Raw genomic sequence first — 82,010 nt, 5'->3', positions numbered from 1 at the left:
AACACAAAAAGATTGGCCAGTTATCCAAAGGCTATAAGCAGAGGGTGGGATTGGCAGCGGCTATTATTCACAACCCCGAAGTACTGATTTTAGATGAACCCACAACAGGCTTAGATCCTAACCAGATCATAGAAATCAGACAACTCATTCAGGAATTAGGGCAGGATAAAACGGTTCTGTTTTCCAGCCATATTTTACCGGAAGTAGAAGCCATTTGCAGCAGGGTTATCATTATCCATAAAGGGAATTTAATGGCCAACCAGCCCATTGCCGAACTCAATCAAAAAGAATCCCTGGAATCGGTTTTCAGAAGCCTGACTGGCCCTATTCGTGTATAAACTACATATTACTTATATTTGAACACATAATTAAAACAAAGAACATGAGCTACATTATTGACGTGCACGCAAGACAGATATTAGACAGTAGAGGAAATCCTACTGTAGAAGTGGATGTATTAACCGACGACGGTGCTATTGGCCGTGCAGCAGTACCAAGCGGTGCGAGTACCGGCATTCACGAAGCAGTTGAATTGCGTGATAACGACAAGAAAAAATATGTAGGCAAAGGCGTTTTAAAAGCCGTAAAAAACGTAAATACAACTATTGCAGAAGCATTAGTAGGCATGGAAATTTCTGAGCAAGCTGCCATTGACCAGGCTATGATAGATTTAGATGGTACGCCTAATAAAGCAAAACTAGGTGCCAATGCCATTTTAGCGGTGAGTATGGCAGTAGCCAAAGCAGCTGCAGATGAAGCAGATTTGCCTTTGTACAGATATATTGGTGGAACCAATTCCAAAACATTGCCCATCCCGATGATGAATATCCTGAATGGCGGGGCACATGCCGACAATAAGATTGATTTTCAGGAATTCATGATTATGCCCGTAGGCGCTCCTAGCTTTAGCGAAGGTTTGCGTTGGGGCGTAGAAATCTTCCACACGTTGAAGGGTGTACTAAAGAAGAAAGGATACAGCACCAACGTAGGGGATGAAGGTGGATTTGCTCCAAATATCCAAAGCAATGAAGAAGCCATTGAAACCGTATTGGAATCCATTCAGGCAGCAGGATATAAAACAGGATCACAGATTGTAATTGCCATGGATGCTGCCAACAGCGAACTATGGGATGCCAAGAAAAAGAAATATGTATTCCATAAGAGTTCCGGAAAAGTAATGAGCAGCGATGAGCTGGTGAAATTCTGGGAAAAATGGGTAAAGCAATACCCAATTGTTTCCATTGAAGATGGCATGGCCGAAGACGATTGGAATGGATGGAAAGCTTTAACACAGGCGGTTGGAACCAAATGTCAGTTGGTAGGTGACGATTTGTTTGTAACTAATGTGGAGCGTATTCAACAAGGCGTTGACAAGCATATTGCCAATGGCTTATTGGTAAAAGTGAACCAGATTGGAACCATTACTGAAACCATCAATGCCGTAACCCTTGCGCAACACAACGGATACAATACCATCATGAGCCATAGAAGTGGTGAAACAGAAGATACCACCATCGCTGATTTAGCGGTAGCCTTGAACTGTGGTCAAATTAAAACCGGTTCCGCTTCCAGAACAGACCGTATGGCGAAGTACAACCAGTTAATCCGTATTGAAGAAATGTTAGGCGATACTGGCATTTATCCAAAAGGAAAAATCAAGTTCGGTAAATAGTTTATTGCACACTGTGCACAATTCTTACTTGGCAGATAAAGGTTTCTTACTACTTTTATCTGCCATTTTTTTATGAAGAAATCAATTCCCTATATCACCAATAAATATTTTATTGCAGCTGTACTGTTTATTGTATGGATGTTGTTTTATGACCAGCGCGATTATTTTCAGCAAAAGGAAAGAAGGGACGAATTAAAAAAACTGGAGCAGAAAAAAGCCTATTACGAGCAGGAAATTGAAAAGACCAAAAAAGAACTGAACGATTTACAGAACAATCCTGCAGCCATTGAGAAATATGCCAGAGAAAGGTATCTGATGAAGAAAGACGGCGAAGACATATTTATTATTGAAGATTCGGCAAAAAATTAAGTTTTACAATAATTTAATACTGATACCGTTTTAATAAAGACCGTATCCTCTTGTTCACGCAGCCAAACTGCTTATGAAAAACTTTAAAGAAGAGGAATTGATTATGTACGTATACAAGGATTGCACGCCTGCGCTTACCAAAGCCATCGAGAAAGCTATATCAGAAGACGCGGAATTAAAAAAACAGGTAGAAACTTTACAACGGTCTAAAGATCAGCTGGATAAGCTGAAACTAAAGTCTCCCTCCAAAAAATCAATCAAAGCTATTTTGGATTACGCAAGGAAGAAAGATAATTAGTGCTCTTTTTTTGAGCCATCATGCAATTTGAAATCAAACGAAGAGGGATAATAATAGAAAAAAACACAAGATTACGCTAATCATTGTAGAATTGGGGGCGGATAAATAATCAACGGTAATAATCCAAATAACTATTACACTCATTAGTTTATAGATATTTTCAATCACCCTAACCATAACTTGTGTTTTAAGAGTATTAAATTAGCGAGATCCCTGCTTGATTAGCAAATTCAGTATTAAATTTAACAAAAGCTATTAATAGAATTATACCATAAACTTGAAAATGACCAAGAAGCAACGTTACGAGGAAGTCATCAACTATTTTCAAGAAACCACACCCGTTGCAGAAACGGAATTAGTGTACGATAATCCCTTTCAGTTATTGGTGGCTGTAATCCTTTCAGCCCAATGCACCGATAAACGGGTTAATCTTACAACCCCAGGTATTTTTAAAGTATATCCTACGCCACAAAAAATGGCCAAAGCCAGTTTTGATGATTTGTTCCCTCTAATCAGAAGTATCTCCTATCCCAATAATAAAACCAAGCATTTAATTGGCATGGCCAATATGTTGCTGGAACAATTTGGTGGTGAAGTTCCCATGACTGTGGAAGAACTGGTGAAGCTACCTGGAGTAGGAAGAAAAACAGCCAATGTAATCACCAGTGTAATAGATGAACAACCCAATATGGCCGTGGACACACATGTATTCAGGGTAAGTCACCGATTGGGATTGGTCAGCAGCAAAGCCACTACCCCACTGGCAGTTGAAAAGGAATTGATTAAGCATATTCCGGAAGAACTGGTGCACAGAGCGCATCATTGGCTCATTTTGCATGGCAGATATACTTGCTTAGCGCGTAATCCAAAATGTGAAGAATGTGGTATACAAAACAGCTGTGCCTATTTTGCGAAACAAGCGAGGAAGCTTAAATAATATCCTATCCTTATGAAAAAAATCAGCTGTATTGTTTTGCTATTCGCTTCAACATTTGCAACCATCGCTGCTCAGGAAATAAAATCAGCAAACCAAAAAAAACAGGTAACCCAATCATCGACGGATGGTATGCTGATCCGGAAGCTGTAATACTCAACAAACAATACTGGATTTTTCCAACCTATTCAGCCAAATACAAAGACCAGGTTTTTCTGGATGCATTTTCTTCAAAAGATTTAACCAACTGGAAAAAGCATTCCCGCATTATTGATACCAGTGTAATTAAATGGGCCTATATGGCCATGTGGGCGCCTTCCATTGTAAAAAAAGACAAGCAATATTTTTTGTTCTTTTCAGCGAATGATATCCAAAGCAAAAAGCGAAACGGTGTAAAAGACGATCACAACGGAGGCATTGGTATAGCAGTAGCTTCTAAACCGGAAGGACCTTATAAGGATTACCTGGGCAAACCTTTGATCAATCAATTTTACAACGATGCCCAACCCATTGACCAGTTTGTATTTCAGGACAAAGACCAAAAATATTATCTGATATACGGGGGGTGGGGCAGGTGCAATATTGCACGGCTCAATAAAGACTTTACTGGGCTTACTCCTTTTCCAAATGGAGAACTGGTAAAAGAAATTACACCAAAAGGCTATGTAGAAGGACCCATTATGTTCATTAGAAAAGGAACTTATTATTTTATGTGGTCTGAGGGTGGATGGACCAATGGCACTTATAAAGTAGCTTATGCAAGAGCCGATAATTTGTATGGGCCTTTCGAAAGAGAAACCACCATACTGGAAGCAGATAGTTCCATAGCAACAGGAGCAGGACACCACTCAGTAATCAATATTCCCGGGACAGATGAATGGTATATTATTTACCACAGAAGACCCATACCCAATAAGGACAGGGATCACAGGGTTACCTGTATAGACAAGCTACTATTTAATGAAGACGGCAGCATTCAAAAAGTGAAAATGACTTTTGAAGGGGTTGCTCCGAGAAAATTATAAGCTCTACTTATTTCAACATCGCAGTAATTGCATCCACCAATTCTCCTTTGGTAATCGGCACGCCCATGATTTTGTTGTAACCCTTGGCATCCACTAAATACTGATCGCGAATAATCTTAATCAGCTGACCATTGTTGATTTCTGGAATCAATACCTGATCAAAGCTGGAAATGATTTCGCCTAAGTTTTTAGGGAATGGACGCAGGTAACGAATATGTGCATGGCTTACAGCATGACCTGCTGCCTGTAATTCAGTTACTGCACTTTTAATAGCACCATAAGTAGAACCCCAACCCAATACCAATACTTTTCCTTTGGAAGGACCGCTATCTATCGTTTGCAATGGAACATAATCGGCAATCTTATCCACTTTGGCCTGACGCACTTTCACCATATGTTGGTGGTTGTCCGGATCGTAGCTGATATTACCGGTGATGTCCTGCTTTTCCAATCCACCAATGCGATGTTCTAAACCAGCCGTACCAGGCACTGCCCAGGGTCTGGCTAATTTTTCATCACGCTGATACGGCATGAACTTGGCTTCTCCTTCTGCCAACGCTTTCTTAAAGCTTACCGGTATTTCCGGCAAGTCTGCGCTCTGCGGAAACTTCCAGGGTTCTGCACCATTGGCAATATATCCATCACTTAATAAGATAACCGGAGTCATATGTTGGATCGCAATTCTAACGGCTTCAAAAGCCACATCAAAGCAATCAGAAGGGGTTGCAGAAGCAATCACAGGCATCGGACATTCGCCGTTTCTACCATAGTATGCCTGCAACAAATCACTCTGCTCTGTTTTGGTAGGCAAACCTGTAGAAGGCCCACCACGTTGAATATTCACAATCACCAAAGGAATTTCCAGCATCACGGCCAATCCCATCGCTTCTGTTTTCAAAGCCATACCCGGACCGGATGTAGTGGTTACGCCGATGGAACCACCGTAACTCGCACCAATCGCGGCCGTAATCCCCGCAATCTCATCTTCTGCCTGAAAAGTTCTTACACCAAAACTTTTGTATTTACTTAAATCGTGTAAAATATCAGAAGCTGGTGTAATCGGGTATGTTCCCAAGAACAAAGGCAGCCCTGCTTTTTCGCCAGCTGCAATCAACCCCATGGCCAACGCCTGATTCCCCATAATGCTGCGATACAAACCAGCTGGCATTTTGGCTTTCTCTACGGTATAACGGGTAGTAAAAGTTTCTGTAGTGTCACCGTAATTATATCCTGCCTGCAATACTTTAATATTACTCTGCAGGATACTTTCTTTCTTACCAAATTTCTCTTGCAAGAAATCGATGGTATTGTCCAGCTTTCTATTGTACATCCAATAGATATATCCCAGCACAAACATATTCTTTGCGCGGTCTCTTTCCTTGGTACCTAAGTCGGTAAATTCTTTTAGGGCTTCGCGAGTTAGTTTGGTAACATCAATCTTGATTACTTCAAATCCGTCAAGGCTTCCATCTTCCAAAGGATTCACTCCATCGGGATAATTGGCCAGACGTAAATTCTTGGCATCAAAACCGTCAATGTTCACAATGATTTTTCCACCCTTTTTAATGGCTTTCAGATTCACTTTTAGCGCAGCCGCATTCATCGCCACCAACACATCGGCAATATCACCAGGTGTATACACTTTGTCCGAAGAAAAATGCAACTGGAACCCACTCACTCCCGGAACGGTTCCGATCGGGGCCCTGATTTCTGCCGGAAAGTCCGGAAAAGTGGCCAGATCAATCCCTAGTAAAGCGGTATTATTGGTAAACTGTTGACCCGTTAATTGCATTCCATCCCCACTATCTCCTGCAAACTTGATTACTACACTCTGTAATACGGTTTCGTTATTGTTCATCTGCGCTGATTAAAGTGGCAAAGTTACCATTTTTGGAGGGCATCCAAACTGTCCTTTCGGCATCTTTTGTGCAATTATTGCCATTTTCGTAAACAAAACGGGGTTTATAACTTGTTAAAGCGCAGCCAAGACCCCTTGGAATGAAATTTGTTTATAGTAGATTTGAAACAGAAAAAATTTCACTATGGCAATTTTTAAATCGGGTAACCCTACCCTTACAGAGAAAATGTTTGATAAGAGCCACGAAATGGCGGCCAACAATATGGGCACCATGACCGTAAGAGGCGCTATCAACAAATTTGGTTTTATGATGCTGATGTTGATTGCAGGGGCAGCGTATAACTGGAACCTTTACGAACAACTGAAGCAGGATACCATGACCACATTAATGTGGGTAGGTATCATTGGCGGATTAATTTCTGCATTGGCCATTAGCTTTAAACCCAACTGGGCACCCGTATTGGCGCCACTATACGCATTATTAGAAGGTTTATTCATTGGCGCCATTTCAGCCATTATGAACGCAGCATTTGCAGATTCTTATCCAGGTTTAATTATGCAGGCAGTCGGCCTAACTTTTGGTGTAGCCCTTGCAATGTTCCTATTGTATAATTTCAGGGTGATCAGTGCCACCGAGCGCTTTAAATCGATTGTATTTACGGCCACGCTGGGTATTGGTATCTTTTACCTAATCACCATGGTATTGCGCATGTTTGGCGTAAACGTAAGTTTCATGTACGATAGCAGCTTGTTAAGCATTGGTATCAGCTTATTTGTGGTTGGTATTGCGGCTTTAAACCTAATCATGGACTTTGATATGATTGAGCAGGGTGCTGAAAGAGGTGCGCCTAAATTCATGGAATGGTACGGTGCATTCGGACTAATGGTAACCATTGTTTGGTTGTACATTGAAATGCTTAAATTATTGAGTAAATTGAGCAGCAGAGACTAATTATTTGATACAGAAATATTGATTAGCCCCGAAGATTTTCGGGGCTTTTTTGTGTCATGGTTTTCACGTTTTCATTCGGGAAGCTGCACAAATAGGGTTAACTTTATAGCCTAATAATGACTTTACGCCATGGATTTTAATCGCGACGCATTCAGCAACGAAGAATTGATTCATCTCTACCGCAATTTGTTACTACCCCGCATGATTGAAGAGAAAATGCTGGTACTCCTGCGTCAGGGAAAAATCAGTAAGTGGTTCAGTGGGATCGGACAGGAAGCCATTGCAGTTGGTACTACATTGGCCATGGCTAACGATGAATGGATCATGCCATTACATAGAAACCTGGGCGTGTTTACTTCAAGACATATGCCCTTGAATAAATTATTCAGACAATGGCAGGGTAATAAAGACGGGTATAGTAAAGGGAGGGAGCGAAGCTTTCACTTTGGTGCCAAACCCTATCATATCTGTGGAATGATTTCACACTTAGGACCGCAGTTAGCCATTGCCGATGGGGTTGCATTGGCCTACACCCTTAAAAACGAAGCCAAAGCATCTGTTGCCTTTTCCGGAGATGGCGGAACCAGTGAAGGAGATTTTCATGAAGCTTTGAATGTAGCGGCAGTATGGAACTTGCCAGTGATTTTCATTATTGAAAACAATGGCTATGGATTAAGCACGCCTGTTAACGAGCAGTACAAATGCGAGCAACTGGTAGACAAAGCCAAAGGTTATGGAATGGAAGGTATTCGCATTGATGGCAATAATATTTTAACGGTTTACAATACCATCAAAGGAGTTAGGGAATACTGTATAAAAAACAGAAAACCTTATTTCATTGAGTGTATGACATTCAGAATGCGTGGTCACGAAGAAGCCAGCGGCACCAAATATGTTCCCAAAGAATTATTTGAAGAATGGGGGCATAAGGATCCGGTAAAAAAGTATGAGCAGTTTCTGATTCAATCGCAGGTACTTACCGAAATGGGCGTAGCGGATATCAGAAACGAATTCAAGCAATACATAGAAACCGAATTGGCGGATGCATTCACGGCTGCAGAAATGGTAGTGGATACAGCAGAAGAAGTTGCCGATGTATTTGCACCTGTTCCGGTTTTATCAGATCGTGTTGTATTGGATAGCGTTGCTGAAACACCCATAGAAAATACCCGCGAAGCCCGATTGGTAGACGCCATATCGGAAGGATTGAGCATGAGCATGGAGAAACACCCTAATCTGGTATTGATGGGTCAGGATATTGCTGAGTATGGAGGTGCATTTAAAATCACCGAAGGCTTTGTAGAAAAATTTGGGAAAGCAAGAGTGCGCAATACGCCGCTATGCGAAAGTGCCATTGTAGGATCTTGTTTAGGAATGAGTCTGGAAGGATTTAAAACGGTGATGGAAATGCAGTTCGCAGATTTTGTTACCGTGGGCTTTAATCAAATCGTAAATAATTTAGCCAAGATTCATTACCGCTGGGGACAAAATGCAGATGTAGTAGTTCGTATGCCAACCGGTGGCGGTGTAGGTGCAGGCCCCTTTCATTCACAGAGCAATGAAGCCTGGTTCACGCATGTGCCTGGATTAAAAGTATTGTATCCTTCGAATCCACATGATGCCAAAGGATTACTCATTGCGGCTATCAATGACCCCAACCCTGTATTATTTTTTGAGCACAAAGCTTTGTACAGAAGTATCAGTGGTAAGTTACCACAGGCCTATTATGAAGTAGAGATTGGCAAAGCCATCACGGTAAAAGAAGGGGAAGATATCAGCATCATTACGTATGGGGCAGGCGTGCATTGGGCAATGGAATACCAGGAAGCTCATCCGGAAATTTCCATTCATATTCTGGATTTAAGAACCCTGGCACCGCTGGATTATTTGTCAATCAAATCTGCCGTTGCACAAACTGGGAAAGTATTGTTGTTACACGAAGACAATTTAATAGGCGGCATCGGTGGAGAAATCAGTGCCTGGATCAGTGAGCATTGTTTTGAATTGCTGGATGCACCTGTATTGCGTTGCGCTTCATTAGACACCCCTATTCCATTCAATATGGAACTGGAGAAAAACTATATGGCGAAAAGTCGTTTACACCAACAGGTTCAACAATTGCTAAACTACTAAGCATGAGAAAGTACAGCAGGGTAAATAATATTTTTGCGGGCATGATTGCCGCTTTTGTTGGGTTAACCACATTTGCGCAGAAAAATCCCAATGCCGGATACCAGCCTCCTTTTTTTGCCGATAAAGAAAGAGCAGCAAAAGTGAAAGCGCTGGCACCAGTGATTCAATCCATGTACAGCAATTATGCAAAAGCCAACCATTTCCCAAGTTTTTCCTTTGGAGTGGTAGTAGACGGAGAACTGATTGTCAGCGGCAGCGAAGGATATAGCGACATTGCCAATCAAACCAAAGCCAATAGCAGAACCATGTACCGCATTGCTTCCATGAGCAAAAGCGTAACTGCTATGGCCATTGTAAAACTTAGAGACGAGGGGAAATTAAAATTAGACGATCCTGTTGCCAACTATATTCCTGAACTTAAAAATCAAGCACTCACCAAAGATGCGGCCCCCATCACCATCAGAGAATTACTTACCCATTCCACTGGTTTACCTGAGGACAATCCCTGGGGCGACCGACAACTGGCCGATACGGACGAAGAACTAATTGAACTCTTCAAAAAGCAAATGAGCTTTTCCAATGTAAACGGAACCACTTACGAATACAGCAATGTAGGATTTGCCACTTTGGGACTAATCATAAAAAAAGTAACAGGCCTTCCCTATAGTGAATACATTAACCAGCATTTTTTTAAGCGACTGGGCATGCAGGCTGCATGGGAGTATTCAAAAGTACCAGCAGCCCAACTGGCCAAAGGGTATCGTTATGTAAACAATAGCCATAAAGAAGAAGCCCTACTGCACGATGGTATTTATGGGGCAATGGGGGGATTAATCACCTCTGTAGAATCGTTCAGTAAATACATGGCATTGCACCAACAAGCATGGCCGGCAAGAAACGACGAGGAGAATATCATCATTAAGAGAAACAGTGTACGAGAAATGCATCAGCCTTGGCGCTATGCTTCAATGAACCCCTATTTTAATTATGGTAATGGTGTAGCATGTCCCGCTGTTTCAGCATATGGATATGGATTAAATATTTTCACTGAATGCAACAACAGGGTATTTGTTGGGCATAGTGGTGGATTACCCGGCTTTGGCAGCAACTGGCGCATATTGCCGGAATATGGTATTGGTGTGGTTTTACTGGCCAATGTAACTTATGCACCAACAGCGAGTATTAATTTAAAAGTATTAGACAGTGTGATTAAACTGGCAGGACTGAAGCCCAGACAAATACCTGTCTCTTCCGTTTTGAATCAACGTAAAAATGAATTGGTGAAGTTGTTGCCCCATTTTACCAATGCGAAAACTTCCGGCATTTTTGCAGAAAATTTCTTCAATGATTATTATACAGATTCATTGGTAAAACAGGCTAATGCTGCTTTTGAAGCCATTGGCAAAATCACAAAAGTAGAGGAACTGATTCCGGAAAATCAACTCCGAGGGTCATTCATCATCAATGGAGAAAAAGGGAAATTGAAAATCTTCTTTACCCTAACGCCGGAGAATCCTGCATTGATACAAGAGTATCGGTTGAGTGTGGTGAAGTGAGGCGTGAAAGAATAAAAACCTTAACTGAAATCATTTCTAAAATTAATATTTAAGGATTTGAATTGCGCTTGAACATAAACAATTCCTTTATCGCTTTCCAATTAAATGGCATAGTCATGAAAAAAGACATCCATGTAGCATGAAACAAATGATACCGAATGGAGTGCTTTTCTTCAAAGAAAAACTGATCGGAAATAAACCAGGCGGTTAGCCAGTAAAGCCAATTCAATATAAATGATACAGCTAATCGTTTAAATGGGGTGAGGCTAGAATGCCAATCCTTGTATTTCTTTATCATTGAGTTTTAGTCTTTTTTTGGCCAATCGATCCAGACTTTTATCTGTCAACTTTTGCATGATAAACGCTAGGGGTCTTTTTCCGTGTGCTCCTTCCGCCCGATTTACGCCTGCTATTGAATCAGTTTTTAAATAAGAATTATCTAAAGTAGTTAAGCTATCTATAATTTTAAAATCTTCTTGCGTTAAAATAGGCTCAGTAAATCCGCTATAATCACTATTGAAAATCTCCCGAACTGCACTTGAATTGTTAAAGCTTTTTATTAAAAGTTGCCGAAAATAGGTTAGTTTAAATTGTTCTATATAGATATGCCTATACTGCTTGGTTAACGAACGCGACATTCGAGTGCTTGAGCATGAATTAGAAATAAATAATACTAAAAAAAGAATGGAATAAACGAACTGTCTATTCGGAATTCGATCTGGTTTTATTTTCATTGGCAGAAAAAATTAATCAAAATATTTCCTTATAAATTATTTGAATGCTTTCCTTATACATTTTAACAACACTAATCCGTTCAACTTCTTCCCGTATAATTGGTATTTGTATTTCAATAGTTTGGTTATTCAGCCAATGGGCTGTCAAAAGCGGATTTGTCCCTTTCATACAATAAATGGAACCGCTACCAGTCGGTAACTCTATAGAAACGAAAGATAAACTTGTTTCATTTTTACCTGAATACCCCACTCGAAGGTTTTTTTCGGTTGAAATAGATTTAAATTTAGGAGGAATAGGCTGAAGAGTATAGCCAGTTGTCTGTAACAAAACTGATGCAAAATGCTGATCATAATTGACCTCAAAATATATAATTAAGTCATTCAACATTTCCTCCAATCTTTCAAGGGTTTTCCTCTTAACAAACCTATTTAAGCGATTTCGAAACATCTTATCACAATCAACTGCCGGATCAAATTCATCAAGAACAAATCCGCCTCTGAGTGCTGCCATGCGCTTGTCCAAACCAAGCGTAATGACCTTAGCGTATTTATCGATATCTGTAATGTCCATTTGAATCTTTTAAAAGGTTCAACTACTAAAGTTTAAAGCATTAACAGGCTATCCAATAATCAACTCTTACCAGTTTGCCAGCTTTAAAAAACAAAAGCCATCCATCATCAGAGTTTTTCCGAGAACTTGCTAGTTTAATACTTAATACAGTCCCCTTTTTTTCTACAATTAGTTCCTTAGCATATTTAGCAGAATTTGGGAAAACTCTTTTAATTTTTTCAAAAGTAACAGAGTTGTCAAGCGTGATTAAAGGCGATACTAGTTTAATTATTCCTGATTCAATATCAACAGAGCTAATTACAGCTTGTGAATTAGTAGATTCAAATTTGCAATCGCCCCAAACCAAATAATTAAAGTCCTTTTCAAAATAGGAAGCGCATATATCTAGGTATTCGGGATTTATTATTTTATCAGGATTACCTAATAATTTTATTAGATCCAATTTCTTACAAACCAGAGGTAGTTTATTGTTTATGCGAATTGAATTCCAATCCAGCATTTCCGTTGAATTATTCTGCCTTCCTAATGATGTAAAAGCCATCATTATAATGAGAAATAAAATAGATAGTATTTTTTTCATTTTTCTAAAGTATTGCTTCCTGAGTCCCAAGCATAAGAGTCACCAGTCAGTATTTACTAACAATATAATGAATGAGAAATACTATTTAAGCAACAAAATGGGGTGGTGTGAATATATTAAAAAGAAAGCGCATAAAAAAACAAGCTTACCGAATAATTTCCAACGACTTCCCCTCCCACTTAGGAAATAAGACACTGTTGTTGTTAATGCCTAAGTGCTTATTCGCTACCCCACTAAATACCGATCTGAAATCGGTGGTAACAGGCAGGTCGCGCTGATCTTCCAACTGGTCTTTTGCCAGTGATCCTATTTGATGGTAAACCTTTCCACCTTGTACTGCATTGCCCAAAACAAATGAGCAGCTGGCTCTTCCGTGATCGGTTCCTCCGGTTCCGTTCTGGGCTACGGTTCTGCCAAACTCTGTCATGGTCATCAGGGTTACATCGTCCTGGTAAGCGCTCATATCATTCCAGAATGCCGCGATGCTATCACTAAAGTCACGAACATTGCGAGCGAACACTCCATTCAGGGTGCCCTGATTAAAATGCGTATCCCATCCCCCGTTCTCTGCAAATGCTACTTCTAATCCAATATTCATTTTGATCAGCATGGCAATCTGTTTTAAAGAATTGCCCAAGGGACTATTGGGATATGCAACACCTGCAAGAGGCTTGTAATTTTTAATATCGTTCGGGTTCAGCATTTTCATGGCTTCAAAACTTTCCTTGCCCGCCCGGTTCAACAAACGATTGCTGGTTTGTTCATATAGTTCTTCAAAAGAACCTGCCGTTATATTCGCAGCCATCGGATTACCCTTGGTTTGCAAGGCAAAATCTTCCAGGTTGCTAATTGCTAATGCTTCCTCGTTTCCATATAAACTTCTTGGTAAGGCTCCGGTAATACTAACAGCTCTGAACGGACTAGCATCGTGCCCCATCAATCCTACTGCTCTGTTGAGCCATCCACTAGAAGTGCTTTTACTAAAGGGAGTTCCCGATTCCATATAGTCCTGTGCATCAAAATGGCTGCGTGTGTTATTAGGGCTGCCTACCCCATGTGCAATGGCCAATCGTTTATCTGCAAAAAAAGGCTGTAAAGAAGCAAAGCCTGGATGCAATCCGAATTGTCCATCCAGGTCAAATAGTTTGCCTGAACTATTCGTAGGATCCATAAACAAAGTAGGCCTTGCTTTTTTCAATTCCATATCGGTAAAAGGCGTCACCGCCATAAGTCCATCCATTGCACCTCTTTGAAAAATACAGACCAGCACTTTATTCCTTTTGTAAGGAGCAGGAGGAAGGGCTGCTGCAGCAGCACGGGTAATAAATGCAGGAATCCCTCCTGCAATGCCAGTGGCAAATAGGGCCATGGCCCCTGATCGCATAAATGCTCTTCTGCTGCTCATATTATTTTCTTTGAAATTCTGGTGAACCAATAATGATGCCTACTACTTGCGACAATAAAGTTTTGCTTCCCTTCTCAAGAGAAATTTTTTCTTCTGCAGGATTGGTTTTATTAAGATCCATCATCGTTTCTCCTTGTTTATTGGCAGACAAATCTGAAGCCTTATTAATTTTCTCTTCCACCGCCTCATCGTTCACCAATGGAATCAAGCGCTTAATATTGGCACTATGGTCGCGTTGCGGCAACAACAAATTGCTGTATACATTTAATGCATCTATGGCACTCTCTGGTTCATGGTAATTATTTAAAGCTGCTAAATCCATCCGAACACCGGGGATTTTTTGTGATGCAAATGCCAATCCAAAATTCATTCGATTCAACAAGGATCCGGTATTAATCCAATAAGAAGCCCTGTCGGGAAAACCAGTGGGTGCCTGGTAATAATAAAAACGTTGTCCCATTTTAGTACACCAGTTAAATAATTGAAAAGGCTGAACTATCTGTGCATTGGTAGCCCTAACGGCGCTGATCACTAATTCAAAAGGCGATTTTACTTTTTCATGTGGTGCCGATTTTTTCCAAAAAGAAGGATCATGCACCATGGTGCGCAATACCTCCTTTATATTTCCGCCAGTTGACTGAAAAGTCTTTACCATATTCTTAATCAAAGAAGCAGAAGGTGTATCACTCACAAATCGGGTGGCCAGTTTGGTACAAATGAATTGCGCCGTGGAGGGATGTTCTGCCAACATCGTTAACACATCTATCCCTTCCTGGTAGCCACCATTGGCTGGAAAATTTTTATTTAAAATAGTCTTGGCCTCATTGTCATGCATGCGCGGCCGGAAAAGAAAATTTCCTTGCATCACCGTCCAACCCGTTAAAGCCCTTGCAACTGCGGTAACATCCGCCTGTGTATATCCACCATCCACGCCAAGGGTATGCAATTCCATTACTTCACGGGCATAATTTTCGTTCAGGCCTCTGGCATTTCTCGGTGCATTGTTATACATCCTTGGCGCATTGCGCAGACTCACACTACTGGCATTGTCTAAATATTCCAGCATAGCCGGATGCTTTGCGGTTGCCAATAACAAGTCTTTGAAACTTCCCAGCACATTGGGTCTGATGGCATCTCTTTCGTAAGTATAAATAAATTGCTGACACTGGTTCTTGGTGGCAGATACATTAAAATGATTGAACCAGAAATCCGTTAATACTTCCTGTAATTGATTGTTACTATAGGCTGCTCTCAAAACTTTTTGCACCACCAGTTCGCGATGCAATTCCTGTATGGGCAAATAGCCTTGCTGTTCCATTAATTGTCTTACCTGCGCCCGGTAAGCGGCCTGATCGGCCTGTATGGAATCTCTGTTGAGCAAACCGTTTCGTGTAGCGAGTCGGATTACTTGTCCTGCATTCAGATAACGATTCACGATACTATCGTTATTCAATTGCAGGGATTTGAAATTAGCTAATCGCTTGTCCAACGCAGCATTGGGTTGGTTACCTTCCAGTTGTTGTTCAAACCAGTTGTCTATACCCATTGCCACCACAGCCGCTACCTGCCCGGGTTTGGCGCCAAAACTAAATCTATCTATAAGTCGGGCTGCTGCCTGCGCAGGAGTATAGCCATATTTTTTATAGGGAATTTCATCCGCCGCTTTTGCAGAGAACACCAACAGAAAAAACAAACCCAACCAACCACAGAAAGGCCTTGCAAATTTCATAGCCTGAATTTGCAGTAAGATAGAAAATCAAACCAAAGGTTTAATGCTAGTTGGGTTATTTTTTGGTAGCTACTTTGTATAAAATGCCCGCCATTGCCGTAAAGAATATAGTTCCTAAAACGAAATAGCCATTCTCTGAAAGCAATTCTACCAGATTGTGCTCCTGGCTTACTGCAGCAAGGAATTTCTCACCACCCGAAGAGCCCGCAATAAAGGCAATGACCACACCAGCAACCGCACCACCTGCCACTAATCCAGTAGCAAATAAATTACCCTTACCCAGTTCCTCTTCTTCCGCGCTTATCTGTACATTTTCTTTCTTCTGCTTCATTTCAACTATGCCTCTGATAGCACCTCCTAAAAAGATTGGCAAAGTAGTAGCCAGCGGCAGGTATGCTCCCACCGCAAAACTCAACGACTTAATACCACAAAGTTCCATGGTTACCGCAAGAAATACACCAGCAAACACATATTGCCAATCCAGGTTCTGAGAAAGAATCCCTTTGATTAATGTTGCCATAAGTGTGGCTTGTGGCGCAGGATATTTTTCTGTTCCAATGGCATGGTTAATGCCCTGGCTCAGCATTTCTGTGCTGGGCTTATCTAAAAATTTAACGGTTAATCCTATAACAATAGAAGAAACAATGGCACCCACAAACAAAGCTATCTGCTGATTGCGAGGCGTAGCCCCTACAATGTATCCGCTTTTTAAATCCTGTGAAGTAGCGCCGGCATTGGCTGCTGCAATACAAATCATACCACCCACTACCAATACCAATGGTTCAAAACTTTGACCCGTCCAGCCCACACTTAAGAAAATTAAACTGGTTCCCATAACGGTGGCAATGGTCATACCGCTGATGGGATTATTAGAAGATCCAATCAAGCCAACAATTCTGGAAGATACGGTTACGAAAAGCGCACCGAATAAAATCACCAATATGCCAATCAATAATTTCTGTAAAATGCTATCGCCAGGAACTTGTGGTAAAACAGTAATTAATAAAATCAACCCCACTGCACCCAACCCTACTACTTTCAAGCTTAAATCTCTTTCGGTTCTTGCAATCGAGCCTGCGTTGCCACCACTTTCTGCTTTTAAGGAAGCAACAGAACCCTTTACCGATTTTACAATCGTAGGAATGGTTTTAATTAAAGTGATGATACCACCCGCTGCTACCGTACCCGCTCCAATCTGTCTGATATAAGCATAATAAATGGCAGAAGAATAATCGGCAAATGTATGTGCTACCGGATCCCATCCTCCCTTACCTCCTGCTACTGCAACATCTGCCAGATAGCCCAGTTTTACCAACTGCGCGGCAATTACATCCGGTGGCACCAGGGTAGAAAACAAAGGAATAAATACCAGCCAGCTCAACACCCCGCCTGCTACCAATACGCCCCCAATTTTTGGACCAATAATATAACCCACCCCCAGGTACTCAGGAGTAATTTCACCACTCACTTTAGCAGAAGGAAAAAATTTATTGATCTGCTGCGTAGCATAATAAGGGGTCTCTGCAATTACATGCAATACTTTTTGCAAAAGCGCATATACAAATGCAACTCCCAGTCCCCAGAAAGCCGTCTTGGCAAAATCGCCTCCCTTCTCTCCTGCTTTCAATACATCGCCGCAAGCCGTTCCTTCAGGGTAAGGCAGGTTATCGTGTTCGTTTACTATTAAAGCTTTGCGTAAAGGCACCATCAATAAGGTTCCCAATAATCCCCCTACAATCGAAAGAATCAGAATAGTGAGATAATTAAAATAAGAAGCACTATCCGGTGCGGATAAAAATAAAAATCCAGGTAGGGTAAATGCCACACCCGCTGCAATGCTTTCCCCTGCAGAGCCTGTAGTCTGAATGATATTATTTTCTAAAATGGTGGTCTTTAAGAACTTTCTTCCCAGGGTGATTGCAATCACCGCTATAGGTATAGACGCCGATACGGTTAAGCCTGCTTTCAAAGCCAGGTACACCGTGGCTGCACCAAAAATTACACCGAATAAACTGCCGACCAGAATAGACTTAACCGTTAGTTCCGGCATGTTCGACTCTGGAGCCACAAAGGGTTTGAATTGCTTGGTTGGTTGCGACATAATTGGGGGTATTTAAAATTAATCCATCATTTTTTTCAACTTGCTGGCAATGATAAACAGGATGACTGAAGCCGTTCCTGCCATTACTACAAACATCATAAAATAGTCGTATAAATTGGTAATGGCATAGCCCAGTACATACGTGGTTTTTCCATCGGGATACAAAGCACTCAATACACCTGCTAGTTTATTCGCAAACGCATTCGCGGTAAACCATACTGCCATTAACAAAGAAGCAAATTTTAGTGGTGCCAGCTTATTCACCAGCGATAATCCAATGGGCGACAAACAAAGTTCACCGCTGGTATGCATAAAGTACATGCCTGTCAGCCACATCATACTCACTTTTACACCGGGCTGTACATCCTTTACACCAAAAGCAATCCACAAATAACCCAGTGCCAGCAAAAACAAGCCCATGGCCATTTTCATAGGAGAAGAAGGTTCGCGCTTACCCATTTTCAACCAGAGGAAGGCAAAGACCGGCGCCAATACCACCACAAATGTGGAGTTCAAAGATTGAAAGAAACTGGCAGGCACTACAAAGAAGCCCAGATCTCTGTTGGTTTGCTCTGAAGCAAAAAAGGTAAGGGAGGCTCCTGCCTGCTCAAAAGCACTCCAGAAGAAAATCACAAAGAAAGAGACGGTAAAAATCACCGCTACTTTTTTCTTTTCTAATGACGTCAGGGTTTTATCGGAGAATACAATAAAAGCAATCAGCAGAATACTCGCAATTAACAGATAGAATAAGTAACTGAATATTTTTACGTCGGCATAAATCAAGCCAATACAAATCAATGAAAAGACCAGGAGGGAACCCACAATAAATGCAGGTTTCAAAAACTTAGCAGGAGCATTTTCAGGGGTCAATCCTAAAATTTTTCCCTGCGGATCCAACACGTATTTATTGTGCAAAAACTGCAGGGTGGCTACTCCCAAGAGCATTCCAATCCCCCCGGCTAAAAATGCCCATTTAAAATCGGCGGGATTGCCTGTATCGCCTACCAGTCCACATACAAATGGCCCCAAAGCCCCACCCACATTGATTCCCATGTAGAATATGGTATAGGCTGAGTCAGTTCTGCTATCTCCTTTTGCATACAACTGACCTACCAGGGAAGAAATATTGGGTTTAAAAAATCCATTTCCCGCAATCATGAAACCCAGGCCCGAAAAGAACAGCCAGGCCGATGCATCCGGATTGGAATTGTATAAAGCACCACAAAAAAACAAGATGAATTCTCCAATCGCCATTAAAATACCCCCCATTAAAATGGAGCGCTTATTTCCCCAGTAACGATCGGCCACATAACCTCCCACCAAGGGTGTCAGGTAAATCAGTCCGGTATAACTACCATATAAATTAGAGGCAAATACTTTATCGAACATCAACGCCTTGGTCATGAACAATACCAGGATGGCGCGCATGCCGTAGTAGTTGAAACGTTCCCACATTTCAGTAGCGAACAAAACATAGAGTCCTTTCGGATGGCCAATGGATTTGGTCTTCTCAGTCATAGCAAACATTTTCGTTATTGGCTCAAAATAGTAATAAAAATGAAAGGGATAGGTTATTTTCGCAACCAATTTAGTCTACATGAATATTCTTTTAATAGGGAGCGGAGGACGCGAACATGCATTGGCCTGGAAAATGGCCCAGAGTCATCACTGTGATCAATTATATATCGCACCCGGAAACGCAGGCACAGCAGGGTTTGGCACCAATCTCAACCTTTCGGTTACCGATTTTGAGGCCATCAAAGCAACCTGCATTGAAAAAGAAATTCATATGCTGGTGGTGGGGCCGGAAGAACCACTGGTAAAAGGTATCTACGACTTCTGCAAGAACGATGAAGCTTTGCAACATATCATTGTGGTGGGCCCCTCCAAAGCCGCTGCGCAATTAGAAGGCAGCAAGGCTTTCAGCAAAAAATTCATGGAAAGACAGGGTATTCCAACGGCCAGTTATGCAGAGTTTACGGCAGACAATTTTGAAGCCGGGAAAGCCTATATTCAACAGCATTCCTTGCCGGTAGTGTTGAAAGCAGACGGACTGGCTGCAGGTAAAGGGGTGGTAATTGCCACCACAACCCAGGAAGCACTGGACTGTTTCAGCGAAATGATTCTGCAGAAACAATTCGGGGCTGCCAGCGAAAAAGTAGTGATTGAATCCTTCCTGAAAGGGATTGAAGTAAGTGTTTTTGTATTAACCAACGGCTCGGCCTATCATATTATCGGGCATGCCAAAGATTATAAGCGCATTGGCGAAGGCGATACCGGATTAAATACCGGTGGCATGGGCTGTGTTAGCCCGGTGCCCTTTATGGACGCGGCTTTCATGCAAAAAACCGAAGACCGGATTATACGCCCAACCGTGGAAGGTCTTGCCAAAGAAGGGCTGGAATACCATGGCTTTATCTTCTTTGGCTTAATGAATGTAGGCGGAGAGCCCTTTGTAATTGAGTACAATTGCCGCCTGGGTGATCCTGAAACCGAAGTGGTATTGCCCAGACTGCAAACCGACCTGGTGGCTTTATTCGCGGCCATGGACAATGGCACCCTGGAAGATGCCAATATCAGTTTTGATCCGCGCAGTGCCGCCACTATTATGGCCGTTAGCGGGGGGTATCCGGGTAATTATGCAAAGGGAAAAACCATTGAACTGCCCGCTGCTGCTGAGGTTCCGAAAGATACCCTGGTATTTCATGCCGGAACTATTTCCAGCGGAGAGCAGGTTTTAACAAATGGTGGCAGGGTTTTAGCTGTTACCGCCTATGGAGAAAATATCGGAGATGCCGTTGCCAAATCTAAGCAGACCCTTGAAAAAATAAGTTTCGAGGGAATGTACTACAGAAATGATATTGGCTTTGAATTCCCTTGTTAATTCCACTATTTTCAAGCACCTTTGTACACGTTGCAATTCAAATACTTAAGAACCGAACCATACAATGGGATTATTTAATTTTTTTACACAGGAAATAGCCATGGATCTGGGTACTGCCAATACCCTGATTATTCATAACGACGATGTGGTGGTGAACGAACCATCTATTGTGGCATTGAACCGCAACAACATGAAAGAAGTGTTGGCGGTGGGCAAGAAGGCATTGATGATGCACGAAAAAACACACGAAAGCATCCGCACCATTCGTCCATTAAAAGACGGTGTTATTGCAGACTTTAACGCAGCGGAATTAATGATTCGTGAGTTGATGAAAATGATTTATCCTAAAAAGCCATTGTTCCCTCCAAGCTGGAGAATGGTAATTTGTATACCTTCTTCTATTACGGAAGTTGAAAAGCGTGCGGTAAGAGACAGTGCAGAGCAGGCGGGTGCCAAAGAAGTGTACATGATTCACGAACCCATGGCTGCTGCCTTGGGTATTGGCATTGATGTAGAAGAGCCGGTAGGTAATATGATTATTGATATTGGTGGAGGTACTACAGGTATTACGGTAATTGCTTTAGCAGGTATTGTATGCGATCAGAGTATTCGTATTGCAGGTGATGAATTTACTGCAGACATCATGGAAGCATTAAGAAGATACCATAGCTTATTAATTGGTGAGCGCACTGCTGAACAAATTAAAATTAATGTGGGTGCTGCTATGAAAGATTTAGACAATCCGCCAGATGATATGCCGGTAAATGGCCGTGACCTGGTTACTGGTATTCCCAAACAAATCATGGTAAGCTATCAGGAAATTGCAGAAGCGCTGGATAAAAGTATTTTCAAAATAGAAGAAGCAATTCTGAAAGCATTGGAAACAACGCCTCCTGAATTGGCTGCAGATATTTACCGGAGGGGATTATACCTGACGGGTGGCGGAGCCCTCTTACGCGGATTAGACAAGCGTTTGAGCGCGAAGATTAAACTCCCTGTTCATGTTGCCGACGATCCATTGAAGAGTGTGGTAAGAGGTACAGGACTGGCGCTTAAAAATTATCAGCGTTTTCCATTTATCATGAGATAGAACTGCGAATAGGCATTGAAAAATATTTACCTGTTCATACGGCAATACTTTAATTTCCTCAGCTTTCTGCTGCTGCAAATTCTTTGTATTGTAATGCTAAGTAACTCCAGCAAAACGCACGAGACTTATTTCTCCGGAATTACTTTTGAAGTAACCGGCTATTTCAATAGTCATTATGCCAACCTGCAACAATACTTTCAGCTAAAGGAAACCAATCAGCGGCTGGCTGCTGAAAATTCCCGTTTAAGAAATGCATTGTCAGGCAATTTTATTTCACCCGATACCACGGCTTTACAAATTACCGATACTACTTACAGAGATACGCTGGGCAGAAACAGAAAATTCATTTATCTGCCGGCAAAAGTAATTGGCAACTCTTACACTTTGCAGAACAACTATCTAATGCTCGAAAGAGGAGAAAACCAGGGCATTAAAAAAGGAATGGCCGTTGTAGGTCCCGATGGCATTGTAGGTGTTGTGGTGGATGTTTCAGCCAACCTGAGTAAAGTAATGAGCCTGTTGCACAGAAACAGTAAGGTTTCTGCCATGTTGAAAAAAGACAATACCACCGGTAGCATAGAGTGGGACGGAGCAGATCCTTCCTTGCTGATTTTAAGAAACGTATCTAAAAGTGCCAAAGTGGTACAGGGTGATACGGTTTTAACCAGTAATTATTCTGCCAACTTCCCTTCGCATTTAATGATTGGCAGAGTGGCTTCTATTACCGAAGATCCGGCTACGAATTATTATACACTGAAAATAAAAACCGCTACGAATTTCTTTACCGTTCAGGACGTAGATGTTATTTACAATACCCGATACAACGAACAAATAGAACTGGAAAATCGCAATAAGAATCAATGAGTAATTTGTTAACCAATATATTCAGATTTGCCTTTTTTATTCTGTTACAGGAATTTGTACTGAATAAGATTCCTGCATTGCATCAGTTCATTGTGCCCTCACTCTATTTTTTATACATACTCTGGCTGCCTTTTAAAATGGGTAGATGGGGTGTATTGGTAGTCTCTTTCCTTTTTGGACTTACCATGGATTTCTTTACAGGAACCATGGGCTTACATGCTGCCGCCTGTACATTAATTGGTTATATCCGCCCCTTCCTTTTAAGTTTATTAATTCCCCAGGAAACAACCGAACAGAGTTATGTAGAACCCAGTATCAAAAGCATGGGCTGGGCACCTTTCGGCCTATATGTAGGCTTACTCACTTTTGTACACCATTTTTACCTGGTGCTTTTAGAATGGCTGCAGTTCGGCAGTTTTGGTTATTTTCTGGGTAAAGTGGCGGGCACTACGGGCATCAGTTTACTGCTGATTTTTTTAACCGAGCTTTTATTTAACAGAAAAGCCAAGTACAGAACCAATAGCTAAAATTATTCCTGCAAACAACCCTGCAGATTACTTAATTTCACGCTGTCAAAACCATTGACAGTTTCCTGCATATGTCCGTATTTAATCAAAGCCGTGGAAGGGTTATCCAAATTATTATCGGGGCTGTATTCATAGTCATGACTGCTCAGCTCATTAACCTGCAGATTTTTTCATCACAATACAAACTGGCAGCAGAAAACAATGCCATTTATCGGAAAATTATTTACCCCGACAGAGGAATTATTTTCGATCGCAAAAAAAGAGCGCTACTCGAGAACACCATTAGTTTCGATTTAGTAGTTACCCCGGCAGAATCAAAAGGCACTGATACAGCTACCCTCTGCGCCATTCTGGGTATTGATACTTCGGAATACAAAAAGAGAATGCTGGACGCTATATTTAAAAACACAAGAGTTCGTCCCAGTATTTTCGAACCCCTGTTAACGCCGGATCTCTATGCAAAGCTTACAGAAAACATGTATAAATTTCCTGGCTTTGTGTTGAGTGAACGTTCTGTTAGAACCTATCCCTTTAATACAGCAGCACAACTGCTGGGCTATATTGCTGAAGTAGATACGGCCTATTTAAGAAAGAACAAACACCTGGGATATGAAATGGGCGACTATGCCGGAATGAGTGGACTGGAGAAAACCTATGAGTCGGTACTCATGGGGCAAAGAGGAATTAAAAGATTTATCAGAGACAATAAAAGCCGCATACAGGGACCATACGAAAATGGCATTTTCGATACCATACCTGTTGCAGGCCGCAACCTGTACACCAGCATTGATGTAGAAGTACAACAACTGGCAGAACAATTATTACAGAATAAAATTGGAAGTGCAGTTGCCATTAATCCGCAAACAGGAGGCATTATCAGCATGGTTTCCAGCCCTACTTATAATCCGAATGTACTTACCGGAAATGCCAGAAGAAAAAACTGGGGAAGAATGGTGATGGACACTGCTAAACCCATGTACAATCGCGCCATCAAAGGACAGTATCCTCCCGGTTCTACTTTTAAACCGCTGGGAGCCTTGGTGGCATTGGATCAGGGATTAATAACTTCCGATTATGGTATTGGTTGCTCCGGTGGTTATGGTGCTTGTGGCGGTGTATATGTAAGATGTGAACACGGCAATGCAGGACACGCTGCCAATTTAAGACTGGCACTGGCCAATTCCTGCAACTCCTATTTTTCTGATGTATTCAGAAAAGCACTGGACAATAAAAAATGGGGCAACCCCAATCAGGGCTATTTAAAATGGAAGGAATACATGAATGCTTTTGGTTTGGGAAGAAGACTAGAAGTGGACTTACCCAGTGAAGACAAAGCCAATATTCCAGACACCAGTGTGTACAATCGTTTTTTTGGCGGAGCCAGAAGATGGAACAGTTGCAGCGTGCTTACGCTTGGAATTGGACAGGATAAAATGACGGCTACCCCCTTACAAATGGCCAACCTGATGTGCATCATTGCCAACAAGGGATATTATTATCCTCCGCATTTTGTAGATAGCATAGAGAGTGAAAGTACAGCTGATACGGTGTTGATGAATAAGTACAGAACCAAACATACCGTAACTAATATTTCCGACAGAGACTATCAGGCGGTTAATGATGGTATGCACGATGTAACTGTGTATGGTACGGCTTCTCATATTAAAATACCAGGAGTGGAATATTGTGCCAAAACAGGAACAGCCCAAAACCCTCACGGAAAAAACCACTCTTTGTTTGTAGCATTCGCGCCCAAAGACAATCCAAGAATTGCAGTGGCGGTTGTGGTTGAGAACGGAGGATATGGATCCGTTGCGGCAGGTCCCATTGCGGGATTAATCATAGAGAAATTCCTGAATGACACATTAAGCACTGCAGGTAAAGCTACAGCGGAGAGAATCACCAAAATGGATCTGGTTCCTCAGGCTATTAAAAACTGGTACACGCGAAAAGATGCGGAAAGAGCCGCCCGACTGGCCAAACTGGCATTGGAAGAAGCTGCTGAAAAAGAAGAAGCCGAACCCAACAGAGAAGCCCCTAAAAACAACACCGAAGCTATACTTGAACAAGGAAGCAAGCCGGTTGGCAATAAAAAAGACAGTACGGAAAAATATAAAATCAAAGCTGCTCTGTTAATTTCTGAATCTAAAAAGAAAAAAATGGAGGGCAGAAGACAATGACAAAAAATAAAAGCATTTCACAGGGAATAGACTACCCGGTTATCTGGCTATATGCCTCTTTGGTAGCCATTGGCATTCTATGCATTTTTATGGTTGAATACAGAGAGGGCGTAAATGTTTTCAGTTCCTTTATTGGTGGAAAAACCAATTACAGCAAGCAATTATTTTTTGCTGGATTCTGTGTGCTGGTTGCAACTTTCATCCTCTTAACAGACAGCAAACTCTTTACTGCTTTTGCCAATCTGATGTATGTGTTTGGCCTACTGCTCATGCTGGCCACTTTTGTGATTGGTAAAAATATCAATGGATCTAAAAGCTGGATTCCTTTGGCAGGTGGATTTAACCTGCAACCGGCAGAACTCTGCAAAATATTTACTGCGCTTGCTTTGGCAAAGTTTTTATCGAGACAGGAAATTGATTTCAGCAAACTGAAATACCAGTTAATCGGAGGTGCCATTACACTGGCCCCTGCAGTACTTTCAATTTTACAGCACGAATTAGGACTTGCCCTGGTATATACTTCTTTCTTAATAGCCATGTACCGTGAGGGATTGCCTGCTCAAATTCTGATTATCGGATCTTCCTTTGGCGCACTGGTGATTGCCTCTTTAATTATCGAGCCCAATACCCTGTTGATTGCATTAAGTGTAATTGCCGTATTCATGATTTACATCGCCAGAAGACAGGCAAAAAGAAACAAGGGCGTTATTACCATCATCTTTATTGCCTGGTTAATCAGTGCAGGAACCCAGCGATTCGTTATCCCCTACATCTTTAATAATGTTCTGGAGTGTTACCAAAGTACCCGTATTTACAGCATGGTGGGCAAGGATTACAATTGTTCGGAGAATGTAAAGTCGATGAAGAAACAACAGACGGGAAATGAAAAAGCACCCAGAAAACCAGACGACTACAATGTTCGCCAAAGTAAAATTGCCATTGGCTCCGGAGGCTTTACCGGAAAAGGTTTCCTTAAAGGCACACAAACCCGTGGAAAATATGTACCCGAACAACATACCGATTTCATCTTCACTTCTTTGGGAGAAGCATTCGGATTTTTGGGCTGCTTCTTCTTTCTGATCTTATACATTGCACTCTTATTCAGGATTGTACGAATTGCTGAAAGACAGCGAAGTACTTTCAGCAGGGTTTATGCCTATAGTGTGGTAAGTATTTTCTTTTTCCATATAGCAGTAAATGTAAGCATGACCATTGGCTTGTTTCCAATTGTAGGTATTCCATTACCGTTGATTAGTTACGGAGGTTCTTCCCTGCTTACTTTTACCATTTTGATTTTTATTTTATTAAGACTGGATGCAGACCGCCAGATGGTGCTGCGCTAATTGAATATTATGACCATTATACCTTTATCTGAAGGAAGTTTTACCATTGATAAAACCAAGGTTTTTGTTCCTTTCGACACTACTAAAGAAGAATTAAACAGCAGACCAATCGGAAGTTTACTGGTAGAAATTCAACCCTTTCTTATTATCACATCCAAAGATGTAATCTTAATTGATACAGGTCTGGGGTATAACTTGTCGAATGGGGTTCCTCAGATTTATTATAACCTGGAAAAAGCCGGGTACAACCCCTCACAGGTTACAAAAGTATTGATGAGTCATTTGCACAAAGACCATGCAGGAGGTATTACAACCAGAAACCATAGTACCGGAGAACAATTCATTGCTTTTCCCTATGCTAGTTATTTTGTGCAGAGAAGAGAATTTGAATATGCCATGGGAATTGGCTCTGCCTCTTATGTACAGGAAGACATTGCCATGCTGGAAGAGTTCAGCAAAGTAATCTGGCTTAATGAAGACCAGGGTATCATAGATGGCTACATTGAATACCAGTTAACGGGTGCGCACTCCAAATACCACCAGGTATTTACCATTACAGATGGAAATGAAACCGTCTTTTTTGGCGGAGATGACGCACCACAATTACAGCAAATGAAAAGCAGGTTTGTAGCCAAGTATGATTTCGATGGAAAGAAATGCATGGAGCTTCGCAAACAATGGTGGGAAGAGGGAAAAGAAAAAGGCTGGAAATACCTGTTTTACCATGATATCTCCAGCCCTGTATTTAATCATTCAACCTAATTATTCTAAAGGCTTACAAGAAATCTTTCTTGATTAATTCTTCCGTAAAGATGAATCCCGCTGATTGCGCTCCATCATTCTCTTGCGCAATGCAGGTCTGTCGGGTTTTTGATCCGGACCTTGTGGGCCTTGCGGACGCATTCCACGACGCATCATTTCCTGGCGCATCATGTCGTTGAAATTGCGGTCTAGCTTAAAAACAGTATTTACTCTTTCTTCGCTGTTCAAAACTTTTTTGAAGTCGTTATTGTACTTCTTTCTGATAGAAAGCGCTTGCTCTTCAAATGCCAGTTCTGCATCCTTATTGGCTTCTCTGGCTTTTTTTAAGTCAGCCATATAGCTATTGTGAACGGGCCAGAATTTCTGTGCTTCTTCAGCTGTTAAATTGAGTTTCTGGGTTATAAAAGCTACTTTCAGTGCTTCTACATGTGGAGGTCTGGGGCCTCTGGGTTTGCCAGGAGCACCGGGCATTCTGTCCATTTTACCAGGAGGTGGTGGTTCCTGTGCATGTGCAGCAACAGCCACACTCATTACCATCAAGAAAAGAATCTTTTTCATTTTACTTTTTTTAAAAATTTTCAATTAATCATTCAGATAAAGCTGCAGTTCCTCATCTGATATCTCATCCACAGTTGTTCCGGTTACCCCATCTACCGTGTAGTGGTGTAAACTATTCTCCGATCCTGCCAATGCATTGGCAGATTGCAGATATTCATCTATTGATTCATTAGGCATTTGTTGTACCCAGTCTGTAACATTCAGAGAAGTCAATTCCGCATAATTCATCCCCACTTCGCTTTCCAGTGGCTTCAGTGATTCGTTCATCATTTGCCATCCACCCAAAACCAAAATACCGGTAACAACAGCGGCCGCAGCCAATCGATACCAGTTTGTAGCTTTTTTCATGCTTACCACTGGCGCTTGATTGCCGGGTATTTGAATATTCAATTGTTCAAGATAGCCCGCAGGTACCGTTTGAACAGGCTTCTTGCTGATCCTGTTCAAAAGAGGAGCAATCTCCTCTAGTTCTTGTGCTATGTCTTTTCTGTTTTCCATGTTCGGTATATATGACCAATTACCTGTCAACTGGTTTAATGTGTTTTAATAAATTCTTCAATTTTTTTGGCTGCGTGATGATAACTGGCTTTCAGCGCACCCTCACTCGTATCAAGGATTTTGCTCATTTGCTCATAGCTCATTTCATCGAAATATCTAAGTCCGAATACCAGCTTTTGCTTCTCCGGAAGTTGCTGAATAGCCAGTTGCAATTTCCACTCCAGCTGATTGGCATCAAAGTTGGGATCGGCTTTTACTTGATTTGCATAGGTCTCAGAAATATCATCAAATGAATCGGCCTGTTTTCTGTTTTTCTGCGCCAGAAAACTCAGGCTTTCATTGGTTGCAATTCTGTATAGCCAGGTGTACAACTGACTGTCTTCCCTGAAATTATCCAGGGCATTCCACACCTTAATAAAACTGTTCTGCAATACGTCGTTTACATCATCATGATCCACAACGATGCGCCGGATATGCCAATATAATTTTTCCTGGTATTTCTTAACCAGCTCCGTGAATGCCGAATCTTTTTCAGAAGGGATTTTTAACCGCTTCACCAACGCTGTATCCTGGTTCAAACTTTTACAATTGTATTTTAAGTTAGATAAAAATTGGCGGTATGGGTTTAATGGGCTGAAAAAAATTTGTATATTCAGTTGAATCAATATGAACTCAAAAAAAGCCATACAGTCTTTCAGACAGAATGTTACAGACAAATACACTATCTATAATAGCTTGTTTGCAGCCCTTCCCTTTTCAGGAATCGCCAATGTAGGGGCCTTGCTTCCCATTTTATTGCAAGCCTGTGTAGACGGTTACCAGCAAGGGAAAAGCCCCATGGCTATTATAGATCAGTTCTTTGAACGACATGCCATGGCAGACGATGAAAAGGACAAAATAGGACGTCTTTTTAAATTTGTTCAATACATAGAAAGGCAGGTGGTACTTTTTGATGCAATTGAAGATGCGGCATTCGATTCAGTGAATCAGCTGAACGGAACAGGCAGCCTGAAAGCATTGTACAACGAAGCCTATTTTAAAGGAAAGTTGCCGCTCTTAAAAGAAAAACTACGATCATTTAAGGTTAGGGTTGTTTTAACTGCCCATCCAACACAGTTTTATCCGGGCAATGTGCTGGGTATTATTCATGATTTAGGTGAAGCCATTGCCAGGAATGATTTTGAAACCATTAATCTGTATATACAACAGCTGGGCATCACTCCTTTTTTCAACAAGAAACAACCCACTCCTTTTGATGAAGCCGTCAATCTGATGTGGTACCTGGAGAATATTCTTTACAAGTCTATCGGAAATATCTACAATTTCATTCACGAAGAAATCCTGAACGAAGAAAACAATAACCCCTTTATTGAACTGGGTTTCTGGCCGGGAGGAGACAGAGATGGAAATCCTTTTGTAAATGCAGCCACTACTTTGCAAGTAGCGGAATCACTTAGAAGTGCCATCATTGTATGCTATTACAGAGATATCCGTTCCTTAAAAAGAAGATTAACTTTTGCAGGTGTGGACCAACTGGTTACTCAGCTGGAAGCACAATTGTACGAAAATGTGTTTCGTCCGGAAGAGAGCAGAAGAGTGCAGCAGAAAGAATTACTGGAAAAACTGAACGCCATTAAAGCTTTGGTAATTTCGGAACATCATGGTCTTTACCTGAACAGGATCAATAGCCTGATAAATAAGGTTACCATTTTTGGGACCTGGTTTGCTTCGCTCGATATTAGACAGGATAGCAGAATACATACAGCAGTTATTGCAGACATAAACGAAACACTAAAGAAGCAGGATCAACAAGGAATACTTCCAGATGATTATGCTACTCTAAGTGAGGCCGAAAAAATTAAAGTTTTACTTTCCATAAACAAGGTAATTGAAACCACAGACACAAGCAGCACCATTGCAAAAGATACGGTTGAAAGTATTTTTGCCATTCATTCCATTCAGCAACTGAATGGAGAACAAGGCTGTCATCGCTATATCATCAGCAATTGCCAGTCGGCCCTGAACATGATAGAAGTCTACACGCTTTTTAAGCTTTGCGGTTGGAATATTCAGCAACTTTCGGTAGACATTGTTCCTTTGTTTGAAACCATCGACGATTTAAAAAATGCAGAAGGAATCATGACCTGGCTATACGAACTGCCCCTGTACCAGCAACATATTAAAGCCAGAGGACAGGCGCAGACCATCATGCTAGGATTCAGCGATGGTACCAAAGACGGAGGATACTTGCAGGCCAACTGGAGTATTTATCAGGCAAAGGAAAACCTTACAGGCATTTCAAGAAAATACGGCATCAAGGTTAAATTCTTTGACGGCAGGGGTGGTCCTCCTTCAAGAGGAGGTGGCAAGACCAATAAGTTTTATGCATCCCTGGGGAATGCTATTGAAAACGAAGAAATACAATTGACCATTCAGGGACAAACCATTACTTCTAATTTTGGCACTTTAAAATCGGCCCAGTACAACCTGGAACAACTATTAAGTGCAGGAGTCAGCAATACCGTATTTGCAGAGAACAGAAAAGATATCAGGGCTGAAAACAAAAACTTATTGGAAGAGCTTGGTAAAATAAGTCACGAAGTATATCAGTCTTTTAAAAAACATCCTCAGTTTCTTCCCTACATGCAGCAATTCAGCCCGCTGAACTATTACAGCAAATCGAATATTGCCAGCAGGCCCGGCAAAAGAGGCAATTCCACTCAGCTGGTTTTTGAAGACCTCAGGGCCATTCCCTTTGTAGGAAGCTGGAGTCAGTTAAAACAAAATGTTCCCGGATATTTTGGAGTGGGTACGGCACTACAGAAAATGAAAGAAGCGGGCAGGTGGGATGAAGTGAAAACACTTTTTAATGAAGTGGCGTTTTTCAGAACCCTGATCGACAATAGCATGATGAGCATGTTGAAATCCTTTTTCCCCTTAACCGCCTGTATTCAGGAAGATGCCACTTATGGGCCCATCTGGAAATTAATTAAAGAAGAATACGACCTTACACAGGCATTGGTACTTGAATTGTCCGGCAATCAATTGCTGATGGAAGAAGATGCAACAGGCAGGGCTTCTATTTTGATGCGCGATAAAATTGTACTTCCCTTGCTTACCATTCAGCAGTATTCACTGCATCAGTTAAAAAAAGACACCCTTTCTGCAGAAGAAAAAGCCAATTACGAAAAATTAGTAACCCGGTCTATGTTTGGCATTATTAATGCGGCCAGAAACTCTGCATAATCAATTGTCTTTCCATTGCCACAAATGCATACAGGCATAGGTTTGATAGGGAGACCATTTCTGAGCAATGCTTTGCATGGCGCTTTTCATGGCTTTTTTATCGGCAGGGTCTAATTTGTATAATTTGCACATAGCCTGTTGTATGCCTAAGTCGTCCACCGCAAATACATCTTCTCTTCCCAACGTAAACATCAATAACATTTCTACCGTCCATCTTCCAACTCCTTTAATTTGCACCAGCAAATTAATGATTGCCTCATTGTCCATTTTAGCCAGAGTTTTATCGGTGATGGAATGTTCAAGGCAAAAGGCTGCTACATTTTTTACATATCCAACTTTTGCATTGCTTAATCCGATGCCTCTCAATTTTTCATCCGGAGTTTTCAGAACAACTGACAATTCAGGATCCTTACCATTGTACAAATCCAGAAACCGCTGGTAAATAACTGCTGCTACTTTCGTGCTCAGCTGCTGGCTCATGATGCTTGCCATTAATCGTACCGGAACATTCTTTCGTTTTGATATTGTTAAATAGCCTGCCTGCAGCAAAGGTTTTAATTTTTTATCCTTTTGCAAATGTTTCAGATACTCCATTCAAGAAAGTTAGTTAATTTACTATTGACTAATGCTGAAAAATGACAAAGAAACTCGCTTTATTAACCCTACTTATTCTTAGTGTTTATGGTTTCAGCTTTGCACAGGCAGGCCCGGAAAAACAAATCAGAAAAATGCTAGCAGAACAAACAGCTGCCTGGAACCGTGGAGACCTTGACGCTTTTATGAAGGGCTACTGGAAAAACGACAGTCTTTTATTTGTTGGAAAAAACGGTCCCACTTATGGTTATACCAATACCTTGAACAATTACAAAAAGAACTATCCAAATAAGGATTATATGGGTAGCCTGATGTTTACCCTTCTAGAGGTAAAACCCTTGGCAAAGCAATTGTGGATGGTTTTAGGCAAATGGGAACTCACCAGAAATGCAGGTAATGTAAGCGGGCACTATACCCTGCTGTTTAAAAAGATAAACGGCGAATGGGTTATTATTATGGATCATAGCAGTTAGAACGAGCAATAACAATTACATCCGGTTGCCCAAAAAGGTTAGCGCTCAAAATGAATGGGCTTACTCCAAAGCTTGATCAGCCAGCGCATGAGGAAGAAAAAACTGATGATAAACCAGCAGTAGAAAACAATATTACCGGTAGTAATGGTATCGTGAAAAAAAGCATGGTCGTACATAATGCCTGCCGTGGAATTAATGGCCAGCCATAATAAGCCCACAGAAATGGTGTTTACAATACGTAACAGATATTCTCTTACCCCTGGTTCCAAAATGTTTTTATTGTATTACAACTGATTAAGGATTTTGTTCTTCCTAATCAAAGCTTTGGTTGCTGGCTGCTGCTAATTTCAATATCCGGTCGAATTGCGCCGGCGTTAAATCGTTATAAAAGAAGTAAATGGGATCCAGCGGAGTTCCATTTTTATGAACTTCATAATGCAGATGCGGGCCAGTACTTTTACCGGTAGACCCAACATATCCAATTACTTCGCCTCTTTTAATACGGGCTCCCACCCTGGCTTTAATCCGAACCATATGGGCGTACAAAGTTTCGTAACCAAACCCATGATTTACCACAACCCTGTTTCCGTAACCGCCGGTATTAAATCCGGCGTCTTTAATCACCCCGTCTGCCGCCGCATAAATAGGAGTACCGATAGGTGCTGTAAAATCAAGACCAGCATGCAGTCTCCGGTCTTTATAGATGGGGTCAATACGATAGCCAAAACCAGAAGCCACTCTGTTCAAATTTCTGTTGCTAATGGGTTGAATAGAAGGAATGGCAGCAACTAGTTTTTCCTTGTTCTTCACCATATTTTCTATGGCATTGAAAGATTTTACCTGATAAGCCATTCGCAAACTCAGATTGTTCAGCTGGGCTGCCATACTGGTTACCAGTTCAGTTTCACCCATGCTCTGCACCAATTGCACTTCTTTCTTTTTCTCCATTTCTTTTACCCTGGCACTGTCTGGAATGGGGCTCGATTCAAATATGGAACGGTACACATAATTGTCCCGGTTGGCAATTTCGTCCATCTGAAGCTGCAATTGCTTGATTCGCTCTTCCATCACCCGGTAATTCTGCTTTAAATCGTCGTTTTGCTGCCTTAATAGTTTCTCTTTCGGGGAATCAATGTAGCGGAAAGTAATGGCAAAAATGAGGATCCCGGTAACAATAGATGCGGCTATATATCCAAATACCTGAAGCAACCTTACCCTTAGGGGGGTGGTTAGCTTCTCAAAGCGCATATTATGTGTATTATAGTAGTATTTTACCTTTTTCATGATCGGTTTTCAGCCCCTTAAATCCGTACCTTTGCCGTCTTAATTAACAACAAAGATAGTTTCTACAGCCTGAATGGCATATAAAAAGTAATTCATCATGACGAGTGCCGAAATTCGCCAGCAATTCCTGGATTTTTTTGCTTCCAAACAGCATCAGATTGTACCCTCTGCTCCTATTGTGGTAAAGAACGACCCTACCCTCTTGTTTACCAATGCGGGTATGAATCAGTTTAAAGACTATTTTCTGGGAAACAGCCAACCGAGTAGTTCCAGAATTGCAGATACCCAAAAATGTTTACGAGTGAGTGGCAAGCACAACGACCTGGAAGAAGTGGGGGTAGACACTTATCATCATACCATGTTCGAAATGCTGGGTAACTGGAGCTTTGGTGATTATTTTAAAGCAGAAGCCATTGCCTGGAGCTGGGAACTATTAACTGAAGTGTATAAGTTGCCGAAAGACCGCTTATATGTAACCGTTTTTGAAGGAGATCCTGCAGAAGGAATTCCTGCTTCAACCCTTGCATTGGCAGAGTGGAAAAAACTGGTGGCTCCCGATCATATTGTTTACGGAAATAAGAAGGATAACTTCTGGGAAATGGGCGACACAGGCCCCTGCGGACCTTGTTCTGAAATACATGTAGACTGCCGATCAGAAGAAGAAATTGCAAAAGTTCCGGGAAGAGATCTGGTAAATAAAGACCATCCTCAGGTAATTGAAATCTGGAACAATGTATTCATTCAATACAACCGTTTAAAAGATGGCTCCCTGGTTGAACTGCCTGCCAGACACGTAGACACAGGCATGGGCTTTGAAAGACTGGTAAGAGTAATTCAGGGCAAACAGAGCAACTACGATACCGATGTATTCACCGGAACCTTCAGAGCTATTGAAAAAATAACCGGTAATACATACGATCAGTCGGATTCAAAAGAAGCCATTGCTTTCAGGGTAATTGCCGACCATATTCGTGCGATTGGATTTACCATTGCCGATGGTCAGCTACCTTCCAATACAGGAGCAGGTTATGTAATCAGAAGAATTTTAAGAAGAGCTGTAAGGTATTATTATTCTTATCTGAATTACAAACAGCCCTTATTGTTTCAATTGATTCCTGTTATTGCAGAACAGTTTAAAAATGTGTTCCCGGAACTGCATCAGCAACTCGACTTTGTTTGCAAAGTAGTAAAAGAAGAAGAAGATGCATTCCTGAAAACCCTCGACAAAGGGTTGAAAAGAATGGATGATATTATTAAAAACAGCGGAGCGGTAATAGATGGCAAAGCTGCTTTTGAATTGTTCGACACTTTTGGTTTCCCGATTGACCTTACCCGATTAATTGCTACAGAAAATAATAAATCAATTGACGAGCAGGGCTTTGAAAAGGAAATGCAGGAACAAAAAAACAGAAGCCGTGCCGCTACCACTTTGGATACGGAAGATTGGGTAGAAATATCAACCGAACAAGGAAATGGATTTGTTGGTTACACCGAATTGAGTACAACAAGCAAAATAACCCGATACAGAAAAATCAGTGCCAAAGGAAAAACACAATTCCAATTGGTATTAAACACTACCCCATTCTATGCAGAGAGTGGAGGTCAGGTAGGCGATACCGGGAAATTAGTTTTCAGTAACGATACAATCGCAGTAACCAATACCAAGAAAGAGAACGACCTGATTGTACATTTTGTAGATCAGCTGCCTTTGAATCCTTCAGCTGAATTTACGGCTGAAGTAGACGCAGCAAAAAGATTGTTTACCTGTTATAACCACACTGCTACCCATTTATTGCATGCTGCATTAAGACAGGTTTTGGGAACACATGTGGCTCAGAAAGGGTCGTTGGTTAATGAAGACAATCTTCGTTTCGACTTCTCTCACTTTGCCAGATTAACAGAAGAAGAAATTATTGCGGTTGAAAATATAGTGAATACAAAAATCAGAGAAAACATTCCTGTAGTAATCAAGGAAATGTCTAAGGACGAGGCTTTGCAATTAGGTGCAATGGCTTTGTTTGGAGAAAAATACGGAGATCGCGTGAGAGTGGTAATTGCAGACCCAACTTACTCGGTGGAGCTTTGCGGAGGAACCCATGTTGCTTCTACCGGAATGATTGGATTAATGAAAATAAATGCTGAGTCTGCAGTAGCAGCCGGAGTAAGAAGAATTGAGGCATTAACCGGAAAAGCAGCATTTGATTATTTGTCCGCTCAAAACGAGACTTTAAAGCAGATAGGCAATGTTTTAAAATCACAGGATGTACTCAAGTCTATTGAAAAACTTGTTGCGGAAAAACAGGAACTCGAGAAAAAACTGGAGAGCCTGGAAGCCAAACAATTACAATCCCTCAAGTCTGAATTAATACAAAAAATTAAAACTTACCCATCTGGTAATGGCCAGTTTATTGGAGAAGTATTGCAAGTGAGCAGCCCTGATCATTTAAAGAAAATCTGCTTCGACTTAAAAGCAGATCTGGGCGAAAATTATGTGGTGGTGTTATGCGCCAACATTGCAGGCAAAGCTGCCGTTTGCATTTTACTAAGTGATAATGTTGTTGCACAAAAAGGATTGGAAGCTCCGCATTTAATAAAACAATACGCAACCCCTTTAATCAAGGGTGGTGGCGGCGGTCAGAAAACCCTGGCAACTGCTGGTGGTCAGGATGCATCTAATTTGTCAACACTGATCCAACAAATTTATTCACTGCTATAATGGGTTATCCAGAGAAATACCAGGCAGTGATTGGCCTTGAAATTCACGCACAACTGGCCACGAAAAGCAAGTTGTTCAGTGGAGACAGCACGGCTTTCGGAAACACACCCAATACGCAGGTGAGTCCGATTTCTCTGGCATTTCCCGGCAGCCTCCCCAGGCTGAATAAGGAAGCAGTAACCATGGCGGTTAAAATGGGACTGGCTTGTAACTGTACCATTGCAGAAGAAAGTTTTTTTGCAAGAAAAAATTATTTCTATCCGGATTTGCCCAAGGGATATCAGATTTCTCAACATACACATCCTATATGCATGGGGGGACATATTCCTATTAAATCCGATGAAGGAAAAAGAATGGTGCAGTTAAACCGGATACACCTGGAAGAAGATGCAGGCAAAAGTATTCACGATATATTAGATGCTGATTCCTGCATTGACTTAAACAGAGCAGGTACTCCACTCATTGAAATTGTAACTGAACCCGATTTGTTTTCAGCAGAAGAAGCCTGGCAATATGTAACCGAAATCAGGAAACTGGTAAGATGGATTGGCGTTTGTGACGGTAATATGGAAGAAGGGAGCTTGAGATGCGATGCCAATATTTCTGTGAAATTAAAAGATTCGGAAAAACTGGGAACCAAGGTTGAAGTTAAAAACCTGAACTCCATCCGGAATATCAAAAAAGCCATTGAGTTCGAAATCAACCGAATCATCAACGAACTGGAAGCCGGAAATAAAATTATACAGGAAACAAGAAGCTATGATGCAGACAAGGATATTACCTTTAGTTTGCGCGAAAAGGAGGAAGCCAACGACTACCGGTATTTTCCTGACCCTGATTTGCCGCCTATTATCCTTACGAAAGAAAAGATTGCAGACATTAGAAACAGTCTGCCGTTATTGCCCAACGAATGGCATGCAGTTCTTCAGCATAACTACCAATTGAACGAGTACGACGCTTCTCAGTTATGCGAAGAAAAATCAATAGCTGAATTTTTTGAAGCTACTGCAAATGTATGCCCGCAATATAAAATGATTGCCAACTGGATTCTTGGACCTGTAAAACAGCTGATGAACGAACAGCAAAAAACCATTGCCGAACTAGGGTTGAGTCCAGGGAATCTGGCAGAAATGATTCAGTTAATTGAATCAGGGAAAATTAATTTCTCAACAGCAGCATCCAAACTTTTGCCCGCCCTTTTACACAATGAATCAGATCCGGAACAACTGGCTAATTCACTGAATCTGCTGCAAACCAGCAACACTGCTGAATTAGAGGAATGGGTAAATAAAGCCATAGAAATGATGCCCGATAAAGTGCAGGCTTATCAGAAAGGCAAAAAAGGATTGATTGGTTTGTTTGTAGGAGAAGTAAAAAAATTGAGTAAGGGAAAAGCCGATCCAAAAATCGTTACCCAACTACTGGAACAAAAATTAAACGCATAAAATTCCATTATGAAAAAATCCATTTACCTCTTATTGGGGACTGGACTACTGCTAAGTGCCTGTAGTCAGGAAAAAAAATATGGTGAGTTTACCGTAAAGGGTACCATTAAAAACGCCATTACCCCTAAAGTCTATTTACAGGAACTGCCTTATGGAGGAGACCAGCCTGTTATTCTTGATTCTGCCAGCCTGCCTGCAGATGGCAAGTTCAGTTTAAAAGGAATTGCGAAAGAAGAAGGTTTGTACCGACTGGTGTTGGAGAATGGTCCGGATGTATTAATTGTAAACGACAACAATGAAATTGAAGTGGACCTGGATGTAACCAGATACAGAGTGTATGAGGTTAAAAACTCTCCGGCTTCCGCAGCCATGCATACCCTTTTTGAGGATTACAGAAAAAAAGATTCTGCATTGTATGCTGTATTCATGGAGCTGGATTCTCTAAAGGCTCAACCCAATACCGATTCTCTGGTGAAAGTAATGCAGGTAAACAGAGATGGCAAAGTGAAGGAAATGAACGGAATGGTTAGAAAATTTATCAATGAAAGCGAAAGCCCTGCTGCCCGATATTATGCATTGGGTATGGCTTCCAGAACCATGACACCCGACGAATTAAAAGCCCTGGTAAATGAATCTGCCGAAAAATACAAATCTCATTCCGGCTTAAATAAAATCAAAGCAATGCTCGACGCTAGTGCTAAACAGCAACCTGCAGCACCACCTGCTTATGCTTTATTGGGCAAAGACGCACCAGAAATTACCCTACCCGATTTAGATGGCAAACCCTTCTCTTTAAGTAGTCTGAAAGGAAAATATGTATTGGTAGATTTCTGGGCCAGCTGGTGTGGTCCTTGCAGAAAGGAGAACCCAAATGTAGTAGCTGCATTTAATCAGTTCAAAAAGAAAAACTTTACCATCCTGGGTGTTTCACTAGACAACGATAAGCAGGCCTGGTTAGATGCCATTAAAATGGATAAGTTAAACTGGAAGCATATCAGCGATTTAAAACAATGGGAAAGCGAAATGCCTAACCTATATCAGTTCAACGCTATACCTTTTAATGTTTTAATTAATCCTGAAGGAAAAATAATTGCTTCTGATTTAAGAGGTAATCAATTGTTTAAGACCTTAGAAGAGCTATTGAAATAATCTGATTATTTCAATTCTGTCCCTTGCTGTACCAAGAAAGTTAAAGTGCAGGTTTCTATACAAACAAAAAACCCGAATCAAACGATTCGGGTTTTTTGATGATAAGCTTTCCTATCAATTACCATCCTGGGTTCTGAACCAAGTTTGGATTAATTGAAATATCATTGGTAGGAAGACCCCATACAAACTTCGGATCGTTTGCAGGTACTGATAATCTTTCATAGTTATCTCCTACGTTAATAGCATTGATATTTTGTGGCGCTCTTCTGGTAAAGCCAAGTCCCCAACGCTTCAAATCTTGTAATCTGAAACCTTCAAAGGCTAACTCTCTGGTACGCTCATCTCTAACAGCCTGAACCAAAGCAGCTCCGGTAGCAACAACTGGAGTTAATCCTCTTGCTGCTCTTAGCTGATTTAAACGGGTTGTTGCTTCAATTGCTGAAGCACCACCTGCATTTGCTCCTGCTTCAGCAACAATCAAATACATTTCAGCCACTCTGAATAAAATTGGAGTATGCTGATAGTTAGTTGCTGCTGTAGTAAATAAAGCTGGGTTACCAGGATACTTGTCTACTAGAATCATGTTTGGATACTGAATACCCTGAATCAACACAGCTTTTGCACCGAAATATACATCCTTACGGATATCTGTAGCTTCGTATAAATCAATCATCCACTGGCTAGGAATGAAATCAGGTGTAAAACGGTTGTTACCAGCGTTGAAACCTAAATAAATATTATTAGTATTAGGTGTCTCATTGTTTCTAACAACTGCTAAACGCATGATTACTTCTCTGGGTAAATCATTTACCCACATATTTCTCAAATCGGTCAACGTGCTAATTAGAGGGTAGCGATTGGAATTAATCACTGCATTTGCAGCAGTGATAGCTCCGGCCCAATCCTGCATATCTAATTTTACTCTAGCTTCCAAAGCTAAAATTGCATCCAGTGTAACACGCATTGCACCTTGAGTGCTGGTACGTGCAGCTGAACCAGTTGCATTGGTTTTAGCCGCAGCAATATCAGCCAAAATCTGATCATATACCTGCTTAACAGTAGCTCTGGCAGGTAGGGCATTAATGTCATAAGTTAACACCAACGGAACTGCTAAATCAGAATTTGCTGTTGTTGGATTGTAGGCTTTTGCATAACGCTGAACCAATTGATGATAGTAATGTGCACGGGCGAAAAAGTTATCGGCCTTGTATCTTCTTAAAGAATCAGCCTCTGCCGGATTGTTACTTTGAATGGTTTCAAAGCCAGCAATTGCAGCATTCACGTTTCTTAGTGCAAAATAATATCCAGACCATACGCCGCTCAACAAACCATCTTCTGCTAAGAAGCTTTGGCCCCATCTGTGTGGGTTACCATTTCTGTTACCAAAGTCTAGGGAAGCGTTTAATTGATCAGCCTGTACATCAGTAGCGAACATATAGGTACCGTAAGTTCTGCCTCTTAAGTCTGCATACAAACCACCATTCCAGGTAGATGCATCTTTTACGGTTTTAAAAGATTGAGACAGTTCTATTGCATTGAATGGAAACAGGTCCAATTTTTTCTGGCAGGAACCAAGCAAAATAACTAAGCTCAGTACTGCAATTGTATAAGTTAAATTTATTCTTTTCATTTTGATTCTTTTCATTTTGATAAATACTTAACTAGAACTGTAATCCAAGTCCAAATGCCACCTGACTTGTGTTAGGGTTAGCACCTAAACTTACGTTGGTATCAACTTCAGGATCAGGTCCAGTATAGTTTGTCAAAGTCCAGATATTTCTGAAAGTAACAAAGAATCTTGCTCCTGTGATAGTCTTAGTTCTTGCCAAAACATCTTTAGCAACATTGTAAGCTACAGTTAAGTTCTTCAAACGAATGAATGAAGCGTTCTCAATTAAGCGGCTGTCAAACTGAGTAAACTGTACTCCGTATCTTGGGAAACGAGCTACATCACCTGGTTGCTTCCAGTAATCCAATACAGTAACTGACTGGTTAAATCCAGGGAACTGGTTAGGATTCTCAAAGAAGTAACGATCGTTATTGATCATGTACTTACCACTTGCAAATGAGAAGTCTGCATTAAAAGAGAATTGCTTGTAACTACCGCTCAATCCAAATCCACCGGTTAAAGGCGCATAACGCTTGATACCTGTGTTTTGCTGTAAAGCATTGGTATTGAAAGCTGTGGTTACATTTCTAGGATCCTTATTTGTCTGTACAATCAAGTTAGGATCAGCATTAGGTCTGAACCATTCTGGGTTACCAGTAGCTGGGTTAATTCCAGAGAAAATAGGATAGAAATAAGAAACTGGTTGACCTACAGCCCAGCTTACACCTGTATTAGGGATGATGTAGAACTGCTTTCCTTGGAACAATTCAGTAATCTTCTGTGTAGTGTAACCAAGGTTCACGTAAGTATTTAAACTTGCGTCTTTCTTCTTAATAATAGCATAGTTTAAATTAGCGTTAATACCTCTGTTGCTTAAGCTACCAACGTTAGATGTAATACTGCTGAATCCGGAAGTAAATGCATAAGGTACACTTACCAACATGTTAGAAGTTTTTCTATCGTAGTATTCAATGTCGAAGTTCAAGCGATTGAAGATAGTACCAGATATACCTAAGTTAATCTGACGCTGAGTTTCCCAAGACAATAATGGGTTACCCGCAGATGAAATACCAAAAGTAGTACCTGCATTGTACAAAGAACTTCCTACAGTAGCCAACGCCTGGTAGTTACCAATAGAAGAGTTACCTGAAGTACCAATCGTTGCTTTTACATTCAAGTCGTTTAACCAGCTGATATTGCTTAAGAAACGCTCTTTAGTTGCTTTCCACATGAAACCTGCAGAGTAGAAAGTAGCTCCTCTTAAGTCTCTACCAAAACGAGAAGATTGGTCATTTCTTACAGATAGATCTAAGAAGTACTTAGAATCTAAGTTGTAGTTAAGTCTACCGAAGTAAGAAAGGAATGCATATTCAGTACGGCTTGAAGAAGCAGAGAAGTTGGTTGGACCAGCAGAAATGGTAATCAAACGATCATCTGTTTGACCAGTAGAACTACCTGCAAATGCAGTAGTTGCACTTTGAATGAATTCCTGACCTGCCAATGCAGTAAAGTTATGTCTGTTCTTAAAGCTGAACTTGTACTCAGCTGTATTGGTGAAAGTTTTTGTACTTCCTCTTGTGAAACCTTCACTAACCGCACCATTGTTCAATGATCCAATGAAAGAAGGTAATCTTACACTGCTTTCTCTGAAATCGTAGAATTCAAGACCAGCCTGAGCTTTAATAGTCAATCCTTTTAATGGACTCAACTGAATATAACCACTTGGGTTAAACTGAAGGTTATTAGAATTTCCTCTGTTGGTGTTAGCCAGGTATTCAGGATTGTATCTAGCCCAACCAGGAATCAAATTCGGATAAGGTCTACCGCTTGGGTCATTAGGAGAATAGAAAGGAGCAGCTAATAAAGCCAAACCACGGTTGGTACTGTTTGTACCATAAGGGTTGGTTTGTCTTTCATCATATCCTCCAAACATATTGATTCCCATTTGGAACCAGTCGTTCACAGTTGTAGTTACGTTAGTACGCAAAGTATAACGCTTGTAACCAGAGCGGAAAGCAAGACCTTCCTGATCAAAATAGCTACCAGAAACATAGTAGGTAGTTTTACCACCACCACCGGAAATATTCAAGTCTACCTGAGTGGTAGGAACATTTTCACGATAGTAAGTTTTGTACCACTTGGTATCAGCATTGTAAATGCTTAATAGGTTGTTAACCTGAGCCTGTGTTTGGTATCCGGTTGCAACCCAGAAATCAGTTAACTGCTTGGTGTTCATGAAGCCATTGAACATATCCAAAGTAGGCTTAACTAAATTAGAAACGCCATACTGAGTGTTCAATGAAATCTGAGAGCGGTTTACTTTACCTTTTTTAGTAGTAAAATAAATAACCCCGTTTGCAGCTCTGGAACCGTAGATAGAAGTTGCAGACGCATCTCTTAATACAGTAACAGATTCAAAATCTTCAGGGTTTAAGCTCAATACGGTACCTGCATCAATAGGCACACCATCCATAATATACAATGGAGTTGAGCTGGCTCCTAATGAACCCACACCATTCAATCTTACTGAAGGAGTAGAAGAAGGTTCACCAGAACTGTTATACACTTGAAGACCAGGAACCTGACCTTGCAAAGCGTCTAAAACGTTTGCAGTAGGACGATCCTGAACACGCTCACCGCTAACCTGAACGGCAGAACCGGTTACGTCTGTCTTTTTCTTGGCAGTACCGTAACCAATAACAATTACTTCATCAAGGTTAGAATCTTCTCTAACCAAATTAGCGTTAACAACGCCGCTGGCAGGAATAGAAACGTCTTGACGAGTATATCCAACCGAGCTAATGTTAAGGCTCTTAGCTGTGGTTGGCACTACAATTTTGAAAGAGCCATCTGGCTGGGTAACTGTACCCGCAGCTCCTTTCACTGTAATGGAAACACCTGCTAGTGGTGTACCATCTTTCGAGTCTGTTACTTTACCCGTAACAGTCTTTGTCTGTGCGTTTACTTGCAGCACTGCAAATAACAGCACATTGAAAAACAATGTGACTAGTTTTCTCATGATTCAGTTTTTAAATTTTGGAGTGCTAATATAGTTAAAGAAAGCTTAAAAGCCAATATTTGTTAAGCTGTTAGTGATAAACGGCGAACTCTTACTTAATAAAGTATTTTTTTATGCGTAGTAAAATGATTAACAATTAAATAATATTATCAACTCTCTAAGCGAATTAAAAAAATCTAAAAACTGACCTGATATTTAAAAAATATTCTTATGCTTTTGCCTAATTTTTAATATTCATCCAAAAAAAAGCCCGGCAAAATTGCCAGGCTTCTAATCTTGAGTGCTACGGCAGTATACTAAGGATTGTGTAACAGTAAAGTTGCGCCCAAAGTCTGACCTGCAGGGATAGCAGGCCTTCCCGGAGCAAACCCACGTGCAACCACACTGTAGTTTTTTCCTTCTCTGAAATTGATGGTTGCTGTTAACACAGAAGTAGTTCCGGAAAGAACCGTTACTGTGTATGTGCCAGCAGGTATATTGGTAAATGCAGACAATGCACTCTCATTGGGGGTTGCTGCAGCTCCTATATATGGCACATTGGATAAAGTAGTAGTGCCAGATGCAGTTAACCCAAACTGATCTAAGGTTCTTACCAGATTAACATTCACCGGACCCGCATTCGGAGAAAAATGCAGGAAACGGATATTACTGGTTCCGGCAGCAGCAGCTTTCATGTCATTGTTCAAAGCAATCATTCTAGCTGATCCCCCGGCAGTCAAGGTATCAAAGGCAAAGAAAGAAGTATAGGATAATCTTTCTACATTGATATTTCTGGATGCATAGTTGGTAGTACCAGTTGAAGTTCTAACACCAACGGTTATAGCACCTGGTGTTACACCCACATAGGTTCCAAGCAAACTTCCACCTACAGCTAATGCCACATTGGAGCCACCCAGTGCCAGTTGATTTCCATTAACAAAAACAGAGGAGGAAGTTCCTGCCAGCAAAGCAAAATTATGAACTGCTACATAGGCTTGCGGAGTTGGGTCTGCTTCAGGAACCGGCAATTCTTTTTTACAGGAACTACCCAGTGCCATGATCCCCAATAGCATTCCGTAAAAACCTGATTTATTCAAAAACGTATGTTTCATGCTTAATTAAGTTTAAAGATTAGTAACCGGGATTTTGAACAATGATTGGATTCTGAGTTACTTCTCCAACCGGAATTGGCCAGATAAAGCGGAAGTCGCTGTAAGGAATGGCAGGTTGAGCTGCATTCACAGCCAATCCAAATCCATATTGACCCATACCTGTTGTACCATTTGGAATTTTAGCAGGAATACCTACAGGTCTTAAATTCGCAATAGGATCTCTGGCAGTTCTGTGAATATCTGCCCAGCGCTTTCCTTCGGCAAGCAATTCAATTCTACGCTCCAATAAAATAGCTCCAATTTCTTCTTCATCATTTGTAAAACTGGAAACGGTATACTGCGTAGTTGCAGGAGCCACACTGGCACGGTTACGTACCATATTTAATAAATCAACTGCACGCTGTGAAACAGCACCCACAGACAACCGAGCTTCTGCTTCAGCCTGCATCAACAATACTTCTGCCCAGCGAATGATTGGATTGTTATCTCCTCTTCCTACGTAGTCAGTGTACTTGGTAGTCATGATAGCCTGACCAGTTGCAACAGAAGTACCGTTATTGGTTGAGCCTTGTCTGTATAAAGTGGTTCTTCTTAAATCATTGGCCAGCCAGCGGTTATTGTTCCAGATAATGGGTGAAACACTCACCAATCCTCTACCTGCCAGATCGCTTGAACCATACTGAGATGCCAATGCGCCGTTTACAGAACCATTGTCCAATGGATCATTCTTAACAGTGAAAATATTTTCAGCAGTAATGCTGTTGCCACCTGGCAAACCAAAAGAACCGGCAGGGGTAGCTGTCAATGCATATCCACCCACCAAACTGGTTGCTGCACTTGGCGTTAATGGATTGATGGAAGCTGGTATTAATTTGTTACCCTCAAATCTTACACTATCCCACTGACCCATATGCATTCTTACGCGCATCTTTAAGGCAATAGCCGCACCACGGGTTGCTCTCAATGGCCCAAGTGTTTGTGTTACCGGTAAATTGGCTTCTGCAAAATTCAGATCGGCAATAATTTGCTGGTAATCAAAAGCAACAGTAGGTCTGGGTTCTGTTTTCAAACGATCCAATGCTGCAGATCCTGCAACCGGATAATCCCTGTAAGGAATTCCCAACTGAGACCCATTTCCATCCAGATACGGACGTGCAAAATGAGTAACCATTTCATGATGACCCAATGCTCTCAGAAAACGGCATTCTGCTTCGAACTGAGTAGCCAATGCAGGAGTTATAATATTAGACCCTCCTGCTCTTCTAAAGCCATCAATTGCAATATTGGCTTTATTGATCATGTTGTAGGTATTATCCCAGAAAGCAACATTGTTGGCAGATGTAGGGTTATAAGTGCCCTGATAGGTAAACTGATAAAAAGCTGCAACGTTTACCATGTCTTCACCACGACAGTCTCCCTGCTGAACATTGGCTGCTCCAAAAGGATAACCTCGACCAGCAAGTGTAGGACCTCCGGTTTGCGCAGCGTCATAAACCCCATTTAAAGCAAGGGTAGCCCTTTCTGGTGTTGTAAATATGCTTTCGTCTGTAAAAGCATTGTAAGGTGCTTCATTTAAAACTTTCTCACAACCTACGCTGCCAATTGCAAGGGCGGAAAAGAATGTAGCTGTTATAAATTTATTGAATCTCATTGTATAAGTTTTAAGTGATCAGGTTTTATTAGAATCCAACATTAATGCCGGTAGAAAAAATTCGCAACTGTGGAGTTACTGCATTATCCTGACCAGCCTGTGAAGCATTTTCAGGATCTAAACCAGTGTACTTGGTCCATACAAACAGGTTTTGACCCTGTACAAAAAACTTCAAAGATTTAATGTAACCGTTGGTTTTTTCACTCAATTGCTGGCTGTTTAATGTGTAACTGAAAACCAGATTTTGTAGACGAATAAAATCACCTGGCTCTACAAATCTTGAAATGGCCAATCCATTCTGGTTAATAGCATTACCCTGTCCCTGTACTGCGCGAGGTACATTGGTAACCTGACCAGGAGTGGTCCAGCGATCCAAAATTTCTTTTCCATTGTTGTGGAAGTTCTGGCTTAACAATGCTTCCTGACGGGTAATATTCATGATTTTATTACCACCAGAATAACGAATTAAAAATTCCAGACCGAAATTCTTATAACGGAAAGAGTTGTTGATACCGCCAAAGAAAGTTGGTAAGCTTAATCCAAGATTTCTTCTATCCGCAATTCCCAGTGAAGTTTGCGGACCAAAAGTTGGATCATTCATATTATTGGCAAAGTAGAATGCGCCATTGGCAATATTATGTTGTACCAATCTGCCGGCAGCATTAAAGTACATTGGATTACCATTTGCTGTATTAACTCCGGCATAAGGTAAGCCCCATAAAATATTCAGTGAACTTCCTACTTCCAACAAATTGTAGTTGCCTGGGATATTGGTTACAGGAACACCTCCAATGGAGTATAAAGAAGTAATCTTATTGTCAATTAATGTGTGGTTCCAGCTCATATTCCAGGTGAAATCTTTCTTGCGAATAAGATCACCACCCACGGTAAATTCCCATCCTCTGTTACGGGCAGTACCAATGTTCTGAGATATAGCATTACCCGGGATACCAGCAGAGTTAGGAGTTGGAACAGCCAACACCAGTTTATCCAGATCGTTCAGGAACCAGTCAATACCAATATTGTATCGGCCACCTTTTAACCCAATCTCAATACCAACATCATACTTTTTATTTTGCTCCCACTGTAACGCACGGTTACCTACTAAGTTGGGTGCCAGACCTGGAAGGTTACCGTATGCAGCAGAACCAAATGTGCTCAGGTAAGGGAAACCGCCAATCTGGTTACCTACTACAGCATAAGAAGTTTTTAATTTCACTTCATTAAACCACTCTTTCAGGAATGGCGAGTTCTCCCAGAATTTTTCCTGAGAAATTCTCCAACCCGCAGAGAACCCAGGGAATACCCCAAAACGATTTTCAGGAGCCAGCGAACTTTGTCCGTCTCTTCTTACTGTTGCCTGAATAAAATACTTGTTAGCAAAGTCATAATTCACTCTGGCAAAAAGCGACTGGAATCCGGAACGACCGAATCCACCACCCGCAAATTGTAATCCACCTGAACCTGAAATAAGGTTACGGCCAATAAAGAAAGGATCAGAAATTTGTTGTAACTGTCCTTGTATAAAACGGCTCTGATCTCTTTGTGCTTCCTGACCGGCTGTTACATAGATATTATGTCTTCCGAATGACTTATTATAGTTCAGATAGTTTTGTAATACCCAGCGCCAGATATTCTGAGAGGTATTGGTTACAGAACCTACTGCACCAAAACCATCCCCGTGAATGGGCGACAGAGAAGTGAATGCATATTCATTCAACACATCAAAAGTAAAAGAAGAACGGAACTTCAATCCTTTGAACAAAGAAAGTTCTAAGTAAGAATTATTTACCGCTCTGATCTTGTCAGATACAAATTGATTCTGTGTTAAAGTGAATGCAGGGTTGGTATAGTTATCATCTACCCCAATTAAGTTGGGTCCAAAACCCACTGAGTTCAATCCTGGTCCAAGGATATTGAAACCAGTTCTGTTATTCGGATCAAACGGATCCACGTTGGGAAGCATTCTTAAAGTAGAAGCCAGACCTCCGCTCAAAGCATTGGTACCATCGTTCTGACCATAGTCTTCCTGCTTAGATAAAGTAAGGTTATTACCAAACTTTACAAACTTATTGATTTCTGTATCAAAGTTAAAACGAAGACGATAGGCTTTGTTTCTGTTGCTGATCAAAATACCGCGCTGATCAGAATAGTTGAAAGAGAAGAAATAAGCTGATTTCTGTGTACCACCAGAGAAGCTAATATTTTGTTGTACTGCCAATGCGTTTCTGTTAAATACAACATTCTGCCAATCGGTATTGGTACCTGTTGTACTTAATCGCGCAGCTGCTGGTAATCCGGCATTTGCTCTTTTTTCGTTGGCAATCTGTACAAACTGTTCTGAGTTCAATAAGTCAAAACGGGAAGCAGGTGATGAGTAACCAAAAATAGCATCGTAGTTTACTTTCATCTTACCAGACTTGTCGCCTTTTTTGGTAGTAATCATGATTACCCCGTTGGCTGCTCTGGATCCAAAAATGGCTGTGGCAGAACCGTCTTTCAGTACTTCAATATTCTCAATATCATTAGGGTTAATATCACCCAATGCGTTTGAGTTAACGTTTGCTGCCAGGTTTCCTGTAATCAATGGAACACCATCCACCACAATCAATGGTGCCTGTCCCTGACTGATAGAGTTCACACCACGAATTCTGATACGAGCCGGAGTAGAAGGGTCACCACCCGGATTGGATACCTGAACTCCAGCTGCTCTACCCGCCAACTGACGGTCTACAGATGGAGTAACCAGATTGGAAAATTCCTTGGTGTCAATTTTAGAAGCAGAACCCGTGAAGGATTTTTTCTGCTGAACACCGTACCCTACCACAACTACTTCAGACAAAGCCTTAGATTCGGTCATCATGTTTACATCAATGCTTTGTTTGGCACCAATGTTGATTTCCTCTTCTGCATACCCTACGAAAGTAAATTTCAGGGACTTGGTTTTGTCTGTAACCTGAATGGAATAAACCCCTTTGGCATCTGTTAAAGAGGTTTTTGATAAGTCGGAAGCTGTTACAGTTACACCTGCAAGCGGTTTTCCAGACTCATCAGAAACTTTACCGATAATGGTTCTAGTATTTTGAGCACTTGCCGTTGTAATCAGCCCAACAACAAGCGTCAAAAGAACTACTAATTTTCTCATGCGCTTTAATTTTAGTTAAAAATGTTGCTTGTTAAGAACATTTAAAACTATCAACTAGCTGCATCACATGATAAAGTTATATATACATTCTAGCTATACAAATCGGTGATTTTAAAATTATTTTACAGATATATGTTTAATTAAAACAGGCAATAATACCAAATTCGTTATTGTGCCCACCACCAAAGTCAATGAAGTCAGCCATCCCAGCGCTTTGGTTCCTCCAAAATCGCTAAAACTAAAAATGATAAATCCGGCAATTAAAACCAGGGAAGTATAAATAATGCTGATGCCGGTATGGCGGATTGTGGCAATTAAAGTAGGATCAACCTGGTTTTTGTGAGCGGGCAATTCCTGTTTATAATTAATTAAAAAACGAATCGTAACATCAATTACTATGCCCAGCGCCACGCTGAAAACAAGCACAGTAGAGGGTTTTAGCGCAATCCCCATCCAGCCCATTACACCGGCTGTTACAATTAGTGGAATTAAATTGGGTATCAGAGAGCTGATTAAAATCCGGAATGATTTAAACAGATAAAGCATGCAGAGGGCTATTAATAAAAAAGCCCAGAAAATACTTTCTTTCAACCCATTGATAATAAAGCTGGAACCTTCCAGAAAGCTGACACTACTGCCGGTAAAACTTACTTTGTAAGAACTAGAGTCAAATATTTCGTTGGCCCGGGTTTCAAATTTGGTAAGCAAAGCCGGCAATTTCGCACTGCCTATATCTTTCATGTTCACACTAATTCTGGCCTTCTGCTTATTGGTATCAATAAAATTATTGACCAGTTTGTTAAAAGCATTGGGTGATTCAGTTTTAACCGTGTCTTTCTTGCTTCTTAAATAAGGACCAATAAAAGCCAGATCACTTTCATAAGGAATAGCATAGCTCATGGTATCGCCATCATAAAATGCCTGTTTTGCAAATTTCAGGCCTTCCACAAAAGACAATGGCCTTGCAGTATATTCAGAAGAATCCAGATAGGCTGAAAATTCGTCAATAGCTGCAATGGGTTTAACCGAACGAACCAGTCCGTTTTTCTTTTTGGTGTCTACAATAATTTCAAGTGGCATAACCCCGCCAAAGTTTTCTTCGAACCACTTCAGATCCGTATAAATTTTATCTGCTTTGGGCAAATCATCCACAATAAAACCCTCACTCTTGATTCTGAATATTCCGATGATGGAAAAAATAGTAACAACTGCAGTAATCAGGTAAACCATTTTTGCGTGATGGAAGGTCCATTTTTCAATGCGCACCAGAATAGCTGCTAAAAATGCATTGTCCAGGTACCTGGTATGTTTGGCTTTGGGAGCTGGTAAAAAACTAAGCACAGGCGGAATAAAAAACAAAGAGATAAAAAACAACAAAAGAATATTAATTCCTGCCACTGCTCCGAATTCTTTTAGTAGTTGACTCTTGGTAAGCGCGAATACTGCAAACCCAATGGCTGCAGCAATATTGCAGAACAATGTTACAATACCCATTCTGCCAACCATGGTAATAAGGGCTTCTTCCTTATTCAATTTTTCTCTGTAAGCCGTATGGTATTTGTTTAAAAAGTAAATGCAGTTTGGAATACCAATTACCACCACCAACGGTGGGATCAAAGCTGTTAGCAAAGTAATCTTGTAACCAAAGAGCACCAGGGTACCTACGCTCCAGATAACGCCCATGCCAACAACCAGCAAGCTCATAATGGTAGCACTTACCGATCTAAAAAACAGAAACAGTGTAACAGCAGACAACAATAATGATCCAATCAGAAACCAGTTCATTTCATCCTTGATACGATCTCCTATTATGGTTCTGATAAAAGGAAGTCCGCTAATACGCAACTCAGATTTTGTATTCGACTCAAAGATGTTGGTTTCCTTTAAAATATCATTGATAAGTATAGATCTGTATTTACTATTAATAGAGTCCTTGCTTACTGTTACGCCCAATAAATAGGCATTTTTTTCAGGAACGTGTAACAAGGTTTTGTAAAAGGGAAGGCTATTGAAAAGTAATCTGGCAGAATCCAGCTCTGACTGACTGGAATAAGGTGGATTGAAAATCCGGGAAGGAACCAGTTGCTGGTTCACCTCGTCGTTTAAAAGATTCATGGCATCCGGAACACTAAGCACACCATTAACTCCGGGAACTTTTTTCAGCCTTTGACTCAATGCAAAAACTTCATTGAAATATTCTTTCTGAAAAAACTGGTCGGCTTGCAAGCCAATGACTACCGTATTGCCATCGGTACCAAACTCTTTTAGAAAAGCCTGATACTCTACAAACTTTTTATTATCGGTTGGCAGTGCCCTGGTAAAGTCATAGCTCAATTGAACTTTAGAAGCCTGCCAGGCCATGAATGCTGTAACAAGTAATAATACAAATAGTAAGCTAACTCTGAACCGTAGAATTGCTTTTCCTGCCTTATACCACATGAAATTTAGTTGGATAAGCTGCAAAGAAACAAAAAATCGCCCAATGCCCTGAGATTACATAACAAAGTAGTAGGCCAGCAACTGACTTAGCACACCTGCCGCCAAACCCGTATAGATTTCCTTAGTATTGTGTTCATTCAATAACAAACGGGCCGTAGTAACAGATCCGGCCAATAGAAGTGAAGCGGCAATGGCCGTGCCATCCATATGCTGATAATGCAGGGTCGTTAGAAGTACGGCGGTTACCAATCCCCCCGCCCCCATGGCATGCATGCTTATTTTAAACTGATTATTGGCCAGCAAACCCATTACAGAACAAACAAAAATTCCGGTGTAAAAAAATTGCAGCACGATGGGCTGATCTAAAAAATTGCGGCTTAAATAATGCATCCACCAGTAAAAAAACATGGTAATGATATAGGGAACAATTCGCTCTTTTTGAGTTCTTAAATAAATGCCATCACTGAATTTTAATCGCCACAACAGAAATACTGCAAAGGCAGGAAAAAATGCCGTCATCCAAAATACCCCGAACAGGCGCAGCTTCAACTGCCAGTCTGTAATACCGGCAAACTCATAGGGATAGGCCTGCATCAGGTATAAAAAGAAATAAGTGGGAATAAACAAGGGATGAAACAGAAAGGACAATGCTTTAGCCATGAATTGCAAAAGCCAGGGTCTTTGCGCAACCGCTTCAACGGGGATGGGATTGGTTTCTGTTATATTAGACATGATGGTTATTTATAGTTCCTTGCGCAATCTGGCAACGGGTACATTCAGTTGCTCTCTGTATTTAGCTACGGTTCTTCTGGCAATATTGTAACCTTTTTCCTGTAACATTTCTGTTAATACTTCATCGCTGAAAGGTTTGTGCTTATCCTCAGACTCAATCATATCACTCAGGATTTTTTTCACTTCCCGCGTACTTACTTCTTCCCCGCTTTCGGTGCTGAGCGACTCACTAAAGAAAAATTTCAGGCGATAAGTACCAAATTCAGTCTGTACAAATTTGCTGTTAGCCACCCGGCTCACTGTTGAAATATCCAACCCGGTAACTTCTGCAATATCTTTAAGAATCATGGGGCGAAGCGTAGTTTCGTCACCAGTCAGGAAAAAGTCCTGCTGGTATTTCATAATGGCTCCCATGGTGCCTATTAAAGTATCCTGACGCTGCTTAATCATATCGATAAACCACTTGGCTGCGTCTATTTTTTGTTTGATAAAAAGCACCGCCTCTTTCTGCCTCTTATCTTTTTTGCTTCCTTTCTCATACTCTTTCAACATATCCCTGTAACCTTCGCTCACCCTTAAATCAGGTGCGTTCTTGGAATTCAGAGAAAGTTCCAGTGAGCCGTTATTATTGATTACAAAAAAATCAGGAACAATATAGGTTTCTGCCTTATTCATTTCACCCAGATTTCCGCCAGGCTTAGGATTCAGTTTAATAATCTGACCAATTACTTCCTTGAGTTGTTCATCTGTTAATCCCAGACTCTTCTGAATTTTTTCGTAATGCTTTTTAGTAAATTCTTCAAAATATTTAGTCAGTATCTGAACGGCCAGTTCCACACTCTTGCCTTCATCTGTTTTTCTTTTCAACTGCAATAAAAGGCACTCCCTTAAATCCCTTGCAGCAATACCGGCTGGATCAAACTGTTGAATTTGAGAAATAATATCTTCAATTTCCTTCTCTTCAACTACTAAACTTTGTCTGAAAGCAAGATCATCTGCAATAGAAGACAATTCTCTTCTGAGATAACCATCATCATCCAGACTCCCCACAACCTGTTCTGCAATTTTATAACTTCTTTCATCCAGTTCCAGCATGCCCAGCTGATTCAAAACCATTTCATGAAAACTGGTTTCAACCTTAATAGGCATTATTTTCTGATCATCCATTTCCGGATAATTATCATCCTTTGTTTTATAATCAGCAATCTCGCCGTCATCATCCATTACGTATTCGCTGATATCTACATTGTCGTACTCTTCCAGGCTGCCGTCCGGATCCATATCATCATCAGATGAATTATCAAACTCGTCCTTCAGGTCATCCTGAAAATCTTCTTCATGTCCTTCTTCTCCCTGCTCCAGCGCCGGATTTTCTTCCAGTTCCTCTTTAATTCTTTCCTCTAAATTGGCAGTAGGCACCTGCAATAGTTTCATCAACTGAATCTGCTGAGGAGACAGTTTTTGAAGTAACTTTTGCTGTAATGATTGACTGAGTGACATCTATTAATAATTACGCTGTAAATTTACACAGATTTATACCGAGACAATGCGTAAAACAATTTGTTTGTTTGTGAATTTATTCCTAATAAGTGCAGCATTGAATGCACAGTTGCAACTATTGCCCCGGAATCAGAGGAATATTTCTTCCAATACTTTTATGCAGAAAATAGACAGCTTAAAACAACAACCTGTTAAAATATTGCCTCCCGACCATTATGTGAAAGGCCTTGGATTTTTCTGTAAAAAGGAATTGCAATTAGAAAAAGCTACCAAAATTCCCTTCCGATTCAGGTTGGGAACCTTAGACTATGTAAATAAAATGGAAGGGAAAAGCCAATAATTACTTTCCCAGCACCTTATTTATAATCGCCGCCATCTTAGTGCCTTTTTCCTGAATCTGTTCTTCTGTCCAAACCAAACTGATAGCTGTTGAAATGCATCTGCTCATAATAGCATCACTTTGCGGAAATGTGGTCTGAGCCAGTTGTAACAATGCATTGGTTTGATCGGCACTCAGGCGATTCAAGGTTTGCGCATTTTTCAAATGATCCCATTTACTGATATAGTGCCAGTTATTGGCAAACCAGTAAAAATTACCTGCCAATACGCCTTGATCTTTCATTTCCTGCACAACAGCCTGAGTAAGTTCCTTGGTTGGTAAAAACCAGCTAAGGAAACTGCAACTATCATCCCCCCCTTCAGGAACTACCCTGAAACTCACTTCAGGTATGGCTTCCAGGTGTTTGCGTAAAGCAGCATTGTTCTTTTTTTGCAGCTCCAGAAAACGACTGAGCTTTCTGATCTGAGCAAGTCCCACTGCTGCATGTAATTCGCTAATACGATAATTGTATCCAATAAACGGATGCAAATCTGCACCTCTGTCTACGCCTAAATGATCATGTCCATGATCGGTATAACCATCCGACTTGGTATATATTTCCTGATTGTTCGTCATAACCACTCCACCCTCTGCACAGGTAATCATTTTTACAAAGTCGAAACTGAAAGTACCCGCATCGCCAATGGTTCCTAATGCCTTGCCTTTATAGGTTCCGCCAATACTTTGACAGGCATCTTCCAGCAAAAGCAAATTATGATTCTTACAAATGGATTGCAAAGCATCAAGGTCAGCCATACTGCCACACATATGAACAGGCATCACACATTTGGTTCTGGGCGTGATGGCATTTTTTACTGCTTCCGGATCCAGGGTAAGTGTTTCATCTACTTCTACCAACACAGGAATTGCACCCACACTTAAAACGGCTTCAAAGCTGGCAACGAATGTAAAACTGGGCATGATGACTTCATCACCCGCTCCAATTCCCAATGCAGCCATTGCAGTTGTTAAGGCAGCAGTTCCGGATGAAGTAAGCTGAGCATATTTGCAACCAAAGGTTTCTGTTATAGCCTGTTCCAATTCTCTGGCTTTCCAGATACCTTTTCTGGGACCGTCAAATCCATAGCGCATTAAAATGCCTGTCTCTAACACATCATTTACTTCTTTTCTTTCTTCGGCACCAAAAAGTTCAAAACCTGGCATAACCTGATATTTACTTGTTAAAACAATGTGCAAAGCTATAGAATCCCTGCCTATTTTTGCAAAATGAAACCAATACTCTTCTACTGTTACGATGCCTATTGCGGATGGTGCTATGGCTTTAGCCCCGTTATGAAGCAATTGTCAGCTGCTTTTCTGGATATACAAATTGAAGTACTTTCCGGAGGCATGGTTTTACCCGAAAGCCCGGTACATATCAGTGCAACTGCATCCTATATTCAATCTGCCTACAAAACAGTGGAGGAATACAGCGGTGTAAGTTTTGGCCCGGACTATCTCTGGCATATCAACAATCCTGACCTGAGCGACTGGTTTCCTAATTCAGAAAAGCCTGCAATTGCGCTATGCATTTTCAAGGAAATGCATCCGGACAAACAAGTTGACTTTGCAGCTGATTTGCAATACGCGCTTCATTTTGAAGGAAGGGATTTAACAGACAACGAAGCCTACCGACACTTACTGGAGAAGTATGCAATTGATGCGGATGAATTTTATGAGAAACTAAACAGCGGTGAGTATCAGGAAAAAGCCAAATACGAATTTGCACTCGTGAAACAATTACAGGTTACCGGCTTCCCTTGTGTATTACTTCAGGAATCGGCCACCAAGTTCCATCTGCTGGCTAGAGGATACACTCCATTTGCCGATTTAAAACTCAGACTGGAAAGAGCATTGGAAACAATTGGGCAATCCTAACCATCGGGAGAACAAAATCCTTTACTTTGCAACTCAATTTTAATAAAATGGAATACAACAAACTGATATCGGTTACCGGAATGAGTGGATTATTTGAAATGGTCAGCAGCAAAAATGACGGCGCAATTGTGAAATCACTGGAAGACAATAGCACCAAATTCGTGAGCAGCCGAGTGCATAATTTTTCTCACCTCGAGAGCATTGAAGTGTATACTATCAGAGAAAATGTAAATCTGGCTGATGTATTCAAAGCAATGGAATCAAGCACAGAAAACTTACCTTCCGAAAAAGATCCCGCAGCTACAAAAGCTTATTTCCAGAAGATTTACCCTGATATGGATTTTGACAGAGTATATGCAAGCGACATGAAGAAAATGGTAAAATGGTTTCGTATACTGAAAGCCAATGATGTAAAGATTGAGTTGACCGAAGCCCCTGAGGAAGCCGAATAATCCCTCGCTTTTCATACCTTGTGCCATCAATTGCACTTTGTATGAAAAGATGGATCTGCTTCTTATTGTTACTGGTATTGGCAAATACCAATATGATGGCACAAAAGTTTTATGAAGAAACTCCCGAAGCCACCAAATGGGTCAATAAAAAGTTTAAAAAACTCAATAAGAACGAAAAAATAGCACAGTTGATGATCATTCGCGCCCATAGTAATCTGGGAGAAGATCATGTAGCTAAAGTAACTGAGACTATCCGCAAATACAATGTGGGTGGTCTTTGTTTTTTTCAGGGAGGTCCTGTAAGACAAGCTATACTAACTAATAAATATCAATCCATCGCCAAAACCCCTTTGATGATTAGTATCGACGGAGAATGGGGACTCGGCATGCGCTTAGACAGCGTAATTAATTTTCCAAGACAATTAATGATGGGTGCAGTAAGCAATGCAGACCTGATTTATCAGTTTGGTAAAGCAGTGGGCGAGCAATGCAAAAGACTGGGTATACACGTGAATTATGCGCCGGATATAGACATCAACAACAACCCCATGAATCCGGTTATTAACGACAGAAGTTTTGGGGAAGATAAATTTAAAGTTGCCCTATTTGGAACAGCCTATATGCGGGGCATGCAGGATGTGGGCGTAATGGCAACGGGAAAACATTTTCCCGGCCACGGAGATGTAGCCGTAGATAGTCATTATGATCTTCCGGTAATTAATAAATCCAAAGCGCAACTGGACGAATTAGAACTATATCCTTTCCGTGAACTAATCAAAGCTGGACTGGGCAGTATGATGACTGCACATATTTTTATTCCAGCACTGGACAGCAGTGCCAACAGAGCTGCCACACTTTCCAAAAACAGTATCAATGGACTGTTAAGAAACGAACTTGGCTTTAAGGGATTAAGTTTTACCGATGCCCTGGAAATGAAAGGCATTACCAAGTTTTTCCCTTCGGGAGAAGCTTCTGTTGAGGCATTAATAGCCGGTAATGATATGTTGTGTTTACCGGAAGATATTCCTGGCACCATTGCAAAAATCAGACAAGCCATTGACGAAGGAAGGCTCAACTGGGAATCAATAGATGCAAGTGTGAAAAAAATCTTACTGGCCAAATATCATCTTGGATTAAACAAGGTTTCAAAAATTGACACTACTAATCTGGTTAACGACTTAAATGTTCAGACTAATCTTATAAAAACGCAGTTAAGCAAAAATGCCATCACGCTTTTAAGAAAAGAAAACAGTAATGCCTACCCAATAAAAAAAGGACAGAAAATTGCCTATGTTGCTATTGGGGCTCCCGGTGAAAATACCATCACAACAGAGTTAAGTAAAGCCTATAATGCAACGGTTTATTTATTTGGAACAAGAGCCAGCATAGGCAAGCAGCTAATGGACGATGCCTCTGCCAATCAGATTCCTGCCGACAAGGCAGACAGCAGTTCTGCTAAACAGCTGATTGATAAAATTAAAAAACAAGGTTATGATCTTGTAATTGTAGGCATGCATAATTACAGCAGAAGACCTGCCAAAAACTTTGGTCTGAGCAATGCAGCCGTTTACCTTTTGAACGGTTTGCAATCGTTCCAGACCCTTACGTTGTATTTTGGCAATCCCTATGCTATTTCCAATTCTACCAGTGCCCCTAATTTGATAGCATGTTATGAAGACGACGAAATTACCCAGGAAACCGTATTTGATATTCTGGCTGGAAGATTAGACGCAAAAGGAATTTTACCCGTGACCATTTCACCAGAGTTGGTTTATGGCACTGCCATCACCTACCAGCAGTTTTTACCAAAAGTACAACCCTGGGAAGTAGGATTGGATGCCAACAAACTAAGTAAAATTGACTCTATTGCCAATGACGCCGTGGCAAAGGGAGCAGTACCCGGATGTGTGGTATTGGTAGCCAGAAAAGGGAAAATTGCTTATCACAAGGCATTTGGATATACCCATACTGATAAGAAAGAGCCCGTTAATAAAGACATGATTTACGATTTGGCTTCCGTTACAAAAGTATCTGCTACCACAATGGCCATTATGAAACTGGTAGAAGAACAAAAAGTAGACCTGGAAAAAACACTGGGAGATTATCTTCCCATAACTCGTAATACAGACAAAGCCGGATTAAAAATAAAAGATGTTTTATTGCACCAGGCCGGGCTGAAGTCGTTTATCACTTTCTACAAGGAATTAATTGACAGTATTACAGGCAAGCCTTTACCTGCTTATTTCAGAAGCGAAGCAACAGAAGGTTTTAATACCCGTGTGGCAGAAAATTTATACCTCAGAAACGACTGGAAGGATACCATTTATCAGCGAATTCTGGCTAGTCCGCTAACTCCTGCCGGCAATTATATTTACAGCGATAATGATTTTATATTCCTGGCTGCAGTTGTGGAATCTGTTACAGGAAAAAATATCCATGCCTATAGCAAGCAAATGTTTTATGATCCGCTGGGAATGACAACGACAGGATTTACCCCCAGAAATTATTTCCCCTTGAATACACTTGTTCCCACAGAAGAGGAAAAACATTTCAGACAACAAATGATGCGCGGAGACGTGCACGATGAAGGGGCTTCCCTGTTTGGAGGAATTGCAGGACATGCTGGCTTATTCAGCAATGCCTATGATCTGGCTAAAATTTACCAGATGTTGCTAAACGGTGGATCTATCAACAACCAACAATTTTTACAACCAGCCACCATTAAGAACTTTACAGCCTACAATAGCAATATCAGCCGCAGAGGCCTGGGATTCGACAAACCTGAAAAGGACAACGATAGCCGAAAAGACCCCTATCCTTCCCGGTTTGTTTCGCCAAATACATTTGGACATACCGGATTTACAGGAACCTGCGTTTGGGTGGATCCTGACACAGATTTGATTTATATTTTTCTGTCTAACAGGGTAACCCCAACCAGAAACAATACGTTATTTGGCAGAATGAATGTGCGTCCAAATATCCAGGAGGCCATTTATCAGTCAATTATGAATTAACATCATATTTCTGAATAAATCTGTCAGCAAGAATTATCTTCATGGAATAATTCTTAGCACATGAAACGCTGTTTATCTTATATCTTACCAGCCGGTATACTATGTATCGTATTTGCCTCCTGCAGTAATAAAGCGCCAAAGGAAAGCAGATTCATCCCCAAAGATGCTGCTGTTGTTATCAGTATTGACCCCGGGGCCTTGAAAAATAAACTTCAGAATGGAGGCATAAGTTTAGATAGCATCTGGGCTAAAGGATTCGAAAAAGACTCAACCAGTAAGGAAGACCAACAGAAAATAGCTGATCTTAGAAATGCAGCAGGTATTAACTGGAACGAAAAAATTCACTTCTTTAACTTTTTACAAAAAGAGAATAAGAAAGGAAATGTAATGAACCTGCTCTTTAGTATTTCAGACAGCGCTGCCTTTAAAAAATACATGGAAGGGTTAACCTGGGAAGGCAAAAAGGCAATTGAGAAAAGCAAGGAATTTAATTACCTGAATTTATCGAATGATAATATACTGGCATGGAATGACAAAAATGCCATAGTGATGTTTTATGAAAACAAAATAGTGCCTTACTATGATTCGGTGAATATGCGATTTGTTATTCCTGAGAAAAAAGACAAGAAAAAAGAAGTCCTTGAAGAAATCACCAGACTATTTACACAAAAAGAGTCTGAATCATTGGCATCTGTAAAAGAGTTTAGCCAATTGTTTTCTGAAAAATCAGAAGGCTATTTCTTTGGCGGAACAGGAAGCACACTGAATGCATTGAGCGGCATGCCTTTGCAGTTACCCAAACTGGAAGAGCTGATCAGTAATAATTATACAACAGCAACCCTAAGCTTTGAGGAAGGTAAAATAATTGCCAAATCAATAACACATACCAATCCGTTGTTAAGCAGTATTTTAAAAAAATATGCAGGGCCCACTGTTAATACTTCACTGATTAACCAATATCCTTCTCAGAACATCAATGCCATTATTATGGCATCATTTAACCCGCAGATATTCGGAGGATTGCTGAAAGAACTGGAAGTAGAAAGCCTGCTAAATCAGTTTTTAGCTAAATCAGGAATCAGTTCAGCTGAAATGTATGGTGCCATTAAAGGTGATATCGCAGTTGTTATTTCAGATCTGGGTGTTGGCAGCAACGAACCAGATAAAAGAAAAGATGAACTGGCTATGATAAAGAAGAAACCCATGGGAAAAATGATTCTGAACATTCCTGCCGGCAATAAAGACAATTTCATGAAACTAATGAGTAAAATAGCCGATCAGGGGTTCATTAGAAAAGTTGGCAACGAATACAAATCAGCTGAATTATTCGGGCAGATGGGTATTTACCTGGTTGCCAATGAACAAGGCGTAATTATTGCAAGCGATTCATTAACCTACACTCAATACAAGTTAAATAACAATAAATCCACTATCAACAAAGAAGCCCTGGATTACTTCAAGGGTAAGTCAACAGTCATGTATATAGACATTGCCAATACCCTGAACGGATTCCTGAAAGACAGTAGCAATGGATACAATAATTCCCTGTTAACAGCCAGAAATACCATAAAAGACATCATTGGCACTTCAGAAAATTACAAGGACAATAAAGTAACTTCTGTACTGGAAATCAACATGCAAAACCAAAAGCAAAACAGCCTGGTTACGCTGGTTAGCCTGCTTACCAATATTGCCGTAGATACTAGAGCTATTGCAAAGCGGGAAAAAGAAATGGAAGAAAAAATATTTCCATCCAGTATCCCAACTGTAATCAGAGCTAACTAATGCAATTTGAGTTATCGTCCATAATTCCAAAAGCGATTGCCGACAGACCATCCGTGATGCAATCAGATATTTGGGGGCTGAAAATCAATTTTAGTAAGGGAAAAAACATAAAAATTACCGCCCCCAGTGGTACAGGAAAAACCACTCTTGTGAATATACTGTATGGTTTAAATAAAAACTATACGGGTCAGCTGCTGTACAATCAAAAGGATTTAGCAACTATTACGCCTGCAGAACTTTCTAATTTGCGGCAAATCCACTGGAGTATTGTTTTTCAGGACCTGAAGTTATTTCCGGCCATTACTGCCAGAGAAAATATTGAATTGAAAAGAACCATGCAAAAACCTGTGGTCGCATCTTCTGAAATGGAGCAAATGGCGAAAATGCTGGGCATTGATTCCATCTTAAATCAGCCTGCAGGCATATGCAGCTATGGAGAGCAACAAAGAATTGCAATAGTAAGAGCCCTGATGCAGCCCTTTGATTTTCTGATTCTGGATGAGCCATTCAGCCACCTAGACATCAATAATAAAAAAAAGGCAGCTCAACTTATACAAAGGGAGTGTGAAAAACGAGGAGCGGGCATCATTATCACCGATTTGGACAAGGATGAATATTTTGATTATCAGGAAAACTTAAAACTATAAACTTGTTTAACAGTCTTCTAAAAAAATTAATTCTTAAACAATCGGGTAAAACCAAAATTTGGATTGCCAGGGGCGGGCTGGGCATTGCCATATTTTTATTGCTGACTGCTATTCAGATTCAAAGCAATTATGATTTTCTGTTAAACAACCAAACCAACAAAGACAGCATTGGAGATTTTCTGGTGATTAATAAGATGCTCAATAATGAAACCATTGGCAATACTGAAATTGACAGTTCACTAATTTTAAAACTGAAAGAACAGTCCTTTACGGAATCAATTGGCATTTTAACACCAAGTCGCTTTAAAGCCAGCATACAAAGCATCAGCGACCGGTTTCCCTTTTATACAGACATTTCATTTGAGAGTGTTCCGGATTCATTTATAGACATAAGAAATATTAATTTCAGCTGGAAGCCTGATGCGGATTTTGTTCCGGTAATTGTTCCCAATATGTTTCTGGACATTTACAATTTTCAATTTTCCATTTCTCAGAATTTGCCACAGTTAAGTCCGGAAATTGTGAAAATGATTGTATTTAAAATTACTGTATATGGAAACCGGGGACCTGTTCAATTCAATGCTAAAATTGTAGGTTTCAGCGATCGCATAGCATCCATGCTGGTGCCTACTCAATTCATTGAATGGGGAAATCAATATGCGGATACAAAAGAGTCCAATTCGGTATCAAGGCTGGTCATTAAAACCAAAGACCCGTCAGACCCTTCCATTGCCCGCTTTTTAATGGAAAACCAGCTCAACACAAACAATGAAAAACTACGCTTTAGTAAGTACAGAAAAATAATAGACACAGTGGTAAGTATTGCCGGATTTACCGGCTTGATTATGCTGGCATTTTCCCTTCTTATATTTACCCTTTTTATTCAACTGAATATTGCCAACAGTAAAGAAGAAATCGGGCTTCTAATTATCCTTGGTGCTTCCCCAAATCAATTATCCAGGTTCTTATTCCGTCATTTTTTCCCAGGCAACCTCATCAGCATTTTGGCAGGAATATTCCTGGTAAGCCTGCTTCAATTTTTACTTCAGCAGCTGCTTCAGACTCAGGCAATACTAATTCCAGCCTTTATCTCTAATACAACCCTGATTTCTGGTATTGTTTTAATTGCTTTACTATGGTACATAACCGTAAAAACAATTAAGAAATATATCTATTGGTAAGTATTTAATATTTCCCTGACCATCTCCAAAGAAAGGGGCTTCGTAATATAATCTACCACCATTGGAAATTCACGTGCTTTGTCTCTGTCGTAAGTATCTATGGAAGAAGAAAGCACAATTACTTTTGAACTCACCGAATAGCGCTGATAATTCAAGAGAAAATCCCAGCCACTGCTGAAAGGGAAATTTACATCGAGTAGAATTAAGAAATCACCTGAATTATCGTTGATTTGTAAAAAGGCTTCAGCGGTAGAAATGGTATCAAAAACCAATACTTCCATATTGGGATCAACCATCTCAATGATGCGTTTATTAATGATATTGGTGAACGCATCATCATCAATTAAAATAACTTTTTTATACTGTTGATTCCGTTTGTAGAAATTAAAATATCCATCGGTTTGATTAAAGGAAAGCTTATGGTTGATTTTGAAAATGGTACTATTGATAACCTGAATAGATTTTCTTGCAGCACTAATCATTTCGTTTCTTTCTTTCAGATTAATCTCAGGATTATCAAGCATTTGAACGATCGACTGAATTTTAGCATATTCATGTCTCAATTCATGTGAAGTAATAAACGACAACTCACGAAATGTTTTATCACTCTTCTTTTGCTGATGTTCAAACCATAAAATATCCGACATATCTGTCATGATTCCTGATATGCATTCAACATTATTCTCCATGATTAATTTACCGCAGCGAACATTGTAAACTTTGTTGGTATGTTGCTTACTTACAAAGCGGATATTTTCTCCCTCCGGATTAAAAATAATAGGATCCGAAGAGGTAAGTAATTTTTCCAGAAGATGCCTGTCATCTTCATAGGCCAATTGGAATAATTGTTCAAAAGAAATAGCATTGACACCACTCAATTGGTCGCTGAATAAAAGTTCGAAATGGCTATTGTAAAATAAAAATTCACGCTTTTGCTGATTGGCTATAAAAAGGGCATTCTGGGAAATACTAAAGAAAGATTTCAAAGCCTCAAGTGCACAGCCCGGTTGTCCGTTTAATAAAATACTATTATCCATAAAGTCAGCAAAAAAGGACCTGAATGTTGTGGTAAGCCCTTTCAGGCTGTAAAGGTTATTTGCTTTGGATTAATATACTGTGGTACATATATATATATACATAACGTGATTTCACCCTATTTTTTGTAGTGGTAAATTTATAACATTGATTTTTAGTTAATTATACTTATTTTTTTATTTATATTCAAATTTGCTTGATTGTTTGCGTCTGATTATGGACTAATTTACATTCACAATCCATGCAAACAATAAAATCGCTAATTATGAAAAACCTTATTTCAAAACACTTACTGGCTCTGGGAGTAATTGCATCGCTAAGTTTTACGGCTTGTCAAAAAGCGGAAACAGAATCCAATTTGATGCAATCAAACAACGCTGACAATGAAACGAATATGGTGGGTTCAGCAGCCGCAGGAATTTCAATCAATGGTCTGATTACAGAAAATGCCGCTGAAGCTATGCAGAATGCTTATAAATCCAAATTTGGTGCATTAACCAAGACTGAATATGTTGAGTTTGATGTTAACGAAATGGAGAAATTTATCAAACAGCTAAAAAATAAATACAAGTCTGATAAATTCAGGGTTTATTTTGGCGTGTATGATGATAAAACTACAACCAACCCTAATTATATCGGAAGAACTACTGTTTTCTTCCTGGGCAATAACAAAAAGGCTAAGAATGGCAATATCAGAAGCCAGAATACAGAAGACGGTACTCCTGGAGAAGGATCCAACTACCTGAATCATGGAACTATTTGGCCTTAATTGAACTTATTTTCTTAAGTTAGCTTATAAACTAATCCAAAAGGATGTTAACTAATGTATACCTGCTGGTGCAAGCCAGCAGTTTTTTAGTTTGTATACTGTTATACAAAACTTTAAGAAAAACACACTTTAAATACTTTTTACCGTTTTTGTTTATAACACTTTCGGTAGAACTAACTGGCTATTGGTTAATTACCCAAGGCATACGCAACTACACCCTATTTAATGTATTCACTACTTTTGAATTCATATTTTACGCATTTCTTTTTTCAAAGCACCTGAAAACAACGGTATTTAAGAAATTGACAATTGGCTTTATGCCATTCTATGCTGTTATGGTTTTTCTGAATCTGCAGTATGTTCAGGGCTACAATAACTTTCATACCTACACATTTTTACTTGGGTCTTTTTTTGTAGTACTTTTCTGTTGTTTATTTTTTTACGAATCGGTACTACCAGAACACCTTGACCATCCTTTGGCCAAACAGCCCTTTTTCTGGGTATGTACAGGACTACTTTTATTCTACATGGGCTCTGTTATTATCAATGCACTTTTTGAATACCTGAGAAGCTACGATTTACAACAGGAAGGCAAAAAGATTTACGGCTTGATTAACCAGAGTTTAAATGTAGTTTTATATTCATCCTTTATATACGCATTCATCTTATGCCGGAAAACCAAGAAGACATTCTCGTCACAATAATTATCTCTTCTGTATTCTTCGTTTTATTGGCTGTTTTCCTGCTGGTTTTGCTGTATTTATTTTTAAGAAAACAAAGGCAAAATCAGCGTGAAAAAGAGGAGATGAAAAATCAGTTTGAGCAGACCATTATCAGATCCCAGCTGGAAATTCAGAATCAGACGCTTACTTATATTGGATCAGAAATTCATGATAATCTGGTACAGATTATCTATTTATCCATGCTAAGAATTGCGAATCTAAAAAAGGAAATTGATGAAAAAGACAAGGATGAAATTTACAATTTGCTTAAAAAAGTGTGGCACGACTTAAGAAGCATAAGTCATAGTCTTATTAATACCAATTTTCACCAGGTAGGATTTATTGAATCACTGGAACATTTATTCCATAACATTGAAAAAACAGGAAAGTATAAAACTAAATTACATATTGATGAGGATGTAAACATAGATATGCTTGATAAAAGTGTAGACATCATCTTATTCAGGATGATTCAGGAAATTATCAACAACACTTTGAAGCATGCAGCCTGTGATACCATTGAAATTACCCTTAAGAACCTGAACAGTCAACTGAATATTGAAATAAAGGACAATGGAATCGGGTTTGATGTTAATAAAGTGAGAGAATCCAGTGAAGGAGTAGGCATTAACAATATAATCAGCAGAGCAAAATTAATTAATGCAACCGTATCTTTCAATAGCATTATTAATGAGGGTACAACCGTAAATATTTTACTTAAAGCCAAAGCAGCATGAAAACAACCGTAGCATTAGTAGATGATCATGAATTACTTAGATCAGGATTGGTTGGCATCATTAATTCATTAGGAGATTTTGAAGTAATATTTGAAGCAGGAAATGGATTGGAGTTTATAAAAAAAGTAGACCGGAACAATCCGCCCGATATTGTTTTATTAGATATCACCATGCCTGAAATGGATGGATATGAAACGGCTGCCTGGATTAGAAAAACCCTCCCATCAATAAAAATACTTGTGCTAAGCATGTTATCTAACGACATGGCAATTATCCGAATGCTTAGGAATGGCGTAAAGGGATATATTATTAAAGACAGTAAACCTCATGTATTTAAAGAGGCTATGGAATCTATCCAGAGAAATGAATTTTATGTAAACGAATTGGTAAGAGACAAGCTAATCAACTATGTTTCAAATGAGGAAGAAGACGGTAAGCAAATGCAGTCTTTACTTAACATAACAGAGCAGGAAGCTCATTTTCTGGAATTACTTTGTGCAGATAAGTCGTACAAAGAAATTGCCGATGAAATGTGTGTAAGTGTAAGGACCATTGACAATTACAGAGACAATCTTTTTAAGAAACTGGAAATCAAAACAAGGGTGGGACTGGTACTATTTGCTATTAAACAGGGCATTGCCAATATTCACGAATAAGCTCTCCAATGATGTGCAGAATTGCCAATATAATCATAGCATTGCTGTTATTGGTGGGTAATATCACAGCACAAAAAGCACCAGTACCTATTGGTCAGTGGAGAGAACACTTAAATTACCAAAATACATTTCAGGTAGTAAAAGGAGATAAAATATATGCAGCAACAGAAGCTGCTCTATTCTCCGTTGATACGGATTCGGAAATAAGCCGTTATACTAAAATAAACAGACTTTCTGACATTGGTGTTCAGCAAATAGGATGGGACGAAACCCATCAGCAATTGATTGTTGCATATAAAAACAGCAACCTTGATTTTTTAAAGAATGATCTTACTAAGAACCTAAGTGACATACAAAAAAGCAGTATCGCAGGAGACAAAAGAATCAATGCCATTTACTGTTCTGACGGTAATGCCTTTTTATCAACTGGTCTGGGAATCATTGTTGTGAACACCATTAAATATGAAATCAGGGATACCTGGATAATTGGCAATAACGGCAACCAGGTAAATATTAATGCATTCTGTCAAGACAATCAACGCTATTATGCAGCTACCGCTGAAGGCTTAAAAAGTATTGCCAGAAACAATACCAATCCGGCCAATTTCCGGAACTGGAATACAGTGTTTACACCCTATACTGGCAACCTGAGTTTTGTGGGCCTTTTAAATAATCAGCTTGTCATTACTCAAAGAGACAGGGTATTTATACAGGAAAACAACCAGTGGAAATTGCTTTTTCAGGAATCTGGATGGAATATTCTCAACACCACTATTTCTGAAAATCAAATTAGCATTTGCCTGCGAACTATTTCGGGCAATTCAAAAGTAGTATTCCTGAATAAAGAAGGCAATATTCAGAAATCCATTGCAGAACCCGGTGTTATTTCATTTCCAGGGAGCGCTATTCTTTCGGATGGAAAAGCATGGGTTGCTGATCAGTTTGGCGGACTCTCCTCCTTTGGCATCACTGGCGGCAACACAGAAAGTTTTATTCCCAATGGACCCAATGGCATTCCTTCAGGAGATATTCATATTTCTAATGGCAGGTTCCTGCAAGGAACAGGGGCGGTAAATAATGCGTGGAATTATCTTTATAAAAGAGAGGGCTATATTGAGTTTACAGATGGGATATGGAAAAACACTGGCTCCATCAATACGCCGGCGCTGGACACAGTATTAGACATCATTACCATCACCAGTAACCCAATAGATGAAACAATTTGGGCAGGCAGTTATGGAGGAGGCCTGATTCAAAAAAAAGACAATCAGTTACAGATTTTTAAACAGAATAGTTCACTTGAAGCAGCCGTTGGGGATCCGGGTAATTATCGCGTAAGTGGCCTTGTACTGGATAATCAGCAAAATTTATGGATCAGTAATTACGGAGCCCCAAAGCCCTTAAAACTTTTGTCTAAAAACAACGAATGGGCAGGCTTCTCACCTCCAGTCACGCTTTTGGAAAATGCATTGGCTCAGATTATTTCTGATGATGAAAACAAGCAGCTATGGATACAGAGTCCGAAAGGAAACGGCTTACTCGTATATCAGTATGGAAACAATATTCTATCAGCTGCAGATGATCGCTGGAAACTTTTTAAACAGGGTGCCGGAAATGGAAATTTACCCTCAAACAATGTGTTGAGTCTGTCAAAAGACAGGGATAATACCATATGGATTGGCACGGATGATGGAATTGGTATTATACAATGTACAGACAATCCATTCAGTAGCTGTGATGCCATATTGCCTATCATTCAACAGGATCAATTTGCGGGTTTTCTGTTTAAAGGACAACAGGTACAAAGCATTGCTGTTGACGGGGCTAACAGAAAATGGATAGGCACCCAAAACGGCGCATGGCTAATTAGCCCGGATGGGAAAAATATTGTTCATCATTTTACCGTTTCGAACAGTCCTTTACTAAGTAATGATGTAAAAAAATTAGCATTGATCCGCAAACAGGCGAAGTTTATTTTGCCACTTTCAATGGATTGTGCAGCTACCGGTCAACTGCAACTACTGCATCACAAGAATTCGAAAATGTACTGGTTTTTCCCAATCCCGTACCGCCTCAATACAATGGACAAATTGCCATTAGAGGACTAACTGAAAATGCAATCGTAAAAATTACTGAATTGAATGGCCGCCTGGTTCACCAAACCAGAAGCCTGGGTGGACAAGCCGTTTGGAATGGCCTTGACTATAACGGAAAAAAGATTGCATCGGGTATTTATCTTGTATTGGTAAGAGACGATAAGGGAAGGGAAAATATAGCCACTAAAATTATTATAACAAGCGGCAGATAATTTTAACCATTATATGGATAAACTGGAATCAGATCGTTTATTAATCAGACCCATCAGTATTATTGATGCAGCTTTCATGCTGCAGCTTATGAATACACCAGGCTGGATTGGATTTATTGGAGACAGAAACGTAAAAGACAGAACGGCAGCCAGCAACTATATTCTAACCAGAATCATTCCCAGTTATCATAGCAATGGATTCGGATTGTATTTAGTTCTTTTAAAAAGCAAAAACATCCCAATTGGCATCTGCGGACTGGTAAAGCGGGAGGGGCTCGATCATCCCGACCTTGGATTTGCTGTTATGCCTGAATATGAAAGGCAAGGATACATAACTGAAGCAAGTAAAAAAATATTGGAATTTGCTGAGAAGCAATTACAGCTACCAACAATTTATGGTATCACCACTCAATCGAATATTGCCGCCATTAGAGTACTCGAAAAACAGGGGTTAAGTTTTCAACAAACAGTCCAACTCCCTCAGAACAAAAATGAATTTCTATTATATGCTAAGGCCTTGCATAAGGAAGACGTTGCACCATAGTTGCATGGGCATATCCATCCAGGCCCAATGATAACATGGATCCGGCCTGCTCCAGATTAATAAATCCATCTGCTTCCACAAGCGTTTCACTTAAGAAAACAGCCTGCAATGCACCAATTACAAAAAAAGTCTGGTTATGTGCAATCGGTACAATTTCAACCAGCTTAAGATGATATTTTACCGGAGACTCCTGAACAAAGGGAGCAATGATACCTTCTTCATATGATGCATGTAATCCAACCGTTTCAAACTCATTTATCTCTGGCGCATATTTGGCACTATACTGATGCGCTTTTGTAAAAAATGCTTCTGTAATATGATTCACTGTGTAGTGCCCGGTATCACTGATATTCTGAATGGTATCCGGTGCTGCTGCAAGCGGTCGGTTGATATAGCCAATTAAAGCAGGATCAGCACCAAGATGTACAACACTACTAACCACAGATAAATTAGGTACTCCCTCTTTGCTTACCGTTCCTACCAAACTTACCGGTTTAAATCCCGTAAGACAATTGATAAAATTGGCACGATAAAACCGCTCCCAGTTTTTAATTTCATCTAATGAATAATATCGCATGCTATATATAATGCCTGAGACATTGAATTGTTGACTAATCCTTGTCTGCTTTTTGTATAGGCTTATAAAATGCGGCTCGCTTGGGTCCGGGGAATGGAATATCATCCCCTTTTAGTCCATGCCATAAAACTTTATTGAATTCAAGATCGGGCACATCGTCTTCCTTGGCCAGGCTGAATGCTTCAGAGCGACGTTGCCATTCGTTTTTTGCGGTATTTCTTTCTTTCAAATCTATTTTGGGCAGTATAGATGTAAAGGGTGTAAGATCGGGAGTAGAAGTAAAACAGCGCCACATAGGTGTAGCTGCTGCATCATACTGACTCATTGGAGGCATGCCTAAAATTAACTCCATCGTCCTGAGTGCAGAAGAAGTACTATACATGGTATGATCCACATATCCTCTTTTTACAAAACCACCTGCAACAAATGCAATGCTTCTGTGTGCATCCACATGGTCTGCTCCATTCTGTGCATCGTCTTCCACAATGAATATTGCAGTCTCTTTCCAGATAGAACTCTTGCTCAGGTATTCAACAAAAAGCCCTACTGCATAATCATTGTCGGCCACATGCGCATAAGGAGTGGGTCTGCCCAGTTTTAAACCTTCTGTATGATCATTGGAAAAACGGATAGAATTAAACTGAGGAACTTTGTTAATGGCAATTAAAGAATCAAAATCTCTCTTCCACTGAGCATAACGCGTGGTATCCATTACCGAATTATTATAGCCCGTAAAATATTTGCAGAAATTGCCCTCCAGCACCGGAATATTCGCCTTGTAATTATCTACAAATTCACCGTAACTTCTAAAACTAACACCGGCACGCTTGGCGTGATCCCAGAAAAATCCTCCTTTGTTATTGGCTACTTTTCTGTTCCCTTCCCCATCGTAACTGCCACCTCTTCCTCCATAACTACTTACCCAGCTTTTCTCCAGAAAATCTGAGGCATAAGCACCCATTGTCCAATTATGCCCATCCATGCTTACTTCTCCATCCACGTAAAAGTTGTCGAGTAACACAAAATTTCTGGCAAGAGCATGCTGGTTAGGGGTAATATTTTCACCAAAGAGGGTAAGTCTTGGATCGCCGTTGCCTTCCTTCATATCCCCCAACACCTGGTCATAGGTTCTGTTTTCCTTAATTACGTAGAATACATATTTGATAGGGCTTTTATCTCCTACTTTTCTGGGAATGGGATTGCCTGCTTCTCCCTGTGCCAGTTTTTCTTTCACTTTGTTGTAAGGTGTATTCTGATAAACAACCTGCGAATACACACTCATTTGTTTTGCGGTTGGTATATTTAAAATACTCATGGTACCCATGAACAATCCACCTATATACTCCACTTCTTTCGGTTTATTCGGATCCCCTTCGTGATGCAAAACAATTTGCTTGTTAGCGAAAGGATTGGGACCATACACATTGGCTTTAGATGAAAATCCTTTTCCATTGGTAACAAAAATTTTATTGCCAACAACTTTCACATTGGTCGGATACCAGCCAACAGGTATAAAGCCCTTGCTCTTGCTGGATATAGGTACAGATACATCATATACAGCCAGACAGTTATTATCTGCATTGGCCACAAACAGTGTTTTTTCGTCTTTACTTAAAGCCAGCCCATTGGTAGTAGACCCGTTAGGTGCATCAGGATACAAAGCCACGTTTAATACTTCCACTACTTTCAATTCCTTTGTATTAATTACAGAAACGGAATTGTCATTGGCATTGGCCACGTATAAAACTGTGCCTTTTTTATTCAGGACAATTTCATTGGGATTATCTCCTACAGATACAGATGCAGTGATTTTTCTTTCTGATGTATTGAACTGATACACTTTATCGCATCCCCAGCAACTGATATAAAGGAAACGATTATCCGGTGATAAAACGCAGGTATAAGCTTCCCCTTCCAGTGCTTGCTTGAACAGAATTTTTTTGGTTTGTAAATCAACAATGTAAAGTTGATTGTCTTCTCTGGTTACTATGTACATCCATTGCTTGGTATGATCAATGACTATACCGGCCGGACTGATTTTGTTGGGCCATTTTTTTCCGAGAACAATAGAATCAACCAGATTCAGCTTTTTATTTTCAATGGAAAAAATGTCAATGCGGTTATTATGTCCGCCGGAAGCATATAACTTTTTCTCATCACTGCTGAAAGCCAATCCGTACCAGCTTCTTTCTATAATTTTTGAATCGAGAATTTTCTCTGTTACAGGATCTATTAATTGAATGCTCTGTGTTCCTTGTCCGTTATTGGTAACTGCCATTAACTGTTGAGATTGGCTCACTACCATATTCAAAGGCAGGTCTCCCAATGGCAAACTCCTTCCTACTGGTGTTAAGCCCCAGCCATTGGGCAGGGTTACTTTTTTTGCCAATAGTTGCTGAACCGTCTGTGCAAAGGAGACCTGAGTAGAAAAAAGGGCTAAACCCAAAAAGAGTAATCTGAACATAGTGCAATCTTTAGTCGGCTAAAGGTACACTTCTGTTTAAAAGAAAAAGCGGCTTATCAATTATTTAATACACAAGCTACTGCTTGGCAAACTCATAACTTCTTACTGGCTTAAAAGTCTGCATCCCCCTTTCGCCAGGAAACACTTTGTATTGAATTTGCCGGTACATACCGGTTCGTACAGCGCCAACCGTGTCTGCAGTGAAAACAGGAAACCTTCGCATCAGTGTTCCCTCCATCAACATGAAAGTATCAAAGCCCTTATATCCGGTTCTTAACTTGGGATCGTCTACTATATCAGGAAAAACAATAGCAGCGAATGACTCATTTTTTACAGAAGATACGCCAACCACAGTTCCTTTTTCATCATTCCCGTTCAGGTATACATATATAACCAAATCCGGAAACAAATCTCCGTTTAAATCATCTACTTCGGCCTTCCGGATTCTCCCCTTTACCTCAAAGCTTACGTCCCTGGAGCCACTGCTGAACCCGATAGGGCTAACCGTAACATAGTTTTTATCGTCGTTCTTATTGTTGCAAACCAATTTGAAACCAACATTACCCAATTTCATGATGGTATCAATTTTCCTTTGCTGTGCATTCAGATTGGTCAACACAAAGAAAACCATCAGTAAACCAAAGCTCAATTTTTTCATCATGATTCAATTTACATATTTCTGCGATATTGACCACCAACCTGGTATAAGGCATTGGTAATTTCTCCAAGAGAACAGTATTTCACGGTTTCCATCAATTCTTCAAATAAATTACCATTGTTGATTGCAACCTGTTGTAACTGTAAAAGGGCGGCCTTGCTTTTTCCTTCATTCCTATGCTTAAAGGCTTTCAGATTCTGAATCTGCTGCTCTTTCTCTTCGGTAGTACTTCTGATTACTTCTCCGGGTAAAACAGTGGGACTACCTTTTTTATTCAAGAAGGTATTCACACCTATCAATGGCAATTCACCTATATGCTTTTTGGTTTCATAATAAAGGCTTTCCTCCTGAATCTTATTCCGTTGATACATTCTTTCCATGGCACCCAGAACACCCCCTCTTTCAGAAATTCTTTCAAATTCAATCAGTACTGCTTCTTCTACCAGGTCGGTTAATTCTTCAATGGCAAAACTACCCTGAATAAAGTTCTCCGTATTGGCTGTCCCCAGTTCTCTGTTAATAATTAACTGTATGGCCATTGCCCTTCTTACACTCTCTTCTGTTGGGGTAGTAATGGCCTCATCATACGCGTTTGTATGCAAACTATTACAGTTATCATAAATAGCATATAAAGCCTGCAGAGTGGTTCTGATATCATTAAAATCTATCTCCTGTGCATGAAGGCTTCTTCCGCTGGTTTGAATATGGTACTTCAGTTTTTGAGAACGATCATTTCCCTTGTACTTCTGTTTCATGGCTTTGGCCCAGATTCTTCTGGCAACCCTTCCAATCACACTGTATTCAGGATCCATACCATTACTAAAGAAGAAAGATAGATTCGGTGCAAAATCATCAATATGCATGCCGCGGCTCAGGTAATATTCAACAAAAGTGAATCCATTTGCCAATGTAAATGCCAGTTGTGTAATTGGGTTAGCACCGGCTTCTGCAATATGGTAGCCGCTGATACTTACACTATAAAAATTACGAACTTTCTGATCTATAAAAAATGCCTGTACATCACCCATGAGTTTTAGGGCAAACTCAGTAGAAAAAATACAGGTGTTCTGCGCCTGATCTTCTTTTAAAATATCTGCCTGAACCGTTCCTCTCACTTGTGATAGTGCTTCTGCTCTCAATTTTGCATAAACATCTGCTGGTAAAACCTCATCACCACTTACACCCAACAAGCCAATTCCTAACCCATTATTACCTTCCGGCAAACGCTCGGGCAAAGAAGGATTGTAATAAACCGGTCTAGGCATTTTATTAAACTTAGCGGCAATAATGGCATTTACTTCTTCCCACTTATTATTCGCCGTAATCCATTTTTCGCAAAGCTGATCTATAGCCGCATTCATAAAGAAAGCTAGCACAATAGGAGCAGGACCATTAATGGTCATACTCACCGATGTTTTGGGATCGCAGAGATCAAACCCACTATACAATTTTTTAGCATCATCCACGGTAGCAATGCTCACCCCGCTGTTACCCACTTTTCCGTAAATATCTGGTCTTAAATCAGGATCTTCTCCATACAAGGTAACACTGTCAAAAGCGGTAGATAAACGTATGGCTGGCTGACCCAATGAAACATAGTGAAAACGCTTATTGGTTCTTTCCGGACCACCTTCACCGGCAAACATTCGGGTCGGGTCTTCACCCTGTCTTTTCAGTTCAAATACACCAGCTGTGTATGGAAACTGACCAGGAATATTTTCCTGCAACTGCCATCTTAAAATATCACCCCAGTCTTTGTACCTTGGTAAAATTACTTTTGGAATACGGGTGCCGCTTAATGATTGAGTGGTTAAAGACTGACGAATGGTTTTATCTCTAACTGTATATTCAAAATAATCAGCCTGGTATTTTTTTACCAGTTCCGGCCAGCTTTCAATCATTTGTTTACAATCCGGATGCAGGGATTGCACAAAACTATTGGCAATATTTTGCAACTCCACAGTTGAAGCTGCATTGGCTGGTAATGATTGAATAGTTCCATGCACCTGGTACCACTTGGAAGCAATTACACATTGTTCATTCGCCCATTCATTATAACTGCGATTCGCATCTGCAATTTCAGCAAGGTATCTCACCCGCTTTGCAGGAATAATCTGAGCACGGGTAGTAGTCTCTTTTAGTCCGGTATGAATGGCAGAGTCATTGGTAAAGTGTACACCACATTTATCCTGAATGGCCTGCATAATTTTTCCAAAGAGCTGATTAATGCCACTGTCGTTAAACTGAGCAGCAATGGTTCCTACAACCGGAAGATCCTCATCTGCAGCTGACCATAATTCATGATTACGCTTGTATTGTTTTCTAACATCATGCAATGCATCCAGCGCACCTGCCTTATCAAATTTATTGATGCAGATTAAATCTGCATAATCAAGCATATTAATTTTTTCCAACTGGGAAGCAGCCCCATATTCCGGCGTCATCACATACAAACTCACATCACAGAATTCAAGAATGGAAGCATCACTCTGTCCTACACCGGCAGACTCCAGAATCACCATATCAAACCCTACCATTTTGCAGATATTGATTGCTTCCTGAACATGGGCACTGAGAGCCGTATTGTCATCGCGGGTAGCCAGGCTTCGCATATAGGCACGATTGTGTGCAATGGCATTCATTCTGATTCTGTCTCCTAACAAAGCACCACCGGTTTTTTTCTTGGAAGGATCAACTGAAATAACGGCAATGGTTTTATCGGTATAATTATTCAGGTACCTTCTTACAATTTCATCGGTAACAGAGCTTTTACCGGCACCACCCGTTCCGGTGATTCCCAGTACCGGCACAGATCCTGTATCAAGCGCCATTTCTGCAGCATCAATGGTTCCCAGATTTTCCGCAATAGTAATTTTACGTGCAATGCTTCGGATATCTTTTGCTTCACCCAGATTCATTGAGCTACTGGTATTGGCAGGTTGATCCAATGCAAAATCACACTGTGTTAAAACATCTTCAATCATTCCTTCCAGTCCCATTTTTCTTCCATCATCCGGACTGTAAATTCGGGTGATTCCATATTGATGCAACTCTCTTATTTCTTCCGGCAGAATAGTTCCACCTCCACCACCAAATATTTTGATATGACCGCAGCCATTCTGATCCAGTAAATCTTTCATGTATTTAAAAAACTCCACATGCCCTCCCTGGTAACTGGTAATGGCAATTCCCTGCACATCTTCTTCAATAGCACATTCTACAATTTCTGCCACACTTCTATTATGCCCCAGGTGAATAATTTCCGCCCCTTTCGATTGCAGAATTCTTCGCATGATATTAATAGCAGCATCGTGCCCATCAAATAAACTCGCGGCAGTAACAATCCTAACTTTATTCTGTAAAACAAAAGCCATAGCTGTTCTTTTAAATTGGCGCAAAAATACTGCAATAATGCAAGGGGTGAACAGTTGTTAGTTTTTTTATTGCAAGAAAAAGGATCAATTTGGATTATCTTGACAGCAAAGAAAAAATATGCGTTTTTCAGCTACTGTTTCAGACCATTTATCAGCACCGATTATTCAACTTGCCGATAACCAGAACCAATGTAGGGCAGAAATCTATGCTTTTGGCAGCATTTTAAATCATTTCAGCATTCCGGTAAAAGGGGAATCCTTTAATTGTATTGATGGATTTGAATCGCCTCAACAGGCAGCCCGCGAAATAACGGCGGCCTTTAAAAGTGCTAAAATCAGCCCTTTCGTATGCCGATTGCATAAAGGGACTTATACATTTAATCAGGATAGTTATACCATACAGAAAAACTATCTGAACGAACATGCCCTTCATGGTTTATTGTACGATGCTTCATTTGTCATTGACAAAATTCAGGCTACTGAAACAGAAGCGCAATTAACGTTAAGCTATCACTACACTGGAACAGATGCAGGCTATCCTTTTCCCTTTGATATGCAAATTACCTGGACACTTGCTGAAAATAATCAGCTTACTGTTACCACTCAGGTGCAGCATCAAAACCAAGTTGCCATCCCCTATGCAGATGGATGGCATCCCTATTTTAAACTGGGCAGCAAAGTAGATGAATACTTACTTCAATTTAACAGTGATATCCAGCTGGAATTCGATGAAACCCTTATTCCAACAGGGAAACAGCTTGCAGACAAACGTTTTCTAAAGCCTGCATTACTGGAAGGAATTTTTCTTGACAACTCATTTTTATTAAAAGAAAACGGAACCTGTACACTCAGCTATGGCGCATTGAAATTAACAGTAAGTCCCGATCCCTCATACCCCATACTGCAAGTATATACCCCACCGCACAGAAACAGCATAGCCATTGAAAATTTATCAGGTGCACCGGATAATTTCAATAATCAGATAGGCTTATTGCATTTAGTACCGAACGAGTGGCACGCATTTACAACCCGATATCAGCTTACCGGTTTATAGGTCAACAACGGCCGTCATGGAAATTTCCACATTCACCCCTCTGGGCAAACCTTTCACAGCAACGGTTTCCCTGGCAGGATAATCGCCTTTAAAATAAGAGCCGTATACTTCGTTTACCTCTGCAAACAAAGACATATCACTCAGGAAGATGGTTGTTTTAACTACATGCTCAAAGGATAGTCTGGCTTCTTTCAGTACCGCTTCAATATTCTTCATTACCTGGTGTGTTTCTGCTGCAAGGCTTTCCTGCACCAGTTCTCCGGTTGCCGGATTAAACGCAACTTGCCCGCTTAAAAAAACAAATCCATTGGCTTTAATGGCTTGATTGTAGGGTCCAATTGGAGCTGGAGCCTGACTGGTTTTAATCACTTGCTTTGGCATATAAATCATTTGAACCGGCAAATTGGTGTTTTTTAATCAACCTGCCAACCTAAATTTGCTGACCAATTAAGCGTATGCATATTTTAATTCACGGAACTCCGGAACAGGTTGCAGTATTAACTAATAAAATAGATACTTCAATTCATCAGGTATCTGTATTTAAAAAAGATGAATTACTTATTCCGGAAGCAGACTTGTATATGGATGCCCTTTTTGAAGACGAGGGTCCGGTTTTTAAAGAGATTGAAAACAAGCCGGTTCTGGTAAACGCAGTTATAACCACTTCCGTACAATTGGCAGCAAATACAATAAGATTCAATGGATGGGGCGGCTTCATAGGTCAGGAAAAAATGGAAATTGCAGGCAACGAAAACAATATTCAACTGGCTGCAAAACAACTAGCAGATGCAGGCATTGAAACCGTAATTTCTGCAGACACCTGTGGTATGATAGGCCCCAGAGTCGTTGCTATGATTATCAACGAAGCCTATTTTGCCCTTGCCGAAAATATCAGTTCCAGAGAGGAAATAGATATAGCCATGAAATCTGGCACCAACTATCCTTATGGTCCTTTTGAGTGGTGCGAAATAATTGGCATAGAAAAAATAAAGAACCTTCTTCACCACTTAAGATTAGAGAATACCCGTTATGAAATTGCACCTGCATTAATTAAAAACTAGCACATGGCATTACTGTTACATATTGATACAGCTACCACCTATGCAGGAGTGTGCATCAGCGAAAACGGAAAAATACTGGCAGAGCGCTCACATGCGGCGCAGAAAGACCACGCCAGTTTTTTGCAGCCGGCAATTGAAGCAATATTTTCAGAAACCGGATACAGCCTTCATCAGATAGAGGCAGTGGCAGTAACAGGAGGACCAGGAAGTTATACCGGAATTCGGGTAGGCCTGGCATCTGCAAAAGGCATTTGTTTTGCGCTGAATAAACCACTAATCATCATCAATACGCTCGCAGTTATTGCCAATGCAGCTAAAGCCAATCTTGCACCTGAAGACCAGGAAAAAGAACAGGTTTTTTATCCCATGATTGATGCCAGAAGAATGGAAGTTTTTGCTGCAAAGTATAGCCCGGAGCTATTGGCCCTCACTGAACCCAGCCCGATTATCCTGGAACAGGCGTTTTTAGACGAAATAAATTGTCATTCTAAAGTAATATTTTGCGGAGACGGAGCTTCCAAACTCCAATCGTTTATCCTACCAAAAAACTATACTATTTCAAATTCGCAACACACTGTAAATCATATGGTTGCAATTGCAGAGAAGGAATTTGCGGCTAAAAATTTCGCTGATTTGGCCTATTCTGAGCCCATTTATGTTAAGGATTTTTACCAGCCTGTCAAATCAAACTTCAACACTACAGCAAACTAATGAATACAACTACATTGTATAGATTACAAATTGACTAACTTTGTATTTGTCATTTACCCCCAATATTACAAAAAACATGAATCCAACAATTCAATCCATCCTATTGACAAATGGAGAGGAGCCTGTTAAGGTTGACTTCCTGCAGGCAAAGAAGGCATCTTTGATCCTTCGCTCCATTAATCACAAGCTACGACAGCAAATCATCAAACTGTTAGACGACCACAAAAAGATGACTGTTACCGAGCTTTATGTTAAACTCCGCCTAGAGCAATCCGTTGCTTCCCAGCATTTAGCCATTTTAAGAAGGGCAGGAATTGTGAGTACTACCCGAGAAGGGAAATTCATTTATTACTCCGTTAATTACACAAGACTGAACGACGTAGTGGCTTTTGTGAAAGCATTGGTAGATTAATTACCTTTGCCGAAAATCACTGCATGTTTATTAAGCAATTATACACTGGTTGTATCAGCGAAGCTGCGTACTATATTGAAAGCAATGGAGTAGCGGCAATAATTGATCCACTAAGGGACATTGAGCAATACATTGAACTGGCTAACGAAAGAAAAGCCAGTATCCGGTATATTTTTGAAACACATTTTCATGCAGATTTTGTGAGCGGTCATATTGACCTTGCTGCTGCAACTGGTGCTACTATTGTATATGGTCCCAATACGGTTACCAATTATCCGGTTCATGTAGCTAAGGATAAGGAGGTTTTTAAACTGGGCAACCTTAGCATTGAGGTATTGCATACGCCAGGTCATACGCTGGAGAGTAGTTGTTATTTATTGAAAGACGAAGCGGGTAAAGACGTAGCAGTATTTACCGGAGATACCCTGTTTGTGGGTGATGTAGGCAGACCCGATTTAGCACAGAAAGCCAATGAAATTACAATGGAAGACCTTGCGGGTATGTTATATGATAGTCTGCATGCTAAATTAATGCCATTGGCAGATGAGGTTGTGGTATATCCGGCACATGGTGCAGGCAGCAGTTGTGGTAAAAGTTTAGGAGCAGAAACCCATAGTACCATTGGTATTCAGAAAGCAACTAACTATGCTTTACAGGCAGAAAGTAAAGAGGCTTTTATAAAAGCAGTTACAGAGGGATTGGGAACACCTCCTCCTTATTTCCCCATCAACGCCAGCATTAACCGCGAAGGCTATAGCAGCCTGGACTCCTTACTGGATAAAGGACTACAACCCTTAACCGTTGCGGAATTTAAAGCACAGATAAACGACAATACCCTTATACTAGTCGTGGGAGGCAAGGCACACAGGGGATAGG

The 82,010-nt window shown here is 40.5% G+C and carries 67 protein-coding genes and 1 pseudogene; 39 read left to right on the top strand and 29 right to left on the bottom strand.

Annotated features, from left to right (window positions below; genetic code table 11):
- From P767_RS18930 to P767_RS0113505, 6 genes and pseudogenes are all read left to right on the top strand, one after another.
- Window positions 1–338, top strand: a pseudogene (locus P767_RS18930) (AAA family ATPase); the annotation flags it as partial.
- A 44-nt stretch (window positions 339–382) separates the two neighbouring features.
- Complete coding sequence (eno, locus tag P767_RS0113525; RefSeq protein WP_026764952.1) at window positions 383–1,672, top strand: phosphopyruvate hydratase; 1,290 nt, start codon at window positions 383–385, stop codon at window positions 1,670–1,672.
- 72 nt (window positions 1,673–1,744) lie between these two features.
- Window positions 1,745–2,041, top strand: a complete 297-nt coding sequence (locus tag P767_RS0113520) for an FtsB family cell division protein (RefSeq protein WP_026764951.1) — start codon at window positions 1,745–1,747, stop codon at window positions 2,039–2,041.
- Between the two features lie 73 nt (window positions 2,042–2,114).
- Window positions 2,115–2,339, top strand: coding sequence for a hypothetical protein (locus P767_RS0113515; protein ID WP_026764950.1), 225 nt, complete (start codon window positions 2,115–2,117; stop codon window positions 2,337–2,339).
- A 283-nt stretch (window positions 2,340–2,622) separates the two neighbouring features.
- Window positions 2,623–3,276, top strand: a complete 654-nt coding sequence (nth, locus tag P767_RS0113510; RefSeq protein ID WP_026764949.1) for an endonuclease III — start codon at window positions 2,623–2,625, stop codon at window positions 3,274–3,276.
- Window positions 3,273–4,298, top strand: a complete 1,026-nt coding sequence (locus P767_RS0113505) for a glycoside hydrolase family 43 protein (protein ID WP_316929617.1) — start codon at window positions 3,273–3,275, stop codon at window positions 4,296–4,298. Before nth ends, P767_RS0113505 begins: the two co-directional genes overlap by 4 nt.
- Before the next feature lie 7 nt (window positions 4,299–4,305).
- Here the strand turns inward: P767_RS0113505 and P767_RS0113500 are convergent, their stop codons facing one another.
- A complete protein-coding gene (locus P767_RS0113500; protein WP_026764947.1) occupies window positions 4,306–6,156 on the bottom strand; it encodes a 2-oxoacid:acceptor oxidoreductase subunit alpha in 1,851 nt (616 codons plus the stop codon).
- Window positions 6,157–6,340: 184 nt separating this feature from the next.
- Here P767_RS0113500 and P767_RS0113495 point away from each other — a divergent pair, with 184 nt between their 5' ends.
- The 3 genes from P767_RS0113495 to P767_RS17135 all read left to right on the top strand — a co-directional run bounded on the left by P767_RS0113495 (window position 6,341) and on the right by P767_RS17135 (window position 10,797).
- Window positions 6,341–7,108, top strand: a complete 768-nt coding sequence (locus P767_RS0113495; protein WP_026764946.1) for a Bax inhibitor-1/YccA family protein — start codon at window positions 6,341–6,343, stop codon at window positions 7,106–7,108.
- A 129-nt stretch (window positions 7,109–7,237) separates the two neighbouring features.
- Window positions 7,238–9,241: an alpha-ketoacid dehydrogenase subunit alpha/beta gene (locus tag P767_RS0113490; protein WP_026764945.1), complete on the top strand. Its 2,004-nt coding sequence runs from the start codon at window positions 7,238–7,240 to the stop codon at window positions 9,239–9,241.
- A 2-nt stretch (window positions 9,242–9,243) separates the two neighbouring features.
- On the top strand, window positions 9,244–10,797 hold the full coding sequence (locus tag P767_RS17135; RefSeq protein ID WP_084799952.1) for a serine hydrolase domain-containing protein: 1,554 nt from the start codon (window positions 9,244–9,246) through the stop codon (window positions 10,795–10,797).
- Between the two features lie 266 nt (window positions 10,798–11,063).
- Here P767_RS17135 and P767_RS17130 read toward each other — a convergent pair whose 3' ends face one another.
- The 7 genes from P767_RS17130 to P767_RS0113450 form a co-directional block, all read right to left on the bottom strand.
- The gene (locus tag P767_RS17130; protein WP_026764944.1) at window positions 11,064–11,531 is read right to left on the bottom strand and encodes a hypothetical protein; all 468 of its coding nucleotides are present in this window, start codon (window positions 11,529–11,531) and stop codon (window positions 11,064–11,066) included.
- Window positions 11,532–11,547: 16 nt separating this feature from the next.
- Window positions 11,548–12,102, bottom strand: a complete 555-nt coding sequence (locus P767_RS0113475; protein ID WP_026764943.1) for a hypothetical protein — start codon at window positions 12,100–12,102, stop codon at window positions 11,548–11,550.
- Between the two features lie 40 nt (window positions 12,103–12,142).
- Entirely contained in the window at window positions 12,143–12,682 is a 540-nt protein-coding gene (locus P767_RS0113470) for a hypothetical protein (protein WP_157611540.1), read from the bottom strand.
- A gap of 145 nt (window positions 12,683–12,827) precedes the next feature.
- A complete protein-coding gene (locus tag P767_RS0113465; RefSeq protein ID WP_026764941.1) occupies window positions 12,828–14,087 on the bottom strand; it encodes a DUF1501 domain-containing protein in 1,260 nt (419 codons plus the stop codon).
- A 1-nt stretch (window position 14,088) separates the two neighbouring features.
- Window positions 14,089–15,816 (bottom strand): DUF1800 domain-containing protein, encoded by a 1,728-nt coding sequence (locus P767_RS0113460; protein ID WP_026764940.1) that lies wholly within the window; start codon window positions 15,814–15,816, stop codon window positions 14,089–14,091.
- Between the two features lie 55 nt (window positions 15,817–15,871).
- The gene (locus tag P767_RS0113455; protein ID WP_026764939.1) at window positions 15,872–17,917 is read right to left on the bottom strand and encodes an OPT family oligopeptide transporter; all 2,046 of its coding nucleotides are present in this window, start codon (window positions 17,915–17,917) and stop codon (window positions 15,872–15,874) included.
- An 18-nt stretch (window positions 17,918–17,935) separates the two neighbouring features.
- Window positions 17,936–19,435, bottom strand: a complete 1,500-nt coding sequence (locus P767_RS0113450) for a peptide MFS transporter (protein ID WP_026764938.1) — start codon at window positions 19,433–19,435, stop codon at window positions 17,936–17,938.
- 79 nt (window positions 19,436–19,514) lie between these two features.
- Between P767_RS0113450 and purD the strand changes: the two genes are divergently transcribed.
- The 7 genes from purD (at window position 19,515) to P767_RS0113415 (ending at window position 27,567) form a co-directional block, all read left to right on the top strand.
- A complete protein-coding gene (gene purD / locus P767_RS0113445; protein WP_026764937.1) occupies window positions 19,515–20,801 on the top strand; it encodes a phosphoribosylamine--glycine ligase in 1,287 nt (428 codons plus the stop codon).
- A gap of 64 nt (window positions 20,802–20,865) precedes the next feature.
- Window positions 20,866–21,891, top strand: a complete 1,026-nt coding sequence (locus P767_RS0113440; protein ID WP_026750259.1) for a rod shape-determining protein — start codon at window positions 20,866–20,868, stop codon at window positions 21,889–21,891.
- Between the two features lie 15 nt (window positions 21,892–21,906).
- Complete coding sequence (gene mreC / locus P767_RS0113435) at window positions 21,907–22,755, top strand: rod shape-determining protein MreC (protein WP_026764936.1); 849 nt, start codon at window positions 21,907–21,909, stop codon at window positions 22,753–22,755.
- Window positions 22,752–23,282 carry a rod shape-determining protein MreD gene (locus P767_RS0113430; protein ID WP_026764935.1) on the top strand — a complete coding sequence of 177 codons (531 nt, stop codon included), beginning with the start codon at window positions 22,752–22,754 and terminating at the stop codon, window positions 23,280–23,282. Before mreC ends, P767_RS0113430 begins: the two co-directional genes overlap by 4 nt.
- Window positions 23,283–23,353: 71 nt before the next feature.
- Window positions 23,354–25,462: a penicillin-binding protein 2 gene (gene mrdA / locus P767_RS0113425; RefSeq protein ID WP_026764934.1), complete on the top strand. Its 2,109-nt coding sequence runs from the start codon at window positions 23,354–23,356 to the stop codon at window positions 25,460–25,462.
- On the top strand, window positions 25,459–26,805 hold the full coding sequence (gene rodA / locus P767_RS0113420) for a rod shape-determining protein RodA (protein WP_026764933.1): 1,347 nt from the start codon (window positions 25,459–25,461) through the stop codon (window positions 26,803–26,805). Before mrdA ends, rodA begins: the two co-directional genes overlap by 4 nt.
- Window positions 26,806–26,814: 9 nt before the next feature.
- A complete protein-coding gene (locus P767_RS0113415; protein WP_026764932.1) occupies window positions 26,815–27,567 on the top strand; it encodes an MBL fold metallo-hydrolase in 753 nt (250 codons plus the stop codon).
- A gap of 33 nt (window positions 27,568–27,600) precedes the next feature.
- Here P767_RS0113415 and P767_RS0113410 read toward each other — a convergent pair whose 3' ends face one another.
- The 3 genes from P767_RS0113410 to P767_RS0113400 are packed head-to-tail and all read right to left on the bottom strand — an operon-like array spanning window position 27,601 to window position 29,201.
- Window positions 27,601–28,125: a hypothetical protein gene (locus P767_RS0113410; protein ID WP_157611538.1), complete on the bottom strand. Its 525-nt coding sequence runs from the start codon at window positions 28,123–28,125 to the stop codon at window positions 27,601–27,603.
- A gap of 24 nt (window positions 28,126–28,149) precedes the next feature.
- Window positions 28,150–28,623: a hypothetical protein gene (locus tag P767_RS0113405; RefSeq protein ID WP_026764930.1), complete on the bottom strand. Its 474-nt coding sequence runs from the start codon at window positions 28,621–28,623 to the stop codon at window positions 28,150–28,152.
- A 35-nt stretch (window positions 28,624–28,658) separates the two neighbouring features.
- Entirely contained in the window at window positions 28,659–29,201 is a 543-nt protein-coding gene (locus tag P767_RS0113400; protein WP_037352806.1) for an RNA polymerase sigma factor, read from the bottom strand.
- Window positions 29,202–29,289: 88 nt separating this feature from the next.
- Between P767_RS0113400 and P767_RS0113395 the strand changes: the two genes are divergently transcribed.
- Complete coding sequence (locus tag P767_RS0113395) at window positions 29,290–31,869, top strand: phosphoenolpyruvate carboxylase (protein ID WP_026764928.1); 2,580 nt, start codon at window positions 29,290–29,292, stop codon at window positions 31,867–31,869.
- On the opposite strand, the gene P767_RS0113390 is transcribed toward P767_RS0113395, so the two are convergent.
- Window positions 31,870–32,463 carry a DNA-3-methyladenine glycosylase family protein gene (locus tag P767_RS0113390; protein WP_026764927.1) on the bottom strand — a complete coding sequence of 198 codons (594 nt, stop codon included), beginning with the start codon at window positions 32,461–32,463 and terminating at the stop codon, window positions 31,870–31,872.
- Between the two features lie 41 nt (window positions 32,464–32,504).
- On the opposite strand from P767_RS0113390, the gene P767_RS0113385 reads away from it, so the two are divergent.
- Complete coding sequence (locus P767_RS0113385) at window positions 32,505–32,936, top strand: YybH family protein (RefSeq protein ID WP_026764926.1); 432 nt, start codon at window positions 32,505–32,507, stop codon at window positions 32,934–32,936.
- A 38-nt stretch (window positions 32,937–32,974) separates the two neighbouring features.
- Here the strand turns inward: P767_RS0113385 and P767_RS0113380 are convergent, their stop codons facing one another.
- Window positions 32,975–33,205, bottom strand: a complete 231-nt coding sequence (locus tag P767_RS0113380; RefSeq protein WP_026764925.1) for a hypothetical protein — start codon at window positions 33,203–33,205, stop codon at window positions 32,975–32,977.
- A 43-nt stretch (window positions 33,206–33,248) separates the two neighbouring features.
- Window positions 33,249–34,220, bottom strand: coding sequence for a M23 family metallopeptidase (locus tag P767_RS0113375; protein ID WP_026764924.1), 972 nt, complete (start codon window positions 34,218–34,220; stop codon window positions 33,249–33,251).
- 97 nt (window positions 34,221–34,317) lie between these two features.
- On the opposite strand from P767_RS0113375, the gene alaS reads away from it, so the two are divergent.
- The 3 genes from alaS to P767_RS17780 are packed head-to-tail and all read left to right on the top strand — an operon-like array spanning window position 34,318 to window position 39,530.
- Entirely contained in the window at window positions 34,318–36,936 is a 2,619-nt protein-coding gene (gene alaS, locus P767_RS0113370) for an alanine--tRNA ligase (protein WP_026764923.1), read from the top strand.
- Window positions 36,936–38,381: an Asp-tRNA(Asn)/Glu-tRNA(Gln) amidotransferase subunit GatB gene (gene gatB, locus P767_RS0113365; RefSeq protein WP_026764922.1), complete on the top strand. Its 1,446-nt coding sequence runs from the start codon at window positions 36,936–36,938 to the stop codon at window positions 38,379–38,381. Before alaS ends, gatB begins: the two co-directional genes overlap by 1 nt.
- Before the next feature lie 9 nt (window positions 38,382–38,390).
- On the top strand, window positions 38,391–39,530 hold the full coding sequence (locus P767_RS17780) for a TlpA disulfide reductase family protein (RefSeq protein ID WP_051417361.1): 1,140 nt from the start codon (window positions 38,391–38,393) through the stop codon (window positions 39,528–39,530).
- Window positions 39,531–39,648: 118 nt separating this feature from the next.
- Here P767_RS17780 and P767_RS0113355 read toward each other — a convergent pair whose 3' ends face one another.
- The 8 genes from P767_RS0113355 to rpoN all read right to left on the bottom strand — a co-directional run bounded on the left by P767_RS0113355 (window position 39,649) and on the right by rpoN (window position 54,716).
- Window positions 39,649–41,160 carry a RagB/SusD family nutrient uptake outer membrane protein gene (locus P767_RS0113355; protein WP_026764921.1) on the bottom strand — a complete coding sequence of 504 codons (1,512 nt, stop codon included), beginning with the start codon at window positions 41,158–41,160 and terminating at the stop codon, window positions 39,649–39,651.
- Window positions 41,161–41,191: 31 nt separating this feature from the next.
- The gene (locus P767_RS0113350; RefSeq protein ID WP_026764920.1) at window positions 41,192–44,158 is read right to left on the bottom strand and encodes a SusC/RagA family TonB-linked outer membrane protein; all 2,967 of its coding nucleotides are present in this window, start codon (window positions 44,156–44,158) and stop codon (window positions 41,192–41,194) included.
- Between the two features lie 296 nt (window positions 44,159–44,454).
- Window positions 44,455–45,249, bottom strand: coding sequence for a DUF4397 domain-containing protein (locus tag P767_RS0113345; RefSeq protein WP_026764919.1), 795 nt, complete (start codon window positions 45,247–45,249; stop codon window positions 44,455–44,457).
- Between the two features lie 19 nt (window positions 45,250–45,268).
- Window positions 45,269–46,900: a RagB/SusD family nutrient uptake outer membrane protein gene (locus tag P767_RS0113340; protein ID WP_051417360.1), complete on the bottom strand. Its 1,632-nt coding sequence runs from the start codon at window positions 46,898–46,900 to the stop codon at window positions 45,269–45,271.
- Between the two features lie 28 nt (window positions 46,901–46,928).
- Window positions 46,929–50,045 carry a SusC/RagA family TonB-linked outer membrane protein gene (locus P767_RS0113335; RefSeq protein WP_026764917.1) on the bottom strand — a complete coding sequence of 1,039 codons (3,117 nt, stop codon included), beginning with the start codon at window positions 50,043–50,045 and terminating at the stop codon, window positions 46,929–46,931.
- A 117-nt stretch (window positions 50,046–50,162) separates the two neighbouring features.
- Entirely contained in the window at window positions 50,163–52,484 is a 2,322-nt protein-coding gene (locus tag P767_RS17120) for an efflux RND transporter permease subunit (RefSeq protein ID WP_037351869.1), read from the bottom strand.
- Window positions 52,485–52,538: 54 nt separating this feature from the next.
- The gene (locus P767_RS17115) at window positions 52,539–53,216 is read right to left on the bottom strand and encodes a hypothetical protein (protein ID WP_037351867.1); all 678 of its coding nucleotides are present in this window, start codon (window positions 53,214–53,216) and stop codon (window positions 52,539–52,541) included.
- A 9-nt stretch (window positions 53,217–53,225) separates the two neighbouring features.
- Window positions 53,226–54,716: an RNA polymerase factor sigma-54 gene (rpoN, locus tag P767_RS0113320; protein WP_026764916.1), complete on the bottom strand. Its 1,491-nt coding sequence runs from the start codon at window positions 54,714–54,716 to the stop codon at window positions 53,226–53,228.
- A 46-nt stretch (window positions 54,717–54,762) separates the two neighbouring features.
- Here rpoN and P767_RS0113315 point away from each other — a divergent pair, with 46 nt between their 5' ends.
- Window positions 54,763–55,056: a hypothetical protein gene (locus P767_RS0113315; RefSeq protein WP_026764915.1), complete on the top strand. Its 294-nt coding sequence runs from the start codon at window positions 54,763–54,765 to the stop codon at window positions 55,054–55,056.
- Here the strand turns inward: P767_RS0113315 and P767_RS0113310 are convergent, their stop codons facing one another.
- Complete coding sequence (locus P767_RS0113310; RefSeq protein WP_026764914.1) at window positions 55,057–56,259, bottom strand: DegT/DnrJ/EryC1/StrS family aminotransferase; 1,203 nt, start codon at window positions 56,257–56,259, stop codon at window positions 55,057–55,059.
- A 63-nt stretch (window positions 56,260–56,322) separates the two neighbouring features.
- On the opposite strand from P767_RS0113310, the gene P767_RS0113305 reads away from it, so the two are divergent.
- Genes P767_RS0113305 through P767_RS0113280 form a run of 6 tightly spaced genes read left to right on the top strand, consistent with a single transcriptional unit; the run spans window position 56,323 to window position 64,052 of the window.
- The gene (locus P767_RS0113305) at window positions 56,323–56,973 is read left to right on the top strand and encodes a DsbA family protein (protein WP_026764913.1); all 651 of its coding nucleotides are present in this window, start codon (window positions 56,323–56,325) and stop codon (window positions 56,971–56,973) included.
- Between the two features lie 47 nt (window positions 56,974–57,020).
- A complete protein-coding gene (locus tag P767_RS17110; protein WP_037351863.1) occupies window positions 57,021–57,425 on the top strand; it encodes a DUF5606 family protein in 405 nt (134 codons plus the stop codon).
- A gap of 41 nt (window positions 57,426–57,466) precedes the next feature.
- Window positions 57,467–60,439 (top strand): glycoside hydrolase family 3 N-terminal domain-containing protein, encoded by a 2,973-nt coding sequence (locus P767_RS0113295; protein ID WP_026764912.1) that lies wholly within the window; start codon window positions 57,467–57,469, stop codon window positions 60,437–60,439.
- A 60-nt stretch (window positions 60,440–60,499) separates the two neighbouring features.
- A complete protein-coding gene (locus P767_RS0113290; RefSeq protein ID WP_026764911.1) occupies window positions 60,500–62,224 on the top strand; it encodes a DUF4836 family protein in 1,725 nt (574 codons plus the stop codon).
- Entirely contained in the window at window positions 62,224–62,871 is a 648-nt protein-coding gene (locus tag P767_RS0113285) for an ATP-binding cassette domain-containing protein (protein WP_026764910.1), read from the top strand. Before P767_RS0113290 ends, P767_RS0113285 begins: the two co-directional genes overlap by 1 nt.
- A 2-nt stretch (window positions 62,872–62,873) precedes the next feature.
- Window positions 62,874–64,052 (top strand): FtsX-like permease family protein, encoded by a 1,179-nt coding sequence (locus P767_RS0113280; protein ID WP_026764909.1) that lies wholly within the window; start codon window positions 62,874–62,876, stop codon window positions 64,050–64,052.
- Here P767_RS0113280 and P767_RS18200 read toward each other — a convergent pair.
- A complete protein-coding gene (locus P767_RS18200; RefSeq protein WP_051417358.1) occupies window positions 64,043–65,089 on the bottom strand; it encodes a response regulator in 1,047 nt (348 codons plus the stop codon). The genes P767_RS0113280 and P767_RS18200 overlap by 10 nt on opposite strands.
- Window positions 65,090–65,352: 263 nt before the next feature.
- On the opposite strand from P767_RS18200, the gene P767_RS0113270 reads away from it, so the two are divergent.
- The 7 genes from P767_RS0113270 to P767_RS0113240 all read left to right on the top strand — a co-directional run bounded on the left by P767_RS0113270 (window position 65,353) and on the right by P767_RS0113240 (window position 70,823).
- Window positions 65,353–65,856, top strand: a complete 504-nt coding sequence (locus P767_RS0113270) for a hypothetical protein (protein WP_026764907.1) — start codon at window positions 65,353–65,355, stop codon at window positions 65,854–65,856.
- A gap of 44 nt (window positions 65,857–65,900) precedes the next feature.
- Window positions 65,901–66,560 (top strand): hypothetical protein, encoded by a 660-nt coding sequence (locus tag P767_RS0113265; RefSeq protein WP_026764906.1) that lies wholly within the window; start codon window positions 65,901–65,903, stop codon window positions 66,558–66,560.
- 101 nt (window positions 66,561–66,661) lie between these two features.
- A complete protein-coding gene (locus P767_RS0113260; RefSeq protein WP_172637549.1) occupies window positions 66,662–67,315 on the top strand; it encodes a sensor histidine kinase in 654 nt (217 codons plus the stop codon).
- Entirely contained in the window at window positions 67,312–67,971 is a 660-nt protein-coding gene (locus P767_RS0113255) for a response regulator transcription factor (RefSeq protein ID WP_026764904.1), read from the top strand. The genes P767_RS0113260 and P767_RS0113255 overlap by 4 nt, the downstream gene beginning before the upstream one ends.
- 8 nt (window positions 67,972–67,979) lie before the next feature.
- Window positions 67,980–70,079, top strand: a complete 2,100-nt coding sequence (porZ, locus tag P767_RS0113250) for a type IX secretion system anionic LPS delivery protein PorZ (RefSeq protein ID WP_037351858.1) — start codon at window positions 67,980–67,982, stop codon at window positions 70,077–70,079.
- Window positions 69,965–70,279 carry a T9SS type A sorting domain-containing protein gene (locus P767_RS18020; RefSeq protein ID WP_071840094.1) on the top strand — a complete coding sequence of 105 codons (315 nt, stop codon included), beginning with the start codon at window positions 69,965–69,967 and terminating at the stop codon, window positions 70,277–70,279. The genes porZ and P767_RS18020 overlap by 115 nt, the downstream gene beginning before the upstream one ends.
- 13 nt (window positions 70,280–70,292) lie before the next feature.
- On the top strand, window positions 70,293–70,823 hold the full coding sequence (locus P767_RS0113240) for a GNAT family N-acetyltransferase (protein WP_026764902.1): 531 nt from the start codon (window positions 70,293–70,295) through the stop codon (window positions 70,821–70,823).
- On the opposite strand, the gene P767_RS0113235 is transcribed toward P767_RS0113240, so the two are convergent.
- The 4 genes from P767_RS0113235 to P767_RS0113220 form a co-directional block, all read right to left on the bottom strand.
- Window positions 70,789–71,400: a flavin reductase family protein gene (locus tag P767_RS0113235; protein WP_026764901.1), complete on the bottom strand. Its 612-nt coding sequence runs from the start codon at window positions 71,398–71,400 to the stop codon at window positions 70,789–70,791. The genes P767_RS0113240 and P767_RS0113235 overlap by 35 nt on opposite strands.
- A gap of 34 nt (window positions 71,401–71,434) precedes the next feature.
- Window positions 71,435–73,864: a bifunctional YncE family protein/alkaline phosphatase family protein gene (locus P767_RS0113230; protein ID WP_026764900.1), complete on the bottom strand. Its 2,430-nt coding sequence runs from the start codon at window positions 73,862–73,864 to the stop codon at window positions 71,435–71,437.
- A gap of 76 nt (window positions 73,865–73,940) precedes the next feature.
- Window positions 73,941–74,525, bottom strand: a complete 585-nt coding sequence (locus tag P767_RS0113225; RefSeq protein ID WP_026764899.1) for a hypothetical protein — start codon at window positions 74,523–74,525, stop codon at window positions 73,941–73,943.
- A gap of 8 nt (window positions 74,526–74,533) precedes the next feature.
- Window positions 74,534–77,896, bottom strand: a complete 3,363-nt coding sequence (locus P767_RS0113220) for a methylmalonyl-CoA mutase family protein (protein WP_026764898.1) — start codon at window positions 77,894–77,896, stop codon at window positions 74,534–74,536.
- 118 nt (window positions 77,897–78,014) lie between these two features.
- Here P767_RS0113220 and P767_RS0113215 point away from each other — a divergent pair, with 118 nt between their 5' ends.
- Window positions 78,015–78,950 (top strand): aldose 1-epimerase, encoded by a 936-nt coding sequence (locus P767_RS0113215; RefSeq protein ID WP_051417357.1) that lies wholly within the window; start codon window positions 78,015–78,017, stop codon window positions 78,948–78,950.
- On the opposite strand, the gene P767_RS0113210 is transcribed toward P767_RS0113215, so the two are convergent.
- Window positions 78,945–79,331: a RidA family protein gene (locus P767_RS0113210; protein ID WP_037351855.1), complete on the bottom strand. Its 387-nt coding sequence runs from the start codon at window positions 79,329–79,331 to the stop codon at window positions 78,945–78,947. The two genes, P767_RS0113215 and P767_RS0113210, sit on opposite strands and share 6 nt — an antisense overlap.
- Window positions 79,332–79,405: 74 nt before the next feature.
- Between P767_RS0113210 and P767_RS17770 the strand changes: the two genes are divergently transcribed.
- The 3 genes from P767_RS17770 to P767_RS0113195 all read left to right on the top strand — a co-directional run bounded on the left by P767_RS17770 (window position 79,406) and on the right by P767_RS0113195 (window position 81,134).
- Window positions 79,406–80,011, top strand: a complete 606-nt coding sequence (locus P767_RS17770; protein ID WP_051417356.1) for a 3-hydroxyacyl-CoA dehydrogenase family protein — start codon at window positions 79,406–79,408, stop codon at window positions 80,009–80,011.
- Between the two features lie 3 nt (window positions 80,012–80,014).
- The gene (gene tsaB / locus P767_RS0113200) at window positions 80,015–80,722 is read left to right on the top strand and encodes a tRNA (adenosine(37)-N6)-threonylcarbamoyltransferase complex dimerization subunit type 1 TsaB (protein WP_026764895.1); all 708 of its coding nucleotides are present in this window, start codon (window positions 80,015–80,017) and stop codon (window positions 80,720–80,722) included.
- A gap of 76 nt (window positions 80,723–80,798) precedes the next feature.
- Window positions 80,799–81,134: an ArsR/SmtB family transcription factor gene (locus tag P767_RS0113195; RefSeq protein WP_026764894.1), complete on the top strand. Its 336-nt coding sequence runs from the start codon at window positions 80,799–80,801 to the stop codon at window positions 81,132–81,134.
- Window positions 81,135–82,010 lie beyond the last annotated feature (876 nt).

Source organism: Sediminibacterium salmoneum NBRC 103935, assembly GCF_000511175.1.
GTDB lineage: Bacteria > Bacteroidota > Bacteroidia > Chitinophagales > Chitinophagaceae > Sediminibacterium > Sediminibacterium salmoneum.
This window is presented reverse-complemented; position numbering and strand designations above follow the sequence as displayed.

What these genes read in the sequence shown, in the direction of transcription:
- P767_RS0113240 (WP_026764902.1), top strand. Translation starts at nt 70,293, where the DNA reads ATGGATAAACTGGAATCAGATCGTTTATTAATCAGACCCATCAGTATT.
- rodA (WP_026764933.1), top strand. Translation starts at nt 25,459, where the DNA reads ATGACAAAAAATAAAAGCATTTCACAGGGAATAGACTACCCGGTTATC.
- nth (WP_026764949.1), top strand. Translation starts at nt 2,623, where the DNA reads ATGACCAAGAAGCAACGTTACGAGGAAGTCATCAACTATTTTCAAGAA.
- P767_RS0113440 (WP_026750259.1), top strand. Translation starts at nt 20,866, where the DNA reads ATGGGATTATTTAATTTTTTTACACAGGAAATAGCCATGGATCTGGGT.
- P767_RS0113260 (WP_172637549.1), top strand. Translation starts at nt 66,662, where the DNA reads ATGAAAAATCAGTTTGAGCAGACCATTATCAGATCCCAGCTGGAAATT.
- P767_RS0113355 (WP_026764921.1), bottom strand. Translation starts at nt 41,160, where the DNA reads ATGAAAAGAATAAATTTAACTTATACAATTGCAGTACTGAGCTTAGTT.
- P767_RS0113215 (WP_051417357.1), top strand. Translation starts at nt 78,015, where the DNA reads ATGCGTTTTTCAGCTACTGTTTCAGACCATTTATCAGCACCGATTATT.
- P767_RS0113265 (WP_026764906.1), top strand. Translation starts at nt 65,901, where the DNA reads ATGTTAACTAATGTATACCTGCTGGTGCAAGCCAGCAGTTTTTTAGTT.
- P767_RS0113375 (WP_026764924.1), bottom strand. Translation starts at nt 34,220, where the DNA reads ATGAAAAAGGTAAAATACTACTATAATACACATAATATGCGCTTTGAG.
- P767_RS0113520 (WP_026764951.1), top strand. Translation starts at nt 1,745, where the DNA reads ATGAAGAAATCAATTCCCTATATCACCAATAAATATTTTATTGCAGCT.
- P767_RS0113385 (WP_026764926.1), top strand. Translation starts at nt 32,505, where the DNA reads ATGACAAAGAAACTCGCTTTATTAACCCTACTTATTCTTAGTGTTTAT.
- P767_RS0113335 (WP_026764917.1), bottom strand. Translation starts at nt 50,045, where the DNA reads ATGAGAAAATTAGTAGTTCTTTTGACGCTTGTTGTTGGGCTGATTACA.
- P767_RS0113455 (WP_026764939.1), bottom strand. Translation starts at nt 17,917, where the DNA reads ATGTCGCAACCAACCAAGCAATTCAAACCCTTTGTGGCTCCAGAGTCG.
- P767_RS0113220 (WP_026764898.1), bottom strand. Translation starts at nt 77,896, where the DNA reads ATGGCTTTTGTTTTACAGAATAAAGTTAGGATTGTTACTGCCGCGAGT.
- P767_RS0113285 (WP_026764910.1), top strand. Translation starts at nt 62,224, where the DNA reads ATGCAATTTGAGTTATCGTCCATAATTCCAAAAGCGATTGCCGACAGA.
- P767_RS0113390 (WP_026764927.1), bottom strand. Translation starts at nt 32,463, where the DNA reads ATGGAGTATCTGAAACATTTGCAAAAGGATAAAAAATTAAAACCTTTG.
- mrdA (WP_026764934.1), top strand. Translation starts at nt 23,354, where the DNA reads ATGTCCGTATTTAATCAAAGCCGTGGAAGGGTTATCCAAATTATTATC.
- P767_RS0113310 (WP_026764914.1), bottom strand. Translation starts at nt 56,259, where the DNA reads ATGCCAGGTTTTGAACTTTTTGGTGCCGAAGAAAGAAAAGAAGTAAAT.
- P767_RS0113500 (WP_026764947.1), bottom strand. Translation starts at nt 6,156, where the DNA reads ATGAACAATAACGAAACCGTATTACAGAGTGTAGTAATCAAGTTTGCA.
- P767_RS17115 (WP_037351867.1), bottom strand. Translation starts at nt 53,216, where the DNA reads ATGTCTAATATAACAGAAACCAATCCCATCCCCGTTGAAGCGGTTGCG.
- P767_RS0113315 (WP_026764915.1), top strand. Translation starts at nt 54,763, where the DNA reads ATGCGTAAAACAATTTGTTTGTTTGTGAATTTATTCCTAATAAGTGCA.
- gatB (WP_026764922.1), top strand. Translation starts at nt 36,936, where the DNA reads ATGGGTTATCCAGAGAAATACCAGGCAGTGATTGGCCTTGAAATTCAC.
- tsaB (WP_026764895.1), top strand. Translation starts at nt 80,015, where the DNA reads ATGGCATTACTGTTACATATTGATACAGCTACCACCTATGCAGGAGTG.
- P767_RS17780 (WP_051417361.1), top strand. Translation starts at nt 38,391, where the DNA reads ATGAAAAAATCCATTTACCTCTTATTGGGGACTGGACTACTGCTAAGT.
- P767_RS0113490 (WP_026764945.1), top strand. Translation starts at nt 7,238, where the DNA reads ATGGATTTTAATCGCGACGCATTCAGCAACGAAGAATTGATTCATCTC.
- P767_RS17130 (WP_026764944.1), bottom strand. Translation starts at nt 11,531, where the DNA reads ATGAAAATAAAACCAGATCGAATTCCGAATAGACAGTTCGTTTATTCC.
- P767_RS0113495 (WP_026764946.1), top strand. Translation starts at nt 6,341, where the DNA reads ATGGCAATTTTTAAATCGGGTAACCCTACCCTTACAGAGAAAATGTTT.
- P767_RS17770 (WP_051417356.1), top strand. Translation starts at nt 79,406, where the DNA reads ATGCATATTTTAATTCACGGAACTCCGGAACAGGTTGCAGTATTAACT.
- P767_RS0113465 (WP_026764941.1), bottom strand. Translation starts at nt 14,087, where the DNA reads ATGAGCAGCAGAAGAGCATTTATGCGATCAGGGGCCATGGCCCTATTT.
- P767_RS17135 (WP_084799952.1), top strand. Translation starts at nt 9,244, where the DNA reads ATGAGAAAGTACAGCAGGGTAAATAATATTTTTGCGGGCATGATTGCC.
- P767_RS0113235 (WP_026764901.1), bottom strand. Translation starts at nt 71,400, where the DNA reads ATGCGATATTATTCATTAGATGAAATTAAAAACTGGGAGCGGTTTTAT.
- P767_RS0113340 (WP_051417360.1), bottom strand. Translation starts at nt 46,900, where the DNA reads ATGAGATTCAATAAATTTATAACAGCTACATTCTTTTCCGCCCTTGCA.
- P767_RS0113210 (WP_037351855.1), bottom strand. Translation starts at nt 79,331, where the DNA reads ATGCCAAAGCAAGTGATTAAAACCAGTCAGGCTCCAGCTCCAATTGGA.
- P767_RS17120 (WP_037351869.1), bottom strand. Translation starts at nt 52,484, where the DNA reads ATGTGGTATAAGGCAGGAAAAGCAATTCTACGGTTCAGAGTTAGCTTA.
- P767_RS0113395 (WP_026764928.1), top strand. Translation starts at nt 29,290, where the DNA reads ATGAACTCAAAAAAAGCCATACAGTCTTTCAGACAGAATGTTACAGAC.
- P767_RS0113470 (WP_157611540.1), bottom strand. Translation starts at nt 12,682, where the DNA reads ATGAAAAAAATACTATCTATTTTATTTCTCATTATAATGATGGCTTTT.
- rpoN (WP_026764916.1), bottom strand. Translation starts at nt 54,716, where the DNA reads ATGTCACTCAGTCAATCATTACAGCAAAAGTTACTTCAAAAACTGTCT.
- P767_RS0113410 (WP_157611538.1), bottom strand. Translation starts at nt 28,125, where the DNA reads ATGAAAAAGATTCTTTTCTTGATGGTAATGAGTGTGGCTGTTGCTGCA.
- P767_RS0113255 (WP_026764904.1), top strand. Translation starts at nt 67,312, where the DNA reads ATGAAAACAACCGTAGCATTAGTAGATGATCATGAATTACTTAGATCA.
- purD (WP_026764937.1), top strand. Translation starts at nt 19,515, where the DNA reads ATGAATATTCTTTTAATAGGGAGCGGAGGACGCGAACATGCATTGGCC.
- P767_RS0113195 (WP_026764894.1), top strand. Translation starts at nt 80,799, where the DNA reads ATGAATCCAACAATTCAATCCATCCTATTGACAAATGGAGAGGAGCCT.
- P767_RS0113430 (WP_026764935.1), top strand. Translation starts at nt 22,752, where the DNA reads ATGAGTAATTTGTTAACCAATATATTCAGATTTGCCTTTTTTATTCTG.
- P767_RS0113295 (WP_026764912.1), top strand. Translation starts at nt 57,467, where the DNA reads ATGAAAAGATGGATCTGCTTCTTATTGTTACTGGTATTGGCAAATACC.
- P767_RS0113305 (WP_026764913.1), top strand. Translation starts at nt 56,323, where the DNA reads ATGAAACCAATACTCTTCTACTGTTACGATGCCTATTGCGGATGGTGC.
- P767_RS0113230 (WP_026764900.1), bottom strand. Translation starts at nt 73,864, where the DNA reads ATGTTCAGATTACTCTTTTTGGGTTTAGCCCTTTTTTCTACTCAGGTC.
- P767_RS17110 (WP_037351863.1), top strand. Translation starts at nt 57,021, where the DNA reads ATGGAATACAACAAACTGATATCGGTTACCGGAATGAGTGGATTATTT.
- P767_RS0113290 (WP_026764911.1), top strand. Translation starts at nt 60,500, where the DNA reads ATGAAACGCTGTTTATCTTATATCTTACCAGCCGGTATACTATGTATC.
- P767_RS0113415 (WP_026764932.1), top strand. Translation starts at nt 26,815, where the DNA reads ATGACCATTATACCTTTATCTGAAGGAAGTTTTACCATTGATAAAACC.
- eno (WP_026764952.1), top strand. Translation starts at nt 383, where the DNA reads ATGAGCTACATTATTGACGTGCACGCAAGACAGATATTAGACAGTAGA.
- P767_RS0113405 (WP_026764930.1), bottom strand. Translation starts at nt 28,623, where the DNA reads ATGGAAAACAGAAAAGACATAGCACAAGAACTAGAGGAGATTGCTCCT.
- P767_RS0113225 (WP_026764899.1), bottom strand. Translation starts at nt 74,525, where the DNA reads ATGATGAAAAAATTGAGCTTTGGTTTACTGATGGTTTTCTTTGTGTTG.
- P767_RS0113345 (WP_026764919.1), bottom strand. Translation starts at nt 45,249, where the DNA reads ATGAAACATACGTTTTTGAATAAATCAGGTTTTTACGGAATGCTATTG.
- P767_RS18200 (WP_051417358.1), bottom strand. Translation starts at nt 65,089, where the DNA reads ATGGATAATAGTATTTTATTAAACGGACAACCGGGCTGTGCACTTGAG.
- P767_RS0113270 (WP_026764907.1), top strand. Translation starts at nt 65,353, where the DNA reads ATGAAAAACCTTATTTCAAAACACTTACTGGCTCTGGGAGTAATTGCA.
- P767_RS0113460 (WP_026764940.1), bottom strand. Translation starts at nt 15,816, where the DNA reads ATGAAATTTGCAAGGCCTTTCTGTGGTTGGTTGGGTTTGTTTTTTCTG.
- P767_RS0113475 (WP_026764943.1), bottom strand. Translation starts at nt 12,102, where the DNA reads ATGGACATTACAGATATCGATAAATACGCTAAGGTCATTACGCTTGGT.
- porZ (WP_037351858.1), top strand. Translation starts at nt 67,980, where the DNA reads ATGATGTGCAGAATTGCCAATATAATCATAGCATTGCTGTTATTGGTG.
- P767_RS0113515 (WP_026764950.1), top strand. Translation starts at nt 2,115, where the DNA reads ATGAAAAACTTTAAAGAAGAGGAATTGATTATGTACGTATACAAGGAT.
- P767_RS0113450 (WP_026764938.1), bottom strand. Translation starts at nt 19,435, where the DNA reads ATGACTGAGAAGACCAAATCCATTGGCCATCCGAAAGGACTCTATGTT.
- alaS (WP_026764923.1), top strand. Translation starts at nt 34,318, where the DNA reads ATGACGAGTGCCGAAATTCGCCAGCAATTCCTGGATTTTTTTGCTTCC.
- P767_RS0113350 (WP_026764920.1), bottom strand. Translation starts at nt 44,158, where the DNA reads ATGAGAAAACTAGTCACATTGTTTTTCAATGTGCTGTTATTTGCAGTG.